This window comes from Kitasatospora sp. NPDC088548 (assembly GCF_044753005.1).
Taxonomy (GTDB): Bacteria; Actinomycetota; Actinomycetes; order Streptomycetales; family Streptomycetaceae; genus Kitasatospora.
On sequence record NZ_JBIVMI010000010.1, the window covers coordinates 1 to 112,008 of the forward strand.

Consider the following 112,008-nt stretch of genomic DNA (forward strand, 5'->3'; position numbering starts at 1 on the left):
CGCCCGGTTACATTCCGAACCCGGAAGCTAAGCCTCACAGCGCCGATGGTACTGCAGGGGGGACCCTGTGGGAGAGTAGGACGCCGCCGAACAATCATTCCAGAGAACCCCCACCCGATTCCGGGTGGGGGTTCTCTGCGTTTACCCCTTGACGTATGGTCAGAGCCATGGACGATCAGGACGCTCGGCAGGAACGGCTCTACAGCGAAAGCGGAACGTCGGCGGCCGGCGAGGGTGTGGTCGTCGCGTACGAGGTGCTGCGACCGGACCGGCGCGACGGCGCGCTCGGCGTCCTGGCGGATGCGCAGTCGGCGGACGGCCGGGCGGCGGTGTCCGAGCAGGGGCGGCTGCGGTTGCGCTCCTCGGAGACGGCTCGGCCGGGGGTGGTCCACCTCGTCCAGCACGCGAGCGGTCCGGACGCCGGCGGCCAGGCCGTCGTCGGATACGGGCAGCTGGAGGTTCCGCAGGGGCAGGGCTCGGACGCCAATCCGTCGGCCGAGCTGGTGGTGGCTCCGGCTGCCCGGGGGAACGGCTTCGGCCGTCACCTGGTGGACGCCGTGCTCGCCGAGGCCCATGGCGCCGGCCGTGACTTCGTCGACTTCTGGGTGCACGGCGGCCATCCGGCGGCCCGCCACCTCGCCGAGCGCTACGGTGCCGAGCTGGTCCGCGAGCTGCGGCAGATGCGCCGGACCGGTCCGCAGACCGAGGCCGTGCCGCTCCCGGACGGCATCGAGCTCCGTACGTTCCGGCCCGGCGAGGACGACGCCGAGTGGCTGCGGCTGAACGCGCTGGCCTTCGCCCACCACCCGGAGCAGGGCGCCTGGACCGGGCAGGACCTCGCCGACCGGCTGGCCGAGCCGTGGTTCGACCCGGCGGGCTTCTTCCTCGCCACCCGGGACGGCAGGGCGGTGGGTTTCCACTGGACCAAGGTGCACCCGGCGACCGCCACCGAGCCGGCCCTCGGCGAGGTGTACGTGGTCGGGGTGGACCCGGCGGAGCAGGGCAGTGGTCTCGGCCGGGCGCTGACCGCGGCCGGTCTGCGTCATCTGACCGGCGGCGGCCCGGCCGAGCGGGGGCTGGAAACCGTACTGCTGTACGTCGACGCGGACAATCCGGTCGCTGTGCGGGTATATGAACGACTGGGGTTCACCGTTCACGAGGTGGACCTGATGTACCGCGCCCAGTACCGCGAGGACAGGACGGCATAGCGGAGGGATGGGCCCGGGGCAACGGTTCGGCACCGTCGGACCGGCCCCGACCGATTCAGCTTTCCTCCTGGCCATGCGGTGTTTACCGTGGATTCAATTGCTGCCGCGAAGATCACAGGATGAAGTCCGTGGTGTCTCGCTCGTGCAGCGTCGGCCGACATCCGCTGGCCGGTCCTGTACGGACCGCGCCGGGCGGGTGGGCGTTGGCGCTGGGCGAGGACGACGGCCCGCAGAGCAACTCGCGTCCGGACGCCGTCCTGCTGGAGGAGCTGGAGCCCATGAGCATCCCCCGCCCTGTCTCTGCACCGCTGCCCCCGCCGGCCCGGATGTCCAGCGCGCTCGCGATACCGCCGGAGCTGCCGGCCGCGGACGAGCAGGACTTCGACGAACTGCCGCAGGGCCGCTTCCTGGACCGCGAGCGCAGTTGGCTGGCCTTCAACGAGCGCGTCCTGGAGCTGGCCGAGGACCCGGAGATCCCGCTGCTGGAGCGGGCCAAGTTCCTCGCGATATTCGCGAGCAACCTGGACGAGTTCTTCATGGTCCGGGTGGCCGGCCTGAAGCGCCGGATCGCCACCGGCGTCGCCCAGCGCAGCGCGTCCGGCCTTCAGCCGCGCGAGGTGCTGGACCTGATCTGGACCCGCTCCCGTGAGCTGATGGCGCGGCACGCCGCCGCCTTCCAGCAGGAGGTCCTGCCGGACCTCGCCGCCGAGGGCATCGAGCTGGTCCGCTGGGCCGAGCTGGCGGAGAAGGAGCAGGCCCGCCTGCACACCCTCTTCCGGCAGAAGATCTTCCCCGTGCTCACCCCGCTGGCGGTGGACCCGGCGCACCCCTTCCCGTACATATCGGGGCTCTCGCTCAACCTCGCGGTCGTCGTGCGCAACCCGGTCTCCGGGCACAAGCACTTCGCCCGGGTGAAGGTGCCGCAGTCCCTCGCCCGCTTCCTGGAGGCCTCCCCGCAGCGGTACGTCCCGCTGGAGGACGTCATGGGGGCGCACCTGGAGGAGCTCTTCCCCGGCATGGAGGTGCTCGCGCACCACGCCTTCCGGGTGACCCGCAACGAGGACCTCGAGGTCGAGGAGGACGACACCGAGAACATCCTCAAGGCCCTGGAGAAGGAGCTGATGCGGCGGCGCTTCGGCCCGCCGGTGCGGCTGGAGGTCGAGGAGTCGATCGACCCCTACATCCTGGACCTGCTGGTGCGGGAGCTGAACATCACCGAGGCCGAGGTCTTCCCGCTGCCCGGCCCGCTCGACCTGACCGGCCTGTTCGGCATCGCCGACCTGGACCGGCCCGAGCTGAAGTACCCGAAGTTCGTGGCGGGCACCGCCCGTGGCCTGACCGACGTGGAGTCGGCCTCCCAGCCGGACATCTTCGCCGCGATGCGCGAGCGGGACGTGCTGCTGCACCACCCGTACGACAGCTTCTCCACCTCGGTGCAGGCGTTCCTGGAGCAGGCGGCCGGCGACCCGGACGTCCTGGCGATCAAGCAGACGCTGTACCGGACCTCCGGTGACTCGCCGATCGTGGACGCGCTGATCGACGCGGCGGAGTCCGGCAAGCAGGTCCTCGTGCTGGTCGAGATCAAGGCGCGCTTCGACGAGCAGGCCAACATCAAGTGGGCCCGCAAGCTGGAGGAGGCCGGCTGCCACGTCGTCTACGGCCTGGTCGGGCTGAAGACGCACTGCAAGCTGTCGCTGGTGGTCCGCCAGGAGGGCGACACCCTGCGCCGCTACTCGCACGTGGGCACCGGCAACTACCACCCGAAGACGGCCCGGCTGTACGAGGACATCGGGCTGCTGACCTCGGACCCGCAGGTCGGCGCGGACCTCTCGGACCTCTTCAACCGGCTCTCCGGCTACTCGCGCCGCGAGTCGTACCGGCGGCTGCTGACGGCGCCGCGCGGCCTGCGCGACGGGCTGGTCGCGCGGATCCACAACGAGATCGCCCACCACCGGGACGGCCGCCCGGCGTACGTGAAGCTCAAGGTCAACTCGATCGTCGACGAGGCCGTGATCGACGCGCTGTACCGGGCCTCGCAGGCCGGAGTGCCGGTGGACGTCTGGGTGCGCGGGATCTGCGCGATCCGCCCGGGGGTGCCGGGGCTGAGCGAGAACATCCGGGTGCGCAGCATCCTGGGCCGCTTCCTGGAGCACTCGCGGATCTTCGTGTTCGGCAACAGCGGCGATCCGGAGGTGTGGATCGGCAGCGCCGACATGATGCACCGCAATCTGGACCGCCGGATCGAGGCCCTGCTGCGGATCACCGATCCGGCGCACCGGGCCGAGCTGTCCGGGCTGATCGACCTCGGGGTGTCGGACGAGACGGAGTCCTGGCACCTCGGGCCGGACGGCACCTGGACCAGACGCTCCCAGGCCGCCGACGGGAAGCCGCTGCGGCACGTCCAGGACCTGCTGATCGACTCCCGCCAGCGCCGCCGGGCCGCTGCCGCCCGCTGACCGCGGGTCCCCGCCCACGACCCGACGACGCGATGACCCACTGACGCGACGACCCACTGACGCGAGCCGCTGAGCGGTCGGGACCCGCCGCAGCGGTCGGCCACCAGCCCCGGGGGACGGCCCCGGGGGAACGGGGATCTACCTAGTCATGACCGATGCGCCGATGACGGCCCAGGCGGCCTCCACCGCGACCGCCGGGGACATCCTCTCCAGCCATCTCACCGCCCAGGCCGGCGCGTTCCTGCGCGCGCTGCCGCTCGCGGTGGGCGAGGTCGGCGCCAGACCGGGGGCGGTCGCCGTCCCGTCCGCCGGTACGGCCGACCTGCTGCGGGCGGTGCGGCGGATCGGGGGGCTGCTGCACACCTTCGGCGGGAGCTTCGAGCAGGCCTGGGCGCACGAGTCGCGCACCGAGCTGCGCTGGCTGCTCAATCTGCTGGCGCTGGAACCGGGGTACGTCCGCCGCTCGGCCCGGCTGCTGGGCGCGCTGGACTCACTGAACGGGACGGAGCCGGACGGGCCCGGGATGCTCGCCGGACACGCCGGGGCGCCGAAGGCCCGGGCGCTGCTGGACCGCCAGCTGACCCTGGCCCGGACCAGGGCGCACTCGACGGTGCTGCAGGAGCTGCGGTCGGCCCGGCTGCACGCGCTGGCGGACCGGATGACGCTGCTGGTCGGCGAGGCCCCGCTGCTGGAGTCGGCGGGCGGCCGGGCGGGGACGGTGCTGCTGCCGCAGGCCGCGGCCGCGTTCACGGCGCTGACGGTCGGCGCCCAGCAGCTGCCGCTGCGGCGGGCCGCGAGGCCGTACGGCGGGGACGGACTGCGCCGGCTCGGCACGGTGCAGCCCGCGCTCCCCGGCGCAGGACCGGAAGCGCCGGCGGTCAGGGGCGCGGTCGACGCGGACGCGGCGCTGGCGGCGGACGACGCGCCGTGGCTCCGGGTGCGGATCCTGGTGAAACGGGCCCGGTACGCGCTGGAGGTGTGCGGTCGGCCGTCCGTCGAGCTGGACGAGCTGGACGAGGTGCTCGGCCGGCACCAGGAGGCGGCGGACGCGGCGGTCACCGCGGCCACCGCGGCGCGGACACCGCGGATCACCCCGGCGACCGCCTATGTGCTCGGCGTGGTGCATGCTGATCAGCGACTGGAGGTGGAGGCGGCGCGGTACGCCTTCGGCCGCCGGTGGCCCGAGCTCCCACCCGGCCCGGACGGCTGGCTGGAGATCCCCCCTGCCGAGGGCTGGGGGCAGACCCCCGCACCACGGACGGCCTGAATTGCGCAACCGCCTGAGCACCGAGCAGGCCGACGGCCCCGGCACGGGCGGAACCCGTACGAGCGCCCCCGCCGGGCGCGGCCCGGGCGCGAACGGGTCCGGTGCCGCGCGGGGGAGGGTCGTCCTGGCGGCGGGCGCGGTGCTGTGGCTGCCGGGCCGGCCGAAGAAGAGCGGCCGGCTCGGGCGGCCGCGGATCGCGGTGATCCACCGGCCCAAGTACGACGACTGGAGCCTGCCGAAGGGGAAGCTCGACCCCGGTGAGGGGGTGGTCGAGGCGGCGCTGCGCGAGGTGCGGGAGGAGACCGGGTTCGACTGCCTGCTGGGGCCGGAGCTGCCGGCCCAGCACTATCTGGCGCAGGGCCGGCCCAAGGAGGTCCGGTACTGGGCGGCGGTACCGTCCGCCGGGGCGTTCCGCCCGAACCGCGAGGTGGACCGGCTGGAGTGGCTGCCGGCGGGCAAGGCACGTACCCGGCTGACCCACGAGCGCGACCGGTTGCTGGTCGACGCGCTGTTGGAGATCCTGACGGAGAAGCCGGTGCGGGCGGCCGACCCGGGCGCGGTGAAGGAACGGTGGAAGTGATCTCTCCGCGCCCTTGCCGTGACGCAACCGTTACTACCTGACGTAGTTTCCTGTCATCCGTTCGAGGTTCACTCCCCGTTCACTTCTGACCGGCTGTCGTGTCACCTACCCGGCCTAACTTCGGGTTTACCGGAGGGCCGAACGGGCCCCGGACCACAGCAAAACCCGCGCTCCCCCGTCCTCGGACGGCCCGCGCGACGGGCAATGCCACAGAAAGGGACACCCCAGTGAAGCTCCAGCGGAACGGCCGCTCCAAGGCCCTCGCCATCGGTGCCATGGCGCTCGTCAGCTCGCTGTCGCTCGCCGCCTGCGGCTCGGACAACAACAACGACACCAAGGCGTCCGGTGGCTCCAGCGGCGCCTCGTCGGCTGCGGCGATCAACTGTGGCAAGCCGGGTGCGCTGCTCGCCTCGGGCTCCACCGCCCAGGGCAACGCGATGGACGTCTGGAAGACCAACTTCGGCGCCGCCTGCTCCGGCACCACCATCAACTACGGCGGCGGCGGCTCGGGCACGGGTGTCCAGCAGTTCACCCAGGGCAAGGTCCAGTTCGCCGGTTCGGACTCGGCCCTGAAGCCGGCCGAGGTCGACGCCACCAAGGCGGTCTGCACTGGTGGCCAGGGCATCGACCTGCCGCTGGTCGGTGGCCTGATCTCGCTCGTCTACAACATCGATGGCGTCGACAACCTGGTCCTGGACGGCCCGACCGCCGCCAAGATCTTCGACTCGCAGATCACCAAGTGGAACGACCCGGCGATCGTCGCCCTGAACCCGGGCGCCAAGCTGCCGGACGCCGACATCCAGGCCTTCCACCGCGCGGACGACTCCGGCACCACGGAGAACCTGACCAAGTACTTCGCCAAGACCTCCGGTGGCGCCTGGTCGTACCCGCCCGCCAAGGCCTGGGCGGGCAAGGGCGGCCAGTCGGCCAAGGAGTCCGCCGGTGTCTCGGCGCAGGTGAAGCAGGTCAAGAACTCGATCAGCTACGCCGAGCTCTCCTACGCGCAGACCAACAACCTGAAGAGCGCCTCCATCGCCACCGGCGCCTCCAAGCCGGTCGAGGCCACCGCCGCCAACGCCGCCAACACCTTCGCCAAGGCGAAGGTCGCCGGAACCGGCAGCGACCTGGCGCTGACCCTCGACTACGCGACCAAGGACGAGGGCTCGTACCCGCTGGTCCTGGTCACCTACGAGATCGTCTGCGACAAGGGCAACAAGGCCGACACCCTCGACACCGTCAAGGCCTTCCTGACCTACGCCGCCAGCGACGCGGGCCAGAAGGCCATCGGCGACACGGGCTACGTGCCGCTCCCCAAGGAGCTGACGGACAAGGTCAACGCCGTCATCCCGACGCTGGCCTGATCCAGTAGGACCTCCCGGTGGGGCGGCCCCGTGAACGAGGGGGGCCGGGGCCGCCCACCGGGAAGCACTGACGAAGAAGCACGTCCGGGGCACCGCCGCCAGGGTGCCGCCCCCTCGGGGCAGCACCACCAGACCGGAGTAGACCAATGACTTCATCCTCCCCTGCCGCCCCGCGAGGCAGGGAACGCCGCAAGCGTGACAGCCGGGTCGGCGACAAGATCTTCATGAACGCCGCTCGTGGGTCGGGCATCCTGCTGCTGGTCATCATGGCCGCCATCGCGGGCTTCCTGGCCTGGCGCTCGGGCATCGCCCTGAGCAAGAACGAGGGCAACTTCCTCACCACCTTCGAGTGGACGCCGGACGCCCCGAAGCCCGTCTTCGGCATCGCCGTCCTCGCGTTCGGCACCATCGTCAGCGCGGTCATCGCCATGGCGATCGCCGTTCCGGTGGCCATCGGGATCGCGCTGTTCATCTCGCACTACGCGCCGCGCCGGATCGCCCAGCCGTTCGCCTACCTGGTGGACCTGCTCGCCGCCGTCCCCAGCATCGTGTACGGCCTCTGGGGCACGCTGTTCCTGGTGCCGCACCTGGACGGGCTGACCAGCTGGCTGAACGACTACCTCGGCTGGACGTACATCTTCGACCAGTCCAGGGCCGGCACCACCCCGCGCAACCTGTTCACCGTCGGCATCCTGCTGGCCATCATGATTCTTCCGATCATCACTGCGGTCAGCCGCGAGGTCTTCCGGCAGGTGCCGCGGATGCACGAGGAGGCGGCGCTCGCGCTCGGCGCGACCCGCTGGGAGATGATCCGCACCGCGGTGCTGCCGTTCGGCCGCCCCGGCATCATCTCGGCCTCGATGCTCGGCCTCGGCCGCGCGCTCGGCGAGACCATCGCGGTGGCGATCGTGCTCTCGTCCAACAGCGTGCTGTCGCTGCACCTGCTCGACCCGGGCGGCGGCACCTTCGCCCAGAACATCGCGCTGAAGTTCAACGAGGCCGGCGATACCGGCCGCGACGCGCTGATGGCCTCCGGCCTTGTCCTGTTCGTCATCACCCTGCTGGTGAACGGTGCCGCGCGGCTGATCGTCGCCCGCCGCAAGGAGTACTCGGGGGCCAACGCATGAGTGCCGCGACCACGTCCGTCCCGGCGGACACCCGGCCGGTCAGCCGGCCGCTGACCGCCAACCGGCTGCCCAAGTGGACCCCGGCCGCCGTCGCCGGCGGCTCCATCGCGCTCGGCTGCGCGATCGGCGCGCTCGGCGGCCTGGCCAGCCACCTGCAGTGGGGCCTGATCTCGGCCACGCTGTTCCTGCTGATCAGCTACGGGCTCTCGGCCCGGATCGAGGGCCGCCGCCAGGCCAAGGACCGGTTCGCCACCTCGGTGATCTGGGTCGCCTTCATCCTGGCTGTCGTCCCGCTCGTCGCCCTGACCGTCTACACGGTCCAGCAGGGCGTCGGCGTGGTGAACGGCAACTTCCTGAGCCACTCGATGAAGGGCGTCCGCTCCGCCGGCGCCGGCGGTGGTATCTACCACGCGCTGATCGGCACGCTGGAGCAGGTCGGCCTGGCCACCGCGATGGCCGCCCCGGTGGGTCTGCTGACCGCCGTCTACCTGGTCGAGTACGGCCGCGGCAGGCTCGCCAAGGTGGTCACCTTCTTCGTCGACGTCATGACGGGCATCCCGTCGATCGTCGCCGGTCTGTTCATCCTCTCGCTCTGGAACCTCGCCCTCGGCTTCAACTACTCGGGCTTCTCGGGCAGCCTCGCGCTGGCGATCCTGATGATGCCGGTCGTGGTCCGCTCCACCGAGGAGATGCTCAAGCTCGTCCCGAACGAGCTGCGCGAGGCCTCGTACGCGCTCGGCGTGCCGAAGTGGAAGACCATCCTGCGGATCGTCCTCCCCACCGCGATCGGCGGCATCACCACCGGCGTGATGCTCTCGGTCGCCCGCATCACGGGCGAGACCGCCCCGGTGATGATGCTGGTCTTCGGCGCCGACTACATCAACAGCAACCCGTTCGACGGACCGCAGCAGTCCCTGCCGATGTACATCTGGCAGCAGTACTCGATGGTCAACAACGACTTCGGCTACGCCCGCGCCTGGGGCGCCGCGCTGGTGCTGATCGCCTTCGTGATGGGGCTCAACCTCATCGCCCGGGGCATCGCACGCTGGCGCTCGCCCAAGGGCGGACACTGAGCGACCGACTGACGTACGAAGACAGACGAGAGAAGCAACGATCATGGCCAAGCGCATCGACGTCAGCGGACTGTCCGCCTACTACGGCACCACCAAGGCCATCGAGGACATCTCGATGAGCATCGAGCCCCGCTCGGTGACGGCCTTCATCGGCCCCTCCGGCTGCGGCAAGTCGACCTTCCTGCGCACCCTCAACCGGATGCACGAGGTGATCCCCGGCGCCCGCGTCGAGGGCAAGGTGCTCCTGGACGACGAGAACCTGTACGGCGCCAGCGTCGACCCGGTAGCCGTCCGCCGTTCGGTCGGGATGGTCTTCCAGCGCCCGAACCCGTTCCCGACCATGTCGATCTACGACAACGTGGTCGCCGGGCTGAAGCTCGCGGGTGTGCGCAAGAAGTCCACCCTGGACGGCGTGGTGGAGAAGTCCCTCAAGGGCGCCAACCTGTGGAACGAGGTCAAGGACCGGCTGAACAAGCCGGGCGCCGGCCTCTCCGGCGGCCAGCAGCAGCGCCTCTGCATCGCCCGCGCCATCGCGGTCGAGCCGCAGGTCCTGCTGATGGACGAGCCCTGCTCCGCGCTCGACCCGATCTCCACCCTCGCCATCGAGGACCTGATCGGCGAGCTGAAGTCGGAGTTCACCATCGTCATCGTGACCCACAACATGCAGCAGGCGGCCCGCGTCAGCGACCGCACCGCCTTCTTCAACCTGGCCGGCGTCGGCCAGCCGGGCAAGCTGGTCGAGCTGGACGACACCCAGCGGATCTTCTCCAACCCGTCGGCCCAGGCGACCGAGGACTACATCTCCGGCCGCTTCGGCTAGGAGCAGCGACTGCTTCGCGGTGCTGCATGGCGGTGCCGCCGCGAAGTACGGGACAGGGCCCGCCCCCGAGATGTGGGGGCGGGCCCTGTCGGTTCTGCGGGGCGTCAGCCCCAGAACAGGTGGACGAACCAGTACATCAGCGCCGCGACGACGGCGGCCGCCGGCATCGTGATGAACCAGCCGAGCACGATGTTCTTCGCCACGCCCCAGCGCACCGCGCGGATCCGCTTGGTGGCCCCCGCGCCCATGATCGCCGAGGTGATCACGTGCGTGGTGGAGATCGGCGCCTTGAAGACGAACGAGGTGACGTACATGACGGTCGCGGCGGTGGCCTCGGCCGCGAAGCCCTGCGGCGGGTCCAGCTCGATGATCTTGCGGCCGAGGGTCCGCATGATCCGCCAGCCACCCGCGTAGGTGCCCAGCGAGAGCATGGTGGCGCAGGAGATCTTGACCCAGACCGGGATGCCGTCGGAGTCGTGGTGGCCCGAGATGGTGAGGGCCATCACCACGATGCCCATGGTCTTCTGGGCGTCCTGGAGGCCGTGCGCGAGGGCCATGGCGGCGGCCGACGCGGTCTGGGCGACCCGGAAGTTGCGCTTGGCCTTGTGCGGGTTGGCCCGCCGGAAGATCCAGAGGATCGCCAGCATCACCAGGAAGCCGCCGATCAGGCCGACGATCGGGGAGACGATCATCGGGATGACGATCTTCTCCAGGACGCCGTTCCAGATCACCTCGGTCCCGCCGGCCATCGCCGCGCCCACCATGCCGCCGAACAGCGCGTGCGAGGAGGAGGAGGGGAGACCGAAGTACCAGGTGACGAGGTTCCAGGCGATCGCGCCGACCAGGGCGGCGAACAGGATCGCCATCCCCTGGTTGCCGACCGGGGTCGCGATGATGCCCTGCGAGACGGTGTGCGCCACGCCGCTGCCGAGGAAGGCGCCGGCCAGGTTCATCACGGCGGCCATCGCGAGCGCGGCCCGCGGGGTCAGCGCCCGGGTGGAGACCGACGTGGCGATGGCGTTCGCCGAGTCGTGGAAGCCGTTGGTGTAGGTGAAGAAGAACGCAACGCCGATGACGGCGATGAGTGCTGCCGTGTCCACGAGGGTCAGGACTCCTTGACGGCGATGGTCTCCACCGTGTTGGCGACGTGCTCGAACGCGTCCGCCGCCTCCTCAAGGACGTCCACGACCTGCTTCAGCTTGAGCACCTCGATGGCGTCGTACTGACCGGAGAAGAGGTGGGCGAGCAGCTTGCGGTGGATCTGGTCGGCCTGGTTCTCGAGCCGGTTGACCTCGATCCAGTACTCGGTCAGGTTGGACATGCTGCGCAGGTTCGGCATCGCCTCGGCGGTGAGCTCGGCGGCGCGGGCCAGGACCTCGATCTGCTGCTCGATGCCCTTGGGGAGGGTCTGGATGTCGTACAGCACGACCAGGTCGACGGCCTCCTCCATGAAGTCCATGATGTCGTCCAGCGACGAGGCGAGGCTGTAGATGTCCTCGCGGTCGAAGGGCGTGATGAAGGACGAGTTCAGCTGGTGGAAGACCGCATGGGTGGTGTCGTCCCCGGCGTGTTCGGCGGCGCGCATGCGCTCGACGATCTCCGCACGAGCCGACACGTCTGCTCCCAGCAGTTCCAGCAGAAGCTTTGATCCGACGACGAGGTTCTCCGCTGCGGCGGCGAACATGTCGTAGAAGCTCGTCTCCTTCGGGGTCAGGCTAAAACGCACGGAAATCTCCGATGTGCGGGGTAGGGACTGAACGATGCTAGGTGCAACCAGGCGCAATTGCGCAAACGGGGTGGTGGTGGGGGAGGCGGAACCTCCCCTTCCGTTTGGCTGCCGCACCAGTGGAACCGGCCCGCACAGCCATGTGCGGACGTGAGCCCCCAGTCTGACGGAACCTCGCCCGGATTGCCCCCGTCGTGCGCGCGGAAGAACCGGGGCGCCGCCCGTACGGGGGAACCGTCCGGCCTGCCGCTCCGGGCCCGTCGGGCCCGCCGGAGGAACACCGTGACCGGCCCGGGTGTTGGACACTGGAGGCCGACGCAGCCACCCAGGCACTCAGGAGAAGGCGGGCCGATGACCACGACGCAAGCGCGAACCGAGCCGGACCACGCGCACGGGAGCGAGCCGCCGGCCGACCACACCGCCGAGGCCGCGGCCCCCGCGGCGGCCGGTCACCACGGGCCGCACGGGTACAGCGCGCAGAAGGACGCCCACCTCAAGCGGCTGCGCCGGATCGAGGGCCAGATCCGCGGTCTGCAGCGCATGGTCGACGAGGACGTCTACTGCATCGACGTGCTCACCCAGGTCTCGGCCGGCACCAAGGCGCTGCAGTCCTTCGCGCTCTCGCTGCTGGAGGAGCACCTGCGGCACTGCGTCGCCGCGGCCGCCGAGGAGGGCGGGGCGGAGCTGGACGCCAAGGTGGCGGAGGCCACCGCCGCGATCGCCCGGCTGCTGCGCAGCTGACACCGGGCCGAGCGCCGGTCGCTCCGGCCGTCCCGTTGCGGTCGGCCCTGGCCGTTTTCAGCCGTCTCTAGTCGTCCCGCTCGGCCGGGGGCCCGGCGGCCGAACCGCCGTCGGGCCGGTCGAGCAGCACCTCGTCGATCCGCTCGGTCGGCAGCCGCTCGCCGGCGCTGGCCGTCGCGGCGATCATCAGCTCGCCGGCCAGCTCGATCTCGTCGAGGGCCGCGTCGTCGTGGCCGCCGCTGCGGCCGCCCGTGGACGACACCACCTGCACCACCCCTTCAGCGCCTCGCCAGCCCGGGCGGCAGCCACCCGACATCCAGCCTAGGCACTTCGGAGCCCGTCCACATGGCACGGACGGGCCATCTCGGCGCCGCCGAAACGGGTGGGCGCCAGGCGCCGGACACCCACCCGGTCCGGCGGCGCCCCTCCCCGAGCCCTCCTCGCCCCCGGCCGCTACTTCGGGCTCTCCGTGGGCTTCGTCGCGAAGATGTCCGCGGTGGGCGGCTCGGCCGCCTCCACCGGCTTGCCGAAGTCCGTCAGGGAGGTCGTCGAGGTCACCTTCACCTGGTCCTTCGCCTCCTTGGAACCCGCGACCCCGGCGAAGGTGAACACCTCGACCACCTTGTGCAGCCGGCCCTGGTCGTCCAGCCAGGCGTCGTACGGGACGTCCCGGACGGTGAAGGTCTGGGCCGCCATCCGCAGGCCGTCCCCGCCCCGGCCACCGGTCGCGTCGGCCGCCTTCGACAGGTCGAGAACGCCGCGGTAGTGCTTGAGCGCCACCCCGCCGACCGTCTCGGTACCGACCAGGTCCGCCTTCTGCGCCCCGCGCAGCGCGCCCGCGGCGGAGGCCGGGTCGGTGGCACCGCTGCTGACGAGGTTGCCGTCGGGCAGCTGGCGCACGTCCAGCTTGACCCACTTGCCCTCGGGCACCTTGGCCCCGCTGTTCTGCAGATAGACGGTGCCGGGCAGGACCACCTCGACGATCTTCCCGGTGGTCGCCGCGCCCGGCGGCACCGCCACCTCCAGCCGGCCGATCCGCTTCACGTAGTCGTAGCCGCCGGTGCCGGTGAAGACGGCCTTCTTCTCGGCCGACTCCGTCACCAGCTCGGTGGCGGTGTGCGCGGAGCCCGTCCGGCCGGTGATGTCGGCGGCGCTGCGGACGGCCGTCACCGGGTCGCCGGAAAGCTGGTCGGGGGTGCTCGACCGCTGGTCGGACGAGCCGCCGGGGCCGTCCGAGCAGCCGGCCAGCCCGGTCAGGGCGGCGGCGAGCACGGCGGCCCCGGCCGCCGCGCGCAGGTGCGGCAGCGGACGGCGCCGCTGCCGGCCGCTGCGCTGCTGGTCGGTCATCTTCATCCTCGCGACAACCCCCTTGGGCCCGACTGCCCCGCCGACCACCACCAGGTGGGCAGAGCTCTTTCCGGGCAAACGAGTTGAGGCGCGCCGGGTTACGCGAAACCCGGCGCGCCGGAGGCATCGCGCGCCGGGGCCCCCGGGCGTTACCGTGAACCACGTGCACAGTGAGCTGCCGGCGGCCCCCGGCACCACCCGGATGCCCGAGCACCGCGTCGAGATCGACGAGCGCGGTTCCTTCTCCTTCGCGACCTGCGCCTGTGGCTGGTTCTCCCCGGCCCGCCGGTCCCGCGACCTCAGCCGGCGGGAGGCCGCCGACCACCTCACCGAGCACGGCGGGGAGTCCCCGTAGCGGCCGCTAGGCCGCCAGATCGGACTCCGGCGGCTGCTCGTCGGCCCGGAGGGTGCCGCGCTCGCCGCCGCGCCGCCGGCCGCGCGGACGCGGGCCGCTCCGGGGCGCCCTGATCAGCGGGGCGACGACGGTCCGGCTCAGCGCGTGGCAGAGCGGGACCAGCACGGCCATCGCGATCGGCGCCAGCAGCAGGACGACCGCGGTGGCGAGCGCGAACCCGCCGATCACGTCGGTGGGGTAGTGGACGCCCATGAACATCCGGCAGAAGCCCTGCAGCAGGGCGAGGCCGCCGGCGATCCAGCCCAGTCGCCGGTTCACCAGGAACAGCGCCACCGCGATGCCCATCGACATCGTCGAGTGGTCGCTGACGAAGGAGTGCGTGCCCGCCTTGCCGTCCACCAGCACGTCCAGGCCGGTGTGATCGACGAAGGGGCGCGGGCGGTTCACGATGGCGGCGATCGGCAGGTTGGCCAGCTCGGCGATGGCGACCGAGAGCGGTGCCCAGAGCAGCCCGGCGACCGCCACCGGGGCGTCCGGACGGCGTCTGGCCTGCAGCCAGCCGACCAGGCCCAGCAGGGCCAGGCCGAGCAGGATGCCGTACTCGCCGATCCACGAGACCAGGTGGTCCAGCCACTCCGGAGAGCGTTTGGCCAGGCCGTTGACGGCGTAGAGCAGACCGAGGTCGGGGTTGGTCGTGTCGGCAAGCGGCGTCGACACGCCGCACCTCCTTCTGGTCCGCTGCACCTGTTCGTTCCGGCCGAGGTCCGCCCGGCCCAGGGGGCTGACGGTGGACCATCGGACACAACGTCATAACCGGGGCGCGGCGTTCCACGGAAACGCGCTGTTATCGAAAATTGACTCAGCGTCCACAGTGCGCTCACACCGTGCGGCCCGGGGGTTCAGCTTTTCACGGCGGGTTGACCCGGACCTGTCGGACCGGGACCTGCGGGGTCGGGGCCGGCCGGCCCCGCGGGTGCGGCCGCGGCGGCCTGGCCGGCCGACGGGTTGGCCAGTGGGCTGCCGGTGCCGCTCGGAGGTGTGGCCGGATCCTGGGTGGCCGCGCCCGGACCGCCCTTGCCGGTGATGGTGCCGTCCGCGTTGCGCACGGGCAGGGCCTCGGCGCCGTCCGAGGTGATCCGGGTGGCGCCGATGTACTCCCTGGTGTCGATCTTGTCGTAGCGGATCACCGCGCCGGTGTGCGGCGCGTTGATCATGTACCCGCCGCCCACGTAGATGCCGACGTGGTGGATGCTGCGCGGGTCGTTCAGATCCGTCGCCCAGAAGACCAGGTCACCCGGGCGCAGTTGGTCGCGCGAGGGGTGCGGCCCGGCGTACCACTGGTCGTTGGCGACCCGGGGGAGCGTGATGCCCACACTGGCGAACGCGGCCCAGGTGAGCCCGGAGCAGTCGAACCGCCCGTTCTGCGACGGCAGGCCCTCGCCGCCCCACAGGTACGGCGTGCCGAGCTTGCCCTGGGCGAAGTAGATCGCGCCGGCCGACTGCTGGACCACCTCCACCGGCGCGGTGGGCGCGGTGAAGCTGCGGGCCAGCGCCTTGATGCTCCGCACGTACCCCTGGGTCTCCCGGTACGGCGGCACGCCGTCGTACTTCTCCACCGCGTACGGGCCCGCGTTGTAGGCGGCGAGCATGTTGTCCTGCCGGTCGCCCGGCACCTTCGCCACGTCACGGGCGAGCGCGCAGTCGTACGTCGCCGCCGAGGCGATCGCGTCCGCGGGGTCCCAGATGTCCTTCTTGCCGTCGCCGTTCGCGTCGGTGCCGTAGATCGCCCAGGTGCTCTCCAGGAACTGCGCCATTCCGTACGCCTTCGCGGGCGATCGGGCGCCCGGGTCGAAACCGCTTTCCTGGTACAGCTGTGCCGCGAGCATCGGCGGGGAGATCTCCGGGCAGAGCGTTCCCCACTGCTGGATCAGCCCCTGGTAGGCGGCCGGCACGGTTCCCGCCGAGAGGTTGGCGCGATTGGCGGACGGTTGCGGTGTCCCACTTGCCGCATACGTCCCGACGGTCACCAGACCGACGAAGCCGAATGCGACAACTCCCGCTGCTGCGGCGGCCATCCCGGCCTTGCGGAGTACCATCAGCACCATCCCGACGAATCGTCAGTCGAAGTGTCCCGGAAGGCGTTGCTCACCGCAATCATCAGAGATACAAAGAGTGAGCGCTATCCTTCGTACGGTGGACATCCTCGCGCACGTGTCCGATGCCTCACGACCAATCCGCGAGAAGCAGCCAAGTCGACGTCAGATCTGGCCAAGAATAGGTACCGACCCTTCGCGCGGACGGGGTCTGGGCCCTTGAATTTGCCTGATCGGGCGGTGAGATGGAAATGAACCTGAGCAGCGTGGACAGTATCGCGATCGGCCACCTGGCCGAAGACCCTCCTAAGAAGCCGAATATCGACACCATCATCGGCGGGATCGCCCCGGACTGGGGCCCGTTCGCGAGCCTCGGGTCGGAGGCCCGGGTGATGGTCGAGGTCGTCATGGCCGTGGCCATCCTGGCCTGCCTCGGCCTCGCCGTCTGGGGCGCGGCCAAGCAGCGGATCGGCGCCACCGCCATGCGTGACAGCTTCGGCGCCGAGCAGGGCAAGGGGCTGATCATCGCCGGGCTGACCGGCGTGTTCATCATTGGATCACTTGGCACTCTGTTCACCATTGTGTACGGCATGGCCATCTGACGATCGGACAGCAGGCGGTGCCCCCGCCTGACGTCCGTCCCGTCAGGACCTTCCGGAGCCCCCGCCGGGGGTCCACCCACCTCACCTCCCTTCCCGCCCGTCCACGGGCGGAGGGGCCCCCGGAGCCGCCCAGGCTCCCCGCACCAGGAGGGCCGCCGTGCCGTTGTCCGACGACCAGCCGCACACCCGTACGCGGCTGCCGGTCGGCGAACAGCCCTCCTCACAGGTGAGCGCTCGTCAACCGAGGCCGTTGCGAACGCTGCTGACCGTCCTGGTGGTCGTCACCCTGCTGGTGGTGGCGATCTCCATCGCCAACCGGGGCAAGGCCGACCCCGGCGCCTCCGGTACCGCCGGCCGCTCCGCCGACGGCGCCACCGCCACCGCCGGCGCGGGTCCCGGCCCCAGCGGCGAGCAGCCGGTCAGCACCACCACCAACGGCATCGCCGGCGGCTTCCCGCACACCGACCAGGGCGCGCAGTCGGCCGCCGTCAACTACGCGGTGGCCATCGGCTCCGCCGACATGTTCCGCGCCGAGAGCCGGCACACCATCGTCGCCACCATCGCCGACCCGGGCGCCGCCGCAGCCCTCCAGGCCCGCCTGGACCAGGGGTTCTCGCCCGAGACCGCAGCCAGGTTCGGAGTCGATGCGCAAGGGCGACCGCCCAAGGGGCAGACGTTCGTCAGCCGGACCATCCCGGTCGGTGCGAAGAGCAGTGCCTACAGCGAAGAGAGTGTCAAGGTCGAGGTCTGGTGCACGGGACTCTTCGGCCTCGCCGGCGAGCGATCGATCCGGCCGGTCTCGGAGGAATGGTTCACCCTGACGCTCAACCTGCGGTGGACCGGAACGGACTGGAAGCTCACTGACTTCAGTCGGGTAGCCGGCCCCGCACCTGTCCCGCCGGACCAGCAGGCTGCGACCTCTGAGGAAATCACTGGTGCTGTCGAGCAGTTCGGAGGCTTCCGCTATGCACGCTGACGGTGGTTCGGCTCGGGCAAGGCGACGTGCGGGTCGATTGGCCGGAGGGACGGCGGCAGGCCTCATCTCCGTCGTGCTGACGGCCTCACGTGCGTTCGCCGAGCCGTCGGCCGCACCGAGCCCCGGCGCGACCAACACAAGCTGCCCTGGGGTTCCGCTTCCGGGGAACGATGTCTACTGCGCTCCTGGTGGCAACGGCTCCCTTCCCGGCAGCGGGACCGTCGGGAGTGTGGCCGATCCGCTCGGGTCGTTGGCGAAGGGGTGTGCGCAGGCGGCGGCGTGGGTGGTGCGGAAGCTGTCGAGTGCGATCGACGGGACGACGCAGGTGGACTTCACCAATGCGTCGTTCCTGCAGCAGTACGCGGTGGTGTTCGCCGCCTCGACGATCATCACGTTGGTGCTCTGGCTGCTGGCGGTGACGAAGCGGGCGGTGCGCGGGGCGCCGCTGACGACGGCGATCTCGGAGGCGATCGGCTTCCTCTGGCTGACCGTGGTGGCGTCGGCGTTCACGCCGCTGATCCTGTACACGGTGGTGAGCGCGACGGACGGGCTGACCAAGGCCGTCGCGGTGGGGACGAAGTCGGACACCGGGACGTATCTGGGCGGGTTCGCCGACACCCTGGAGAAGGGTGACATGGGCGGTGGGCCGCTGATCCTGATCATCGTGTCGCTGGTGGCCGTGCTGGCCGCGGCGGTGCTCTGGATCGAGCTGCTGATCCGGGCGGCGATGCTGTACGTGGGTGCGCTGCTGGGGACCGCGGTGTACGCCGGGCTGGTGGACAAGCAGCTGTGGAAGCACGTGCGCCGCTGGGCGGGGGTGATGGTGGCGGTGGACCTGGCCAAGCCGATCATCGTCATCATCCTCGGGCTGGCCGGTGCGGTGGCGACCGGTGCCGGGGCGAACGACGACTTCGCGCGGGTGCTGTCGGGTCTGGCGATCCTGTTCCTGTCGATCTTCGCGAGCACCGCCGTCTACCGTTTCGTGCCGGGCTTCGGCGACGAGATCATGAACATGCGCTCGGCCCGGGCGAGCGCGGTCTCGGCCGGCTCGGCGATGATCAACGGCACCGCGAACCTGATGAAGCAGGGCATCAGCACCCACGGCGACCGCGGCCCGCAGGGGGCGGGCGGCGGCGGTGGGGCCGGCGGCGGTTCGGTCGCGCCGGGCATCGCCGCGCACGCCGGCCGCACCCCGGCCCCGCCGCCGCAGGGCGGGCCACCGGCCTCGGCAGCGATCCGCGACAGCAATCCAGCGAAGGGAGGGTGACGGGTAAGTGAGCAGCGAACCACTCGGCCAGTACGGCGCCCAGTACGCCCAGCCGTACGTGCACCAGCGCCGCACCTACCTGATCGGCAAGGCCCGCCCGAACGCGCCGATCGGCCGGAACCGGGAGTCCGGCGAGATCATCCTGATCATCTTCGGGGCGTTCCTCGGCATGCTCTGGGGCCTGATGATGCCCGTGCTGCCGCTGCGTATCGCGGGTCTGATCGGGCTGCCGCTGCTGGCGATCGCCGCGGTCTACGTGCCGTACCGCCGCCGGACGTTCTACAAGTGGGTGGAGATCAACCGCACCTACCGCCGGACGGTCCGCAGCGGCCGGGCGGTGTGGAAGTCGGACGCGATGGACGCCGGCACCCGGCTGGACGGGCGCGAGGTGGAGGTCGGCCCGCCGCCCGGGGTGGGCCGGCTGCGCTGGCTGGCCGCGCCGTTCGGGCCGGACGAGGTCGGGGTGCTGATGCACCTGGAGCGGCGCACGGTGACGGCGGCGATCGAGATCGAGGGTCCGGGTGTCGGCCTGCGGGACTCGGAGGACCAGGAGGCCCTGGTCGACCGGTTCGGCACGCTGCTGAAGCACGTCGCCAACGGGGACGGCTTCGTGACCAGGCTGCAGATCCTCGCCCGGACGCTGCCCGCCGACCCGGACGCACACGCCAAGGACGTGGAGCGGCGCGGGGATCACGACGCACCGCGGTGGCTGCAGGACTCGTACGACCAGTTGCAGTCGATGGTCTCGACCTCCTCCGAGCAGCACCGGGCCTACCTGGTGGCCTGCATGCACTACACCCGTGACCTGGCGGCCGAGGCGCACGCCATGGGCCGGACCGCGACCGGACGGCGGGCCCGGGACGACGAGGGGCTGGCCGCGGTGATGGCGCGCGAGCTGACCGACATCTGCGCGCGCCTCGCGGAGGCGGACATCCGGGTGCGTCAGCCGCTCGGCCAGGCCCGGCTCTCCTCGCTGCTGCACTCGATGTACGACCCGGACCACCCGATCGACCACATCCAGGCGATGTCGAAGCGCAACGCCTGGCCGGCCGAGCTGGACGCCACGCACCCGCAGTACCTGCAGGCGAAGACCAGGGAGTCGGCGACCCGGGCCCCGTGGTGCCACGCCACCGCCTGGATCAAGGAGTGGCCGCTGACCCCGGTCGGCGTCAACTTCCTGGCCCCGCTGCTGGTCCACACCCCGGACGTGATCCGGACGGTGGCGGTGACGATGGACCTGGAGCCCACCGACGTGGCCATCGAGCGGATGCTCACCGAGAAGACCAACGACGAGGCGGAGGCCAGCCGCGCGGCCAAGATGAACCGCACGGTCGACCCGCGCGACCTGGCCCACACCGGCCGGGTGGACCAGCGCGGTGACGACCTGGCGTCCGGTGCGGCCGGGGTCAACCTGGTCGGTTACATCACGGTCTCCTCGCGCAGCCCCGAGGCGCTGGCCCGCGACAAGCGGACCATCCGCGCCTCGGCCGGCAAGAGCTACCTCAAGCTGGAGTGGTGCGACCGCGAGCACCACCGGGCCTTCGTCAACACCCTCCCGTTCGCCACCGGCATCCGCCGCTGACCGGCGCACCAATCCACCAGGAGGCCGCCCATGGCGATCGGCAACCTCACCGACGCGTTCACCAGCCTGATGTTCGGCAAGGTGGAGACCACCCGTCTGCCGGTGCGTACGTCCACCGGCCAGGCGCAGGCGGTCTACCTGCCGACCGCCGCACCGGGGCTGGGCGACTCCGGCGTGATCATCGGCCGTGAGGTGTACAGCGGCAAGGGGTATGTGTACGACCCCTTCCAGCTGTACGGCCAGCAGCTGCCGGCCCCGCACTGGCTGGTGCTCGGCGAGTCCGGCAACGGCAAGTCGGCGCTGGAGAAGACGTATGTGCTGCGCCAGCTGAGGTTCCGGGACCGGCAGGTCGTGGTGCTGGACGCGCAGGGCGAGGACGGCGTCGGCGAGTGGAACCTGATCGCCAACGCGCTGGGCATAAAGTCGATCCGGCTCGACCCGATGGCGGCCCGGGACGGTGGGGTGAAGCTCAACCCGCTGGACCCGGCGATCACCACGACCGGCCAGCTGTCGCTGCTGCGCACCATCATCGAGGTGGCGATGGGGCACGGTCTGGACGAGCGGGCCGGCTTCGCGCTGAAGGCCGCGCACGCCCATGTGGTGGCGACGGTGACCGGCCGTCAGCCGGTGCTGAACGACATCATCGACACCCTGCGCAGCCCCGAGCTCTCCTCGGTGGAGTCGCTGGGCGTGGCGGTGAACGAGGTGCAGGCCTGGGGCCTGGACGTGGCGCTGGTGCTGGACCGGCTGGTCGACGGCGACCTGCGCGGCATGTTCGACGGCTCGACCACGGACGGCATCGACCTGGACGCGCCGCTGATCGTCTTCGACCTGTCGCACATCGACCGCAACTCGATCGCGATGCCGATCCTGATGGCGATCGTCGGGGTCTGGCTGGAGCACACCTGGATCAGGCCGGACCGGAAGAAGCGCATCTTCCTGGTCGAGGAGGCCTGGCACATCATCAACAGCCCGTTCGTGGCCCAGCTGTTCCAGCGGCTGCTGAAGTTCGGGCGCCGGCTCGGCCTCTCCTTCGTCGCGGTGGTCCACCACCTCTCGGACGTGGTGGACGGCGCGGCGGCCAAGGAGGCGTCGGCGATCCTGAAGATGGCCTCCACCCGGACGATCTACATGCAGAAGGCCGAGGAGGCGAGAGCCACCGGCCGGGTGCTGGGTCTGCCGCGCTGGGCGGTGGAGATCATCCCGACCCTGTCGCCGGGTATCGCGGTCTGGGATGTCAACGGCAACGTCCAGGTGGTCAAGCACATCATCACCGAGGCCGAACGGCCGCTGGTGTACACCGACCGGGCGATGACCGAGGACGCGGTGGCCGAGCGGGTCCGCGCCGAACGCCAGTTGGCGGCCGAGCCGGGCGTCTGAGCGGGTGTCGGAGAGGGCGGGGAGCCGGGCGGTCCGGGCGGGGTGAGCCGGCCGTCCGGGGCGATTGTCCGGCGACGATTCGTCAGTAGGTAACCCTGTCGTTACGTCCGGGGTCCTGACAGCTACGCGCGTTGACTCTAGGCTGCATTCGCGCAACGACATCTTCGCCCACCCGGACCTGTCCACAGCTGGGCGCTCTCTCAAGGTGCAGGGGACCCTCATGCTCACCGTCAGATCCCGACGCGCGGCGCTCGCCGTCGCGGCCGCCGCCGGCCTGCTCGGCACGGTGGTCGTGCCGACCGCCGCCCAGGCCGCGGACGCCAAGCGTCAGAAGACCGTCAACCTCCAGGTGCTGGCGATCAACGACTTCCACGGCAACCTGGAGCCCCCGGCCGGTTCGTCCGGCACCATCCAGGAGATCGACCCGGCGACCGGCCGGCCGGTCAGCACCCCGGCCGGTGGCATCGAGTACCTGGCCACCGCGCTGCGCCAGGCCCGGATCCCCGCCGACGACTCGATCACCGTCGCCGCCGGTGACATCGTCGGTGCCAGCCCGCTGACCTCGGCGCTCTTCCACGACGAGCCGACCATCGAGGCGATGGACAAGCTCGGCCTGGACGTCACCGCGGTCGGCAACCACGAGTTCGACGAGGGCGCCAAGGAGCTGCTGCGCCTTCAGAACGGCGGCTGCCACCCGGTCGACGGCTGCTACGAGAAGGGCCGCAAGTTCAAGGGCGCCAACTTCAACTACCTGGCCGCCAACGTCACCGACGAGAAGACCGGCAAGCCGGTCCTGGCCCCGTACTGGGTGACCAAGTCGCAGGGCGTGAAGATCGGCTTCATCGGCGCGACCCTGGAGGGCACGCCGAACATCGTGACCGCCGAGGGCGTCAAGGGCCTGAAGTTCGGCAACGAGGTCGCCACGATCAACAAGTACGCCGCCGAGCTGAAGAAGCAGGGCGTCAACTCGATCGTCGCGCTGATCCACGAGGGCGGCCTGCCGGCCAGCAGCACCTACAACTACGACTGCGGCACCGCCGGTCAGGGCATCTCCGGCCCGATCGTCGACATCGCCAAGAACCTGGACCCGGCGATCGGCGCCATCGTCACCGGCCACACCCACAACGCGTACGCCTGCACCATCCCCGACCCGCAGGGCGTTCCGCGTTCGGTGACCAGTGCCGCCTCCTTCGGCCGGCTCTACACCGAGATCGACCTGAAGCTCGACAAGACCACGGGCACCATCGTCCGTCCGTCGGTCAAGGCCGAGAACCACATCGTGCGCCGCACGGTCGAGAAGGCCCCGGACATGACGGCGCTGATCTCGCGCTACTCCAAGCTGGCCGCGCCGATCGCCGACCGCCCGGTCGGCTACATCGCCTCGGACATCAACGGCCGCGGCAACAGCGACCCGGAGAAGCCGCTGGGCGACCTGATCGCCGACGCGCAGCAGGAGGGTCTGGCCCCCGCCGACAAGGGCGGTGCGCAGATCGCCTTCATGAACCCCGGTGGCATCCGCTCCGACCTGGTCTACAAGGCCAGCGGCGCCGAGGGCGACGGGGTGGTGACCTACGGCGAGGCGTTCACCGTCCAGCCGTTCACCAACATGATGCAGGTCAAGACGCTGACCGGCGCCCAGCTGCTCCAGCTGCTCCAGCAGCAGGTGAGCGGCGGCAACGAGGCCTCGCCGAAGATCCTGCAGCCGTCCAGGGGCCTGGCCTACACCCTGGACATGCGCAAGAAGGGTGCGGACCGGGTGCTGGTCGACTCGGTCCGGCTGAACGGCGCGCCGATCGACCCGGCCGCCTCCTACCGGGTCGCGGCCAATGAGTTCCTGGCCAGCGGCGGCGACGGCTTCCCGGCCTTCGCGGCCGGCACCGACAAGCTGGTCGGCGCCTCGGACCTGGACGTCTTCGCCGCCTACCTCGGCGCCCACAGCTCGGCCGCGGCGCCGCTGCAGGCCCCGGCACAGGACCGCATCAAGGTCATCGGCCCGGGCGGCGGCATCGGCTGACCGTGAGCCGGAAAGGGCGGGCGGGGCGCTGTCGGGGCGCCCCGCCCGCCCTTTCGCCGTCCGCGGGCGTTACTCGGGAGCCGGGCCGCCCGGCAGCCGTACGGTCGCGAGCGCGCCCGGGCCACCGTCCCCGGCCGGGCCGAGCGACACCTCGCCACCGGCCTCGCGGACGCTCTGCGCGACGATCGACAGCCCGAGGCCGGAGCCGGGGAGCTGCCGGGAGGAGGGCGAGCGCCAGAACCGGTCGAAGACGTACTGCAGCTCGTCCGGCGGGATGCCGGGGCCGTGGTCGCGGACGGTCAGCACGCCCTGGTGGAGCCGTACTTCGACGGTGCCGCCGGGCGGGCTGTACTTGACGGCGTTGTCCAGCAGGTTGATCACCGCGCGTTCGAGGGCGGCGGCGTCGCCGTGGACGAACCAGGGCTCGGTGTCGGTCTCGAAGACCAGTCCCGGCCCGCGCAACTTGGCGCGCTCGACCGCTCGTTGAGCTATCTGGTGCAGCGCGACGACGGTGAGGTTCCGGATCGGTTTGGGGGAGTCGGGGCGGGAGAGCTGGAGCAGGTCGCCGATCAGGACGGTGAGCTCCTGCATCTGTGCCTTCATGTTGCCGAGCAGCTTGGTCCTGGTGGCGGCGGGGAGCGGACGGCCGGTGTCGTCACTGCGGATGAGGAGATCGACGTTGGTCCGGAGCGAGGTGAGCGGGGTGCGGAGCTCGTGCCCGGCGTCGGCGATCAGCCGGGTCTGGCGGTCGCGGGAGTTGGCGAGGGCGGTGCTCATGGAGTTGAACGAGGTGGAGAGACGGGCGATCTCGTCGCTGCCGCGAACCGGGATGGTGGCTCCGACCTCCTCGGTGCGGGCGATGTGCTCGACGACGTCGGTGAGGTGGTCCACGGGCCTGAGCGCGGAGCGGGCGACCAGGCGGCCGGCCGCTCCGGCGAGGATGACGCCGCCGAGGGCCACGCCGCCGAGGATGAGGGCGAGTTGGTTGAGGGACTTCTCGACCGCGTCGGTCGGAGTCGCGGTCAGGAGGACGAACCTGTTGCCCGCGTCGTCGTGGACGCCGTTCAGCCGAACCCTGGCGGGAGTGCCGTCGACGTAGCGGCCGTCACGGTAGGTGTACTTGCCCTGGGAGATGGCAAGCAGGTCGGAGGCCTTGACCTCGACGCCCTTCGGGGGCGAGACATCCGGAATGCAGATCTGCCCGTTCGGACTGTAGAGCTCGGTGGTGAACTGACCGGCCCCTCCCGCTGATCCGCCGCCGATCATATCGGGACGAATCTCCCTGGCCTTCTCCTTGGCGGCGGTTTCGGCCGCGGCCTCGGCCTTCGCGACCGAGGTGCTGCAGAATCCCAGACTGTAGGTGCGCCGGATCGGGTCGACCAGCTCAAGGGGTGGCACTTTGGCGCGGGACAGGTTCTCCTGCACCTGGTCGTAGAGCTTCTGCTCCACGATGAACCAGCAGGCCAGCGCCGAGAGGGCGATGGCGACCGCCACCGCCGCCGCCGTCAGGAAGGTCAGCCGGCTGCGCAGCGACTGGGCGCGGTACCAGCGGAGGAGGCGCTGGCGGCGGGGGATCCGGGGTGGCGCCGACGGCGGGGGCGGGAGGGGGGCCGTGCTGCTCACGCGCCGGTGCCGGCGGCCGGGCGCAGGGCGTAGCCGACGCCGCGTACGGTCTGGATGAGGCGGGGCATGCCGCCCTGCTCGGTCTTGCGGCGCAGGTACATCACGTAGACGTCCAGGGAGTTGGAGGAGGGCTCGAAGTCGAAGCCCCAGACGGCCTTGAGGATCTGTTCGCGGGTGAGGACCTGGCGGGGGTGCGAGAGGAACATCTCCAGCAGCATGAACTCGGTCCGGGTCAGCTCGACCGGCTTGCCGGCCCGGGTCACCTCCCGGGTGGCGGTGTTCATGCGCAGGTCCCCGAAGGCCATGACCTCGTTGTCCTCCTCGACGGCCGCGGCCCGGGCGGCGGCCTCGGTGGCGAGGGCGTTGCGCCGCAGCAGGGCGCGGACCCGGGCGAGCAGTTCGTCGAGCTCGAAGGGCTTGGCGAGGTAGTCGTCCGCGCCGACGTCGAGGCCGGTGACCCGGTCGCCGACGGCGTCCCGGGCGGTGAGCATCAGCACCGGGACGCTGTCGCCGCGGGAGCGCATCCGGCGGACGGCGGTGAGGCCGTCCATCCGGGGCATCATGATGTCCAGCAGGACGAGGTCGGGCTTCTCGCGTTCGACGGACTCCAGCGCCTCGTAGCCGTCGGTGGCGGTGGCGACCTCGTAGCCCTCGAAGGCGAGGCTGCTCTCCAGGGCGTCCCGGAGGGCGGGTTCGTCGTCGACCACGAGGAGCCGGGCGGTGGTGGGCCCGGACTCGGCGGGGGTGCGGTCGTCGGCGGACGGGGTCATGGGCGGTTGCCCTTTCTCGTGGTCGGAGGGCCGGGATTACTGCAATTGTCCGTCTAGATGTTCTGGCCGGCCTGCAGCTTCGGGAGTACCTGCTTGATGTCGTTGATCGGGATGGCGAAGCCGAGGCCGACGCTGCCGGCGCTGCTGCCACCGGCGGTGGAGTTGGAGCCGTTGGCCGAGTACATCGCCGAGTTGATGCCGATGACCTGTCCGCTCGCGTTGATCAGCGGCCCGCCGGAGTTGCCGGGGTTGAGCGCGGCGTCGGTCTGGAAGGCCTTGTAGGTGGTGGTGTCGCCGCTGCTCTGCGGGGTGCCGCCGCGCAGGCCGGGCAGGTTGGGGAAGCCGAAGCCGCCGTTGCCGCTGGTGCTGCTCTCGTCGACCTGGACGGTGACCTCGCGGTTCTCGGCGCTGATGATGCCCGAGGTGACGGTGCCGGTGAGGCCCTCGGGGTTGCCGATGGCGACGACCGGGTCGCCGACCGAGACGGCGGAGGAGTCGCCGAGGACGGCGGGGGCGAGGTTCCTGGCGCCGCTCGCGGTGATCACGGCGACGTCCAGGGCCTTGTCGGTGCCGGTGACGGTGGCCTGGGTGGTGGAGCCGTCCTTGAAGGTGACGGTGAGCCGGCCGCCGTCGACCGCGCCGGAGATCACGTGGTAGTTGGTGAGGATCTGGCCGTCCTTGTTGAGGACCACGCCGGTGCCGGTGGCGGTGCCGCTCGCGCCCTGCACGGTGATCTGGACGACGCTCGGTGCGACGGCGGTCGCGACGGCGGCGACGTCGGCGCTGCCGTCCGAGCGGGCGGAGACCGGGCTGGCGATGGTGGTGGTGCGGGTGCCGGAACCGTGCTCGTCGGCGGCGACGACGCCGCCGGTGACCCCGCCGAGGACGGCGGCGACCGCCGCGACGGCGGTGACCAGGGCGACCCGGCCGCGCAGCAGTCCGCGCCTGCCCCGGCCGCCGTGGCCGCCGGGGGTGCCCGGTCCGCCGGCGGCGGGCGGGGCCGGCGGCACGGGGGGCGCCGCGGGCGGGGGAGGCGGCGGGCTGTCGAAGCCGCCGCGGGAGTGGTCCTCGCGGTAGCCGTGGCCGGCGGTGCTCTCGGCGGCGGTGCTCCCGAGGACGGTGCCCGGGATGATCCGGTTCTCGTGCGGAGCCGGGTGGGCGGCGTAGGCGCCTTGGGCGGTGTCCGTGCCGTACGGCTCGTGGGGCTGGGAGGGCCGGGCCGGGTCGTACGTGCCGTAGGGGTCGTACCGGTCGTCCTGCCCGCGCTGTCCGTACTGCTCGCTGCCGTGCTGCTGATCGCTCATGTCGACCAACGTCCGCCCGCTGGATGAGGATCGGATGAGAGCGGGCTCAGAAGGGCCCGAGAAGCCCGTTGACTTCTCATAAAGCCTGGTCAGGCGGTAGATGGCGGATGCCGGGCCGGATCGCGCTATTCCGCTTCGGCGGTGGCGCCCGGGGCCGTTCCGCCGCAGCCGCAGGAACGGCGGATGACCAGGCGGGACGGGAACTTCCGGACCCGTTCGGTGTCCGAGCCCGGCACCATCAGCGAGTCGTCGAGCACCAGGTCCACGGCGGCCCGGGCCATCGCGTCGCGGTCGGAGGCGACGGTGGTCAGCGGCGGGTCGGCGAGGGCGGCCTCGGGCACGTCGTCGAAGCCGGCCACCGCGAGGTCCTCCGGCACCCGCAGGCCGAGTTCGCGGGCGGCCCGCAGCACGCCGATCGCCTGGTCGTCGGTGGAGCAGAAGATCGCGGGCGGGCGGTCGGCCGAGCGCAGCAGCCCCAGCGCGACGTCATAGGCGCCGTAGCGGTGGAAGGGCGCGTCGATCAGGTGCGGCTCGGTGGGCAGGCCGTGGGCGTCCATGGCGCGCTGCCAGCCCTCGACGTGGTCGATGACCGGGTCACCGGGGGCCGGGGATTCGACCGGGCCGCCGAAGCAGGCCACGTACGGGTGTCCGTGCACCTCCAGCAGGTGGCGGACGATGGCCTCGGCGCCGCCCACGTCGTCGGTGACCACCGCGACATCGTCGATCGCCTCGGGACGGCGGTGCAGCAGCACCACCTTCGCCCCCTCCATCGCGGCGAACTCCTCGGCGGCCCGCTGCGAGGGTCCCTGGCTGACCAGGATCAGGCCGGAGACCCGCATACCGAGGAAGGCGCGGACGTAGTGGACCTCGCGGTCGTCCACGTAGTCGGAGTTGCCGATCAGCACGAGCTTGCCGCGCTCGGAGGCGGCGCGTTCCACCGCGTGCGCCATCTCGGCGAAGAACGGCTGGCGGGCGTCGGGGACGACCATGCCGATCAGGTTGGTACGGCGGGAGGCCATCGCCTGGGCGACGCTGTTCGGCCGGTAGCCGAGCTGCTCGATCGCGGCGAGGACCTTCTCCTTGGTCGCGGGCGCGACCGGGCGCGGCCCGTTGTTGATGACGTAGCTGACGACCGCGGTCGAGGTACCAGCCAGTCGGGCTACATCGTCGCGCGTCACTTTGGCCACGGAGGGGAGTCTACGCGTGTGGTGTCCGCCCGGGCAGTGCCACCTGGGGCTATCGGCGGGCGGGGTGCGGACGCGGCGGGGCGAATGCGGACAAGCCGGGCGAGAAGCCTCGCCCGGCCGACCGGTCAGGCCTCCAGCGGCGCCGAGGAGCGCTGCGAGAGGTCCGGGCGCTCGCCCTTGTCGGGCTTCTCCGGTACGACGAAGCGGTAGCCGACGTTGCGTACGGTGCCGATCAGCTGCTCGTGCTCGACGCCCAGCTTGGCGCGCAGCCGCCGGACGTGGACGTCGACCGTCCGGGTGCCGCCGAAGTAGTCGTAGCCCCAGACCTCCTGCAGCAGCTGGGCCCGGGTGAAGACCCGGCCGGGGTGCTGCGCGAGGTACTTGATCAGCTCGAACTCCTTGAAGGTGAGGTCGAGTGCCCGGCCCTTGAGCTTGGCGGAGTAGGTGGCCTCGTCGACCGTGAGGTCGCCGGTGCGGATCTCCATCGGGCTGTCCTCGGTGGCCACGTTGAGCCGGCCCAGGGCGAGCCGCAGCCGGGCCTCGACCTCGGCGGGGCCGGCGGTGTCCAGCAGGACGTCGTCGATGCCCCACTCGGCGGTGACGGCGGCCAGGCCGCCCTCGGTGACGACCAGGATCAGCGGACAGCCGATGCCGGTCGAGCGCAGCAGCTGGCAGAGGCTGCGGATCTGCGGCAGGTCGCGCCGGCCGTCGACCAGGATGACGTCGGCGCCGGGCGTGGTCACCAGGGCGGAACCCTCGGCTGGCGCCACGCGGACGTTGTGGAGCAGCAGGCCGAGGGCCGGCAGCACCTCCGCGGACGGTTGCAGCGCGTTGGTGAGGAGGAGGAGAGAACTCATACCCGGTAGTCCCCTTTCCGGGTCGTCGCGGTCGCGTCACGGCTGCCGCCACAGCCGGATGGCGCTCGTGCTGAGGAGGGGGTGGGGGCGGGCGCCCGGCAGGGACCGGAGGGTTTGCCGGCGTGCGCGGCGGAGCGGGGCGTACGACAGAGGTCCCGCAACCCCTGCTGCACCGTTTCTGCCCTGCTCATCCCGCGAACCTTCCGGTCTGTCCCCGTGTCGGGCGGCGGCCCGGCGTCGGGTTTCCGACACCCCGGCCGGCCCGGGCACGTCGTTGTGCCTCGAATGGCGGGGCGGTTCCTGCTCCGCGCCGGGGGTGGGCCGACGATTCGCACGAACGTCCGTACTGGCGTCCTGAAAGCACAAAAGGATCCGGGGGCGACTCTGCCCGGATCCCTCAGGGATCGAGGATAGCCGACCCGGTCCCGCGTCGGGAGGGCCGGAAAGCGGCGCTCCGGCTGTTCCGGGCGCGCTCCGGGTGTGCCCGGCCACCGTGCGAGCGGGCCGTCGGCGCTCGCCGGGCCAGGGCGATTGCCGGTCGCGGCGGCGGACACGCCATCATGGGACGCGCATCGACGGCACCGTGCGCGTACCTCTTTCGGGTGGTGGCGCGGCCGCCCCGGTGTGGACCCGGACCGGGGTACCGGGACGGGGCGAGGACGACGAGAAGGGGTTGCCATGGGCGCGACCACCGAGCCCGCGAGCGCCGCTCGGGTGCGCGGGACGATCCGCTACTGGGCGGCGGCGAAGTCCGAGGCCGGGCTGGCCGAGGAGCCGTACGAGGCGGCGACCCTGGCGGAGGCGCTGACGGCGGCCCGGCGGCGGCACGCCGACCGGCCGAAGCTCGTCCAGTTGCTCGGGCACTGCTCCTACCTGGTCGACGGCTCGCCCGTCGGTGGCCGTGACCACGCGACCGTCGCCCTCACCGAGGGCGGGACGGTCGAGGTGCTCCCGCCGTTCGCGGGAGGGTGAGCGGCGTGACCGACATGAGCGACGCGAACGAAGGCCGCGGCAGACGTCGGCGGCGGCCCGGCGGCCCGCAGGACGCCCAAGCGGGCGGCCTGCCGTACCCGCAGGCGCAGCACCCGTACGCCCCCCAGCAGGGGTACGCGCCGGAGCCGTACTCGCAGCAGGGGCGTGAGGCGCAGCCGTACGCCCCCGGCACGGGCCACGCGCCTGGCTACCCGCAACCGGGCGCGCCCGGGGGGCAGGCTCCGTACGGCGGTTACCCGGCGTACGAGCAGTACGGTCAGCAGCCGCACGGTCAGCAGGAGTACGGGCAGCAGTACGGCCAGCCGCAGCCCGGACAACCACAGCCCGGACAAGCGCAGTACGGCCGGCCGCAGTACGCGCAGCCGCCCGTCGGCGACGCGGCGACGACCCTGCTGCCGCCGGTCCCGCCGGTGGACGACGCGCCGACGGCGCTGATCCCGCCGGTGCCGCCCCTCGACGACGCGCCGACGGCGCTGATCCCGCCGGTGACCGCGGCGGCCCCGAGGCCTGCCCCGGCGTCGGCCCCGGTGCCCCCGCCGGCCCCGGCGCCGGTCTTCGACCCGCCGACCATGACGCTCAAGCTCCCGAAGGCCCCCGCACCTCCGGGCGCCTTCGCGGGTCAGCCCCCGGCCGGCCGGCCGGCCGCCGGGCCGCGTCACGGGGTCCCGGCGCAGTCCGTTCCCGCCCCTGCCCCCGCTTCCGCACCCGCCGCGCCCGGCGCCCGGACCGGCTCGCCGATCATCGACCCGGGTCTGCAGCCCGCGTTGATCACCGCCGGCGCGGCCGCGCTGCTGGCCGCCGGAGCGGCGCTCGGGCAGGTGGCGCTGGCCCTGGTGGTCGCGCTGCTCCAGGCGCTGACCGCGGCCGGCTGGTTCCGGCTGAACGGCATGTGGCCGGCCCGTCAGGGCATCGCCCTGGCCGCGCTGGCCGGCTTCACCGCGGACGCGGCGGTGCTGCTGGCGGACTCCGACGGCGGCGCGGCGGCCGTGGTCGGCGCCCTCGGCGGGTTCTTCCTGCTGGTCCTGGTCCTTCAGACGTTCCGGCCCTCGGACCCGAAGGAGCGGTTCTACGCGCTCACCGTGCTCGGCTCGGCCACCGTGGTGACCGTGCTCTGCACCGCGCTGCTGCTGGCCGACTGGGTGCCGGCGGCGGTCGGCGCGGTCGCGCTGGCCACCGTGCTGGCGGCGGCGCCGCTGCCCGGTCCGAAGCGGCTGGGCCCGGTGCTCGGTGTGCTGGCGGCGGTGCTGCTGGGCCTGGTGGTGGGCGCGCCGCTCGCGCTGGGCGCCCTGGCCGGCCTCGGCGCGCTGATCGGCCGCCGGGTGGCGGGGTACGACTTCCCGTCCCGGTTCGTGCACATGACGGCGGGTGTGGCGTTGCCGCTGGCGGTGGCCTCGCCGTTGATCTGGATCGCCACCCGGCTGCTGGCCGGCTGACATCCGCTGGCAGCCGTACGACGTCCCGCGCCGGAACCATGCTCCGGGGCGGGACGTCGTACGGTCGTACGAGGGCGGTCGCACCGGAGCGGCCGGCGGACACCGGACCGGAACGACGAGCAGCGGCGACGAGAACGACGACGGCGACAGGCCACGACGGGGGAGAGCGATGCGCGGTTGGCTGAAGGCGACGATCGGCCTGGTGGTGCTCTCCGGCCTGCTGGTGGGCGCCGACCGGATCGCGGTCGGGGTGGCCGAGGACGAGGCCGCCGACCAGATGGTGAAGAGCGGCCGGATGAGCCAGCGCCCGGACGTCTCGATCGCGGGCTTCCCCTTCCTGACCCAGGTGCTGTCGATGAAGCTGGACGACGTCCGGGTCTCCGCCGAGGGGCTGACCGTCGGGGACGGCGGCCACCAGGTGGCGCTGCACTCGTTCAAGGCCGAGCTGTCCGGCGTCGCGGTGAGCAGCAGTCTCTCCAGCGCGACGGTGGACAACGGCACCGGCAGCGGCCTGATCACTTATGCGGACCTGGCCCAGCTGCTTCCGCCGGCGGCCCAGATGGTGCCGAACGCGGCCCGGCTCTCGGGGGGCTCCAGCACCCGGCTGAACCTCTCCTACGGCGGGCCGGGCAAGATCAAGGCCTCGCTGGGCCCGCTCCCGATCGGCGAAGGCTCCTTGCACAGCCAGGGCAACACGGTGACGGTGGACGGCTTCCAGCTCAGTGGTGTGGCCGGAGCGGTGGCCGGTCTCACCAACCAGAAGATCGAGCCGGTGAGTTTCACCCTCGACGCGATGCCGGCCGGGTTGCACCTGGCCGGCGTGTCGCCGCAGGAGGAGGGCGTCCGGCTGACCTTCGACGGCAAGGGCGTCAAGGTCATCGGCTGACCCCTCCCGCCGCCGGCCCCTCCTCCGGCCCTCCCGCGGTCTCCGCACCGTTCCGCTCCGCGAGACGCGCTGTCCATCGTCGGCCGCGGAGCGGCGTCGTTCCCGCCCGGTGAGGGGTCCGGAACGGCCGGTGGCCGGTTCCCACCGGCCGTGAAATCCTCAAATCTCAACATTCGAAGCATCTGGTCTCACCATTCGATACGCTGATGACAGCAGGTGTCCGATGTCCCTAGCATCGTCCGCATGAAGCGACAGACGGACCTCACGAAGCGGCGGGCGGTAGACCTGTGCCGCGTGGCCGCCTGTCTGTGTCGAATGCGCTAACTCGGCGTCCTGGCAGGGCAGTTGCCGCCCGCCGCCGATTCCCCCGGTGACCTGGCCCGGTATGTGTGGCCGATCGTCGCCCCTGCACTCCGCAGACCAGCGCCCGGCCGTACCGGACACCTCTCCCCGTCCCAGTATTCGGACGGAAATTCGGACCGCCGCCACCGGGCAGCCCGCAGCATCCTGATAGCAGCACCTTCCGCCAACCGCCCCCGGATGGAGAACATCACCATGAGCCGCAGCGACGTCCTGGTCGACGCCGACTGGGTCCAGGCCCACCTGGACGACCCGAAGGTCGTGATCGTCGAGGTCGACGAGGACACCTCCGCGTACGAGAAGAACCACATCCGCAACGCCGTCCGGATCGACTGGCAGAAGGACCTGCAGGACCCGGTCCGCCGCGACTTCATCGACCAGGCCGGCTTCGAGGCGCTGCTCAGCGCCAAGGGCATCGCCAACGACGACACCGTCGTCCTGTACGGCGGCAACAACAACTGGTTCGCCTCGTACGCCTACTGGTACTTCAAGCTGTACGGCCACGGTGACGTCCGCCTGCTGGACGGCGGCCGCAAGAAGTGGGAGCTGGACTCCCGCGACCTGGTCGCCGAGGTGCCGGAGCGCGCCGCCACCGAGTACCGGGCGCAGGCCGCCGACTCCTCGATCCGCGCCTTCCGCGACGAGGTCATCGAGGCCATCGGCAACCTCAACCTGGTCGACGTCCGCTCGCCCGACGAGTTCTCCGGCAAGCTGCTCGCCCCGGCCCACCTCCCGCAGGAGCAGTCGCAGCGTCCCGGCCACGTGCCGACCGCCAGCAACATCCCGTGGGCGAAGAACGCCAACGACGACGGCACCTTCAAGAGCGACGACGAGCTCAAGGCGCTGTACGAGGCCGCGGGCGTCGACCTGGCGGTCGACACCATCGCCTACTGCCGGATCGGCGAGCGCTCCGCGCTCACCTGGTTCGTGCTGCACGAGCTGCTCGGCCAGGAGAACGTGAAGAACTACGACGGCTCCTGGACCGAGTACGGAAGCCTGGTCGGCGTGCCGATCGAGCTCGGTAACTGAGCCACCGGCTCCACGCGTAAGTCAGAAGGGAAGACCCAACATGTGCGGTGCGAAGGCCGGCGGCCCGGACCTGGCAGGAGTTGACGTGGCTAACGAGACGATCATCCAGGGTTCCGTGACCCGCGACGGCGAGCCGGTCAACGGCTACGTCCGGCTGCTCGACGAGGGCGGCGAGTTCACGGCTGAGGTGCCCACCTCGGCGACCGGCCAGTTCCGGTTCTTCGCCCGCCCGGGCAAGTGGACGCTGCGCGCGCTCGTCCCGGGCCAGACCGTGGACCGCCAGGTGGTCGCCGCCCAGGGCGTCCCGGTCGAGGTCGCGATCGCGGTCTGATCCGGTCGCGGAAAGACGGTGAGGGCCCCTGCTCCGGGCAGGGGCCCTCGGCCGTACCGTGGAAGTGTGCAGGCACGCCGGCGGCATCGCTACTACTTCGCCATGATGGGCGTCTGCCTCGGGCTGTTCGTCCTGGCCTGGGGCCTGGTGCGGTTCTGGTCCGTCCCGGCCGCGATCGGTATGTGCGTCTTCGCGATGGTCATCCCACCGGCCGCCGCGGTCTTCGCCAACAAGCGGGACCCGGAGGACGACTGGTGGAACGACCCGCGCTGGGACGACCCGAAGTGGGACGACCCCGGCCACGACCGGGACCGCCCCGACCACGAGGAACGTCAGTAGACGAGCGCCTGCACGCCGTCGGCCATGATCTCGCTGACGAAGACCTGCGCGCCCGCGATCCGGACACCCTCGACGGTGTCCTTCTGCTCGATCCCGCGCCGCACCGCGCACTGGGTGCACAGGGTGACCGTGCCGGCCGCCAGGACCGACTCCAGCAGGTCCGGCAGCGGCGCCGCGTGCGGCAGCTCGAACTCGGCCGCCCGCCCGGGCAGGGCGAACCAGGAGGACTCCCCGGTGAGCCAGAGCGAGACCTCGATCCCGCTGGCGACGGCCACCGCGGCCACCGTGAAGGCCTGCGAACAGCGCTCCGGCGCGTCCGCCCCGGCGGTGACCTTGATGACGAGCTTCTTCTGGCCCGGCTTCGTGTTCGACGACATGCCGACACCCTAGGGTGTCGGCGAAATTCCGACGGGGTGGGGCTCACCGAGACCCGTCGACGACCGGCGGATAGAGTGAGCGGCAGCAAAATCCACCACACTGTCGCCGCCCTGGGAGCCCCCCGTGTCCGGTCTGGAAATCTTCTTCGACGGTCTGCTGGCCCTCATGGCCGTGCTGATCACCTGGTTCGCCATCTTCTCGGTGATGAAGCTGTACCAGGGCCAGCGCTGAGTCGACTGCCGTACGGTTGAAGCAGCCCCACACCGACGACAGCGACCAGGAACATGATCGAGATCCCCTCTGACCTCCACAAGGACGTCGTCCCGCTCGCCTTCCTCCTCGGCACCTGGGAGGGCGCGGGCGTCTACGCGCCGCTGCCCGGTGAAGAGGGCGCCGGCACCGAGAAGTGCAACTTCGGCCAGGAGATCGTCATCCGGCACGACGGCCGGCCCTTCCTGGAGTTCCGTTCCCGCACCTGGGTGCTGGACAACGAGGGCGAGAAGGTCCGCCCCCTGGAGAACGAGCACGCGTTCTGGCGCATCACCAGCAACCAGCACGGCACCGGCGGTGCCCGCGGGATCGAGATCTCCTCCGTCCGTGACGACGGCACCGTGGAGATCTGGTACGGCGAGCTGGCCGACGGCAAGCCCCAGATCGACGTCTCCACCGACGCGGTGGCCCGGATCGAGGGCTCGGCGCCGTACTCCGGCGGCAAGCGTCTGTACGGCTTCGTCAACGAGGAGCTGCTCTGGGTCGGCGAGAAGGCCGCGCCCGAGGTGCCGCTGCGCCCGTACATGTCGGCGCAGCTGAAGAAGGTGCTCAGCCCGGCCCAGCTGGTCAAGGACATCAACGACCTGCCGGACGACGGCATCGCGTTCTTCCGCTGAGCACGACTCGTCAGCGCTTGAGGTAGGGACCGGCCGCGGGCCGGTCCCTACACTTGCATCAGGACTCCCCGACCTTGGCAGGGACAGCACCGTGGCGGACACCGGAACCACCGACTGGCAGCTCTCCGGCGACTGGAAGGCCGACCTGCGCGAGCGCGGCTACCGCCTCACGCCCCAGCGGCAGCTCGTCCTGGAGGCGGTCGACGTGCTCGACCACGCCACCCCGGACGACATCCTCTGCCATGTCCGGCAGACCGCCAGCGGTGTCAACATCTCCACCGTCTACCGCACCCTGGAGCTGTTGGAGGAGCTGGGCCTGGTCTCGCACGCGCACCTCGGCCACGGCGCCCCCACCTACCACCTGGCCGGCCGGCACCACCATCTGCACCTGGTCTGCCGGGACTGCCAGAAGGTCACCGAGACCGGGACCGAGATCGCCCAGCCGCTGATCGACAGCCTGCGCGCCCAGCACGGCTTCGACACCGATCTCAAGCACTTCGCCATCTTCGGCCGCTGCGCCGACTGCGCCGCCGAGCACCGGCGGGCCCAGTCGTAAGCTGGCCGGTATGAAGAGCCCGCTGCTTGCGCTGCCCGGTGCCGTCCCCGCCGAGGGAACCGACGAGGGCGTGGCCGCCCACTACGGCGACATCTTCCGCGAGCAACGCGAGCTGGCCCGGGGCACGGGCTTCGTGGACCTCTCGCACCGGGGCGTGGTCACCGTCACCGGCGCGGACCGGCTGGCCTGGCTGCACCTGCTGCTGACCCAGCACGTCAGCGCGCTGCCCGCGCAGCAGGCCACCGAGGCGCTGGTGCTCTCCCCGAACGGGCACGTCGAGCACGCCCTCTACCTGGTCGACGACGGAACCACCACCTGGGCGCACGTCGAGCCGGGCACCCAGCGGGAGCTGGTCGGCTACCTGGAGAGCATGAAGTTCTTCTACCGGGTGGAGGTCGCCGACGCGACCGCCGACTACGCGGTGGTCCATCTGCCGGCCGGTTCCACCGCCTCCGCCGAGGGCGCCGCCGCGGTGCGCGAACTGCCGTACGGGCGGGACCTCTTCCTGCCGCGCGCCGAGCTGGAGACGCTGGTCGAGGGGTACGGACCGGCGGCCGGGATCTGGGCGTACGAGGCGCTGCGGATCGAGGGCCACCGGCCGCGGCTCGGCTTCGAGACCGACCACCGGACCATCCCGCACGAGGTGGACTGGCTGACCACCGCCGTCCATCTGCAGAAGGGCTGCTACCGGGGGCAGGAGACGGTCGCCCGGGTGCACAACCTGGGCCGGCCGCCGCGCCGGCTGGTCTTCCTGCACCTGGACGGCACCGAGGAGACGCTGCCCCCGCACGGGACGCCGGTGCATCTCGCCTCGGACCCGGACGGGCGGGCGCTGGGCTTCGTCACGTCCTCGGCGCGCCACTACGAGCTGGGGCCGATCGCGCTGGCCATCGTCAAGCGGAACGTCCCGGTGGACGCCGTCCTGCTGGCCGGGACGGTCCCGGGCACGCAGGACGTGATCGTCCCGCAGTAGCGCTCGGACCCGGGCAGCGGGGCTCAGACCTCGACGAGGACGGTGAAGGGGCCGTCGTTCACCAGCGCCACCCGCATGTCGGCGCCGAAGCGGCCGGTCTCGACCTTGGCGCCGAGCGCGCGCAGCTGGGCGACCACCTCGTCCACCAGCGGTTCGGCGACCGGGCCGGGGGCGGCGGCGTTCCAGGTGGGGCGGCGGCCCTTGCGGGCGTCCCCGTAGAGGGTGAACTGGCTGATCACCAGCAGCGGGGCGGCCAGGTCGGAACAGGACCGCTCGACCCCGTCGGAGTCGGCCTCCAGCAGCCGCAGGGTCCAGAGCTTGCGGGCCAGCTGGGCCGCCTTGGCGGGGGTGTCGTCATGGGTGACGCCGACCAGGACGCAGAGCCCGGGTCCGTCGATCGCGCCGACACTCTCGCCGGCCACCGTCACCCTGGCCTCGGTCACTCGCTGCACCACTGCTCGCATGCGGCCATTGTGCCGGAGGCGGGTGGTTCGTTTGAGGGCGCACTCCACTATGTGCACGCCGGGCAGTGTGCGCCTGCGCCACGAAGGGCGCCACTCTTGCTGCGGAAAGCCCCGGTCATATCAGCCACCCCGGTTCGCCAGGGGGCCGTTCGGGTGCACAGGCGGTGCACCGGCGCCGGGCGGGGTGGCACGCTGGTGGACCGTACAAGGGGTCCGGGGCGTCAAGGTCCGCCGCGCCGGGCCCGGTTCGGTCGGGAGGCCGGACCGCTGGGTCAGGCGTTCCGGCGGTGCCGTCCCCGAGGGGTGGCACCGGCCGGGGGCGGGAACCTTCGGGGGTGTCCGGGCGTGCTGTCCGTCGGGCGGGGAGCAACAGCCCGCCGGGGGGACGGGACCGGACCGGCGGCAGGCGACGGGGTGCCGCGAGCGGGCGGGATCGGGACGACGGCAGGTGGTTGGTTGATGGACGCGAGCAGCGCGGCGCAGCAGCGGTCCGGGCGGGTGCCCGAGGGCCCGGAGCCGGCGGCGGCGCCCGATCTGGAGCGGCTGGGCCTGGACCGGTTGCGGACCCTGCGCCGGGAGACCCTGGAGCAGGAGGCCGACCTGTCCTATCTGCGGCGGCTGCTGCACGGGCGGATGGACATCCTGCGGGCCGAGCTCGACCGGCGGCCGGACGACGGCCCGGTCCGGGAACCGGCGGCGGGCGAGGAGCCGGCCGGGGCCCTGCTGGACCGGCTGCCGGCCATCCTCACGGACGCGCCGTCCACGGTGCGCCGCTCCGCCCGGCACGTCACCCTCGGGCCGCCGCGCGGCGAGCAGTCCCAGCTGGAGGCGGACACCCTGATGGGCGATGTCCAGCTGGCCGATCTGGCCGCGCACCCGGCCGAGGAACTGCTGGCGGCGCTGGAGCGGCTGCGCGCGCACGAGCGCGAGGTGTCCGGGCGGCGGCAGCTGCTGCTGCGGACGGCGGACGGCTGCAGCGCGGAGATCACCCGCAGGTACCGTGATGGGGAAGCACGGGTCGACGACCTGCTCCTGGGTGGCCCGCTCTGACCGGGTGAGGCGCCCTGGGCGGGAGCGGTGCCCGGCTCGCCCCCGGCCCACCCTCGCCCCCGGAAGGCATCCGCCATGTCCCAGTCCGCCGCCCTGCCCGTTCTCGCCGAGGTCATCCGCTCGGGCTTCACCGAAGGGGGGCACCGCGGCTCCCTGGTGCTGCTCGCCGCCGACGGTTCGGTCGAGTTCGCGCTGGGCGACCCCGACGCGCCGGTCTTCCCGCGCTCGACCGCCAAGCCGTTCCAGGCGGTGGCCACCCTGCGGGCCGGCCTGGTGATCGGGGGCGAGCTGCTGGCACTGGCGGCTTCCAGCCACTCCGCAGAAACGTTTCACCTCGACGGCGTACGGCGGATCCTGGCCGACGCTGGGCTGGACGAGACCGCCCTGCGGACCCCGGCGGACCTGCCGCTGGACGAGACCGAGGCCGAACTCCTCCTGCGGGCCGGCGCCGGGCGGGCACCGATCCTGATGGACTGCTCGGGCAAGCACGCCGGCTGGCTGGCCGCCTGCGTCGCCAACGGCTGGTCCACCGGGAGCTACCTCGACCCGGCGCACCCTCTCCAGCTGCTCGCCCGCGAGGCGCTGGAGGAGGCCACCGGTGAGCCGGCCGGGCACCTCGGGGTGGACGGCTGCGGCGCGCCTCTGCTGGCCGTCAGCCTGACCGGCCTGGCCCGCGGCTACCGCGGCCTCCTGCTGGCGGAGCCCGGCACTCCGGAGCGCCGGGTGGCCGACGCGATGCGCGCGCACCCCGAGTACGTGGCGGGCACCCGCCGGGCCGACACCTGGCTGATGCGGGCGGTCCCGGGCCTGCTGTCCAAGATGGGCGCCGAGGCCGTGCAGGTCGTGGCGCTGCCGGACGGCCGGGCACTCGCCTTCAAGATCGAGGACGGCGCGGAGCGGGCCCGCGGGCCGGTCCTGGCGGCCGCGCTGCGCCGGCTCGGTGTGACGACGGCGGACGACACCCTCGACCGGATCGGCGCGGCCCCGCTGCTCGGCGGCGGGGTGCCGGTGGGCCTGATCAGGGCGGCGTTCTAGGCCCGGGAGAGGGCGGGCAGAGGACGGGGGGCGGCGGGGTCCGGTCGGCTTAGACGCCTCCGGACGGCGGTCGGCGTGCGGGCGGACCCCCCTCGGTGCACGGTGGACCGGGGGCCGTCACACAGCTGAGGGAGTCCGTGATGAGCGAGCACGTGTACCGGGTGACCGAGATCGTCGGGTCCTCGACCGAGAGCGTCGACGACGCGATCCGCAAGGGCGTCGAGCGGGCGTCCCGGACGCTGCGCAACCTCGACTGGTTCGAGGTGACGCAGATCCGGGGCCACCTCGCGGACGGCCGGATCAAGCACTACCAGGTCGGTCTGAAGGTCGGTTTCCGGCTGGACGACGAGGGCTGACCGCGCCCCCGCACCGGGTGGTCAGCGGTCCCGCTCCGGCAGCACCAGCGGGACGCCGGTGCGCGGGTGCGGCAGCACCTCGACCGGGTGGCCGTACACCTCGCTGAGCAGCGGCGCGCGCAGCACCTCGGCCACCGGCCCGTCCGCGACCGTGGCACCGGCGGTCAGCAGCACCACCCGGTCCGCGTAGGCCGCCGCCAGTGAGAGGTCGTGCAGCACCACGACCACGCCGTCCCCGGCGGCGGCCCGCGCCCGGGCCACCCGCAGCACCAGCTCCTGGTGGCGCAGGTCGAGGGCGGCGGTCGGCTCGTCCAGGAGCAGCAGTGGGGCGCGCTGCGCCAGGACCCGGGCGAGCGCCACCCGGGCCCGTTCGCCGCCGGAGAGCGCGGTGAACGGGCGCTCGGCGAAGGCGGTGGACTCGGTGGCGGCCATCGCCTCGGCGATCACCGGTTCGTCCTCGGCGGCGGCCGCCGTACCGGACCAGGGGGCGCGGCCCATCCGGACCACCTCGCCGGCCGGGAACGGGAAGGACAGCGCGGCGGACTGCGGCAGCAGCGCCCGGTGCCGGGCGAGTTCGGCGGTGCCGTACCCGGCCAGCGGGCGGCCGTGCAGCCGGACCTCGCCCGCGGTCGGCGGGAGGTCCCCGGCGAGGACGGAGAGCAGGGTGGACTTGCCGGCGCCGTTCGGGCCGAGCAGCGCCAGCACCTCGCCCGCCGCGACCCGGACCGAGGCGCCGGCCAGCAGTTCGCGCCCGCCGACGGTCAGCCGGACGGCGTCGGCGGTGAGCAGTTCGTCCCCGGGCAGCGGGCGTCGGGGTACCGACCGGTCGGTGCGCAGTCTCATGCCCAGCCTCCCTGCTTGGTCCTGGTCCGGCGCAGCAGCCAGAAGAAGAACGGGCTGCCGATCAGCGCGGTGAGCACGCCGAGCGGCAGTTCGGCGGGCTCGGCGAGGGTGCGGGCGGCGAGGTCGCCCGCGACCAGCACCAGGGCGCCGCCGAGGGCGGAGGCGGGCAGCAGGAAGCGGTGGCCCGGGCCGGCCGCCATCCGCAGCAGGTGCGGGACGACCAGCCCGACGAAGCCGATGATGCCGCTGACGGCGACGGCGGCGGCGGTCAGCAGCGCGACGACGGTGATCAGCACCAGCCGCATCCGCTCGACGTCCACCCCGAGGTGGCGGGCCGGGCGTTCGCCGAGCGCCAGCAGGTCCAGCTTCCGCGCGTGGAGCGGTGCCACGGCGAGGCCGACGGCGGCGAACGGGAGGACGGCGAGCACCTTGCCCCAGGTGGCCTGGGAGAGCGAGCCGAGCTGCCAGAAGGTGACCTGGCTGATCGCCGCGGAGTCGGCGGTGAACAGGAAGATGCCGATCAGGGCGCCGCAGAAGGCGTTGACGGCGACCCCGGTGAGGATCAGCGTGACCACCTCGGTGCGGCCGCCGGAGCGGGACATCGCGTACACCGCGAAGACCGTGACCAGGCCGCCGGCGAAGGCGAAGACGGTCACCGTCCAGTTGCCGAGGGCGTCCAGGCCGAGCACGATGCAGGCCACCGCGCCGACCGCGCCGCCGGAGGAGACGCCGATCACGGCCGGCTCGGCGAGCGGATTGCCGAACACGCCCTGCATCAGCGCGCCCGCGCAGCCCAGCGAGCCGCCGACCAGCAGGGCCAGCACCACCCGGGGGAGGCGGACGTTCCAGAGCACCGACTCGGGGACGCGGTCCAGCGCGTGCCCGCCGAGGCCGAGCCGGTGGGCGAAGGAGGCGAGGATGTCGCCGAGCGGGATCCGGTAGGCGCCGATGCCGGCCGCGAGCAGGGCGCAGAGCACCAGGGCGACGGCGAGCGCGGTGGTGATCAGGGCGGTGCGGCTGCGGGCCCTGGGCAGCGGGACGGGCTTCTCCCGTACGGCGGTGCTCACTTGGCGGCCGTCGGGTAGAGCTGCTCGGCGATCTCGCGCAACACCTGCGGGGTGCGCGGGCCGTAGCTGAGCAGCTGGCCGTCCTCGATCGAGACGATCCGGCGGTCCAGCCCGGCCGGGGTCTGGGCGACACCGGGCAGCTTGAGCAGGCCGTCGACGCCGCCGACCGAGTCCAGGCCCTTGCTCATCACCAGGATCGCGTCGGGCGCGGCCTTGACCAGGGCCTCGCTGGTGAGCGGGGTGAAGTCGCCGGTGAGCCCGGCGGCCTGGCCCGCGTCCTCGCCGCCGACGGCCTCGATCAGCGAGGTGGCGCCGGAGGCGGGGCCGCCCAGCAGGAAGACGGAGGCGCTGCCGCGCAGGTAGAGGAAGGCGACCCTGGGACGGCGGTCGGCGCCGGGGAGCGCGGCCCTGGCCTCGGTGATCCGCTGCTCGGTGCGCTCCTTCAGCTGCCGTCCCGCGTCCGGGACGCCGAGGGCGGCCGCGACGGTGTCGATCCGGGGGCCGGCGTCGGCGAGCCGCTTGGCGTCGTCCAGGACGATCAGCGGGACGCCGGCCGCCCGGATCTGCGCGATGGCCTCGGCCGGGCCGGTGGAGCGGTCGGCGAGGACGACGGTGGGGTGCAGCGAGAGCACGCCCTCGGCGGAGACGTCGTGGGCCTGGGTGATCACCGGCAGCGCGGAGGCCTGCTGGAAGGTGGTGGAGACGTCCCGGGCGACCACCCTGGGGCCGAGGCCGAGGCTGAACACGATCTCGGCGAGGCTGCCGTTCAGCGGGATGATCCGGTCGGCGCTGGTGACGGTGACCGATCGGCCGTCGGCGGAGGCGGCGGTGGCCGGCAGCTGCGGGGCGGGCTCGACGGGCAGTGGCTCGACCGCGTCCGGGGCGCGCGAGGTGCCGGCCGAGCCGGCCGCTCCGGTCGCGCCGGTGGCCGCGCCGCAGGCGGTCAGGGCGAGCAGCAGGCCGAGGGCGAGCAGCAGGAGGGCGGGCCCGCGGGTGGCCCGGGTTCGGATCGTGCTGCTCAACATGCGGCCCTTCACTGGGAGTTGTCACCACCGGCGGCCGGGTGCGAGGGGCGGCGGGGGGACTCTTGACTCATATATTAGGTTAGCCTTACCTCAGTTTCGCAAGGGGGTCGGCGTCGTGCAGGCCCCTTCCCCCGTCGTGTCCCCTGTCGTGCCGAGGAGTGATCCCCCGTGCCTCTGCCCAGACGGCTCCGTCGCCTGGCCGCCTCCCTGGTGGCCGCTCTGGCAGCCCTCCTCACCGCGGCGCTGCTGCCCTTCCAGGCCGCCGCCGCCGAGGGGAAGGTCTCCGGCGGGAGACTGGACTGGGGGATCAAACAGTCCTTCCTGACGTACGTCACCGGGCCCATCGCCAAGGGGAGTTGGGGGCTGACCGGAGGCGCGGCCACGGTCGGTGGCAGCACCTTCCGGTTCCACTCCGCCACCGGTACGTACGATCCGGCGAGCGGGGCGCTGAGCGCCGGGTTCTCCGGCGGTGTCCGGTTCACCGGGCACCAGGAGAACGGCGTCAACGCGCTCGACCTGAGCGTCGGACGGATCACCTTCCGGGCCGTCCAGGGCGGCGCGGCCGGGCTCTACGCGGACGTCAGCAGCAAGTCCAGGGAGACCGGACAGGTCAGCAGTGCCAGTCAGGCGAAACTGGCCGATCTCTCGCTGGCCGGCGTCGATCTGCGCGGCGCGGCCGGGACCCTGACGCTCAGCAATGTGCCCGCGACGCTGACCGACGCCGGGGCCAAGGCCTTCGGCAGCTTCTACACCGCCGGGACGGCGCTGGACCCGGTCACGCTCTCGGTCAACCTGCCCGCGACGCAGCCCACCACCGCGCGGGGCACGCCCTCCCCGGCCGCCACCACGCCGCCGGCCACCACGCCGGCCGCCGAGCCGCCGACCGCGCAGCCGACGACCGGTCAGCCGTCGAGCGCCGCCCCGCAGGCCCCCGCCCGCACCGAGTTCGCCAACGGCGCGCTCGACTGGGGCGTACGGCGGACCTTCCGCGACTACGTCACGGGTTCGATCGCCAAGGGCCGCTGGGAACTCGGCGGCGGCGCGGCGGACGGCGGCGCGTTCTACCGCTGGACCCCGGCCAGGGGTGGCTACGACGCCGCCACCGGAGAGCTCACCGCCGCCTTCTCCGGCAGCGTCCGCTTCACCGGGATGCGGAGCGGCGACGGCTACGGGCTGGACCTCACCCTCGCCAACCCGGGGGTGACGGTGGCCGGCGGCCAGGGCCGGCTGGTCGCGGACGTCTCCGGCCGGACGCCGGACGGCGGCTCGCAGCAGCTCACCGGCGTCCGGCTGGCCGTCTTCGACGCGGCCGGCCTCACGCCCGAGGGCGGTCTGCTGAAGGCCGTCGAGCTGCCGCTGAAGCTCACCGAGGAGGGGGCCAAGGCGTTCGGCAACCTCTACCCGGCGGGCACCGACATGGACCCGCTGAGCTTCGCGGTCGCCCTCGACCCGGCCGCCGCCCTGCCCCCGCTGCCCGACATCGGCAGCGCCCCGGCCGCCACCGCGACGCCCTCCGCCGCGCCGGTCGCCTCCTCCGCCTCCTCCTCGGGCGGTGTCCCGGTGGTGGCGGTGGCCGGCGGCCTGCTGGTGGCGGCGCTCGCCGCGGCCGGCGGCGTGCTCGCCCGGCGCCGGAGCCGCCGGTCCGCCCCCGGCGACGCGTCCTGACCCGGCCCCGCCCCGGTCTGACGCCGCACCACCTTCTCCCGCCCACCGAACGGAGCACCACCATGTCCCGCAGCACCGCCCAGCGGCCGGGCCGCCGCAACCGCACCCGCCTCGCCGCCCTCGCGGCCGCCACCGCCGGCCTCGGCCTGACCGCCTTCGGCGCCCCCGCGCTGGCCCTCGCCGCAGGCGGCCCCGGCAGCGTCACGTACGACACCGGCGGGCTGGACTGGGGGGTGAAGGCCAGCTTCCGTAGCTACGTCACCGGGCCGATCGGCCAGGGTGGTGTGGAGCTGACCGGGGGCGCCACCACCAACGCCGACGGCAGCTTCCACTTCGGCCTGGCGAGCGCCACGTACGACCTGTCCACGCACGTCCTCAGCTCGGCCTTCACCGGTGGCGTCCGGTTCAGCGCCCACCACGGCGCGCTGGACGTGGCGCTGAGCGACCTGAGGATCAGCACCTCGGGGACGGCCGGCACGCTCACCGCCGACACCGCGTCCAAGGAGACGGTCGGCGCCGAGATCACCCGACGGGACGACGTGCCGCTGGCGACGTTCACCGTCGGCCGGGACACCACCACCGGCGTGCCTACGGCGGCCAAGCTCACCGAGGAGGGCGCCAGGGCGTTCGCGGGCTTCTACCAGGCCGGCGCGGACCTCGACCCGTTGTCGCTGCTGCTGAAGCAGAGCCCGGCCACGCCCTCGCCGACCGCCACGCCGTCCGCGACCCAGTCGCCGAGCCCCACCCGGTCGCCGTCCGCCACGGGTACCCCGGCGCCGACCGGTTCGCCGTCCGCGACCGGCACCCCGTCGCCGACCGCCTCCGCCACCACGACCGGTACTCCTTCGCCGACCGGCTCGCCGTCGGCGAGCGCGACGGGCACCGGTACCCCCTCGCCGACGGGTACGCCGTCCGCCACCGGCACCCCCTCGGCCACCACCGCGCCGAGCGGCAACGGCGAACTCGCCATCGTCAACGGCACCCTGGACTGGTCGGTCAAGGCGAGCTTCCGCAAGTACCTGGAGAGCCCGGTCGCCAACGGCAAGGTCGAGTTCGGCGGCGGCGCGGCCGACTACCGCTTCGCCGGCGCCACCGGCACGTACGACACCGCGACCCACTCGGTGGCGGCCGGCTTCAACGGCTCGGTCCGTTTCCTCGGCCACCCGGAGAACGGCGGCTACAAGCTGGACACCACCATCTCCAAGCCGGGCCTGACGATCGACCGGGACGGCGCGTACCTGACCGCCGACGTCAACGCCAAGTCCATGGACGGGAAGAGCACCTCGCTCTCCGCCGCCAGGATCGCCAAGCTGGACCTCTCGAAGGCCGACCTCGCCCCGGTCGACGGCGTGGTGACGCTCTCCGCGGTGCCCGCCACGCTGACCGCCGAGGGCGTGCCCGCGTTCGCCAACTACCAGGCGGGCGAGGCGCTGGACCCGGTCTCGGTCTCGCTGGCCTTCGACCGGAACGCCCAGCTGCCGACCACCCCGCCGGCCGGTGGCACGACCGGTGGCACGGCGGGTGGCACGACCGGCGGTGCCGACTCCGGTACGGGCGGCGCGGGTACGGCCGGTGGTGCCACGCTGACCACCGGCGGCGCCGGCCTCGGCGGTGGCGGCCTGCTGGCCTCCACCGGCTCCGGCACCCCCGTGGTGCCGCTGCTGGCCACCGCCGCCGGACTGCTGCTGGTCGGCGGCGGCGCCACCGTCCTGGTCCGCCGCCGCGGCGCGCAGGCCTGACGGACCCCCGCCCGAAGCGGCCCGCACACGAAACGGCCCCGGCGAGCGGTTGCTCGCCGGGGCCCACGTGTGCGGGGAGAAACGTTTATGCACTCAGCGGGTAGCGCGCGTCCAGGTCGCGGAAGACCGCGCCGTTGAGCACGAAGGCGCGCTTGCACTCGTCGACCACCCGGCGGCGCTCGATGTCGTCCAGCGCCAGGCCGGCGGCGTCCAGCCTGGCCCGGTACTCGCGCTTGAAGGCGGCCGGGTTGTCGACCTCCTCGAAGACGTAGAACCGCACGCCGTCGCCCTTGCGCTCGAAGCCCCAGGTCTTCTCGGCTATGCCGCGGATGATCTGACCGCCGGACAGGTCGCCGAGGTAGCGGGTGTAGTGGTGCGCGATGTACCCGGCCGGCCACTCGGCCGCCAGCTCCTCCACCCGGGCGACGTACGCGGCGGTGGCGGGCAGCGGCGCCAGCCCCGCGCGCCAGTCGGCTCCGCGCAGGTGCTCCAGATCGCGCTCGATGGCGGCGGTGCGCAGCAGCGCGCGGTCGATGAACGGTCCGGCCACCGGATGGTCCGCCAGCTCGGCGGTCCGGCCCTCCAGCGCGCGGTAGACGTACCAGAGCTGGCTCGTGAGGTCGGCGTAGGCGTCGATCCCGAGCCGTCCGCCGAGCAGGTGGCTCATGAACGAGGACTGTTCCGCGGCCTCGTGTTCCTCGCTGCTGGCGGTGCGGAGCACGGTGGAGAACGGAGCGGGCTGCTCGGGCGTGGGCATGCGGGCCTCCAGGGGATCGGGATCACCCCCGATTGTTATGGTTAGCCTAACCTAAGTCAACGTCATGCCGACAGGTTGTCGGTAAACCCGGACCATAGTCCCGGCCCCGGACACGGCGAAGGCCGGGGCCCGCGGATCGCTCCGCAAACCCCGGCCTCCGACTGCCTCGACCTGCCTCGAACGGCCCTGGACGAACGAGATCGGTACGACGGCTCAGTGACCGCCGGACTCCGCCAGACGCTTGATCGAGGCGGTGACCTCGGCCTCGGCCTCGGCGCGGCCGACCCAGTTGGCGCCCTCGACCGACTTGCCCGGCTCCAGGTCCTTGTAGACCTCGAAGAAGTGCTGGATCTCCAGGCGGTCGAACTCCGACACGTGGTGGATGTCGCGCAGGTGCTCCCAGCGCGGGTCGGTCGCCGGGACGCACAGCAGCTTGTCGTCGCCGCCGGCCTCGTCCGTCATCTGGAACATGCCGATGGCGCGGCACTTGATGAGGCAACCGGGGAAGGTCGGCTCGTCCAGGATGACCAGCGCGTCCAGCGGGTCGCCGTCCTCGCCGAGCGTGCCCTCGACGTAGCCGTAGTCGGCCGGGTAGCGGGTCGAGGTGAAGAGCATCCGGTCAAGCCGCAGACGACCGGACTCGTGGTCGACCTCGTACTTGTTGCGGGAGCCCTTCGGGATTTCGATAAGGACGTCGAACTCCAACGGTTCCTCCAAGGTAGGGACTGACAGAATCCAAGTGTCTCCTACGGGAGTGAGTGCTCGGGAAAGGGGCCGTCGGTGAGAGCTGGGGTCGGGGCGGGGCATCGCCGCCGGGGAACGGCCGCAGGGCTGTTCGGAGCGGCGGTGCTGGTCGCCGGTACGGTCCTGACCTCGGGTGGTGCGTACGCGCAGCCGTCCCCCTCGCCCGGCGGGCACACCGCCGGGCACGGCGAGGGCGACGAGCGGTCCCCCGTCCCGTCCGGCTCCGCGGCCCCGTCCGCCGCCGGCCGCCCGGCGCCCGCCGCGACGGGCGTCCTGACCGCCGCCGAGGCCGGTCCGACGGCCGGGGTGCCGACCCTCCAGGGCCTCCAGCAGGCGCTCGCCGGCGCGCTCGGCGACAAGAGCCTCGGCACCGTCACCTTCGCCGTCGCGGACGCGGCCGGCGGCCGGCTCCTGTACGGCTCCGGGGCGGACACGCCCGCCACCCCCGCCTCCACCACCAAACTGGCGACCACGGTGGCCGCGCTCTCGCTGATCCCGGCGGACACCCGGCTGAGCACCCGGGTCGTCAAGGGAACGGACCCGGACCGGATCACCCTCGTGGGTGGCGGCGACCCGACGCTCACCGCGCTGCCCGCCGACCAGGTGCAGATCGGCGGGCTCGCGGCCGACGCCGACACCGCGCCGGCCTCGCTGGACGCACTGGCGCGCCAGACCGCCGCCGCCCTGAGGGCCGTCGGCACCACCACGGTCAGGCTGGACTACGACCTCTCGCTCTACTCCGGCAACCCGCAGCACAAGAACCACGACGCGGCGAACATCGCCCTGGTCACCCCGCTGATGATCGACGAGGGCAGGGTCGACCCGAAGAGCCGCGAGGAGGCGCCGGCCCGGGTGGCCGACCCGGCCGCCCAGGCGGCCGACGCCTTCGCCGCCCTGCTCAAGGCCCAGGGCATCACCGTCGACGGCAAGGCCAGGCCGTCCGCCGCCCCGGCGCCCGCCGCCGCACCGGTCCTCGGCCGGGTGGACTCGCCGACCGTCGCCCGGCTCGTCGAGCGGCTGCTGACCACCTCGGACAACACCCTCGCCGAGGCGATCGCCCGTCAGGCCGCGCTGGCCGCAGGCCAACCGGCCAGCTTCGAGGGCGCCGCCACCGCCGTCACCCAGGAGCTCGCCCGGCTCGGCGTGCCGACGGCCGGAGTGGTGCTCAACGACGGCAGCGGGCTGCGCCCCGACAACGCGATCCCGCCGGCCGTCCTGGTCCACCTGCTCGCGCTGGCCGCCTCGGACCAGCACCCGAAGCTGCGCCCGGTGCTGACCGGTCTGCCGATCGCCGGTTTCACCGGCACCCTCGGCAAGCGCTTCGGCGTCAACTCCGGTGCGGCGGAGGCGGCCGGTCTGGTCCGCGCCAAGACCGGCAGCCTGAGCGGCGTCAACACGCTGGCCGGGACGGTGGTGGACGCCGACGGCCGGCTGCTCTCCTTCGCCGTGATGACGAGGACCGCCGCCCCCGCCGACACCGCCCGCGCGGCCATGGACCGCATCGTCGCCCGGCTGGCCGCCTGCGGCTGCCACTGACCCGGACGCACCGGAGCGGTCCACTCCCCAGGACGTCGGCGCCTGTGGCTCCCCCCGACGGACGGGAGCACGTACGGTGAGGGCATGACGAGCGCGAGCGGCGGTGCTGACATGGTCGACTGGAATCTCGCGGTCGCAACCGCGACCAGGCTGGTACGGCCGGGGCCGGAGGTGAGCCGCGCCGAAGCGGCGGCCGTGGTGGCGGAGCTGCGCCGGCACGCCCTGGAGGCCGAGGAGCACGTCCGGGGGTTCACCGGGATGCGCTCCAGCAGTCTCACCGAGGCGGCCGCGACCCCGGTGCTGATCGTGGACCGCCCCGGCTGGGTGCGGGCCAACGTGGCGGGCTTCCGCACCATCGTCCAGCCCCTGGTGGAGAAGCTCCAGGCCCGCCGGGCGGGCAGCACCACGGCGGGCGTCCTCGGCACGGTGGGGGAGAAGGCCACCGGCATCGAGGTCGGCGCCCTGCTGGCCTTCCTCTCCACCAAGGTGCTCGGGCAGTACGAGACCTTCGCCCCGGCGGAGCCCTCGCTGGAGGCGCCGGACAGCCCGGCCGCGCTGTTCGACAAGCCCCGGCTCGGCCCCGAGGACCCGGGCCCGGGCCGGCTGCTGCTGGTGGCCCCGAACATCGTGCACGTCGAGCGCGAGCTGGACGTCGACCCGTCGGACTTCCGGCTCTGGGTCTGCCTGCACGAGGAGACCCACCGCACCCAGTTCACCGCCGTCCCGTGGCTGCGCGACCACATCCAGTCCGAGGTGCAGTCCTTCCTGGCCGAGACGGACGTCGACCCGGGCGCGCTGCTGGACCGCCTGCGGGACGCGGCCGGTTCGCTCGGCGGCGGCCTGCCGGGTCTGGCCGGCCGCGGCGACGGCTCGGCGTCCACCGGTCTGCTGGAGGTCGTCCAGTCGCCCGCGCAGCGCGAGATCCTGGGCCGGCTGACGGCCGTGATGTCGCTGCTGGAGGGCCACGCCGACGTGGTGATGGACGGCGTCGGCCCGGCCGTGGTGCCGAGCGTGGCGGAGATCCGGGAGAAGTTCCAGCAGCGCCGGGACCGCGGCGCCAACCGCCTCGACCTGGTGCTCCGCCGACTGCTCGGCATGGACGCCAAGCTCCGTCAGTACCAGGACGGCGCGGTCTTCGTGCGCGGTGTGGTCGAGCGGGTCGGCATGGACGGCTTCAACCGGGTCTGGACCTCGCCGAACACCCTGCCGACCAAGGACGAGATCCACGACCCGGCCGCCTGGGTCGCCCGCGTCGCCCACTGATCCGACCAGCCGACCAGCCGCCGATCACGCGAGCTGCTGATCAGATTGGCCACCGAAGGGTGGCCGACGGCGGTCAAACCCGTTCGTACGAGTGGTCCAATCGTGCAGATGGCGGGTGAAGATACGTTTTTCCATTCACCCGTACGTGGGACGGTGGTCGTACTGGTGGCGCGGGTGGCGTAGCGGGTCGCTCCTTTCTGCCACCATCTGTGAGCGCCCGGTAACGAGGCGCTTACGGAGGGTGCGGTTCCCGCTGCGCCCGCCGCCGTCCTGTCCCCTCCGCCGAGGAGTCGTCCGCCGTGGGCCCACACCCCGCCGTCGCAGCGATACGCCTGGCCGTACGCCGCACGCTCACCGACCTCGCCGCCGAGGCCGGCACCACCTTCACCGCCCCGGTCCGGGAGCCGCGCGAGCGTTCGAGCGGAGCGCCGCTGGTCGGCGCCGCCGTCGGGACCACCCTGATCGGCAACGCCCACCGCCACCCCTCCGGGCTGCCGCGCACCCCGGCCGCTCCCGGCTCGCCGCTGGTCCTGGTCGCCGTCAGCGGGGGCGCGGACTCCATGGCCCTGGCCATCGCCGCCGCCTTCGAAGCCCCCAAGATCGGCCTGCGGGTCGGTGCCGTCACCGTCGACCACGGCCTCCAGGACGGCTCCGCCGACCGCGCCGCCCAGGTCGCCGACCGGCTGCGCTCGCTCGGGCTCGACCCGGTCGAGGCGGTCCCGGTCCGGGTCGGCCGGGCCGGCGGACCGGAGGCCGCGGCCCGGGACGCCCGCTACGCGGCCCTGGACGAGGCCGCCGAGCGCCACGGCGCGGTCGCCGTCCTGCTCGGCCACACCCGCGACGACCAGGCGGAGACGGTGCTGCTGGGCCTCGCCCGGGGTTCGGGCTCCCGTTCGCTGGCCGGGATGCCCGCCCAGAAGGGCCGCTACCGCCGCCCGCTGCTGGAGCTGGACCGGGCCGCCACCCGGCAGGCCTGCTCCGCCCAGTCGATCCCGGTCTGGGACGACCCGCACAACTGTGACCCGGCGTACACCCGCTCCCGGGTGCGCCACGAGGTGCTGCCGGTCCTGGAGAAGCATCTCGGCGGCGGCGTGGTGGAGGCGCTGGCCCGCACCGCCCGGCTGTTCCGCGACGACGCCGACGCCCTGGACCAGTGGGCCGCGCTGGCCGAGCGCGATCTCCGGTCCGGCGAGGGCGCCCTGGAGGTCGTGAAGCTGGCCGAACTGCCGCCCGCGGTGCGCCGCCGGGTCCTGCGCAGGGCCGCACTGCGGGCGGGCTGCCCGGCCGGGGACCTCTTCGCGCGGCACCTCGAAACGATCGACCTGCTGGTCACCGGATGGCGCGGTCAGGGGCCGCTGCACCTACCCGGGGGCGTCGAGGCCACCCGCAGGTGTGGCACGCTGGTCTTTCGGCGACAGGGCGACTGACGGGCAGGCATGCTCCCGGGGCGCCGGGCCGCCGGCCACACAGACCCCGAACGTTTGAGGACGTATCCCCGGTGGATCAGAACGACATGGGCGCTGACCTCGCGAAGGTGCTCATCAGCAAGGACGAGATCGACGCCAAGCTCCTGGAGCTGGCCGAGCGCATCGACCGGGACTACGCAGGCAAGGATCTGTTGATCGTCGGTGTCCTCAAGGGGGCCGTGATGGTCATGGCGGACCTCGCCCGCACCCTGCACTCGCAGGTGACCATGGACTGGATGGCGGTCTCCTCGTACGGCATGGGCACCAAGTCCTCCGGTGTGGTGCGGATCCTCAAGGACCTCGACACCGACATCGCCGGCCGGGACGTCCTGATCGTCGAGGACATCATCGACTCCGGGCTGACGCTGTCCTGGCTGCTGGGCAACCTGGGCTCGCGCGGCCCGGCCTCGCTGGAGGTCTGTGCCCTGCTGCGCAAGCCCGACGCCGCCAAGGTCGAGATCGACGTCAAGTACGTCGGTTTCGACATCCCCAACGAGTTCGTGGTCGGCTATGGCCTGGACTACGCGGAGAAGCTGCGCAACCTCCCGTTCATCGGCACCCTCGCCCCGCACGTCTACGGCGGCTGAGAGCTCCGTTCGGGCTACGGGCGGGAACAGTACGCCGTTCCCGCCCGTTGAGTCGGGGGGACAAAGAAATACGTCGTGTCGCTGTGCTCCCGCCACGGGCGGGTCGGACTGCGGTACGGTCCAATAAAACCGCTCTTCACATGAGCACAGACCGGATGCGCCGGCGGCCACGGCCCCGCGGCGCCGTTGAGTGGCAGGAGGGACGGGGCGGCAACGCCCCGCATGGATGGACGTCAAGCGATACTTCCGTGCGCCGATCATGTGGATCGTGCTGGCCGTCCTCGCCGTCATCGTCTTGATGCAGGTCGTTTCGGATTCGAACGGCTACAAGACGGTGGACACCGGGCAGGTCGTCGCCGCGATCGACGCCAAGCAGGTCAAGTCGGCGCAGATCACCACCGGTGACTCGAACACGATCAAGATCCAGCTGAAGGACGGCGCAAGCCTGTCCAACGCCGGTACGGGCAAGGTTCCGTCCGGCAGCAAGTTCCAGGCCTCGTACATCGGCGACCAGGGTGTCGCGATCGCCGACAAGCTCCAGGCCCAGATCAACGACAACGACCAGAGCACGCTCTCCGAGGGCTACACCATCAGCCCGGAGAAGCAGAGCACCTTCGTCAGCCTGCTGCTGTCGATGCTGCCCATTGTGATCATCGTCCTGGTCTTCCTGTTCCTGATGAACCAGATGCAGGGCGGCGGCTCGCGCGTCATGCAGTTCGGCAAGTCCAAGGCCAAGCTGCTCACCAAGGACACCCCGAAGACCACCTTCTCGGATGTCGCCGGTGCGGACGAGGCGGTCGAGGAGCTCCACGAGATCAAGGAGTTCCTGCAGGAGCCGGCCAAGTTCCAGGCGGTCGGCGCCAAGATCCCCAAGGGTGTGCTGCTGTACGGCCCGCCCGGTACCGGTAAGACCCTGCTGGCGCGTGCCGTCGCGGGCGAGGCCGGGGTGCCGTTCTACTCGATCTCGGGTTCCGACTTCGTCGAGATGTTCGTCGGTGTCGGCGCCAGCCGGGTCCGCGACCTCTTCGAGCAGGCCAAGGCGAACGCCCCGGCGATCGTCTTCGTCGACGAGATCGACGCAGTCGGCCGGCACCGCGGTGCGGGCCTCGGCGGTGGCCACGACGAGCGCGAGCAGACCCTCAACCAGCTGCTGGTCGAGATGGACGGCTTCGACGTCAAGGGCGGCGTCATCCTGATCGCCGCCACCAACCGCCCCGACATCCTGGACCCGGCGCTGCTGCGCCCGGGCCGCTTCGACCGCCAGATCGCGGTGGAGCGTCCCGACCTCCAGGGCCGGCTGGACATCCTCAAGGTGCACCAGAAGGGCAAGCCGATCGCGCCGGACGTCGACCTCTCGGCCGTCGCCAAGCGCACCCCCGGCTTCACCGGCGCGGATCTGTCGAACGTCCTCAACGAGGCCGCTCTGCTGACCGCCCGTTCGGACAAGAAGCTGATCGACAACGGCATCCTGGACGAGGCGATCGACCGCGTCGTGGCCGGTCCGCAGAAGCGCACGCGGATCATGTCCGACCGGGAGAAGAAGATCACCGCGTACCACGAGGGCGGCCACGCCCTGGTGGCGGCGGCGTGCCCCAACAGCGACCCGGTGCACAAGATCACCATCCTGTCCCGCGGCCGGGCCCTCGGCTACACCATGGTGCTGCCGGACGAGGACAAGTACTCCACCACCCGCAACGAGATGCTGGACCAGCTGGCCTACATGCTGGGCGGCCGCGCGGCGGAGGAGCTGGTCTTCCACGACCCGACCACCGGTGCGTCGAACGACATCGAGAAGGCCACCGCGACGGCCCGCGCCATGGTCACCCAGTACGGGATGACCGAGCGGCTCGGCGCGATCAAGTTCGGTTCGGACAGTGCCGAGCCGTTCCTGGGCCGTGAGATGGGCCACCAGCGCGACTACTCGGAAGAGGTCGCCGGGCTGGTCGACGAAGAGGTCAAGAAGCTCATCGAGACCGCGCACAACGAGGCCTGGGAGATCCTGGTCGAGAACCGCGACGTGCTCGACAACCTGGTCCTGGAGCTCCTGGAGAAGGAGACCCTCAACAAGGAGCAGATCGCCGAGATCTTCGCGACGATCGTCAAGCGCCCGGCCCGGCCGGCCTGGACGGGCTCGTCCCGGCGCACGCCGTCCACCCGGCCGCCGGTGCAGTCCCCGAAGGAGCTGGCGCTGACCAACGGCGCCGCCGCTGCGGAGACCACCCCGGTCGACGTGGTGAAGCTCCCGCCGCTGCCGACCGAGCCGCCCGCCGAGGGCTGATCCGGCCGCCTGGCAAAGGACGGAATGGATGCCGCGTCACCAGGGTTTGTACCCTGGAGGCGCGGCATCCGTGCTGTTAAGCCAAGTCCCACCTAGTTAGCGAGGCCCGCATGATCGACCCGGTGACGCTCGACGGTTCGTCCACCGTCGGGACCTTCGACCAGAAGCGGGCCGAGAACGCCATTCGCGAGCTGCTGCTCGCCGTGGGGGAGGACCCGGACCGCGAGGGTCTGCTGGAGACCCCGGCCCGGGTGGCCCGGGCGTACAAGGAGATATTCGCCGGCCTCTGGCAGGAGCCCGAGGACGTTCTGACCACCACCTTCGACCTCGGCCACGACGAGATGGTGCTGGTCAAGGACATCGAGCTGACCTCGGTCTGCGAGCACCACCTGGTGCCGTTCCGGGGCGTCGCGCACGTCGGGTACATCCCGTCCACCAGCGGCAAGATCACCGGGCTGTCCAAGCTGGCCCGGCTGGTCGACGTCTACGCCCGCCGCCCGCAGGTGCAGGAGCGGCTCACCAGCCAGGTCGCGGACGCGCTGATGCGGATCCTCGAACCGCGCGGCGCGATCGTCGTGGTCGAGTGCGAGCACATGTGCATGTCGATGCGCGGGATCCGCAAGCCCGGCGCCAAGACGATCACCTCCTGCGTGCGCGGCCAGCTGCGCGACCCGGCCACCCGGGCCGAGGCGATGAGCCTGATCATCGGGCGGTAGCGGTAGCGGGCGGCGGATGCGCTCAGAGCGCCCCGTGCGGTGCGGGCGAGCCCGGCCGGGAGGGTGGCCACCCTCCCGGCCGCGCCGCCGGTCAGGCCCAGTTGAGCCGGGCGCTCATCCACTCCAGGGCGGCGGGCAGCTCGCGGACCCAGCTCTCGAAGTTGTGGCCGCCGTCGTCCAGGTAGAGCGAATCGACCTTGAACTGCGGGTTGGCGGCCGCCACCTGCCGGGCGTGGTCGACGAACCTCAGCGTGTCCGGGTAGTCCGACTCCTTGCGGGTGCTGATCACCAGCAGTGAGAGGGCCGGCGCCGGGAGGTTCTGCAGCCGCCAGTCGAGGTCGCTCTGGGCGGCCAGGGTCTGATCGCCGCCGAAGAGGTTGCCGCCGGTGAACTGGTCCTCGGCCACCTTGAAGTCGGCGTGCATGCCGGTGCCGTTGCCGTAGACCTCCGGGAAGCGCATCGCCAGACGGAGCGCGCAGCTCCCGCCGGAGGAGAAGCCGAGCACACCCCAGGAGGAGGGCGAGCGGCTGACCCGGTAGGCCGAGCGGAGCGCCTCGGGCACGTCCTTGGCGAACCAGGACTCGGTGCGCGGCCCGCCGGGCACGTCGACGCACTCGGTGTCGCGGGGCGGGGCGACGGTCGGGCGGGCCAGCACGATGATGGCGGGTGCCATCTTCCCGGTCTTCCGCAGCTCCCAGGCGGTCTGCGGGACGGGCAGCTCCTTGAGCAGTTGCAGGGTGGTGCCGGGAAAGCCGGCCAGGGCGAGCAGCACCGGGAAGCGGACCATGGCGAGCTTCGGGTCGAAGTACTCGGGCGGCAGGTAGACGAACATCTGGTCGGAGAGGCCGCTCTCCGTGCCGGTGATCTCGACCGACTCCACCTTGCCGACCTCCTTCGGGGGACCCTTGGGCAGGTCGGTGACGGTCTCCAGGCCGCCCTCGGTGCTCGGCTGGACCAGCTCGTCGGAGGCCGGTGCGCCGCCCTTGTGGTTCTCGTTGCTGGTGAGGGTCAGTTTGGCGCCGCCGGGGTTCAGCAGGTCGTCCCACGAGGTGTAGAAGCCGAAGGAGTTGTTGACGGACAGTGCCAGCACGGCCAGGACCAGAGCCTGAGTGACCGTCATCAGTCCGATCCGGCCGAGCACCGGCAGCGGGCGCTGGCGGGCCAGCCGGGGCCAGAGCCAGAGGGTGGCGACCAGGGCCGCCGCGCCGAGTGCGAGCAGCGAGTTCACCAGCGCGTTGCTGGTCAGTTCCATGCCGTCGGCCTTCCGGTAGGACACTGCGGTGCGGGCTTCATCGTCTGGCGGTCCGTCAGCCGGGGCCACCGCGGCTAGGCTGTCCGGACGCCGGGGCAGGCAGGGGAGGCCGGGAGTGACCGGACGCAACCGGAGCCCTAGAATGCGGCGTCCACCGTACGTACCGCGTACGTGAGGGCCCCGTCGCGCCACGCGGCACCGGGGCTCCGGCTCCCACCCTCGGCTCAATTGCAGCGCGTGCTCGGTTCCGGTTTACCTTCCGTTTCCGGTTCCTTGGTATGCGTATTGCCTGATGAAGGAAAAGGCATGAAGGTCCATCACAACTCCTCCCCCGGAGTGACAGGACACCGCTCCACAGCCTCTACGCTGAGCTTCCATGAGCGTTCCCGTGTCCGTTGAGCCGAGCCCCGAGCAGCCGCGTCGTCGGCGCAGTCTGCAGACGCTTCGCACCCAAGCCGCCGCCGTTCCGAGGGCCTGGCTCCCCGGCGTGGTCGGCTACGCCTGTCTGCTGATCGGGCTGGTGGACATCGCCAGCGCGGTGTTCCCCAGGCTCCGGCACAGCAAGGTGCACAGCTTCGCCGGGCAGCTGCCCGGCGGTACCACCACCCTGGCCGCGGCCGGGACGCTGATGATCGGCCTGCTGCTGGTGCTGCTCGCCCACGCGCTGCGCCGGCGCAAGCGGCGCGCCTGGCGCGCGGTCTGCGTGCTGCTGCCGGTCGGCGCCGCACTGCACATCCTGCGCTGGCACCAGATCGGCCCGGCGGTGGTCTCGCTGGTGCTGTTCGCGGTGATGCTGGTGCACCAGCGCGAGTTCTACGCCAAGGCGGACCCGCGCACCCGCTGGCGGGCCGTGGTCAACCTGGTCGTCATGGGCACCGTCAGCGTGCTGCTCGGCCTGCTGATCGTGAGCACCCGGGCCAAGTACGAGATCGGCCACCCGGGCCTGTTCGAGCGGCTCCAGCATGTCGGGTACGGGCTGTTCGGCTTCGAGGGGCCGGTCCACTACAACGCGGACCGGATGTCCGACCTGGTCGCCTACCTGCTCGGCGGCATGGGCCTGTTCACCGCCTTCACCACCGCCTACCTGGCGCTGCGCCCGGAGAAGCCGAAGCCGGAGCTGACCACCGAGGACGAGGAGAAGGTCCGCGGGCTGCTCGACCGGCACGGCGAGCGGGACTCGCTGGGCTACTTCGCGCTGCGCCGCGACAAGAGCGTGCTCTTCTCGCCCACCGGCAAGGCGGCGATCTCCTACCGGGTGGTCTCCGGCGTGATGCTCGCCTCCGGCGACCCGGTCGGCGACGTGGAGGCCTGGCCGGGCGCGATCAAGGTGTTCATGGCCGAGGCCCGCGAGCACGCCTGGGTGCCGGCCGTGATGGGCTGCAGCGAGGTCGGCGGCGAGGTCTGGACCCGCGAGGCGGGCCTGGACGCGCTGGAGCTGGGCGACGAGGCGATCGTCGACACCGGCACCTTCTCGCTCGCCGGGCGGGCCATGCGCAACGTCCGCCAGATGGTCAAGCGGATCGAGCGCAACGGCTACTCCTGCCAGGTGCGGCGGGTCGCCGACCTCAGCCAGGAGGAGAAGTACCGGATCGCCGATGCCGCCGCCCGCTGGCGCGGCACCGACACCGAGCGCGGCTTCTCGATGGCCCTCGGCCGCTTCGGCGACCCGGGCGACGACGCCTGCGTGGTGGTCACCGCCCACAAGGCCCCGGAGGAGGGCGAGACCGGGGACGACCTGAAGGCCGTGCTGCACTTCGTGCCCTGGGGGCCGGACGGCATCTCGCTGGAGCTGATGCGCCGCGACCGGGCCGCCGACCCGGGCCTGAACGAACTGCTGATCGTCGCCGCCCTGCAGGCCGTGCCCGCGATGGGCGTGCGCCGGGTGTCGCTCAACTTCGCGATGTTCCGATCGGCGCTGGCCCGCGGCGAGCGGATCGGCGCCGGCCCGGTGCTGCGGGCCTGGCGCGGGCTGCTGGTGTTCCTCTCGCGCTGGTTCCAGATCGAGTCGCTGTACAAGTTCAACGCCAAGTTCCAGCCCGAGTGGGAGCCGCGCTTCCTGGTCTTCCCCAACACCCGCGACCTGCCGCGGATCGGATTCGCCGCGATGCAGGCCGAGGCCTTCATCACCCTCGGCATGCCGCGCCTGGGCCGCAGGCGCCAGCGGGAGGGCCTGATGCCCGCCCCGGCCCGGCCGGAGGTCGGCGAGGCCGCCTGACCACGCCGCCGCCGACCTGGACGGAGCCCCCGCCGAGAATCCTCGGCGGGGGCTCCGTTCGATAATGGGGGTATGAGCGATTTGCTGTCCTTCTCCCTTCCGGCCGGACTGCCGCGGCTCGACCGCTGCGCCGTGATGGGCGTGGTCAACGTCACGCCCGACTCCTTCTCGGACGGCGGGATGTGGCACGACCCCGCCCGCGCGATCGCGCACGGACTCGCGCTCCGGGCCAGGGGCGCGGACCTGGTGGACGTCGGGGGCGAGTCCACCCGGCCCGGCTCGCAGCGGGTGTCCGAGGAGGAGGAGCTCCGCCGGGTGCTGCCGGTGGTGCGCGAACTGGCCGACGCCGGGGTGGTCGTCTCCATCGACACCATGCGCGCCGTGGTCGCCGAGCAGGCCGTCGCGGCCGGCGCCCGGGTGGTCAACGACGTCTCCGGCGGCCTCGCCGACCCGGCGATGGCCCGGGTGGTGGCCGAGACCGGCGCGCCCTTCGTGGTGATGCACTGGCGCGGGCAGTCCGCCGACATGGACGCCCTGGCGGTCTACGACGACGTGGTCGCGGACGTGGTCGGCGAGCTGACCGCCCGGGTGGAGGCGCTGCTGGCGGCGGGCGTCAAGGAGGAGCAGCTGATCCTCGACCCCGGTCTGGGCTTCGCCAAGACCCCCGAGCACAACTGGGCCCTGCTCGGCCGTCTCGACGCCCTCACCGCGCTCGGGCGTCCCGTGCTCGTCGCCGCATCGCGCAAGCGGTTCCTGGGTACGCTGCTCGCCGACCCGGAAACCGGGGAACTGCGCCCGGCCCGGGAGCGCGACGACGCGACCGCCGCGGTGTCGGTGCTGTCGGCCCGGGCCGGTGCCTGGGCGGTGCGGGTGCACGACGTGTCCGGCACGGCGGACGCCGTCCGGGTGGTCGCGGCCTGGCAGCGCGCGGCTCGGTAGGGCTCCTCCTGCCCGTTGGCAGGCAAGGAGGGAGGCGAGACGGGAGGGCCAGTGGCAGGTGACGGCAGGGTGAGTGGCGAGACCGCGGGACAGCGGGCCCGTGAGGCGGACCGGGAGGCCGTACTGGCGGCCAACCAGGCGCTGTACGAGGCCCTGGAGAACGGCGATCTGGAGGCGGTCGAGAACGCCTGGCTGGGGGCCGCCGACGCCGACGACAAGGGCGGCGTGGTGTGTGTGCACCCCGGCTGGCCGGTGCTGCGCGGACGGGCCCAGGTGACCCGCTCGTACATGCTGATCATGATGAACACGGAGTACATCCAGTTTTTCCTGACCGATGTCGAGGCCGAGGTGCACGGCGATGTGGCCCTTGTCACGTGCACCGAGAACATCCTCTCCGGCGGTGAGGCCGAGGAGGAGGGCGAACTCGGCCCGCTGATCGGCGGAAAGGTCGTCTCGACCAATCTCTTCCGCCGGACCCCGGCCGGGTGGAGGCTCTGGTCGCACCATGGTTCACCCGTCCTGACCAGCGGCGACGAGGACGACGAGGACTGAATCGGGCGCCGGCGGGAAATCAGTACCGGGTGGTGGCCCGGGAATGTCCGAGTGGTCACCGAACGTTCATGTCAATTGCCATTGGGGTGTGCGTGGCGACGGTTCGTGCCGGGTAGGACGGTCAGGCGTTGTCAGCGCTCGCGGGTAGATTCGAAACGGAGTGGCGAGCGCGATGCCCGCCTTCACCCTGCCTGCCCACGTCTTTTCCACGGGGGCGGGGCCCGTCCGACTGGGAGCAGTGATTCGTTTGCTGGACCGCGTCACCCTGCGGGGCCTGCGAGCCCGGGGCCACCACGGCGTCTTCGAGCGCGAGCGCATCGAGGGCCAGACCTTCGTGGTGGACCTGGTGCTGTACCTGGACACCCGCCCCGCCGCGGCCGGAGACGACCTCACCCGTACGGCGCACTACGGCATCGTGGCCGAGGAGGTCACCGCGATCATCGCCGGCGAGCCGGTCGACCTGATCGAGACCCTGGCCCAGCGCATCGCGGACCAGTGCCTGAAGCACGACCCGGTCGAGGGGGTCGAGGTCACCGTGCACAAGCCGGACGCCCCGATCACCGTGCCGTTCGACGACGTGACCGTGACCATCCACCGGGGCCGCGCATGACCCACGCCGCGTACCCCGTTCCAGCCGCAGAGGGAATCCGATGAGCACCAGCGACCCGACCGCCCCGCCGACCACGTTCGACCTGGAGAGCCGGGTGGACTCGGCCGACACCACGCTGCACAGCCAGCGCTGCGCCGTGATCGCCCTCGGCAGCAACATGGGCAACCGTCTGGACACCCTTCAGGGCGCCGTGGACGCCCTCGCCGACACCCCCGGCCTCAGGATCAAGGCCGTCTCCGCGGTGTACGAGACGGCGGCCGTCGGCGGCCCCGACGAGCAGCCCAACTACTACAACGCGGTGGTCGTGCTGCGCACCTCGCTGCCGCCGCAGGACCTGCTGGAGCGCGGCAACGCGATCGAGGACGCCTTCGGCCGGGTCCGCACCGTCCACTGGGGCCCGCGCACCCTGGACGTCGACATCCTCACCTACGAGGGCGTCACCAGCGACGACCCGCAGCTGCTGCTGCCGCACCCGCGCTCGCACGAGCGGGCCTTCGTGCTCGCTCCCTGGCTGGACGCCCAGCCGGAGGCCGAGCTGCCCGGCCGGGGCCAGGTCGCCGAGCTGCTGGCGGCGCTCGGCGGTCCGGACTCCCAGGGGGTCCGGCGGCGTGAGGACATCCGGCTGACCCTGCCGGAATAACCGGCACTGGCCGCGGCCGGGGAACTCGGGCGGGGGCTCCGGCCGTACGAGTAGGTGTCCGCCCTCCGTGCGGGTGTCCGCCCGGCCGGGCCCGGTACGGTGGCCTGACGCCGTCGTCCCCGCCCTCGGCTCCTGCCCGTCAACGGGCCGGGGGCACGCTCCCGGCCCGGCTGCCGGGGGAGAGGGCCCAGCCCGGGGGCGGCCGCCCGTCTCCGGTACCCCGGGAAAGGACCTCGTCCGAGTGAAGCTGCTTCGCCTCCGTCTGCTGGTCGGCATCACCGCCGCTACGACGGCGCTGTCCTGGGCCGGCTCCAAGCTCTGGGCCTCCCTGGACACCCTGCCGGCCGTGCCCGGCGCGGCGCCGGTGGTGCTGGCCGCGGTGGCGGTGATCCTGCTGGCCACCGCGCTCTCGTTGCGGTCCCGGCTGAAGGCGGCGCGCGAGCGGCAGCCCGGGGCGAAGGGGGTCGACCCGCTCGGCGCGGCCCGGGCGGTGGTGCTGGGGCAGGCGAGCGCGCTGGTCTCGGCGGTGGTCACCGGCATCTACGCGGGCGCGGGGATCTACTTGCTGGGCGAGCTGGACGTGTCGGCGCGCAAGGACCAGGCCGTCACGGCCGGCTTCGCGGTGCTGGCCGGTGCGGCGGTGATCGCGGCGGCGCTCTGGCTGCAGCACGTCTGCAAGCTGCCGGAGAACCACGACGACCCGAGCGGCCCGGCGGCATCCCCCCGCTGAGCGGGCGGCACTCGGTGATCTTGAGTGAGGGGCCGGGCACGTGCGGTAAAGGTTGCGTGCTGTCAAGGGCTAAAGGGGACCCTGGGCTGACACGGCCCCAATTCGCACGCTAGTTTCTTGGCATGTCTCGCGGACGCCACCGTCATTCCTCCGTCCTCGGCCGGGTCTTTCCCCCCACCGCCGCCGGCGTGCTCATCGTCGCCGCGGTGGCCGCGCTGCTTTTCAGTCAGGACACCGTCCTGGTGCGTTCGGTGGGTGTCGCCGCAGTGCTCGCCACGCTCGGGATCGCGGTGCTGCTGCGCCAGCGCGACCGGGCCGCGCGGGCGGCCGCCGAGGCCTCCGCCGCGCAGCGGCTGCGGGCCGAGGAGCGCTTCGAGGAGCAGCTCGCCGAGGCCGAGTACGCGGCGGAGGTCGCCGAGGAGCGGGCCACCCGGTTCGGCCGCCGGCTGACCGCCGAGAAGTCTCGGCTGGCGAAGGCCGAGACGGAGATCGCCCGGCTGCTGCGCGAGCGGGCCGTCGCCGTCGCCGAGCAGGCGCTCAAGGAGGCCGAGGCGACCCAGCGGGCGCTGGCCGCGAGCCGTCCCAAGTACCCGGCCAGCCCGGCGGCGTTCGTCCGCGCGGCGGCCGTGCTGCGGCAGCTGGAGCGGCGTGCGGCGGCGCAGGAGGCGCAGCGTGAGCGGGCGGCCGGTGCGCAGGTCGCGCTGCGGGCTCGTACGGCGCCCGCCGCACCGGTTCCGGCCCCCGCGCCCGTACCGGCTCCGGTGGTGCCCGCAGTGCCCGCTCCGGTGGCTCCTGCGGTGCCTGCCCCGGCGTCGGCCGCGTCCGTGGCGGCGGAGGACCAGGCCGTGGGCGAACGGCCGGCGGTCGGCGGGTCACCCGCGCGGCCGGTGCTGACCGCGACCGTCGAGCAGCTGGGCGGGACGCCCGCCGCGCCCGTGGTGCCGGCCGAGCGGCACCGGCCGCGGCCGGTGCAGTCCGGGCAGGTCCGGGGGCAGGGCTTCAGCTTCTTCGGCCGCAGCTCCGGCGCGGCCGTCCGGGCGGCGGCTCCGACGCCGGCCGTCGGGAGCGTCTCGGAGCTGGGCGAGCGCGCCGATCTGGCGGACGTGGTGGGGGACGAGGCCGTCGCCGCTCAGGCCCAGGCCCAGGCCCAGGCAGAGGCGCAGGCGCACGCCGCTTCGATGGTGCAGGCAGGGTCTCCCGCGCCGGAGGAAGCGGCGGTGGAGCCCGAGGTCGTCGATCTGACCCCGCACGACGAGACCGAACTGCTCCAGCTTCCGGAGCTGCGCGCCTCGCGCTGAACCCGGCGCCGTCGGCGCGGGCGGCCGGTCCGACCGGCTGCCCGCGCCGCGGTGTTTCCGGTGGCCGTCAACGCCGAAGCGCCCGGTCCTCCGTGGTGGAGGGCCGGGCGCTTCGGCGTGTCCGGGGTGGCGTCAGAGCTGGACGCCGAAGTCCTGGGCGATGCCCGCCAGACCGGAGGCGTAGCCCTGGCCGACGGCGCGGAACTTCCACTCGGCACCGTTGCGGTAGAGCTCGCCGAAGATCATGGCGGTCTCGGTGGCGGCGTCCTCGGAGAGGTCGTAGCGGGCGATCTCGGCCCCGCCGGCCGCGTTGATCACGCGGATGTAGGCGTTCCGGACCTGGCCGAAGTTCTGCGAGCGGGCCACGGCGTCGTAGATCGAGACCGGGAAGGTGATCTTGGCGGCCTCGGCCGGCAGGCCGGCGAGGTTGACGTTGATCGCCTCGTCGTCGCCCGCGCCCTCGCCGGTGCGGTTGTCACCGGTGTGGACGACGGTGCCGTCCGGGGTGCTGGTGTTGTTGAAGAAGACGAAGTGGCCGTTGGACAGCACCTTGCCGTCCGCGTTCAGCACGATCGCGCTGGCGTCGAGGTCGAACTCGGCACCGGTCGTGGTCCTGACGTCCCAGCCGAGTCCGATGGTGACCGCGGACAGGCCGGGGGCCTCCTTGGTCAGCGAGACGTTGCCACCCTTGGAGAGGCTCACTGGCATGGTGTTTGCTGTCCCTTCGTTGCTTTGACCCGGATAACGCGAGAGCCCGGTGACTTGGTTCCGTACCGGGTGGCCAATTTCCGCGGTGAATCACGGTTGGGCAAAGACGAGGGCAATGAACCGTCGGAACAGGCCGATCGGGGCGGGCACGCGAAGTGGTCAGATTCGACGGTAGCGGCCCTGAAGTGACCAGATGTTCGGATTGTCGGCCAGGTCGGGGTGCATGTCGAAGAGATCGGCGAGGGTGTCCTGGAGGAAGTCCCTGGCCTCGCGCCGCAGCTCGCTGTGGCGGACGACGGCGGGTGGCTCGTCCGGCAGCCAGGTCGCGGTGACCTCGACCCAGTTGAAGCGGCGGGCGAACCGCAGCAGCTCGGTGTTCTGGGTGAAGTCGAGGTCGGCCGTCTGCACCCGGGCCGCGCGGCTGCCGTCCGGGTCGCGGTCCAGCTGCTCGGCGATGTCGCACAGGGCCCAGGCGAAATCGAGCACCGGCACCCATTTCCAGTCGGTGGACAGTTCCGTCCCGTCGGCGTCGAGGTAGACGTCGCCGCAGAAGAGGTCGTACCGCAGGGTGTGCACGGAGGCGCTGCGGTAGTCGGTCTGCGGGGGGTCGGGGAAGCGGTTGGAGAGGGAGTAGCCGAGCTCGATCACGTACGCCATTGTCGGGGTTGCGGGCGCGGCCGGATAACCGGGTGACCGGCGGCCCCGGGCACGGGATGATGGGCGCATGCCCGAGCCCATCCGCGTACGGGGCTCGGTGGTCGTCCCCGACACCGAGCTCGTCTGGCGCTTCTCCCGTTCCTCCGGCCCCGGCGGCCAGCACGTCAACACCTCCGACACCCAGGTGGAGCTGCGCTACGACCTGGCGGCCTCCGCGGCGCTGCCCGAGGTCTGGAAGCAGCGCGCCCTGGAGCGGCTGGCCGGCCGGCTGGTGGACGGGCGGGTGCTGGTGGTGCGGGCCTCGGAGCACCGCTCGCAGTGGCGCAACCGCGAGGTCGCCGCGGCCCGGCTGGCGTCGCTGCTGGGCGAGGCCACCGCGCCGCCGCCGAAGTCGCGCCGGGCCACGAAGCCGAGCCGGGGCATGGTCGAGCGGCGGCTGTCCAACAAGCGGCACCGCTCCGAGCTGAAGCAGGGCCGGCGCGCTCCGCACTCCGACTAGCCCGGGGCCGGGGAGCGGGTCAGCCCAGCTGCCGGTAGGAGCCGCGGAAGTAGAGCAGCGGGCGGCCGCCCGGGTTCGGCACCACGGCCTCCAGGACGCGGCCGAGCAGCAGGGTGTGGTCACCGGCGGCTATCCGCTGCTCGGTGCGGCACTCGACGGTGGCGAGCGCCCCGTCGATCAGCGGTGCGCCGGTGAGCGGGCCGCGGTGGTGCGGCGCGTCGGCGAACAGCAGCCGGTCGCTGAGCCGGCCCTTCATGGCGAACCGCGAGCCGAGCGCCTTCTGCTCCTCGGCGAGCAGCGAGACCGCCCAGGTGTCGGTCCGGGAGAGCACGTCGTCCATCCGGGAGTCCTCGCGGACGGAGATCAGCACCAGTGGCGGCTCCAGCGAGACGGAGAGGAAGGACGTGGCGGTCATGCCGACGTCCTCGCCGTCCTCCGGGTCGTGGACGGTCACCAGGCTCACGCCGGAGGCGAGCTGGGAGAGCGCTGCCCGGAACTCGTCGGGCGTCGCTTGGGGGGCAGCTTCGGGCTGCGGGGACGAGTACACGTACCGCACGGTAGTCGGCGGCCGGGCAGAACGGCATCGGGCCGTGGTCGTAGGACCAACGGCGCAGAGGTTACGGTTCGCCGCCGGACTCACCCGCAGGAGTGAAGCAGGGAGCCCGCCGGCCGTCAGGTGGCTTCAGTGCGCGGTCAATGCGGCCGACCAGGAGAAATATCCCGATGAAGCCTTATGTCCCCATACGGGACGGATGAACTGATTAAGGGCGCATAAGTCTTGTGTGATTTAAGTCACAAGTGGCGGCCTATTGCTGACCGAGCGTGCCGAACGCTGTGCTCCCTGTGATTCAGTTCTTCTGGCAATCGGACGATAACCATTCAAGAACTATCCGAAGCAGCCGGGGAGCCCCCGCATGGAAGCCGAGTCGGAGCCGTACGTCCGTCTCGCGACCCTCCGCACCTTGCACCGGGTCGTGGCGGACCTCAACGCTGCCCGCAGCCTGGCGGGCACGCTGCAGGCCGTGGTCGAGGGCGCGGTGCACGGGCTCGGCTTCGACGCCGCCGCGGTCAGCCTCGTCCGCCCGGACGGCGACCTCGTGGTGGCGGCCGTCTGGGAGCTGGAGGAGAGCGCCATGGGCGGCCCCTCCGTCCTGCTCGGCCAGGTCGGTTCGCGCGAGTCCTGGGACCGGCTGCTCGGCGTCAGCGACCACTGGGGCACCCTGCGCTTCCTCCCCTACGACCGGGGCTGGGCCGTCGCCAGCGACATCCCGCGCTGGATCGGGGACGGCCCGCAGCCCGTCTACGCCAACGACTGGCACCCCGCCGACGGGCTGCTCGCCCCGATGTACAGCGCCGGCGGCGACCTGCTCGGCGTCCTCTCGGTGGACCGTCCGCGCAGCGGCAAGCGGCCCGGCGCCTGGACCCGCGAGGCGCTGGAGATGTTCTCCCTCCAGGCCTCCATCGCGATCGGCAACGCCCGGCTGCGCGCCGAGATGCAGCGTGCGCTGGCCCGCCTGGAGAAGGAGCAGCAGGCGCTGCGGGCCAGCGAGGAGAGCTTCCGCCAGGCCTTCGAGTACGCGCCCAGCGGGATGGCCATCACCGAGCTGCACGGTGCCGGGCGCGGCCAGCTGACCAGGGTCAACGACGCGCTCTGTCGGCTGCTCGGCCGCCCCCGCGCGGTGCTCCGGCAGCAGAGCTTCGCCGATCTCGTCCACCCCGAGGACCGCGCCCTGCTGGAGCGCACCAGCGCCGAGAGCGGCCGGGCGGAACTGCGGCTGTCCCGGCGGGACGGCGGCTACCAGTGGGTCTGTCTGCGGAACTCGATCGTCGCCGACGCCGCCGAGGGCCCGAGCTTCCTGCTCACCCATGTCGAGGACATCGAGGACCGCAAGCGCCACGAGCTCCAACTGGCGCACCGGGCCAGCCACGACGCGCTCACCGGCCTGCCCAACGGCGCCGAGCTCAAGGCCCGGCTGGGGCGGCGGCTCTGCAACGAGCCGCAGGCCGTCGGCGCCGTCGCCGGGCACGGCGAGGGGGCTTACCCGCAGGCGTACCCCGGCTACCCGGCCGACTCCTACAGCGCGCACGCCGCGTACGGGGGGCTGGAGGGGACGGACCCGCGGTCCGGGCCGGTGCACGGTTACGGCGCGCCCGACGGGCAGCCCGGGCCGGACTTCCCCCCGGGCGGGACGGACTGGCCGGGCGGCTACGGCGAACATGTGCACGCCGTGGTCCCCGCCGACCAGGGTGCGGGCGGCGAGGTCTGGTCGGGCCCGTTCCGCTCGGGCGGCGCGGCCGCGGTGGAGAAGGGGCTCGCGGTGCTCTTCTGCGACCTCGACGGCTTCAAGTCGATCAACGACCGGTTCGGCCACAACGCGGGCGACGCCGTCCTGGTCGAGGTCGCCCGCCGGCTGAGCGGGGCCGTCCGGGACGGCGACACGGTGGCCCGGCTCGGCGGCGACGAGTTCGTGGTGCTGGCCGACGGCATCGGCCGGGAGGAGGCCAAGGACCTCGCCCACCGGCTGCGCAACGCGATCATCCCGCCGATGCGGATCGACGGCCGGGCGATGCGGGTCGGCGTCAGCCTCGGCGTCGGCTGGGCGGGTTGCGGGATGAGCATCGAGGAGGTGCTGCACACCGCGGACGAGCGGATGTACGACGAGAAGCGGGCCAGGGGCGGCTCGGTGCGCGGGGCCCGGGGCGAGCGCTCGCACCGACGGGCGGGCTGAGCAGCGGCGCGGCCCCGCCGGGCGCGAGCTACCCGCCGGTTGTCAAGGGCTCTTTCCCCGCTGTGGGAGACGGCAGGTAGGGTTCCCGGGTACGAGCGACCATGACTTGCGCCGGCGGCACGGCAGCCGGGCGGCGCGACCGCGATGGGGAGTTGACCACCGTGACGACCGCCGGCAGCAACGGAGTGCCCGAGAGCCCGGAGGGCGGTGCACCGCAGGACGACGATCCCTTCGGCTATCTCTACCGCCCGGCCGACGGCAGCGCCGCGCAGTCGGCCGAGCCGCAGCAGGGCGTGCCGCGCACGTCGTACAGCCGCCCGATGGAGGTGGGCCGTGCCCAGTACGGGCAGCAGGCCCCGTACGGTCAGCAGCCGTACCCGCCGCAGCAGCCCTACCCGCCGCAGCAACAGCAGGGGTACCCGCAGGGGCAGCCCGCCCAGCCGTACCCGCAGCAGCAGCCCGAGTACGGCGGTGTGCCGACCCAGCAGACCCGCTACGCCGAGCACTCCCGCCCGCAGCCGGGGGAGGAGCGGCCGAGCAGCGGCCGGAGCAAGGGTGCGGTGATCGGTGCCGTGGCGGTGGTCGCGGCGATCGCGATCGGGGCCGGGATAGCGCTCTCCACCGGTGACCCGGAAGGCGACAAGGACGACAAGCCGACGCCCTCGGCCAGCGCGCCCGTCACCCCGACCACCACGGCGGGCAGTACCGCCCCCTCGCCCTCGGCCAGTGCCGCCCCGGCCAACGGCCCCGGCACCGTGGACGCGAGCCAGTTGCAGGGCCAGAACGCGCCGTCCGGGAACACCGTCAAGGGCGCCAAGTCGGCGGACGGCAGCTATCTGACGCTCCAGGCCGGGTCCTCGGTGACCTGGACCGGCGAGGTCGCCGCGGCCGGGACGTACAAGCTGACCGTGCACTTCAACAACCCCGGGGCCGACGTGAAGGCGACGGTCGCCGTCAACGGCAAGGACTGGCCGAGCGGTCTGGCGTTCCGGAACTACTCGCCGGGCAAGGACGCGGCGTCCTCCTGGTACACCACCTACATAACTCCGCCGCTCCAGGCCGGACCGAACACCGTGACCGTCTCGGCCCCGGTGGGCGGCACCGTCCTGATCGACCAGGTGACGCTCGAACCCAGCGCCGGCTGACCGGCCCCGGACACACCACGGCCGCCCGTCCCCTCTGTGCGGAGGGGGCGGGCGGCCGTGGCCGTCGGTCAGACGGACGTGACCGGGGCGAACTTCTCGGCGCCGGTGATCCACTCGCCGCGGCGCATCACGGCGATCAGGTCGTAGCTCTCGGAGTCGACGACCACCAGGTCGGCGTTCTTGCCGGTCTCCAGCGAGCCGATCGAGTCGGCGAGGCCGAGCAGGCGGGCCGGCGCGGCGGAGAGCGACTCGGCGGCCTGGTTCAGCGTCAGGTTGTTGACGGTGACGGACCGCTTGAACGCCACGTCCAGGGTGAGTGTGGAGCCGGCGATCGCGCCGCCCTCGACCAGACGGGCCACGCCCTCCTTCACCTCGACCTGGAGCGGGCCGAGCGGGTAGAGGCCGTCGCCCATGCCGGCCGCGCCCATCGCGTCGGTGATCAGCGCGACCCGGGAGGCGCCGGCGGTGCCGTAGGCGAGGTCGAGCACCGAGGGGTGCAGGTGGATGCCGTCGTTGATCAGCTCGACGGTGACCCGCTCGTCCTCCAGCAGCGCCACGATCGGGCCGGGCGCGCGGTGGGCGATGCCGGGCATGGCGTTGAAGAGGTGGGTGGCGACGGTGGCGCCGGCCTCGATCGCCTCCAGGGTCTTGGCGTAGTCGGAGTCGGTGTGGCCGACGGCGGCGATCACACCGAGGTCGGCGAGCATCCGCACGGACTCCAGGCCGCCGGCCAGCTCCGGCGCCAGGGTGACCATCCTGGCGTGGCCGCGGGCGGCGTCGACCAGCTTGCGGACCAGCGCCGGGTCGGGGTCGCGCAGCAGGTCGGGGCGGTGGGCGCCGCAGCGGTTGTGCGAGATGAACGGGCCCTCGAAGTGGATGCCGGCGAGGACGCCGTCCTCGACCAGCTCGGAGAGCACGGAGGCCTGGCGGGCGACCTCGTCGATCTCACCGGTGACGGTGGACGCCATGGTGGTCGTGGTGCCGTGTTCCAGGTGGGTACGGGCGACCTTGAGGGCCTCCTCGGCGATGCCGGAGGTGTACGAGGCGCCGCCGCCGCCGTGGACGTGCAGGTCGACGAAGCCGGGGACGACGGTGTACCCGGTCAGGTCGAGGTCGCCGGGCCCGGCCGCGCCGCCGAAGCCGGCGATCAGCGGGCCGTCGATCGAGAGCCGGTCGCCCTCGACGACACCGCCGGGCAGGACGAGTCGGGCGCCGGCCAGTGCGGTACGCCGCGGCAGAGCCGCTGATTGAATCCGCGTGGTCACGCGGTCACCTCCATGGAGAGCAGGTCCCAGGCGAGCAGGCCCGCGCCCAGGGATGCGGCGGTGTCTTTGAGCATGGCCGGTACGACCTCGGGGGGCATCTGGAAGGTCAGCCGCTCGTTGACCGCCGCGCGCAGGGGAGTGAAGAGGGTGTCACCGGCCTCGGCCAGCCCGCCGCCGACGATCACCGTGGACGGGTCGAGCAGGCTCTGGGCGAGCACGATGCCGTGGGCGAGGGCGTTCACCGCGTGCTGCCAGACCGCGACGGCACGGTCGTCCCCGGCGTCCACCGCGACGGCGCAGGATGCCGCGTCGGCGTCGGGGTCACCGCAGGCCGCGGCCCAGGCCCGGGAGACGGCGGAGGCGGAGGCGAGCGTCTCCAGGCAGCCCCGGGCGCCGCAGCCGCACTGCGGGCCGCCCGGCCGGACCACCACATGGCCGATCTCGCCGCCGTAGCCGTGGGCTCCGGCCTCGATCCGGCCACCGATGCCGATGGCGCCGGCGATGCCGGTGCCCAGCGCGATGAACAGGAAGCGCTCGACGCCCCGGCCGGCGCCGAGCCGGCCCTCGGCGAGACCGCCCGAGCGCACGTCGTGGCCGAGCGCGACCGGCATGGGCGGGCCGCCCGGGCCGGCCAGGCGCTCGCCCAGCAGCTTGCGCAGGGGGAGGTCCCGCCAGCCGAGGTTGGCGGAGAAGACCGCGATACCGTTCCTCTCGTCGATCGTCCCCGGGACGGCGACGCCCGCCGCCAGCGGGGCGACGCCGAAACGGCTTCGGCCCTCGTCCGCCAGATCGGCGGCGAAGTCGAGGATGGCGGCGACGACGGCGTCCGTGCCGTGCTCCCGCCCGGTCGGTCGGCGTGCTTCGAACAGCACGGAGCCGTCCTGGGCGAGCAGCGCGGCCTTCATGCCGGTGCCGCCTACATCGAGTGCGATGACGTGCTTCACGGAGGACAGTTTCCCTTGGTCGGGTCGGAGAGGTCTAGTCCAGTTGTCGGATTGGTCTGGTCCAAAGTAGGTGAGCTTTGTCGCAGAACCATGTGGTGTGCGGCACTTTGCGCGTCCTGCTGCGGCTCGCCGCCATTGCGCATCGTGCAATGACCTCCGCACTTCGATAACTACCCGGCACGTACCGGCCAGAGGTGTGGACCACCGTGCGGTGGGTTTGACAGTGTTACGCCTCCCCCCTGCCGGATTCCCCCGTCCGGCCGCTTTTCAGACAACTCCGACGTCCATCGGACTCCCCCCTCGAAGGCGGTACCCGCGTTGAACAGGCGCGCCCAGGTCCCCACCCGTCTGCTCGGCACCGCGCTGGCCGGAGCGCTGCTGCTCACCGGCTGCGGTGGGCAGGGCGACAGCACGGTCACCCTCAAGCTGGTCGCGGCCGACTACGGCGAGAGCGCGGAGACCAGCTCCAAGCCGTACTGGGACGACATCGCCCACCGCTTCGAGGCCGCCAACCCCGGGATCAAGGTCGATGTCGAGGTGGTCGGCTGGACCGACATCGGCAAGCGGGTCGACGACCTGATCGCCGCCGGCACGTCGCCCGACCTGCTGCAGACCGGCGGGTTCGCCGACCAGGCCGCCGCGGACCGGCTCTACCCGGCCACGGACGTGCTGTCCCTGGAGACCCAGGCCAACATGATGGATTCCTTCACGCACGCCGGGCAGATGCTCGGCACGCAGTACGGCATCCCGTTCGTCTCCTCCTCGCGGGTGCTGTTCTACAACAAGGCGGTCTTCCAGAAGGCCGGGATCAGCCAGCCGCCGGCCACCTGGAGCGAGCTCAAGCAGGACGCCGAGAAGATCAAGGCCAAGGTGCCGGGGGTCACCCCGTACGGCCTGCCGCTCGGCCCGGAGGAGGCCCCGGCCGAGTCGATGCTGTGGACGCTCAGCGGGGGCGGCAGCCTCTCCGACGACGTCGGCAACTACACCATCGACAGCCAGCAGAACCAGGCGACCTTCAGCTGGCTGCGCACCAACCTGGTCGACACCAAGCTCACCTACGCCGAGCCGGGCAAGATGAACCGCACGCCGGTGTTCACGGACTTCGCGGCGGGCAAGGTCGGCATGCTGAACGGGCACCCCACCCTGCTGCGGATGGCCGCCGCCGGGAAGATCGACTTCGGTACGGCGCCGATACCGAAGCGGGACGGGGTGGCCAAGACCGGCAGCCTCGGGGTCGCCGACTGGATGATGGCGTTCAAGGCCAACGGGCACAAGAACGAGATCAAGAAGTTCCTCTCCTTCGTGTACACCAAGGAGAACCAGCTGAAGTTCGACGAGACCTACAACCTGCTGCCGGTGACCCAGGACGCCTTCACCCAGATGACGACGGACGGCAAGCACGACGACCTGAAGCAGTTCGCGACGGGTCTGACGAACGCCAGCTTCTACCCGTTCGGGGATCCGGCGTGGACCGACGTCAGCAACCGGATCAAGGCGGGGATCGGGGAGGCCGTCACCGGCGACGCCAAGAAGGTGCTCGAGGGGCTGCAGGGGGCCGCGCTGAAGGAGGCCGCGCGGGTCCGGAAGTAGCCGGACCGGCGCGCGGGCCCCTCGGCGGCCACGGGCGTGGCGGGTGGTCGGAGCGCTCCGTCAGAGCGTGATGGCGTAGGCCTTGCGGAGGGTCTCGTGGACCGTCCAGGTGGTGCGGTCGCCGGCCCGGAGCACGGCGCAGTCGCCCGGGCCGACCTCCAGGGTCGGGCCGCCGTCGATCTCGATGGTGGCCCGGCCGCCGAGCACCACGAACAGCTCGTCGGCCTCGACATCGGTGACCACCCCGGGGGTGATCTGCCAGATGCCGCGGAGCTGGCGGCCGTCGGGGGACTCCGAGAGGACCTTGCCGGAGACCTCGGGGGTGCCGGAGACGATCTGGGCCGGGTCCAGCGGGTCGGGTTCGAGCTCGGCGGTGGGGATGTGCAGGGCGAAGCTGGTGGTCATGCCAGCGACGGTAGCGGCGCGGGCGGGGAGCGCGGGGGCGCAGAGTGTGTCGGACCGGCGGGGGAGAATGACAGGTCGTAGCGGACCGGGGCGTCGGAGGCGGTGACGGGGCATGGGTGAGCTGACCGGGCGGGACCGGGCGGTGCTGGAGCTGGAGGGACGGCAGTGGCGCACGGCCGGGGCCAAGGAACGGGCGATCCGGGAGGAGCTGGGGCTCTCCAGCACGCGGTACTACCAGCTGTTGAACGGGCTGCTGGATCGGCCGGAGGCCCTGGCCCACGCGCCGGTGCTGGTGAACCGGTTGCGGCGGGTACGGGTGGCCCGGCGGGCGGCCCGGTAGCGGGTCGGCAGTGGGTCGGTAGCGGTCGGTGGCGGTCGGTGGCGGTCGGTAGCCGACCGCCGGCCGGGTGACGGCGCGGCCGCGTGGGTAGGGTCCGGGCATGGTCTTCAAGGAGATTCCGCAGCCGGACACGGACGCCGGGCGCACGGGGCTGGAGGCGGTGCTCGCCTCGCCCGGGGACGCGGTGGTCGCCCTCGACTTCGACGGGACGCTGGCACCGATCGTGGCCGATCCGAGCCTGGCGCGCGCGCATCCGGGCGTGGCGGGGGCGCTGCGGGGGCTGGCCCCGCACGTCGGCTCGATCGTGGTGGTGACGGGCCGGCCGGCCGCGCTGGCGGTCGAGTACGGCGGGTTGGCGGCGGTCGACGGGCTGGTGGTGCTGGGGCACTACGGCGCCGAGCGCTGGGAGGCCGGAGAGGTCACGGCGCCGCCGGTGCACCCGGGGGTGGCGGGGGTGCGGACGGCGCTGCCGGACGTGCTGGCGGGGGCCGGGGCGCCGGCCGGGACCTGGGTGGAGGACAAGGGCCGCTCGCTGGCGGTGCACACCCGGCGCACCGGGGCACCGGAGGAGGCGTTCGAACTGCTGCGGGCACCGGTGGCGGCCCTGGCCGCCGAGTACGGGCTGGTGGTGGAGCCGGGCCGGCTGGTGCTGGAGCTGCGGCCACCGGGGGTGGACAAGGGCGCCGCGCTGACCGGCTTCCTGCGGGAGCGGGCCGCCCGGTCGGTGCTGTACGCCGGGGACGATCTGGGCGATGTGGCGGCCTACGCGGCGGTGGAGAAGCTGCGCGGGGAGGGGCTGGCCGGGCTGCTGGTGTGCAGCGGGACGACCGTCCGCGAGCTCGCCGACCGGGCCGACCTGGTGGTCCCGGGCCCGGCCGGCGTGGTGGAGCTGCTGGCGGCGCTGGGGGAGGAGCTCAGCCGAGCGCGTTGAGCTGGTCGAGGAACCACTGCTGGGGCGGCAGGGCGGTCGCGGCGGCGGCGAGGCGCTTGGTGCGGTCGGCGCGTTCGTCGGCGGGCATGGTGAGCCCGGCGTGCAGGGCGTCGGCGGTGGCGATGATGTCGTACGGGTTGACGGTGATCGCGTCGTCGGCGAGTTCGGCGTACGCGCCGGCCTCGCGGGAGAGGACCAGGGCGCAGCCGTGGTCGGAGACCACCGGGACCTCCTTGGCGACCAGGTTCATGCCGTCCCGGATCGGGTTGACGAGGGCCACGTCGGCCAGCCGGTAGGCGGCCAGGGAACGCGGGAAGTCGTCGTCGACGTGCAGGATCAGCGGCTGCCAGGTGGGGGTGGCGAACTCGTCGTTGATCTCCTGGGCCAGCCGCCGGACCTCGGCGGTGTAGGCCCGGTACTCGGCGAGGTCGGTGCGCGAGGGGTAGGCGAAGGCGACGTGCACGACCCGGTCGTGCCACTCGGGGCGGGTGCGCAGCAGGTGCCGGTAGGCGAGCAGGCCGCGGACGATGTTCTTGCTCAGTTCGGTGCGGTCCACCCGGACGACGGTGCGCCGGTCGCCGACGGCCTCACGGAGGGCGGCGAGGCGCTCGTCGACGTCCGGGCGGTGGGCGCGGTCGCGCAGGAAGTCGGCGTCGGCGCCGAGGCCGTGGACGCCGAGGAACGTGGTGCGGCCGTCGTGGGTGACCGTGAGGGCGGTCCGGTCGACGGTGGCGCCGAGCAGCGCCTCGCAGCAGTCGGCGAAGGCCAGGGCCCAGCGGCGGGTGAGGAAGCCGGCCCGGTCGGCGCCGAGGATCCCGGTGAGGACGGCGGCCGCGACATCGTCGGGAAGCAGCCGGAAGTACTCGGGCGGGGCCCACGGGGTGTGCGAGAAGTGGCCGATCCGCAGGTCGGGTCGGGCCGCGCGGAGCAGGGCGGGGACGAGGGACAGGTGGTAGTCCTGCACCAGGACCGCGGCGCCGGGGGCCGCCTCGGCGGCGAGGGCGTCGGCGAAGGCGGCGTTGTAGGCCAGGTAGGCCTGCCACTCGGTGCGGAAGCCGGCGTCGAAGGCGGGGGCGGTGGGGGTGGCGTACAGCAGGTGGTGGACGAACCAGAGGGTGGAGTTGGCGACCCCGTTGTAGGCCCGGGCGAAGGTCTCCGGATCTATGTCCAGCATCCGGACGGCCTGTCCGCCGACGTCGTGGCCGGCCAGGTCGAGGCGGCCGTGCGGGGCCTCCGCGGCGGCCCGGCGGTCGGCGTCGCCGAGGGCGGCGCAGACCCAGACGGCGCTGGGGTCGGCGATGGCGGAGAGCCCGGAGACCAGGCCGCCGCCGCCCCGGCGGAGGGTCAGCGTGTCGTCGTCCGCGGTGCTGAACGACACCGGTCCCCGGTTGGAGGCCACCAGTACGGGGGCGGTGCCGGTCGGACTCGAACGTTCGGTCGTGAGATCGCCCATGGTTGGTACGTTGCCGGGGGCCAGGGTCGGCAAACCCCGGTCAGTGCGGCAGGTGGCGGCTCACGTACTCGGGGACGGTGTGCATCGGGGGCCGTTCCAGGCCGGTGACCGGGTGGGTGTGGGCGGTGAAGGCACGGGTTTCCGGGTCGCGGGTGAACTGGGTGAGCAGCGGGTGCACCAGGTCGGCGGAGGCCTTGAGGCGGTGGGTGCGGTCGAGGCGTTCCAGGGCCGTGCGGTAGATGGTGGCGGCCATCCGGCCGAGCGCCTGGCCGTCCTGGTGGCGGTGGTGGCGCACGCCCACGTCCACCTGGGCCAGGGCGTCCAGACCGGCGGTCTCCAGGGCGTCGACCAGCAGGCCGAGCTCGACGCCGTAGCCGGTCGGGAACGGCAGCCGTTCGAGGAGCGAGCGGCGGGCCGCGTACTCGCCGCCGAGGGGCTGGACGAAGCCGGCCAGCTCCGGCCAGTGCAGGTTGAGCAGCGGGCGGGCGACCAGCTCGGTGACCCGGCCGCCGCCGGAGGGGACGACCGCGCCGCCCGCGTCGGACGGGCCGCTCGACGGCACTTCGAGCGGCCGGTCGTACATGGCCTTGACCAGCTGGATGTCGGGTTCGGTGAGCAGCGGGCCGATGATGCCGGAGACGAAGGCCGGGTCGAACTCGCGCAGGTCGGCGTCGACGAAGCAGACGATCTCGCCGCTGGTGACCAGCAGGGAGCGCCAGAGCACCTCGCCCTTGCCGGGGGCGGCGGGCAGCCGGGGCAGGATGTCGTCACGGTGCACCACCCGGGCGCCGGCCCCGGCGGCGACCGCGGCGGTGGCGTCGGTGGAGCCGGAGTCGACCACGACGAGTTCGTCGACCAGCGGGAGGCGCTCCATCAGCTCGCGGCGGACGGTGCGGACGATGTCGCCGACGGTGGCCTCCTCGTCCAGCGCGGGCAGGACCACGCTGACGGTGCCCGCCCGGCCCGCCGCCCGTTTGGCGTCCAGCAGCGTGCCGACCGGGCGGTCGGCCGCGCTCCAGGAGCGGCGGCGCAGCCAGGACGCCGCCTGCGGAAGGAGCGCGGGGGTCGGTTCGGCGGGCACGGGTCTCTCCTCGGCGGGTTCGGGTGGGACGGGGCATCTCGCGTGGCGGACGGTCCCGTTCGGGGTTGACGCCTTCGGATACAGTCTTCGTACAGCGATCGGACCTTCGCACGCCGGGGTCACCGCTGAGCAGGACCACAACTTCACAGAGCTCATCCAGAGGGACTGAGGGAACGGCCCGTTGACGTCCCGGCAACCTTCTCGCGCGGCTGTCGTACAGGCCCGGCGGGACAGGTGCCAATTCCGGCCTGTGGCGCGACCGCGTCACGGGGAAGATGAGGAGAGAGGCCTCCGCCATCATGGCTATCGACACCGCCGCACCCGCATCCCTCACCGTTGACCTCGGCCCCGCCGCCGCGCTGTCCTGTCGGGAGTGCGGCACCCGCTTTCCGCTCGGTCCGAGCTTCGCCTGCCTGGAGTGCTTCGGGCCGCTGGAGATCGCGTACGACTTCGGCGGCGAGGCCGCCGAGGACCTGCGCAAGCGGATCGAGGCCGGCCCGGCGTCGATCTGGCGCTACGCTCCGCTGCTGCCCGTTCCGGCCGATGTCGCCGGGAAGCCCAACCTGAACCCGGGCTGGACCCCGCTGGTGAAGGCCGACAACCTGGGCCGTGAGCTGGGCTTCACCGCTCAGCTGCACATCAAGGACGACTCGGGCAACCCCACCCACTCGTTCAAGGACCGCGTGGTGGCCTGCGCCATCGAGGCGGCCCGCGCGTTCGGCTTCACCACGCTGTCCTGCTCGTCCACCGGCAACCTGGCCGGCGCGGTGGGTGCGGCGGCGGCCCGGGCCGGATTCAAGTCCTGCGTGTTCATCCCGCACGACCTGGAGCAGGGCAAGGTCGTGATGGCCGGGGTCTACGGCGGCGAGCTGGTCGGCATCGAGGGCAACTACGACGACGTCAACCGCTTCTGTTCGGAGCTGATCGGCGACCCGGCCGGCGAGGGCTGGGGCTTCGTGAACGTCAACCTCCGCCCGTACTACGGCGAGGGCTCCAAGACGCTGGCGTACGAGATCTGCGAGCAGCTCGGCTGGCGGCTGCCGGAGCAGATCGTCATCCCGATCGCCTCGGGCTCCCAGCTCACCAAGATCGACAAGGGGCTGCAGGAGCTGATCAGGCTCGGTCTGGTCGAGGACCGGCCGTACCGGATCTTCGGGGCGCAGGCGGCCGGCTGCTCGCCGGTGTCGGCCGCGTTCAAGGCCGGCCGGGACGTGATCCGCCCGGTCAAGCCGGACACCATCGCCAAGTCGCTGGCGATCGGCAACCCGGCCGACGGCCCGTACGTGCTGGACATCGCCCGCCGCACCGGCGGCGCGGTCGAGGACGTCACCGACGCCGAGGTGGTGGCCGCGATCAAGCTGCTGGCCCGCACCGAGGGCATCTTCGCCGAGACCGCGGGCGGGGTGACCGTCGGCGTGCTGAAGAAGCTCGTCGAGACCGGGCAGCTGGACCCGGCCAAGGAGACCGTCGCGATCAACACCGGCGACGGCCTGAAGACCCTGGACGCCGTCTCCGACTCCGGCATGACCACCGTCATCCGCCCGACGCTGGAGTCCTTCCGCGACGCCGGCCTCGCCTCCGCCTGACCACCACCCCGCTAGGAGAGCCCCCGCCATGAGCGCCAACGTCCGCATTCCCACCATCCTGCGCACCTACACCGGCGGCTCCGCCGAGGTCGCCGCCGAGGGTGCCACCCTGGGCGATGTCATCGCCGACCTCGACAAGAACCACCCGGGCATCGCCGCCCGCGTCCTGGACGACGCCGGCAAGCTGCGCCGCTTCGTGAACGTCTACGTCAACGACGACGACGTGCGGTTCGCGGAGGGGCTGGCGACCGAGATCAAGGACGGCGCGAGCGTGTCGATCATCCCGGCGGTGGCCGGCGGCTGCTGAGCCCGTCCGCCGCTCTTCCCGGCCGGCCGTTCCCGCGTACGGAATTCCGAATTCCGTACGCGGGGGCGGCCGGCCGCATTTCGGCGGGAATATTTCCGGGTCCAGTCGGAGTAGAGTGTCGCTCGGCTGGGAACAGGGCTCCCCTTCCCCTTTCACCGGCGCCCGAATCCGGCTGAACCCGTATCGCCGGTGACCGTCCGGCCGCTGAGACCGGCGCCGCGCGCACGGCCGTGAAACATGTCAGGCAGATGTCAGAATTCTCAAGGGGATTTGAGTAATTCGTCCGCTATGTCCGGCGTGAAATGCCGATTTCCTCCTGATTTCACCGGAGGTGTCACCTGGCGGGCCCGGGGAATTCCCTGTGACTGACCCTGTTGCAGAGGGCGTCGATCCGGATACATTCAGCCGCGATCGACGCGATCGCCCGCCCATCGGATGCCGTCCGGTGGCTCGGCGGGGGACCGCGGCGTGCACGGCTGCGTCCAGGGGGGGTTCCCCGGGCCGGCCTCGAAACCAGACCCGGGCCCGCGACCTGCGGGCGCGTGAAGGGCCAGCACAGCACTAGGGGAGTTCGGAATGGCTCAGGGCACCGTCAAGTGGTTCAACGCGGAGAAGGGCTACGGCTTCATCGCGGTCGACGGTGGTGCGGACGTCTTCGTCCACTACAGCGCGATCCAGATGGACGGCTACCGCACCCTTGAGGAGGGCCAGCGGGTCGAGTTCGAGATCTCTCAGGGGCAGAAGGGCCCGCAGGCGGACATGGTCCGCGCCGCGGTCTGACCTTTCCGACCCCAGGAGTTCGGCTCGGCCCATCGGCTGGTGCGCCTCTTGCTTCGCGACGGGCCCGTACGACACACGTCGTACGGGCCCGTCGGCACGTGCGGCGGCGGGCGCCGCCGCACGTGGCGCCCGGGGCCCGTCGCGCGTCCGCCCGCGGGTGGCCGGTGCGGCTCGCGGGTTGCCGATTGGGCTTGCACTCGCCCTGCCAGAGTGCTAATCATTGGCGTTAGCACTCACAGCGTGAGAGTGACAGCGGACCGGGTCGGTGAGGCCCCCGGGAGCGGTAGGGGAAAGGACCCCCGCACACCAGGGCCGTCCGTCGCGGGCACCCCTTGGTCCGAGCAGTCGACCGTGTCCCGGAGGACCACTTCAGATGGCCAAGATCATCGCCTTTGATGAGGAAGCTCGCCGCGGCCTTGAGCGTGGCATGAACCAGCTCGCCGACGCAGTGAAGGTCACGCTCGGCCCCAAGGGTCGCAACGTCGTTCTGGAGAAGAAGTGGGGCGCCCCCACGATCACCAACGACGGTGTCTCCATCGCCAAGGAGATCGAGCTCGAGGACCCGTACGAGAAGATCGGCGCGGAGCTCGTCAAGGAGGTCGCCAAGAAGACCGACGACGTCGCGGGTGACGGCACCACCACCGCCACCGTGCTGGCCCAGGCGCTCGTCCGCGAGGGTCTGCGCAACGTCGCCGCCGGCGCCAACCCGATGGCCCTGAAGCGCGGTATCGAGAAGGCCGTCGCCGCCGTCTCGGACCAGCTGCTGGCCCAGGCCAAGGACGTGGAGACCAAGGAGCAGATCGCCTCCACCGCCTCCATCTCGGCCGCCGACACCCAGATCGGCGAGCTCATCGCCGAGGCCATGGACAAGGTCGGCAAGGAAGGCGTCATCACCGTCGAGGAGAGCAACACCTTCGGTCTGGAGCTTGAGCTCACCGAGGGCATGCGCTTCGACAAGGGCTACATCTCCGCCTACTTCGCCACCGACCTGGAGCGTATGGAGGCGAGCTTCGAGGACCCGTACATCCTCATCGCCAACTCCAAGATCGGCTCGGTCAAGGACCTGCTCCCGCTGCTGGAGAAGGTCATGCAGAGCGGCAAGCCGCTGGTCATCATCGCCGAGGACGTCGAGGGCGAGGCCCTGTCGACCCTGGTCGTGAACAAGATCCGCGGCACCTTCAAGTCCGTCGCCGTCAAGGCCCCGGGCTTCGGCGACCGCCGCAAGGCCATGCTCGGCGACATCGCCATCCTCACCGGTGGCACCGTGATCTCCGAGGAGGTCGGCCTCAAGCTCGAGAACGCCGGCATCGACCTGCTGGGCACTGCCCGCAAGGTGGTCATCACCAAGGACGAGACCACCATCGTCGACGGTGGCGGTGACAGCGAGCAGGTCGCCGGCCGCGTGAACCAGATCCGCGCCGAGATCGAGAACAGCGACTCGGACTACGACCGCGAGAAGCTCCAGGAGCGCCTCGCCAAGCTGGCCGGCGGCGTGGCCGTCATCAAGGCCGGCGCGGCCACCGAGGTGGAGCTCAAGGAGCGCAAGCACCGCATCGAGGACGCCGTCCGCAACGCCAAGGCCGCCGTCGAGGAGGGCATCGTCGCCGGTGGTGGCGTCGCCCTGCTGCAGGCCTCGGTCGCGTTCGACAAGCTGGAGCTCGAGGGCGACGAGGCCACCGGTGCCAACATCGTCAAGGTCGCGCTGGAGGCCCCGATCAAGCAGATCGCGACCAACGCCGGCCTGGAGGGTGGCGTCGTGGTGGAGAAGGTGCGCAACCTTCCCGCCGGTCACGGCCTGAACGCCGCCACCAACGAGTACGTCGACCTGGTCGCCGCGGGCATCATCGACCCGGCCAAGGTCACCCGCTCCGCGCTGCAGAACGCCGCCTCCATCGCGGCGCTCTTCCTCACCACCGAGGCCGTCATCGCCGACAAGCCGGAGAAGGCCGCCGCGGCCGCCGGCGGCGGCATGCCGGGCGGTGACATGGACTTCTGATCCGACTCGATCGGATCGGGCAGTTCCTCGCTCGCATGGGCGGTTCCCTCCGGGGAGCCGCCCATGCGGCGTTCTGCGGGAGAATGGACGGATGGCTTCCACCGGTGACACCGCTGACATCGAGACCGCCCTGCACAACGCGCGGGCGCTGATCCTCGCCGACCTCTCCGCCCGGGACGTGGCGGACGCCGCCGTGGTGTCGCTGGTGGAGAACGCCGTGACACACCGGCGCTGGTGGCTGGAGCAGTGGCCGGACGGCGCCGAGTACGTGCTCGGGCTGGTCGCCCAGGACGTCCAGGACGCGCTGCTGGAGGAGTACGGGCGGTGGCCGCTGTGCACCGCGTGCGCGGCGGACGGGGACCCGCACGCGCTCGGCGTGGAGCCGGAGCTCGGGCCCGAGCCGCACTGGGTGTGCGGCAAGGAGGGGGCGGTGGTGTCGCCCGTCGGCCGGCTGTCGTAGACCGCGCCCGGCCGGGACCGCTTTCGGCCGCCGTCGCGCTCCGGGGCGCGACGGCGGCCCTTGTGCCGCCCGGGGCGTTCGCGGTCCGTGGCGTCCTACTCGGAGCCCTCCAGGAGGCCGAGTTCGGCGGCCAGGTTGGCTCGGGCGGGGGCGTCGAAGCGTTCGCGGGCGGCTGGGGTGCGGTAGAGCGCGGGGAGCGCGAGGAGCCGGCGCAGGACCGCCGCGCGCCCGGCCCGGAAGTCCGGCTCGGGGACGAAGGCGTACTCCGCGCGTACGGCGGCCGCGTACGCCGCGTACGCCTCGGGGGTGCCGCCGAGGACGGCGAGGTCCGCGTCACAGAGCACCTCGCCGTCCCGGTCGCCGGGGGCGGGGCGGTGGGTGGTGGTCAGCCGGACCAGCCGCGCGACCTCGGCCACCCGGGCGGCCGGCAGAGCGGCCTCGGTGAGCGCCCGGACGGCGAGGGCCGCGCTGCGCTCCTCGTTCTCGGAGCGGTCGGGGCGGTAGACGGCGTCGTGGAACCAGGCGGCCAGCCGGACGGTGTCCGGTGCGTCGGCGTGTCCGGCGAGCGTGTCGACGTGGCCCAGCACCGCCCGCAGGTGATCGGTGGTGTGGTAGCGGCGCTGCGGCTCGGCCCAGCGGCGCAGCAGCTCGCGCCCGTACGGTTCGGGGTCGGTGCCGGTGCCGCAGCGGTGCAGCAGGGCGGTCCAGTCGGCGAGCAGATCGGCGGCGGCGGGCGGGCCGGCGGCGGCGGACGTGTTCGGCATGGGGTTCATTGTGCTGGCCCGGGCGGACGGTGTGGCCGGGGCGTCGGGATCGGTCGGGTCGTCCTGATCAGTCTGGGCGTCCGGGTCGGGCGGGTCGGGCGGGTCGGGCGGGTCGGCCGGTGGGAGTTCCACTGGACCTATATGTAGGTTAGCGATATATGTAGTCCTATGACAGAACGTGCGATGCAGGAGCCCACGCTGCTTCTGCTCACGGCATTGGCCGACGCCCCACGGCACGGCTACGCGCTCATCCAGGAGGTCGCCGCGATCTCCGGCGGCCGGGTCACGATGCGGACGGGCACGCTCTACGGCGCCCTCGACCGGTTGCTGCAGCAGGGGCTGATCGAGGTCGCGGCCGAGGAGGTGGTGGACGGCCGGGCCCGGCGCTCGTACGCGCTGACCGGGGCCGGCCGCGCCGCCCTGGCCGGTGAGGCCGAACGGCTGCGTGCCGTCGCCACCGAGGCCGAGCGGCGCCTCGCCGTTGTCCGACCGAGGGTCAGGGGGACCTTCACATGACCACACCCACCGTCATGACCACACAGACGGTCGTCCTGCGGGTCGCGCTCCAGCTCTACCCGGCCCGCTACCGCCGCGAGCGCGGCGACGAACTGGCCGCGGTCTTCGCCGACACCACGGCCGAGGCGGGCAGGCAGGCGCTGGCCCGGGAGGCGCTCGACCTCGCCGCGTACGGCCTGCGGGTGCGGACCAGGCTGACCTCCAGCTCCCTCGGCGGGCGGCTGCTCGGGGCGGCCGCGCCACTGATCGCGGCCGCGGTCGCGGGGGCGAGTCTGTCGCCGTGGTTCAGCGATGTGGACGCCGTCGCCTGGAACTTCGCCGGGGAGACGAGCCTGGGCCGGGCGATCATGATCGCGCAGCCGGTGGTGGCGCTCCTGCTGGCCCTCGCCGCGATGGTGGGGAGCTGGACGGTGGCGCGGATCTTCGCGGTGGGGGTGGTGGTCACCGGGCTGCTCGGCATGAGGGACGCGTTCGCGCCGGAGGCCACGGGCTGGTGGTGGACCCTCTACACGGGCACCTCGGTCGTGCCGTTCGTGCTCTCCGGGCTGCTGGTCATCGCCGCGCCACGGGACCTGCTGAGCCGCCCGACGGGGTGGCCGCGCGCGCTGATGGCGGCGTCGGCGGTCCTGGGCGGACTCATGGTCGCGGCCCAGGGGAACTACGACACCCGCTACCTGATGAACGCCCCGTGGTCGACCGTTCTGGTGGTCGTTCCGCTGTTCCTGGTGCTCACCGTGGTGCGCGGCTGGCTGCTGCCCGCCGCGGCGGGGCTCGCGATGCTGCCGCTGAGTGCGGCCTTCAGCGTGTTCAGCCTCTGGGAGGAGGCCGGCGGTATCTGGCGGCTGCTCCCGGTCGGTACGGCGGCGGTGGCGCTGATGCTGGCGGCGGTTCTGGTCAAGCGGCGGCGCGGCGGCGTTCCCCCGGGTACGGAGGGATGGCGCACCGCGATCTGATCGGACCGGGCCGGGCCGCCGCCGGGTGGCCCGGCCCGGCGGCGTGACGACCGGAGGACGGGCCGCGACCGGAGGGCAGGTCCCGGCCAAACGGCCGCAGGGGGCTCGCCGGGGGGCCGCGGGATGTGGCAGTCTACCGATATGTCTAGACCAATTCTCGAAGTCATCGCGCTGACGCACCAGGACGCCCAGGCCGCCGAGTCGGGCGGCGCCGACCGGCTCGAACTGGTCACCGACATGGCCGCCGACGGGCTCACCCCGTCGGTCGAGGACTTCGCCAAGATCCGCGCGGCGGTGGACATCCCGCTGCGCGTGATGCTGCGGATCCGGGACGGCTTCGCGCCGGGCGACCTGGACGAGCTGCGCGCCCGCGCGGCCGCGCTCCGGGCCGAGGGCGCCGACGAGTTCGTCCTCGGCTTCCTGGACGCCGACGGCGCCGTCGACCTGGCCGCCACCGAGGCCGTCGCCGAGGCCGTGGCGGGCTGCCGCTGGACGTTCCACCGGGCGATCGACCACAGCGCCGACCGCGCCGCCGTGCGCGCCGCCGTCGGCGCGCTGCCCGGGCTGGACACCTTCCTGACGTCCGGTGCGGTCGGCGGCGTGGACGCGGGCCGGGAGGTGCTGCTGGCGGAGCTGGCCGCGGCCGGGAAGCCCGGTTACGGCCAGCGGATCCTGATCGGCGGCGGGCTGCGGGCCGAGCACCTGCCGAGCCTGCGGGCGGCCGGCTTCGACGCCTTCCACGTCGGTGGCGCGGTGCGCGTCGACGGGTGGCAGTCGCCGGTGGACGCGGGCAGGGTCGCCGAGTGGCGGGCGCTGATCGACGGCTGAGGGGTGGGTGACGAGTGACAACTGACAGATAACAGACTCTGTTATCTGTCAGTTGTCACTCGTCGTTCGTTGTCCGTCGCCCCGCTGTCGTCAGCGCAGCTGTTCGGGCAGCGGTTCGGCGTGCAGCACCGTGAGCCCCGAGACGGCGCGGGTGAGCGCCACGTACAGGCGCCGCAGGCCGGTCCGCCGGTCGGGCTCGCCGGCGATCACGGCGGCCGGCTCGTCGAGCACCACGTAGTCGTACTCCAGGCCCTTGGCCAGCGAGGCCGGGACGAGGGTCAGCCGGGCCTCCGCGCTGGTCTCGGCGCCGGGGGAGAGGTGCGGCAGACCTGCGGCGGCCAGCGCCTCGGCGAGCAGTGGGACGCGCTCGTCGGCGGCGATCAGGCCGGTCGAGCCCTCGTGCTCCAGCGCCCGGTGACAGGCCGCGATCACCGCCTCCGCCAGCACGCCCCGCTCGACCTGGCGAATCGTCAGCGATCCGGGCGCCTCGCGGACCGAACTGGCCGGAGCCAGGCCCGGGGCGATCGCGGGCAGCAGCCGGGAGGCGTACGCGATGACCTCCTCCGGCACCCGGAAGCCCTTGGTCAACTCCTCGATGTGGGCGGCGGGTTTGCCCAGGTGGTGCAGGGCGTCCGGCCAACTGGCCGTCGCCCAGGGGGTGGTGCCCTGGGCGAGGTCGCCGAGGACGGTCGCCGAGCCGGTGGTGCAGCGGCGGCCGACCGCGCGGTACTGCATCGGGGAGAGGTCCTGCGCCTCGTCCAGCACCACGTGGCCCAGCGAGGGGGTGCGCTGCACCAGGTCGGTGGCCTCGTCGACCAGGACGGCGTCGGCGGCCGTCCAGCGGGCGGTCTTCACCGAGCGGCCGGGCCTGGGCCAGAGCACCGTCCGCTGCTCCTCGGGGGTGAGGACGCCGTCCGCGCACTCGGCCAGGAACTCCGGTTCGGAGAGCAGCCGCAGGACCAGCTTGGCCGGTTCGACCAGCGGCCAGCACTGCTTGACCACCGCCTTGACCGCCGGGTTGCGGGCCACCGCGTCCTGCACCCGGTCGTCGGGGGCCTCGCCGCCCTGCTCCATCTTCAGCAGCACGGTGTGCGCGATCCGCTGCGGCAGCGCGTCCCTGGCGGCACCGTAGCGGATCGCGCGGCCCTTCAACTCCTCGATGATCTCGACCAGTTCGTAGGCCGGTACGCGCCAGCGCCGGGAGCCGCGGACCACCACGCAGGGCTCGGTGGGCAGCGTGATGCCCGAGCGCACGGCCCGGCGCAGCACCTCGGCCATCCGGGCGTCGCCCTTCAGCCGGGCCGCCTCCGCGGTGTCCTCGCCCCGGACCTCGACATGCGCGACCAGCTGCTGCACGGTGGCCTGCGCCACCTCCAGCTCGCCCAGGGCGGGCAGCACCTGCTCGATGTAGGAGAGGAAGGCGTTGTTCGGGCCGATGACCAGCGTGCCGGTCCGGGCGAGGCGCTCGCGGTGCGCGTACAGGAGATAGGCGACACGGTGCAGGCCGACGGCGGTCTTCCCGGTGCCGGGGGCGCCCTGGACGCAGACCGTGCCGCTGATGTCGGCACGGACGATCTCGTCCTGCTCGGGCTGGATGGTGGCGACGATGTCGCGCATCGGCCCGACGCGGGGCTTCTCGATCTCGGCGGCGAGCAGGGCGGAGGCGGTGTCCGACTCGGCGGGGTCGGTGAGGTGCTCGTCCTCGTAGGCGGTCAGCTCGCCGCCGGTGTAGCCGAAGCGGCGGCGCCGCTCGACGTCCATCGGCGCGGTCCGGCTGGCCCGGTAGAACGGCTGGGAGACCGGCGCGCGCCAGTCGATCACCATCGGGTCGCCGTCGGCGTCGTGGACGTGCCGCCGGCCGATGTAGAAGTTCTCCCCTCCACTGCCTTCGGACAGCTCCTCGCTGATCGCGTGCAGGTAGTCGAGGCGGCCGAAGAACAGCGGGGTGTGCGAGAGGTCGGCCAGGGCGGCGATCCGGGCCTCGATCTGCTTCTGGAGGACGATGGCGGTGACCCAGGTGCCGGTCACGTCGCGGATGTCCAGCGACTGGACGTCCTCGCGCATCGCTCGCAGCGCGGCCCTGGAGGCGGCCAGATGGTCGCGTTCGCGCTGGAGGGGGTCGGTGGTGGGGGTGGCGGGCACAGCGAACCTTCCCGGCTGCCCCGGAAGCGGGCGCAGCGGATCGTTGGAGCTCACAGTGGGTACAGCCGACCGGTTGCCGAACGGTCGGCGCCTCCCCCGGCTGCCTGCGGGACTCAGCAGGTACCACGGTTCGGGAGGGGGCAGACGAACGATCCTAGACCCGGTGGTCCCACGGTTCCACCCCCGGTTTCCCCGGACGGGGCCCTCAGGGCCTCCGTACATCGGGAGGACGACCTCCGTCCTGCCGGATACGGCCTTTGGGGTGATGTGTCCGGCGCGCCCGGGTTCTACCGTTGAAGACATGAGCACCGTACACATCACGGCGCCCCGGGCAGCGGCCACGACCCCCCGGGTGCCGACCCAGAAGTCCGTCGCCCGCCCCGCCGGAGCGACCGCCGCGACCGTCCCCGGCCGCCGCCGCAACCCGCTGGCCAGGGCCGTCCGCAACGTCGGCATCGCCCTGGACACCGCCGCGCGCGTGGTCTTCCTCGGGCGCGACGGCGTCGGGTACTGATCCTCGGCGGGTACGGACCGGCGGGTACGGACCCGCTAGAGCACGTCGTCCGCGTCGATGATGCGGTAGGCGTAGCCCTGTTCGGCCAGGAAGCGCTGGCGGTGGGCGGCGAAGTCCTGGTCGACGGTGTCGCGGGCCACCACGGAGTAGAAGTGGGCCGCGTGGCCGTCGGCCTTGGGGCGCAGGACGCGGCCGAGGCGCTGGGCCTCCTCCTGGCGGGAGCCGAAGGTGCCGGAGACCTGGATGGCGACGGTCGCCTCGGGCAGGTCGATGGAGAAGTTGGCGACCTTGGAGACCACCAGGACGCTGATCTCCTTGTTCCGGAAGGCCTCGAAGAGCTTCTCCCGCTGGGCGTTGCTGGTCTCGCCCTTGATCACCGGGGCGTCCAGGACCTCGCCGAGCTCGTCGAGCTGGTCGATGTACTGGCCGATGATCAGCGTCTGGTCCTTCTCGTGCTTCTTGACCAGGGCCTCCACCACCCGACGCTTGGTCGCCGTGGTGGCGCAGAAGCGGTAGCGCTCCTCGGGCTCGGCGGTGGCGTAGGCGAGCCGCTCGGTGTCGGTCAGGGTGACGCGGACCTCGCAGCAGTCGGCGGGCGCGATGTAGCCCTGCGCCTCGATCTCCTTCCAGGGCGCGTCGAAGCGCTTGGGGCCGATGAGCGAGAAGACGTCGCCCTCGCGGCCGTCCTCGCGGACCAGGGTGGCGGTCAGACCGAGGCGGCGACGGGCCTGGAGGTCGGCGGTGAACTTGAAGACGGGCGCGGGCAGCAGGTGCACCTCGTCGTAGACCACCAGGCCCCAGTTGCGGGCGTCGAAGAGCTCCAGGTGGGCGTAGACGCCCTTCCGCTTGGTGGTCATCACCTGGTACGTGGCGATGGTGACCGGGCGGATCTCCTTCTTCGTCCCGCTGTACTCGCCGATCTCGTCCTCGGTGAGCGAGGTGCGCTTGACCAGTTCGTGCTTCCACTGCCGGGCCGAGACGGTGTTGGTGACCAGGATCAGGGTGGTCGACTTGGCCTCGGCCATGGCCGCCGCGCCGACCAGCGTCTTGCCGGCGCCGCAGGGCAGGACGACGACGCCGGAGCCGCCGTGCCAGAAGCCCTCGACGGCCTGGGCCTGGTACGGGCGCAGCTGCCAGCCGTTCTGGTCGAGCTCGATGGGGTGCGCCTCGCCGTCCACGTACCCGGCGAAGTCCTCGGCGGGCCAGCCGAGTTTGAGCAGCACCTGCTTGATCTGGCCGCGCTCGGACGGGTGGACGACGACGGTGTCGGGGTCGATCCGGGCGCCGACCAGCGGGGCGATCTTCTTGGAGCGCAGCACCTCCTCCAGCACCGGCCGGTCGGTGCTGGTGAGCACCAGGCCGTGGGTCGGGTGCTTGGAGAGCCGGAGCCGTCCGTAGCGGGCCATGGTGTCGGCCACGTCCACGAGCAGTGCGTGCGGTACCGGGTAGCGCGAGTACGTCACCAGGGCGTCGACCACCTGCTCGGCGTCGTGCCCGGCCGCGCGGGCGTTCCAGAGCCCGAGCGGGGTGATCCGGTAGGTGTGCACGTGCTCGGGGGCGCGTTCGAGTTCGGCGAACGGCGCGATGGTGCGGCGGCAGTCGGCGGCCTTGGGGTGGTCGATCTCCAGGAGAAGAGTTTTGTCGCTCTGGACGATGAGCGGTCCGTCGTTCACGCGGGGAAGCCCTCCACTGGCTGACACTGACAGGCTGGACTGATGACCGGCCGACCGGCCGGGTCGACCGGTTGGTCTGACCGGTTGGTCTGACCGGTTGGTCTGACCGGCTGGTCCGACGCAGACCCTCCAGTGTCGCGCATTTCGTGGCGGACGCGGGCGGCCACCGTGATTCGGCCGCCTTCGAGGGGCCGGAGCCGCTGTCCGCCGCCCGGGCGGTCGGTGGGCCGGGCGGTGACCGGGGGGCCGCTCCGTCGTTGAGCCGGGCATGAACAAGTCGAAGCGCGTCCTCACAGCCCTCGCCCTCGCCGGTACGGCCTTCGCCGCCACCGCCTCCTCCGCCGGTTCCGCCCACGCCCTCGCGGGCCTCGGCGAGACCGGCGGCCCGTTCGCGGCCGGCGGGTTCCTGCTCGCCGATCTGGTCAGCGGCGGCAGCCTGCCGGTCGGCCAGAGCGAGATCGGCACGCTGGCCGATCAGGCGATCAAGGAGAAGATGCAGCAGGGGCAGGCGCACTGACCCGCTGCGGTGAGCAGGGCCCGCCCCGGGGAGCGGGCTCCGTCCCGGCGGCCGGGCTCCGTTCCGGCGGTCAGGCGGAGTCCTCCAGTTCGGCCACGCCGGTGATCCGGTGGAGGGCGAAGGTGCGGAGTTCGTCGGCGTGGTGGTCGAAGGCGGTGACGTAGCCGCCTTCGACCTTCACCGGGTCGATGATGCGCTGGCTGGCGAGGCCCTCGGCGTTGAGGTAGCCGATCCACATCCGCTCGCCGAGCAGGACGGCGGTCTGCAGGGCGGCGAGGGTCTCGGCCGCGGCGGTGCGCGGCAGCTGCCGCGGGTCGGGGGTGGGCTCGCGGCGGATGGCGGTGGCGGCGCGGTCGCCGGCCCGGATGGCCTTGATGGCGGCCGCGAGGAGAGTGTCGTCGGGCGTGGGCGGGCCGTCGGGGACGGGGACGGGGGCCGCGCGCGGCGGGGTGCGGTGGCGGTCCGGGCGGGTGATCAGGACATCGCCCTCGGCCGACTCGGCGGCGGGCGCGTAGCCCATGGTGCGCAGGGCGGCGAGCAGGACGTCGGGGGCGGCCTGGGAGGCCAGGACGGTGGGGGCGAGCAGGCGCAGCCGCAGATCGACGGAGCGCCGGTCGGCCAGCACCTCGGCGAGCAGCGCCGGGTCGTCGCAGCGCAGGTACGAGGAGGCGGCGCCGACCCGCAGCACGCCGTGCCGGCGGGCGACGTCGTCGATCAGATAGGTGAGCGGCTGGGGTACGGGCGTGCGGGAGTGCTGCTCCAGGAAGACCTGCAGGTCGGCGGCGGTGCGGCCGGCGTCGAGCGCGCGGCGGACGGACTCCGGGGTGAACCGGTAGACGGTGGCGCCGCCCTTGGACTCGATGTCGGCGCAGAGCGCGAGGGCCTGGCCGAGCGGGGCGAGCAGCGGGCCGGGGGCGATCGCGGTGAGGTCCGGCTGGAGGATGACGTGGTCCAGCGGGCGCGGCAGCAGCGGGGCGAGCACCTCGGCCGGGTCGGCCTCGGCGGTCAGCAGGGCGCGGGCGGGGGCGGCGAGGGCGCCGCGGCCGGTGACACCGAGGAGTTCGGCCTCGGCGAGGGTCCAGGCGGTGAGGTCGTCGCGCAGATCGCGGCCCTCGCCGGTGGCCGGGCCGCCGCGCAGCGGGCGCTGCCAGCGCAGGGTGGGCAGCAGTTCGTCGGCGGTGGCGGGGGTGCCGGGCGGCAGTTCGGCGAGCAGGGCGAGAGTGGCCCGGCGGACGGACGGGGCGAGGGTGCGGTCGAGTTCGGGGCCGAGCGCGGCCCGCGGCTTGCCCTTGCCGTCCGGGCTGCCGGTGAGGGCGGCGACGCGGGTGGCGGTGAGCCAGCAGCCGGCCAGCCGGGCCCAGCGTCCGGCGGTGTCCTGCTGGAGCCAGGCGTCGTACCCGGGGGTGGGGGCCCAGCGTTCGTCGGCCTCACCGTCGGGGGCCAGCAGGCCCGCGGTGTAGGCGAGTTCGAGCCAGAAGGCGGCCTGGCGCTCGGTGGTTTCGAGGGCCTGGGCGGTGCGCTTGAGGTCGCGGACGCCGACGCCGCCGGCCCGCAGGGTGGCGGGCGGGGTGAGGCCCCAGAGGTCGAGCAGTTCCTCGACGATCCGGACGGCGGTGTGGGCCTGGCCGGCGGCGGCACTGTCCACAGCCTGTGGATCGCGCGGTGGAGCGTCGGGTACGGGCTCGGGCTGGACCGGTTCGGTCATGCGGTGGGTGCGGCCGCCGCGCAGGTGCAGAGCGAGTTCGCGGGGCAGCACGACGCTGCCGGGGCTGGTGGGCAGCAGCAGACCGCGGGCGAGCAGCCACTCGACCGGGCTCTGCGCGTCCTCGGCGGTGACCGGGCGGGTGGCGTCCGGGACGGTCCCGGTGGGCGGGCCCCAGACCAGGCGGTCCAGCAGGCGCAGGGCCGGTTCGGGGGCGCCGGCGAGCAGGGCGTCGCAGCGGGCGCGGTCGGTGAGCAGCGCGGTGAGCGCGGCGACGGCGGTGACCGGGTCGGGGGTCGCGGGCAGGCCGGCGGAGGCGAGTAGTTGCTGCAGCCGGGCCGGGGACATTCCGGGCGTGGCCTCGGCGAGGGTCGGGCCGAGGCCGGTGCGGCCGGGGTTGGCGGCGGTCGGGGTGAGGGCCTCGCGGACCGCGATGACCAGGCGCAGTCCGTTGTCGGGGCCCCAGAGCAGGGCGCGGTCGCGCAGTGTGGCGAGGGCCCGGGGGAGGGCGGCGGCGACGGCGGCGCGGTCGGCGGTGGTGAGCGGGGTGGCGCCGGGGTGCGGCTTCACCTTGGCGGGGCCGGCCAGCAGGGTCCGGACGGTGGCGAGCGACGCGCCGTCGGGGGCGGCGGCCAGGGCCTCGGCGACCTGGAGGGTGAACCGGTCGAGGCGTTCCAGGGCGCGCAGCGCGGAAGCACGGGAGGAGAGCCGGGCGGCGAGCTGGGTGAGGTCGCCGGGGACGGGATTGAGCAGGTCGGGGCGGGACCGGAGCAGGGCGGCGAGGTCGTCGTCGGGGCGGGTGCGGAGCTCCTCGGCGAGGGTGCGGGGGCCGGCGGCGGACTTCCCGGGGCGTTGGGGGCCCTGCGATGTGGTCATTCGACCTAGGTTAGTCGCGTCGGGTGGCGGTGCGGGATGAGTCGCGGGCGGCTGTCGATCATCCGGGCGGCCCGGGCTCGCGTGGGCGGGGGCCGGATGGGTAGCGTCACGATCGGCGGGGACGGGCTCGGGCAAGGCGGGGTGTTGGGTGATGTCGGACGGCGAGTGGTGGCGTAAGCGCGGGCCGTGGAGCGAGCCGCCGGGCGGAGGCGGGCCGGCGGACGGGGACAGTGTGTACGCGGCCGGGCCGCCCGGTGTGCCGGGGATGCCGTCCGTCCCGCCGGCCCCCGCGGCTCCGCCCAGGGTGTCGGAACCGTTCGGCGAGACGTCCGAGGGGCCGCTCGCGGGGTCGTCGGCCGGTGCGGACGCTCCGCCGGCGTCGCAGCTGTACTCGGCGGACCCGGGCGGCTGGGACCTCGTGATGCTCAACTTCTCGGACGCGCCGCAGGCGCCCCCCAAGCCGATCCCGGAACAGCGGACGCCCGCGGAGGACACGCCGGACCCGGCGCCGGCCGAGGAGACGGCAGCGGGGAAGGCGGCGGGGAAGGGCGGGCGCAGGAACAAGAGGAAGGCCAGGGCCAAGTCCGGGAGCGAGGGCGGCGGGGCCCCGGCGGGGGCGCCGCGGCAGAGCGTGCTGGCCGGCCGCCGCCCGTCGCCGTTGCTCCTGCTGTCCTCGGTGACGCTGGTCGGCGGTGCGGTCGTCGGGCTGGTCCCGGCGCTGCTGGTGGGCTGGGCGCTCGGCTACCTGTCCCGTCAACTGACCGACTTCACCCGTAAGTTCGCCATTCTCGGCATTCCGCTGATCACGATGAGCGCGACCACCGTCTGGTTCTGGGGCCGCGCCCAGGGCCGCTGGGGCGAGGCGCTTCAGCCGGGCGAGCAGGTCGGCCAGGTGACCTGGTCCGCGGCCCCCGGGGCGCTGCGGGTGGCGGCGGTGCTCTCCGCGCTGTTCCTGCTCGGGGTGACCATGCGGCGGGCGGCCCGGACGGAGGGCTGAGGCCGGGGCCTCGCGTGCCGCGCCTCCCGGCTGTTCTCGCCGGTCCCCGTCCGCGCCGATCACGGGTGGAGCCGGACGGGCGGCACGCGGCCGGCCAGGCCTACGCCCCCAGAAAGCGCTGGAGCTGGGCGAGGACGAAGTTGGCGCCGGTGTAGCCGATGCCCTGGAACCAGAGCTGGTCGTCGACGGGGAAGGCCCGGTGGGCGTGGACGGCGCCGAGGGCCTGCCAGCCGGGGCTCGCCAGGGTGGCGGTGGTGCCGGCCCGGCCGGGGTTGCCGTAGGTGGCGTAGAGCAGCAGGTCGCCGTCGGCCCTGGCGATCTGGTCCAGGGGGATCTCGATGTCGGCCTGGTCGACGTTCTGGGCGTCCGGGCGGCCGAGTTGGACGTCGGTGAGCAGGGTGCCGGGGAAGCTCTGTTTGCCGTACAGCCGGATGCCGCCGCCCTCGACGAAGCGGACGAGGCTGATCTTCCGGCCGGACGCCTTGGCGCCGGCCAGCGCCTGGATCACCTGGGAGACGTGCCGCTGGTAGGCGCCGGCGAAGGCGGTGGCCGCGTTCTGACGGCTGAGCGCCTGGGCGTGCAACTGGACGTTGGCCTTCCACGGGGCGCCGGTGGTCTGGGTGAGGACGGTGGGGGCGATCTGCCGCAGCGTGTCGTAGCGGTCGCCGTCCCGGGCCTGGTTGGAGAGGATCAGGTCGGGACGCACGGCGCGGATCGCGTCGAGGTCCGGGGCGCCGGGAGCGCCGACCGGGGTGATCCCGGCGACCCGGGAGGCGGGCCAGTAGTCGGGGAACGTGGGGTCGACGGCTGCCCGGGCCGCGCCGACCGGGGTGATGCCGAGGGTCAGCGCGGAGTCGAGTTCGGCGGTGTCCAGGGTGACGACACGCATCGGCGCGCCCGGTACCGTCACCGGGCCCATCGCGGTGTTGACGGTGACGGCGGGCAGCGGGGTGGGGGAGAGGACACCGGCGGCGTTGTCGGCGAGCGGGGTGCCGCGCCGCGCGGTGCACCCGGTGAGGGCGGCGCCGCCGAGCCCGGTGAGCAGGGTACGGCGGGTGATCGGGGGCATCGGCGGTCCTCGGACGGGGGCGAACGGGCGGCGGCGCGTCGATTATGTCCGAAATGATGCTATGCGTCCTCGTCTGCGGCCTGTGGCGCGCCCCCCGCCGGTCGTGCCGTGGCCGTGCCGTGGCCGTCAGGCGTCCGCCTTCACCGCCCACGGCGAGCCCGGGACGACCAGGGGTGTGCCGGTGACCGGGTCCGGCACGACCACCGAGTCCAGCCCGAAGACCTCCCGCACCAGCTCCGCCGTGACGACCTCGCCCGGCGTGCCCTGGGCGACGATCCGCCCGTCCCGCATCGCGACCAGGTGGTCGGCGTACCGGGCGGCCTGGTTGAGGTCGTGCAGCACGGCGACCACCGTCCGGCCGCGTTCGACGTTGAGCCGTCGTACCAGGTCCAGGACCTCGACCTGGTGGGCGATGTCCAGGAAGGTGGTCGGCTCGTCCAGCAGCAGGATGTCGGTGCCCTGGGCGAGCGCCATCGCGATCCAGGCCCGCTGGCGCTGGCCCCCGGAGAGCTCGTCCACACTGCGTTCGGCCAGCTCGGCGGTCGACGTCCGCTCCAGCGCCTCGGCCACCGCCTCCTCGTCCTCCGCCGACCACTGCTGCCACCAGCTCTGGTGCGGCTGGCGGCCGCGCGAGACCAGGTCGGCCACCGAGATGCCCTCGGGCGCGGTCGGGGACTGCGGCAGCAGCCCGATCCGCTGGGCGATCCGCTTGGTGGGGATCCGGGCCAGCTCGGCGCCGTCCAGCAGCACCGCGCCCCGGACGGGCTTCAGCAGCCGGCCGAGCGCGCGCAGCAGGGTGGACTTGCCGCAGGCGTTCGGGCCGACGATCACCGTCACCCTGCCGTCGGGAATCCGCAGGTCCAGCCCCTCGGCGACGGTACGCGCCTCGTAGGCGAGGGTCAGGCCCCGGGCTTCGAGGCGGTGGTCGGGCGCCGGGCCGGTGGGCGCCGGGGCGGCGGGCACCAGGTGATCGGGCATCAGGAACCTCCACGGCGGGATCGGACGAGCAGCCACATCAGGTACGGCGCGCCGACCAGGCCGGTCACCACGCCGACCGGCAGTTCGGTGGGCGCGAGCAGCCGTCGGGCCAGCAGGTCGGCCAGGACGACCACCAGCGCGCCGGTCAGCGCCGAGCAGAGCAGCGGGATCTGCGCCGAGCGGGCCAGCCGCAGGGCGATCTGCGGGGCCATCAGCGCGACGAAGTCCACCGGCCCGGCCGCGCCCGCCGCGCACGAGGCCAGCACGATGCCGAGCAGCGCCATGCCGAGCCGGATCCGGTCCAGCCGCAGGCCGAGCCCGACGGCGGTGGTGTCGTCGAAGGAGATCGAGCGCTGTGCCCGCGCCGCCCAGAGCGCCACCGGGACGGCGGCCAGCAGCACCTGGGCCAGCCAGCCGGCCTGGTCGTAGCCGGAGCCGTTGAGGCTGCCGGTCATCCAGACCTTGGCGGCCTGCGCCTGGAAGCCGTCGCCCTTGGTGAGGAAGACCGAGGTGAGCGAGGAGAGCGCGACGCTGATGCCGATGCCGATCAGTACGAAGCGCTGGGCGTGCAGGCCGCGCCGCCAGGCCAGCGCGTACACCAGCAGGCCGGCCACCAGCCCGCCGGCCACCGCCGCGTAGGGCACCTGGCCGGTGGAGCCGACCACGCCGTACGCCATCAGGCCGACCACCGTGGCGGTGGCGCCCCAGGAGACGCCGACCACGTCTGGGCTGGCCAGCGGGTTGCGGGCGACGGTCTGGATCAGCGCGCCGGCCAGCCCGAGGGCGGTGCCGACCAGCAGACCGACCACCACCCGGGGCAGCCGGAACTCGCCGACCACCAACTGGTGCGCGCTCGGCTGCCCGAGCACCACCTTCACCACCTCGGCGGGCGAGGCGGTGGACTCGCCGAGGCAGAGCGAGGCGACGACGGTGACGGCCAGCGCCAGCAGCAGACCGGTGGCCACGAACGCGGAGCGGCGGTGCAGCAGGAAGGAGGCGCGGCCGGCCCGCAGCACGGTGTACCCCCGCAGCGCGACGGAACTCATGCCGCCACCACCTTCCGGCGGCGGACCAGGGCGACCAGCACCGGCACCCCGACCAGTGCGGTCATCACACCGGCAGGCACCTCGGAGGGCGGGAAGAGCACCCGGCCGAGCGCGTCGGCGAGCAGCAGCAGCGCCGGGCCGAGCACGGCGGAGAAGGCGAGTACCCAGCGGTGGTCGGCGCCGGCCACCGCGCGGGCGGCGTGCGGGACGGCGAGGCCGACGAAGGCGATCGGGCCGGCCGCGGCGACCGCCGAACCGGTCAGCACGGTGGCGCCGAGCGCGCCGACCGCCCGGACCAGCCCGGTCTTCGCGCCGAGCCCCCTGGCGGTGTCGTCGCCGAGCGCCAGCGCGTCCAGCCCGCGCGCCACCGCGAACACCAGCACCGTGCCGACCAGCAGGAACGGCATCAGCTGCCAGGCCACGTCGGCGGTGCGCCCGGAGAGCGAACCGACGTGCCAGAAGCGGAACCGGTCCATGGTGGCCGCGTCGGTGGTGAGCACCAGGGTGTTGAGCGAGGCGATGAACGCGGACATCGCGGAGCCGGCCAGCGCCAGCTTGATCGGGGTCGCCCCGCCCCGCCCGCGCCCCGCCAGCCCGTACACCAGCACGGTGGCGATCACCGCCCCGGCGAAGCCGAACCAGACGTAGCCGGTCAGGGAGGAGATCCCGAACCCGGAGATCGCCACCACCACGCCGGCCGCCGCGCCCTGGCTGACGCCGAGGATGCCCGGGTCGGCGATCGGGTTGCGGGTGATGCCCTGCATGACGGCGCCGGCCAGGCCGAGCGCGGCGCCGACCGCGAGGCCGACCACCGTCCGCGGCACCCGCAGCTCGCGGACGACCACGGCGTTGGTGCTGTCCCCGCCGTGCAGCAGGGCGTCGACGGTCTCACTGAACGGGATGGTGCGGCTGCCGACCGCCAGGCTCAGCAGCACCGCGGCGACCAGCACGGTCAGCGCGGCGGCGAGCCACAGTGCGCGGCGGCGCAGCAGGCGCCGTTTGCCGGGCGCGGTGGTGTCGGTCATGGCTCTCTCTCGCAGATAACTGAGGCAAACCTAAGTTCCGCGGAGAAGCCGGGGCAAATCACCCCCGTGTCCATGGTGGACGGGTTGGATAACCTGGCAGTATGCCCTCGACCCCGCCTGCCGCCCCGCTCACCGTCGGCTTCGACCTCGACATGACGCTGCTCGACACCAGGCTCGGCATCCGGGCCACCTATCTCGCGCTCTCGGCCGAGACCGGCACGTACATCGACGCCGACCTGGTGGTCACCCGGCTCGGCCCGCCGCTCCTGGACGAACTGGGCAACTGGTTCCCGGCCGACCGGCTGCCCGGCATCGCCGACCGCTACCGCACGCTCTACCAGGAGCACGCCTTCGCCCCCACCGTCGCCCTGCCCGGCGCCCACGCGGCGGTCGAGGCGGTCCGCGCGCACGGCGGCCGGGTCGCGGTGATCACGGGCAAGTACGAGCCGAACGCCCGGCTGCACCTGGAGCACGCGGGTCTGCACGCCGACGCGCTGGCCGGCGACCTGTGGGCGGAGACCAAGGGCGACGCGCTGCGCGAGCACGGTGCGACGGTCTACGTCGGCGACCACCTCGGCGACATCCGGGGCGCCCGGCACGCGGACGCGGTCGCGGTGGGCGTGGCCACCGGCCCCTACCGCGCGGACGAACTGCTGGCGGCGGGTGCGGAGGTGGTGCTGGCCGACCTGACGGAGTTCCCGGCCTGGCTGGCCGGGCACCTGGCGGAGACGCTCTAGCGCCAGGGCCGGAGCGGGTGCCGCCGGGCGGTCAGGTCCCGACCCGGCGGCGCTGGGCGCGGGCCGAGAGCAGCAGGCCGGCCAGGGCGAGCAGGAAGCCCAGCGGCATCAGCATGCTCAGCCAGTACGCGGCCGTCGGCAGCGGGGTGAGGTGCAGGAACAGCGGGACGAAGGTGACCAGGGTGGCGAGCGCGCCCAGCCCGAAGACGATCGCTCCGGCCTTGACGTAGGCGTCGCCGTGGTCGGCGCTCTGGCTGCTCACTCTGGTCGCTCCTCTGCGGTCGGTCCTTCCCCCAGTCTGGCAGAGCGCCCGGACCGGTCGGTCGGAGCGTCCGGTCCGACCCGGCAGGGCGTCCGGTCCGACCGGCCCGCGGACCGCTTCGCGGACGGGCGGTCCGGTCACGTTGTGCAGTTTCCCGGCAGCTGGGAGTTTTGATCCCTGTTGAGCGGGGGTATGCAGGCTGTGCCGAGGGGTGCGACAAGTGCGCCCCGTCTCCTCAGACCGGGGGTGTGAGCCAGTGGACTGCGCCGCGTCGCGCCCCGGCCATGCCAGTACCGGGTCACCCGTGGCCGTCAGAGCCCCGCACGGATCTTTCGCGGAACGCGGATGAGGCAGTGACGGACCGTTAGTCTGCTTTCTACAGCGTGCTGACCACGAGCGCCCACCGGGCGTGCACGGAAGGTCGGCCCGCCCTCCCACCACCCAGTGATCCCCGGCCAGGGCCGGGATCCCTCACACCCACATCGAGGACTGTTCGAGATGCCCACCGGCCAGGTCAAGTGGTTCAACGAGACGAAGGGCTTCGGCTTCCTGTCGCGCGACGACGGCGGCGACGTCTTCGTCCACACCAAGGCGCTGCCCGCCGGTGTCACCGCGCTGAAGCCGGGCCAGCGGGTCGAGTTCGGCGTGGTCGCGGGCCACCGGGGCGACCAGGCGATGGCCGTGCAGCTGCTGGACGCACTGCCGTCGGTGGCCGCCGCCCAGCGCAAGAGCGCCGACGACATGGCGCCGATCGTCCAGGACCTGATCACCACGCTGGACGCGGTGCTGCCAGGCCTCCAGCACGGCCGTTACCCGGCCAAGCCGACCGGCCAGAAGCTGGCCGGCCTGCTGCGCGCGGTGGCGGACCAGTTCGACGTGTAGCCCCGCCCGGGCGCCCGGCTGGTCGGGCGCCCGGTCCGTCGGGCGTCGGACCGGTCGGGCGTCGGACCGCTCAGAAGTCGAGCGCGCCCGGGGCGAGCGGGGGCACCAGCCCCTCGGCGGCGGCCCGGGTGAGCAGTGCGCGCACGGCCGCGTAACCCTCCTCGCCGAGGTCCGCGGTGAACTCGTTCACGTACAGCCCGATGTGCTGCTCCGCGACGGCCGGATCCATTTCCTGCGCGTGCGCCAGCACGTACTCCCGGCCGGCCCGCGGGTCCGCCCAGGCCTGCCGGACGGAGGCGCGGATCGCCTCGCCGATCGCCCGCAGCCGCTCGGCGCCGAGCGAGCGCCGGGCGATGATCGCGCCGAGCGGGATCGGCAGGCCGGTCTCCCGCTCCCAGGCCTCGCCCATGTCGGCGAGGCTGTGCAACCCGTACTGCCGGTACGTGAAGCGGGCCTCGTGGATCACCAGGCCGGCGTCCACCCGGCCGTCCCGGACGGCGGGCATGATCTCGTGGAACGGCAGGACGACGATCTTCCCGAGCCCGCCGGGCACCGCCCTGGCCGCCCAGAGCCGGAACAGCAGGTAGGCGGTGGAGCGTTCGGAGGGCACCGCGACGGTCCGGCCGCTGAGGTCCGCCGGCTCCGGGGTCTCGCCGGCGGGGCCGGGGCGGGTGAGCACCAGGGGCCCGCAGCCCCGGCCGAGCGCGCCGCCGCAGGGCAGCAGGGTGTACTCGTCCAGCACCCAGGGCAGCGCGCCGTAGCTGATCTTGAGGACGTCCAGCTCGCCGCGTTCGGCGAGGCCGTTGGTGATGTCGATGTCCGCGAAGGTGACCTCGGGGGCCTCCGCGCCCGGCACCAGGCCGTGGGCCCAGGCGTGGAAGACGAAGGTGTCGTTCGGGCAGGGCGAGTAGGCGATGCTCAGCCGTTCAGCCACGGCCGGCCTCCTTGAGCAGCTCGGGGTACGGGAGTTCGGCGAAGGCCCGTTCCAGCGCGGCCAGCGCCTCGCCGATCCGCCAGGCGGCCCGGTCGCGCGGGCCCACCGGGTTGGAGACGGTGCGCAGTTCGAACACCGGCACCCCGTGCCGGGCGGCCGCCTCGGCCACCCCGAAGCCCTCCATCGCCTCGGCCACCGCGCGGGGGTGGCGGGCGGTCAGGGCCGCGGCGCGGTCGGCGCCGCCGGTCACCGTGGAGACGGTGAGCACGGTGCCGGTGACGGCCCCCAGTGCCTCGGCGGCGCGGGCCACGGCGGCGGCGGGCGGGGTGTGCCGGACGGTGCCGAAGCCCAGTTCGGTGACGTCGGCGAAGCCCTCGGGGGTCTCGGCGCCCAGGTCGGCGGCGACGATCGCGTCGGCGACCACGGTGGCGCCCACCGGCGCGTGCGGGGCGAAACCGCCGCCGATGCCGGCCGAGACGGCCAGCCCGTAGCGGCGGGCGCCGAGCGCGGCGGACGCGGCCGAGGCGGCGGCGGCCGGTCCGACCCCGCCCGCCAGGACGTCCACCGTCACGCCCGAGGAGTGCTCGGCGCGGTGCAGTTCACCGCCCGGTACCGGCAGCGGGCGGGCGGTACCGGCCAGGCCGCGCAGCACCGCCTCCGCCTCGGCCGGCACCGCGACGACGACGAGCAGCCGGGCCCGCTCGGGGCTCGACCGCTCGTCGGGGAAGGCGTGTGCGGTCATCGGGTGACCGTCAGGCGTCCTTGGTGTTCAGCTGGAAGTACCAGACGCCGTAGATGGCGTCGGGCTGCTTCGGGTCGGCCTCGACCACGGTGATCAGGGTCTTGCCGGAGGCGTTCAGCGCCTTGGAGGCCGGCACCATGCCCGAGAAGGTCGAGTTCTTGGCCGAGGAGGCCAGGATGAAGCGGCCGCCCTGGCTCGTCTGGCCGCCGTTGGTGTTCGCCCACCAGCCGCGGTCGGAGACGGTCGGGGTCACGCCGACGCCGATCCGGTCGCTGGCGACCACGTCGGACTTGGGGAGCCTGCCCTCGTCCAGGGCCTTGCTCGCCTTGTCCTGGCAGTCCTCCTGCTGCTGGTCCGTGAGCGGCTTGCCGTCGTTGAAGCAGAACGGCTCCGCCTCGGTCGAGGAGGTACCGACGGTGAGGGTCGCGCGGTGGTCGCTGGGCGCGGTCTGGCCCGTCGCGTAGGCGATGGACCCGCCGACCGTGCCGGCGCCGATCACGACGACGGCGCCGACGGCGGCGATGACACGGGTGCTGAGGCTCATGCGTCAGAGGCTACCGGGCTTTGCCGGTCACGCTACGCGGGGGTCGGCAACCGCGTGTTGTACCCGGGCGGGGGAGCCCCGCTCAGGCGACCCGGGGCGTGGCCGCCCGGTGGCGCAGCCCCACCTTGAACAGGCTGCGGACCGTCCAGAGCAGCACCACGCCGACCACCCCGGCGGCCACCGAGAGCCCCAGCGCGCCGTCCAGCGGCAGCAGGATGCCGACCGCGCCGCCGGCCACCCAGGACAGCTGGAGCAGCGTCTCCGAGCGGGCGAAGGCCGAGGTCCGCACCGCCTCCGGGACGTCCCGCTGGATCAGCGCGTCCAGCGCCAGCTTGCCCAGCGAGGCCGCCACCCCGGCCGCCCCGGCGACCACCACCACCGTCACCACGCCGTACCAGAGCGCGGCCGCGGCCGTCGCGCAGGTCGCCAGCAGGATCATCGCGGTGATCGTCGCCTCGGTGCCCCGGGTGCGCAGCCACGAACCCAGCACCGAGCCCAGCGCGTTGCCCGTCCCGGCCGCCAGCGCCACCAGGCCGAGCGCCAGGGTCGGCCGCAGGCCGCCGACCGGATCGTCACGGAGCAGGAACGCCAGGAACATCACCAGGAAGCCGACCAGCCAGCGCAGCGCCGACATCGCCCGCAGCGCGAGGATCACCGACGGGCCGACCGTGCGCAGGGTGGCCTTCGGCGGCTGTACGGCGGCGGCCCCGCCGTCGGCGGGCGGCAGGGTGCCCCCGGGTGCCTCGGCGTGCAGGACGGCGCGCTGCTCGCCCTTGGCGGAGTCCACCGCGTGCGGCAGGTGGAAGGCCATCAGGGTGCCGATCACGAAGACCAGGAAGGCGCCGCGCAGCGGCCAGCCCGGGCCGATCAGATGAAGCAGCCCGCCCACCCCCGCCGCGACGCCGGTGGCCAGCAGCCCGGCCAGGGTGACCCGGGAGTTGGCCTTCACGAGCGACAGCCGGCTCGGCAGCAGCCGGGGCACCACGACGCTGCGCACCACCCCGTACGCCTTGGACGCCACCAGGACGCCCAGCGCCTCCGGGTAGAGGGCCAGCCCACCGCCCGCCATCGTGCTCGCCATCGTCCACGCCAGCACCGCGCGGGCCAGCATCGACATCGCCATCGCGGCCCGGCGGCCGTGCGGCAGCCGGTCCAGCAGCGGGCCGATCACCGGGGCCAGGACGGCGAACGGCGCCATGGTGATCAGGAGGTAGAGCGCCACCCGGCCACGGGCCTCGCCGGTCGGCACGGAGAAGAAGATGGTGGACGCCAGCGCGACGGTGATCAGCATGTCGCCGAAGGAGTTCAGCGCGTGCAGTTCGATCAGTTTGGCCAGGCCCGACTCGCCGGCGCCCTCGGCGGAGGTCGCCTTGCGGATCCGGCGGCCGGTGCCGTGCACCACCCGCCCGGTCTGGACGCCGGCGGCGGAGGCGGAGCGGACCAGGAAGTTGCGGCGGGGTCCCTCGGTCGCGTCGGCCCCGTCGGCCTCGTCGGTCCCGTCCGGCGCGGCGGGATCCGCCGGATCCGCGGGAGAGCCCGCAGGGCGCCGGCCGGGTGCGGGCGCCCCGGATGCGCCCACTGGCGGCGGTTCACCCGCGCCGAGGGCCGAAGACTGCTGTCGCGGCACGGCGTCCGCCTCGTCGGGGCTGCCTGCCTGCGAGGGGCGCAGTGCGTGCTGCGACGGGTGTTCGTCCGCCACAAGCCCATCCTGCCCCAGAATCGGGAACGCAACGCGGGATTCCGCTCCGCTCGGCGCGGCCCGATCGGCCCCGGCGGACGCCCCGGACTGTGCCGGGTGGCCGCCCGGCGGGTAGCCTGCCCAAGGTCCGCCCGAAGGCCCCGCCGGTGCCGGCCGGACGGACGGGCGGCGCGGCCGGTACCCGCAGCGGCCCGTGGTCGCGCAGAATGGACGAGGGACACCAAGCCGCGACGGACCATGCAACACGCCGTGGGCAACAGAAGAACTGGGAGAGAATCGACGCCGTGAGTGCTGCGATGCGAAGCCGTACCCCCGATCGGCTCTGTGCCGAGGCCGTCGAACTCGCCCGGCAGGCAGCGGACGAGGCCGTCGGACCGGAAACCGTAGGGGCGCACCTCGGTGTCCAGGCGGACGCCGACCGCGTCGTCACCCACACCTTCGAGTGCCTCGACGCCGCCTACCGAGGCTGGCACTGGGCCGTCACCGTGGCCCGCGCCCCGCGCGCCAAGAACGTCACCCTGGACGAGGTCGTGCTGCTGCCCGGTCCGGACGCCGTCCTCGCACCGCAGTGGGTGCCGTGGAGCGAGCGGCTGCGCCCCGGCGACATGGGCCCGGGCGACCTGCTCCCCACCGACGCCGACGACCTGCGCCTGGAGCCGGGCTGGACCGGCGAGGACGAACTGGCGCCGAACTCCGCGGTCGCGCTGGCGGCCGAGGAGGACGTGGTCGTCACCGACCCGCACATCCAGCCCGCCCCGGCCCGCGCCCAGATCAGCGCCGTCGCCGAGGAGCTCGGCCTGGGCCGCAGCCGGGTGCTCTCCCGGCTCGGCCTGCACCTCGCCGCCGACCGCTGGGAGAAGACGCACGGCGCGCAGACCCCGATGGCACAGGCCGCCCCCGCCTCCTGCAACAGCTGCGGCTTCCTGATCCCGATCGGCGGCTCGCTCGGCCAGGCCTTCGGCGTCTGCGGCAACGAGTTCGGCCCGGCCGACGGCCAGATCGTCTCCTTCGCGTACGGCTGCGGCGGGCACTCCGAGGCCGCCGTCATCCCGGCCCCGCCGGCGCCGTCCGAGCTGATCCTGGACGAGCTGGTGGTCGAGCCGCTGCAGCTCCACCCGGACCGCCTGTCGGGCTCGGTCGAGCCGGACGCCCCCGCCGAGGAGCTCGGTCACTCCTGAGCCCGTACCGCCCGCGGCCCGCCCACCCCCGAGGTGCGGCGGGCCGCGGCGTGTCCGGCCCGGCGGGTGCGGCCCCCGGGGGCGCGGCCGGTGTGCCGGAGCCCGTCGCGGTCGGGAGCACTGCCCGGGGCAGGGAAGAATGCCCCCGTACGAAGTACAGGGCGGCGGAAGGTGGCAGGTCCAGTGGAACCTCGGATCATCGGCAGCGGCACGGGCGGACACCTCGCGGACCTCTTCGGCAGTGCCGGGCTGCGCCGCCGGGTGCTGGACGCCTGGGCCGCCTCCCCGGCCCGGTTCCGGGAGGACGCCAACGCCGAGGAGGAGCTCGCCCTCGGCGGTTACCGCGACCGGCTGGTCGTCGAGTTGGCGCAGAACGCCGCCGACGCCGCCGTCCGGGCCGGCGGCGGTCCCGGCCGGCTGCGGCTCACCTTCGCCGGTGGTGTGCTCGCCGCGGCCAACACCGGCGCCCCGCTGGACGCCGCCGCCGTCGAGTCGCTGTCCACCCTGCGCGCCTCGTCCAAGCGGGACGCGGCCGGCCCCGAGGCGCCCACCGTCGGCCGGTTCGGCGTCGGCTTCGCCGCCGTCCTCGCCGTGACCGACGAGCCCGCCGTGCTCGGCGCCGCAGGCGGGGTGCGCTGGTCGCTGGGCGAGGCCCGCGCGCTGGCCGAGGAGCAGCCCGCGCTGGCCGAGGAGCTGCGCCGCCGGGACGGCCATGTGCCGCTGCTGCGGCTGCCGTTCGCGGCCGAGGGCCCGGCCCCCGACGGATACGACACCGTGGTCGTCCTGCCGCTGCGCGACGCCGCCGCCGAGGACCTCACCCGCCGGCTGCTGGCCGGTATCGACGACGCCCTGCTGCTCACCCTCCCCGGCCTCGCCGAGGTCGTGGTGGAGACCCCGGACGGCACCCGCACGCTCACCCGCTCCGCCGCCGAGCCGCGCCCGGACGGGGTCGTCGAGGTCACCGTCACCGACGACGCCGGCGGGCGGTCCCGGCGGACCGTCTGGCAGACCGCCGGAGCCTCCGGCCCGCTGGACGCCGCGCTGCTCGCCGACCGCCCCACCGAGGAACGCGCCCGCCCGCACTGGACGGTGACCTGGGCCGTCCCGGTCGCCGCCGACGGCACCCCGCAGCCGACCGGCATCGAACCGGTGCTGCACGCCCCCACCCCCAGCGACGAGCCGCTCGGTCTGCCCGCGCTGCTGATCGCCTCCTACCCGCTGGACTCCACCCGTCGGCACGTCGCCCCCGGCCCGCTCGCCGACTTCCTCACCGAGCGCGCCGCCGACTGCTACGCCGACCTGCTGCGCGCCCGTGGCGGCGACCTGGGCTCGCTCGGCCTCGTCCCCGGCCCGCTGGGCCAGGGCGCGCTGGACAACGCGCTGCGGGCCGCCGTCCTCGGCCGGCTGCCCGGCACGCCGTTCCTGCCGCACCCGACGCCCGTCGAGGAGGGCACGCCCGCGCTGCGCCCCCGGGACGCCACGCTGCTGGAGGGCGCGGACGGTTCGGTGGTCGAGGCGCTGGCGCCGATCTTCCCCGGGCTGCTGCCGGCCGGCCTGGAGCGCCGCAGCGAGCTGCGGGTGCTGAACGTGCGCCGGGTCCCGCTCGCCGAGGTGGTCGACCAGCTCGGCGGTCTGGACCGCGAGCCCGCCTGGTGGCGCAACCTGTACGCGGCGCTCGGCGCGGCCGACCCGGAGGCGCTCGGCGCGCTGCCCGTCCCGCTCGCCGACGGGCGGACGGTCACCGGTCCGCGCCGCGTCCTGCTGCCCTCCGAGGACGCCGACTGGGCCGCCTACCCCGGCTACCCCGAGTCGCTGGCCGGCGCGCTCGCCCTGCTCGACCTGCGGCTCGCCCACCCCGAGGCGGCCCACCCGCTGCTCGCCAGGCTCGGTGCGGCCACCGCCACCCCGGCCGGCGTCCTGGACACCCCCGAGGTGCGGGCCGCCGTCGCCCGCTCCTACGAGCTGGCCGAGGACGACCTGGACGCCGCCGTGGACCTCGCCGACTCGGTGCTCGCCCTGGTCAGGGCGGCCGCCCCGGCGGCCGGGGAACACCCGTGGCTGGCCCGGCTGGCGCTGCTGGACGACGAGGGCGAGCCGGCCCGCGCGGGCGAGCTGATCCTGCCCGACAGCCCGTTCGCGGCCCTCGCCCGGGAGGACGAGGCCGGGTGGGTGGACGACGAGCTGCTGGACCGCTGGGGCCCCGAAGTCCTCACCGCCGTCGGCGTGCTGGCCGACTTCGTCCTGGTCAGGGCCGAGGACGTGGTGCTCGACCCGGACGACCTGGAGCGGCTCGACCCGACCGTCCCCGCCGACCGCGCCGCCGGCGGCCACCCCACCGGGCTGCTCGACGAGGCGCCCGACGGGCTGGCCGAATGGGCCGAGGACGCCCTGGAGGCGCTGCACGCCGACGACGCCGACACCGCGGGCGTCCCGCCGGTCGCCGCCGAACTGCTGGCCGTCCGCGACCTCGACCTGGTGGACGACGACGCCTGGCCGCAGGCGCTGGCCGCGCTCGCCCGGCCGCCGTACCGGGACGCGGTGGTCAACCCCGTCCGCACCCTGCTGCCGGACGGCTCCTACACCGACCTGCCGCCGTACACGGCCTGGTGGCTGCGCGACCACCCGGTGCTGGACGGCCGGGAGCCGGCCGGTCTGCGCGCGGCCGGGGCCGACCCGCTGCTGCGCGGCCTCTACGAGGAGGCCAGGACCAGCCTGGACGAGCAGTTCCTGCACGCGCTCGGCGTGCGCACCACGCTGACCGCGCTGCTGGCCGAACCGCACGGCCCGGACGAGGTGCTGGACCGGCTCGTCGACCCGGCGTCCGAGATCGGCCACCGCCAACTGCACGGTATCCACAGCGCGTTGGCCCGTGTGCCGGTCGAGCGGATCGACCCGCTGGACGTGGTGCGGGCGTTGCCGCCACTGGATCCGGACACCGGCCGCCGCCCGGCGCACACGGTGATCGTCGACGCCACCGAGGCGGTCGTCGCCGACGCCCCCGACCTGGTCCAACTGCTGCACCCGTACCCGCTGTTGCCGGTGGCCCCGGCACTCGCGGCCGACCTCGCCGAGCGGCTGCACGTCTCGCTCGCCAGCGAGGTGGCCGGCGGCCGGGTGCTCTCCGAGGGCCGGCTGCACCGCGTTCCGGCCGTGGTCCGCGAGCTGCTGCCCGGCTGCCCGGTCGCCTACGAGGAGCACGACGAGCTGCTGGTGGTCGGCCCGGACGGCAACGAGGCGGCCGTGGACTGGCGTTGGGACACCTCGGCGGACACCCCCGAGGCGCCGTACGACCCGGACGAGGCCGAAGCGGCGGACGAGGACGACGAGTTCGAGCTGCCGCCGGTGCCCGGGCTGCTGCACGCCGCCACTCCGGAGGGGCTGGCGGCCGGTCTGGCCTGGTCGGTCGGTCAGTGGCACCGCCGGTTCGAGGTGCTGGCCGCGCTCACCGAGCCCGACCGGGCCTACGAGCTGTCCGCCGCCCGGGACTTCGAGGGCTGACGCGGGCTCCTGGCGGTTCCTGGCGCACCGGGCCGGTCAACTGCCGCGCCGGTCGGCCTCGGTGCCCTGGCCCTACGGCCGGTCGTCTCCCGGCCCGGGGCGGCGCCGGCCGGCCCGGGGCAGCAGCCGGCGGTAGATCCCGACCGTGCTGCTCAGCCAGGCCGTCACCATCAGCACCTTGGCCGCGTCCCGCTGCCAGGGGGCCGGCTCGATCAGCGCGCCGATCCCCGCCAGCGCCAGGGCCAGCAGCCCGACCGTCAGCACTCCGCCGAGGAAGGCGGTGAACGCCTCCAGCTCCCTGCCACCGCGCGCCATTCGGCCCCCTTCCCGGGGCCATCATCCGCTATTCGGCCGACTTCCGCCGCATGATCCGCCAGACCACTTCCAGCATCAGACCGGCCGTCACGGCGATGCCGACGCCGACCAGCGGGTCGCGGGTGCCGACCAGCGAGAGCTGGAAGAAGTCCGACAGCCAGGGCACCAGCAGCACCAGGGCGAACGCCCCGCCCATCGTCCCGATCAGCAGCAGCCGCCACCAGTTGTACGGGCGGGCCACGATCGCCAGCACCCAGATCGCGACCAGGAACAGCGTCAGGGTGGCGACGCTGCTGTCGGCCTTGAGGTCGGTGGCGTGGTCGGACCGGGCCAGCGCGTACGCCGTGAAGGTCGCGGTACCGGCGATGATCCCGCCCGGGACGGCCAGCCGCAGCACCCGCTTCACAAAGCCGGTCCTGGCCCGCTCGCTGTTGGGCGCGAGCGCCAGGAAGAAGGCCGGCACGCCGATGGTGAGGGTGGAGAGCACGGTGGAGTGGCGGGGGAGGAACGGGTACGGCGAGTGGGCGCAGATCACCAGCAGGGCGAGCAGCACCGAGTACACCGTCTTCACCAGGAAGAGGCCGGCCACCCGCTCGATGTTGCCGATCACCCGGCGGCCCTCGGCGACCACCGAGGGGAGGGTGGCGAAGGAGTCGTCGAGCAGCACGATCTGGGCGACGGCCTTGGTCGCGTCGCTGCCGGTGCCCATGGCCACGCCGATGTCGGCGTCCTTGAGCGCCAGCACGTCGTTGACGCCGTCGCCGGTCATCGCCACGGTGTGCCCGCGCGACTGCAGGGCGCCGACCAGCTCGCGCTTCTGCTGCGGGGTGACCCGGCCGAAGACGGTGGTCCGCTCGGCGGCGTCGGCGAACTCCTCCGGCTCGGCGGGCAGCGTCCGGGCGTCCATCGGGTGGTCGGCGCCGGGCAGGCCGAGGTGGGAGGCGACCGCGCCGACCGAGACGGCGGCGTCGCCGGAGATCACCTTGGCCTGGACCTGCTGCCCCTCGAAGTAGCGCAGGGTGTCGGCGGCGTCCTCGCGCAGCCGCTGCTGGAGCACCACCAGGGCGAGCGGCCGGAGGTCGGCGGCCGGGTCCGGGGCGTCCAGCGGGACGGTGGTGCGGCCGAGCAGCAGCACCCGCAGGCCCTTGGCGCCCAGCTCGTCCACCTCGGCGAGGGCGGGGTGCCCGGCGGGCAGCAGGACGTCGGGCGCGCCGAGCAGCCAGCTGGCCTCGCCGCCCTGCGGCTCCAGCAGCTGTACGCCGCTCCACTTGCGGGCGGAGGAGAACGGCATCGCCTCGATCACGCGCCAGCCGCCGGCCGCGGTGTTGCCGCCGGTGCCGTTTCCGTCGCCGCTGCCGGCGCCGTCGCCGCTGCCGTAGGCGTCGATGACGGCCTGCATGGACGGGTTGGGCCGGGCGTCGGCGCCGGCCATCACCGCGAGCGCCCGTTTGATCGTCTCCGCCTCGTCCGGGCGGCCCTGGCCGCTCCGGCCGGCCTGGTCCTCCTGGTCCTCCTGGTCCTCCTGCGCGTCCTGGCCGCCCTGGCCGTCGGCCAGGACGCGCAGGTCGATGACGTCCATGCCGCCCTCGGTGAGGGTGCCGGTCTTGTCCAGACAGACGGTGTCCACCCGGGCCAGCCCCTCGATCGCGGGCAGCTCCTGCACCAGGCACTGCTTGCGGCCGAGCCGGACGACCCCGATCGCGAAGGCGACGGAGGTCAGCAGGACCAGCCCCTCGGGCACCATCGGCACGATGCCGGCCACCATCCGGCGAACGGCCTCCCGCCAGTCGCGCCCCTCGACCGCCAGCTGGCTGATGATCAGCCCGATCGCGGTCGGCACCAGCAGCCAGGTGATGAACCGCAGGATGCTGTTGATACCGCTGCGCAGCTCCGACTTCACCAGGGTGAACCGGCTGGCCTCCTCGGCCAGCTGCGCCGCGTACGCCGCGCGGCCGACCTTGGTGGCGGTGAAGGCGCCCGCGCCGGCCACCACGAAGCTGCCGGACATCACCTGGTCGCCGGGCTGCTTGAGG

At 73.0% G+C, this 112,008-nt stretch carries 106 protein-coding genes, 1 rRNA gene, 1 pseudogene and 1 riboswitch (1 of these 109 only partly in view); of the genes and pseudogenes, 66 read left to right on the forward strand and 42 right to left on the reverse strand.

Going from position 1 to position 112,008, the window contains the following annotated elements:
- From rrf to pstB, 9 genes are all read left to right on the forward strand, one after another.
- Positions 1-92 (forward strand): 5S ribosomal RNA (gene rrf / locus ACIP82_RS14845); the annotation flags it as partial.
- 75 nt (positions 93-167) lie between these two features.
- Positions 168-1,208: a mycothiol synthase gene (mshD, locus tag ACIP82_RS14850; RefSeq protein WP_400653665.1), complete on the forward strand. Its 1,041-nt coding sequence runs from the start codon at positions 168-170 to the stop codon at positions 1,206-1,208.
- 278 nt (positions 1,209-1,486) lie between these two features.
- Positions 1,487-3,664, forward strand: a complete 2,178-nt coding sequence (locus tag ACIP82_RS14855; protein ID WP_400653764.1) for an RNA degradosome polyphosphate kinase — start codon at positions 1,487-1,489, stop codon at positions 3,662-3,664.
- 148 nt (positions 3,665-3,812) lie between these two features.
- Entirely contained in the window at positions 3,813-4,931 is a 1,119-nt protein-coding gene (locus ACIP82_RS14860) for a CHAD domain-containing protein (RefSeq protein ID WP_400653666.1), read from the forward strand.
- Position 4,932: 1 nt separating this feature from the next.
- Positions 4,933-5,511: an NUDIX hydrolase gene (locus ACIP82_RS14865; RefSeq protein WP_400653667.1), complete on the forward strand. Its 579-nt coding sequence runs from the start codon at positions 4,933-4,935 to the stop codon at positions 5,509-5,511.
- A gap of 227 nt (positions 5,512-5,738) precedes the next feature.
- Entirely contained in the window at positions 5,739-6,872 is a 1,134-nt protein-coding gene (gene pstS / locus ACIP82_RS14870) for a phosphate ABC transporter substrate-binding protein PstS (protein WP_363612856.1), read from the forward strand.
- Positions 6,873-7,018: 146 nt separating this feature from the next.
- Entirely contained in the window at positions 7,019-7,999 is a 981-nt protein-coding gene (gene pstC, locus ACIP82_RS14875) for a phosphate ABC transporter permease subunit PstC (RefSeq protein ID WP_363612858.1), read from the forward strand.
- Positions 7,996-9,072 carry a phosphate ABC transporter permease PstA gene (gene pstA / locus ACIP82_RS14880; protein ID WP_363612860.1) on the forward strand — a complete coding sequence of 359 codons (1,077 nt, stop codon included), beginning with the start codon at positions 7,996-7,998 and terminating at the stop codon, positions 9,070-9,072. Before pstC ends, pstA begins: the two co-directional genes overlap by 4 nt.
- A 43-nt stretch (positions 9,073-9,115) precedes the next feature.
- The gene (pstB, locus tag ACIP82_RS14885) at positions 9,116-9,892 is read left to right on the forward strand and encodes a phosphate ABC transporter ATP-binding protein PstB (protein WP_363612862.1); all 777 of its coding nucleotides are present in this window, start codon (positions 9,116-9,118) and stop codon (positions 9,890-9,892) included.
- 104 nt (positions 9,893-9,996) lie between these two features.
- Here pstB and ACIP82_RS14890 read toward each other — a convergent pair whose 3' ends face one another.
- Together ACIP82_RS14890 and ACIP82_RS14895 are read right to left on the reverse strand one after the other, a co-directional pair.
- Positions 9,997-10,992 (reverse strand): inorganic phosphate transporter, encoded by a 996-nt coding sequence (locus ACIP82_RS14890; RefSeq protein WP_363612864.1) that lies wholly within the window; start codon positions 10,990-10,992, stop codon positions 9,997-9,999.
- Between the two features lie 5 nt (positions 10,993-10,997).
- Positions 10,998-11,618 (reverse strand): DUF47 family protein, encoded by a 621-nt coding sequence (locus tag ACIP82_RS14895; RefSeq protein WP_363612866.1) that lies wholly within the window; start codon positions 11,616-11,618, stop codon positions 10,998-11,000.
- 351 nt (positions 11,619-11,969) lie between these two features.
- Here ACIP82_RS14895 and ACIP82_RS14900 point away from each other — a divergent pair, with 351 nt between their 5' ends.
- Complete coding sequence (locus ACIP82_RS14900; RefSeq protein WP_363612868.1) at positions 11,970-12,359, forward strand: metal-sensitive transcriptional regulator; 390 nt, start codon at positions 11,970-11,972, stop codon at positions 12,357-12,359.
- A gap of 67 nt (positions 12,360-12,426) precedes the next feature.
- Here ACIP82_RS14900 and ACIP82_RS14905 read toward each other — a convergent pair whose 3' ends face one another.
- Entirely contained in the window at positions 12,427-12,624 is a 198-nt protein-coding gene (locus ACIP82_RS14905; RefSeq protein WP_363612870.1) for a hypothetical protein, read from the reverse strand.
- A gap of 188 nt (positions 12,625-12,812) precedes the next feature.
- Complete coding sequence (locus tag ACIP82_RS14910; protein ID WP_363612872.1) at positions 12,813-13,706, reverse strand: hypothetical protein; 894 nt, start codon at positions 13,704-13,706, stop codon at positions 12,813-12,815.
- A gap of 163 nt (positions 13,707-13,869) precedes the next feature.
- On the opposite strand from ACIP82_RS14910, the gene ACIP82_RS14915 reads away from it, so the two are divergent.
- A complete protein-coding gene (locus tag ACIP82_RS14915; RefSeq protein ID WP_363612942.1) occupies positions 13,870-14,061 on the forward strand; it encodes a hypothetical protein in 192 nt (63 codons plus the stop codon).
- Positions 14,062-14,067: 6 nt separating this feature from the next.
- Here ACIP82_RS14915 and ACIP82_RS14920 read toward each other — a convergent pair whose 3' ends face one another.
- Positions 14,068-14,778, reverse strand: coding sequence for a phosphatase PAP2 family protein (locus tag ACIP82_RS14920; RefSeq protein ID WP_400653668.1), 711 nt, complete (start codon positions 14,776-14,778; stop codon positions 14,068-14,070).
- A gap of 383 nt (positions 14,779-15,161) precedes the next feature.
- Positions 15,162-16,136 (reverse strand): annotated as a pseudogene (locus ACIP82_RS14925) (NlpC/P60 family protein); the annotation flags it as partial.
- Positions 16,137-16,405: 269 nt separating this feature from the next.
- On the opposite strand from ACIP82_RS14925, the gene ACIP82_RS14930 reads away from it, so the two are divergent.
- The 6 genes from ACIP82_RS14930 (at position 16,406) to ACIP82_RS14955 (ending at position 23,975) form a co-directional block, all read left to right on the forward strand.
- Entirely contained in the window at positions 16,406-16,756 is a 351-nt protein-coding gene (locus ACIP82_RS14930; protein WP_363612876.1) for a hypothetical protein, read from the forward strand.
- 157 nt (positions 16,757-16,913) lie between these two features.
- Positions 16,914-17,732 (forward strand): hypothetical protein, encoded by an 819-nt coding sequence (locus tag ACIP82_RS14935; RefSeq protein ID WP_400653669.1) that lies wholly within the window; start codon positions 16,914-16,916, stop codon positions 17,730-17,732.
- Complete coding sequence (locus ACIP82_RS14940) at positions 17,722-18,999, forward strand: hypothetical protein (RefSeq protein ID WP_400653765.1); 1,278 nt, start codon at positions 17,722-17,724, stop codon at positions 18,997-18,999. Before ACIP82_RS14935 ends, ACIP82_RS14940 begins: the two co-directional genes overlap by 11 nt.
- 7 nt (positions 19,000-19,006) lie before the next feature.
- Positions 19,007-20,581 carry an SCO6880 family protein gene (locus tag ACIP82_RS14945; RefSeq protein WP_363612882.1) on the forward strand — a complete coding sequence of 525 codons (1,575 nt, stop codon included), beginning with the start codon at positions 19,007-19,009 and terminating at the stop codon, positions 20,579-20,581.
- Between the two features lie 30 nt (positions 20,582-20,611).
- Complete coding sequence (locus tag ACIP82_RS14950) at positions 20,612-21,961, forward strand: ATP-binding protein (protein WP_363612884.1); 1,350 nt, start codon at positions 20,612-20,614, stop codon at positions 21,959-21,961.
- 220 nt (positions 21,962-22,181) lie between these two features.
- The gene (locus ACIP82_RS14955) at positions 22,182-23,975 is read left to right on the forward strand and encodes a bifunctional metallophosphatase/5'-nucleotidase (protein ID WP_400653670.1); all 1,794 of its coding nucleotides are present in this window, start codon (positions 22,182-22,184) and stop codon (positions 23,973-23,975) included.
- A gap of 69 nt (positions 23,976-24,044) precedes the next feature.
- Here ACIP82_RS14955 and ACIP82_RS14960 read toward each other — a convergent pair whose 3' ends face one another.
- The 5 genes from ACIP82_RS14960 to ACIP82_RS14980 all read right to left on the reverse strand — a co-directional run bounded on the left by ACIP82_RS14960 (position 24,045) and on the right by ACIP82_RS14980 (position 29,716).
- On the reverse strand, positions 24,045-25,598 hold the full coding sequence (locus ACIP82_RS14960) for a sensor histidine kinase (protein ID WP_400653671.1): 1,554 nt from the start codon (positions 25,596-25,598) through the stop codon (positions 24,045-24,047).
- Positions 25,595-26,368: a response regulator transcription factor gene (locus ACIP82_RS14965; protein WP_363612890.1), complete on the reverse strand. Its 774-nt coding sequence runs from the start codon at positions 26,366-26,368 to the stop codon at positions 25,595-25,597. The genes ACIP82_RS14960 and ACIP82_RS14965 overlap by 4 nt, the downstream gene beginning before the upstream one ends.
- Before the next feature lie 53 nt (positions 26,369-26,421).
- Positions 26,422-27,672 carry a S1C family serine protease gene (locus ACIP82_RS14970; RefSeq protein ID WP_400653672.1) on the reverse strand — a complete coding sequence of 417 codons (1,251 nt, stop codon included), beginning with the start codon at positions 27,670-27,672 and terminating at the stop codon, positions 26,422-26,424.
- A gap of 125 nt (positions 27,673-27,797) precedes the next feature.
- Positions 27,798-28,859, reverse strand: coding sequence for a LacI family DNA-binding transcriptional regulator (locus ACIP82_RS14975; protein WP_363612894.1), 1,062 nt, complete (start codon positions 28,857-28,859; stop codon positions 27,798-27,800).
- Positions 28,860-28,984: 125 nt separating this feature from the next.
- Positions 28,985-29,716: a response regulator transcription factor gene (locus ACIP82_RS14980; protein WP_363612896.1), complete on the reverse strand. Its 732-nt coding sequence runs from the start codon at positions 29,714-29,716 to the stop codon at positions 28,985-28,987.
- A gap of 678 nt (positions 29,717-30,394) precedes the next feature.
- On the opposite strand from ACIP82_RS14980, the gene ACIP82_RS14985 reads away from it, so the two are divergent.
- From ACIP82_RS14985 to ACIP82_RS15015, 7 genes are all read left to right on the forward strand, one after another.
- Complete coding sequence (locus ACIP82_RS14985) at positions 30,395-30,688, forward strand: MoaD/ThiS family protein (RefSeq protein WP_363612898.1); 294 nt, start codon at positions 30,395-30,397, stop codon at positions 30,686-30,688.
- Between the two features lie 14 nt (positions 30,689-30,702).
- Entirely contained in the window at positions 30,703-32,142 is a 1,440-nt protein-coding gene (locus ACIP82_RS14990; protein ID WP_400653766.1) for a hypothetical protein, read from the forward strand.
- 169 nt (positions 32,143-32,311) lie between these two features.
- A complete protein-coding gene (locus ACIP82_RS14995) occupies positions 32,312-33,028 on the forward strand; it encodes a DUF2993 domain-containing protein (RefSeq protein WP_363612900.1) in 717 nt (238 codons plus the stop codon).
- A 243-nt stretch (positions 33,029-33,271) separates the two neighbouring features.
- The gene (locus ACIP82_RS15000; RefSeq protein ID WP_350517234.1) at positions 33,272-33,352 is read left to right on the forward strand and encodes an Ms5788A family Cys-rich leader peptide; all 81 of its coding nucleotides are present in this window, start codon (positions 33,272-33,274) and stop codon (positions 33,350-33,352) included.
- Positions 33,353-33,583: 231 nt separating this feature from the next.
- The gene (locus tag ACIP82_RS15005; protein ID WP_363612902.1) at positions 33,584-34,417 is read left to right on the forward strand and encodes a sulfurtransferase; all 834 of its coding nucleotides are present in this window, start codon (positions 33,584-33,586) and stop codon (positions 34,415-34,417) included.
- A gap of 40 nt (positions 34,418-34,457) precedes the next feature.
- Positions 34,458-34,748: a DUF1416 domain-containing protein gene (locus tag ACIP82_RS15010; RefSeq protein ID WP_363612904.1), complete on the forward strand. Its 291-nt coding sequence runs from the start codon at positions 34,458-34,460 to the stop codon at positions 34,746-34,748.
- Positions 34,749-34,814: 66 nt separating this feature from the next.
- Positions 34,815-35,087: a DUF3099 domain-containing protein gene (locus tag ACIP82_RS15015; protein ID WP_363612906.1), complete on the forward strand. Its 273-nt coding sequence runs from the start codon at positions 34,815-34,817 to the stop codon at positions 35,085-35,087.
- Here the strand turns inward: ACIP82_RS15015 and ACIP82_RS15020 are convergent.
- The gene (locus ACIP82_RS15020; RefSeq protein ID WP_363612908.1) at positions 35,081-35,464 is read right to left on the reverse strand and encodes a DsrE family protein; all 384 of its coding nucleotides are present in this window, start codon (positions 35,462-35,464) and stop codon (positions 35,081-35,083) included. The two genes, ACIP82_RS15015 and ACIP82_RS15020, sit on opposite strands and share 7 nt — an antisense overlap.
- Positions 35,465-35,749: 285 nt before the next feature.
- Here ACIP82_RS15020 and ACIP82_RS15025 point away from each other — a divergent pair, with 285 nt between their 5' ends.
- The 3 genes from ACIP82_RS15025 (at position 35,750) to ACIP82_RS15035 (ending at position 37,881) form a co-directional block, all read left to right on the forward strand.
- The gene (locus ACIP82_RS15025; RefSeq protein WP_363612910.1) at positions 35,750-36,352 is read left to right on the forward strand and encodes an FABP family protein; all 603 of its coding nucleotides are present in this window, start codon (positions 35,750-35,752) and stop codon (positions 36,350-36,352) included.
- 91 nt (positions 36,353-36,443) lie between these two features.
- Positions 36,444-36,908 (forward strand): Fur family transcriptional regulator, encoded by a 465-nt coding sequence (locus ACIP82_RS15030; RefSeq protein WP_363612912.1) that lies wholly within the window; start codon positions 36,444-36,446, stop codon positions 36,906-36,908.
- A 10-nt stretch (positions 36,909-36,918) separates the two neighbouring features.
- Positions 36,919-37,881 carry a folate-binding protein gene (locus ACIP82_RS15035; RefSeq protein WP_363612914.1) on the forward strand — a complete coding sequence of 321 codons (963 nt, stop codon included), beginning with the start codon at positions 36,919-36,921 and terminating at the stop codon, positions 37,879-37,881.
- Positions 37,882-37,904: 23 nt separating this feature from the next.
- Here the strand turns inward: ACIP82_RS15035 and dtd are convergent, their stop codons facing one another.
- Positions 37,905-38,345, reverse strand: a complete 441-nt coding sequence (dtd, locus tag ACIP82_RS15040; RefSeq protein WP_400653673.1) for a D-aminoacyl-tRNA deacylase — start codon at positions 38,343-38,345, stop codon at positions 37,905-37,907.
- Between the two features lie 459 nt (positions 38,346-38,804).
- On the opposite strand from dtd, the gene ACIP82_RS15045 reads away from it, so the two are divergent.
- The 3 genes from ACIP82_RS15045 (at position 38,805) to ACIP82_RS15055 (ending at position 40,786) form a co-directional block, all read left to right on the forward strand.
- The gene (locus ACIP82_RS15045) at positions 38,805-39,395 is read left to right on the forward strand and encodes an ABC transporter substrate-binding protein (RefSeq protein ID WP_363612918.1); all 591 of its coding nucleotides are present in this window, start codon (positions 38,805-38,807) and stop codon (positions 39,393-39,395) included.
- Positions 39,396-39,470: 75 nt separating this feature from the next.
- Entirely contained in the window at positions 39,471-40,430 is a 960-nt protein-coding gene (locus ACIP82_RS15050) for an asparaginase (protein WP_363612920.1), read from the forward strand.
- A gap of 140 nt (positions 40,431-40,570) precedes the next feature.
- Positions 40,571-40,786, forward strand: coding sequence for a dodecin (locus ACIP82_RS15055; RefSeq protein ID WP_363612922.1), 216 nt, complete (start codon positions 40,571-40,573; stop codon positions 40,784-40,786).
- 21 nt (positions 40,787-40,807) lie between these two features.
- Here ACIP82_RS15055 and ACIP82_RS15060 read toward each other — a convergent pair whose 3' ends face one another.
- Genes ACIP82_RS15060 through ACIP82_RS15070 form a run of 3 tightly spaced genes read right to left on the reverse strand, consistent with a single transcriptional unit; the run spans position 40,808 to position 43,721 of the window.
- Positions 40,808-41,629, reverse strand: a complete 822-nt coding sequence (locus tag ACIP82_RS15060) for a heme ABC transporter ATP-binding protein (RefSeq protein ID WP_400653674.1) — start codon at positions 41,627-41,629, stop codon at positions 40,808-40,810.
- On the reverse strand, positions 41,626-42,696 hold the full coding sequence (locus tag ACIP82_RS15065; RefSeq protein WP_400653675.1) for a FecCD family ABC transporter permease: 1,071 nt from the start codon (positions 42,694-42,696) through the stop codon (positions 41,626-41,628). Before ACIP82_RS15065 ends, ACIP82_RS15060 begins: the two co-directional genes overlap by 4 nt.
- Positions 42,693-43,721 (reverse strand): ABC transporter substrate-binding protein, encoded by a 1,029-nt coding sequence (locus ACIP82_RS15070; RefSeq protein WP_363612928.1) that lies wholly within the window; start codon positions 43,719-43,721, stop codon positions 42,693-42,695. Before ACIP82_RS15070 ends, ACIP82_RS15065 begins: the two co-directional genes overlap by 4 nt.
- A gap of 168 nt (positions 43,722-43,889) precedes the next feature.
- Here ACIP82_RS15070 and ACIP82_RS15075 point away from each other — a divergent pair, with 168 nt between their 5' ends.
- Positions 43,890-45,386 carry an HtaA domain-containing protein gene (locus tag ACIP82_RS15075; protein ID WP_400653676.1) on the forward strand — a complete coding sequence of 499 codons (1,497 nt, stop codon included), beginning with the start codon at positions 43,890-43,892 and terminating at the stop codon, positions 45,384-45,386.
- A 62-nt stretch (positions 45,387-45,448) separates the two neighbouring features.
- Positions 45,449-47,125, forward strand: coding sequence for an HtaA domain-containing protein (locus ACIP82_RS15080; protein WP_400653677.1), 1,677 nt, complete (start codon positions 45,449-45,451; stop codon positions 47,123-47,125).
- 85 nt (positions 47,126-47,210) lie between these two features.
- On the opposite strand, the gene ACIP82_RS15085 is transcribed toward ACIP82_RS15080, so the two are convergent.
- Positions 47,211-47,882 carry a biliverdin-producing heme oxygenase gene (locus ACIP82_RS15085; RefSeq protein WP_363612660.1) on the reverse strand — a complete coding sequence of 224 codons (672 nt, stop codon included), beginning with the start codon at positions 47,880-47,882 and terminating at the stop codon, positions 47,211-47,213.
- A 213-nt stretch (positions 47,883-48,095) separates the two neighbouring features.
- A complete protein-coding gene (locus ACIP82_RS15090) occupies positions 48,096-48,587 on the reverse strand; it encodes an inorganic diphosphatase (protein WP_363612658.1) in 492 nt (163 codons plus the stop codon).
- Positions 48,588-48,662: 75 nt separating this feature from the next.
- Between ACIP82_RS15090 and dacB the strand changes: the two genes are divergently transcribed.
- The 6 genes from dacB (at position 48,663) to folE (ending at position 56,472) form a co-directional block, all read left to right on the forward strand.
- Complete coding sequence (gene dacB / locus ACIP82_RS15095; RefSeq protein WP_400653678.1) at positions 48,663-50,162, forward strand: D-alanyl-D-alanine carboxypeptidase/D-alanyl-D-alanine-endopeptidase; 1,500 nt, start codon at positions 48,663-48,665, stop codon at positions 50,160-50,162.
- A gap of 84 nt (positions 50,163-50,246) precedes the next feature.
- On the forward strand, positions 50,247-51,425 hold the full coding sequence (locus tag ACIP82_RS15100; RefSeq protein WP_363612654.1) for a zinc-dependent metalloprotease: 1,179 nt from the start codon (positions 50,247-50,249) through the stop codon (positions 51,423-51,425).
- A 299-nt stretch (positions 51,426-51,724) separates the two neighbouring features.
- On the forward strand, positions 51,725-52,852 hold the full coding sequence (gene tilS / locus ACIP82_RS15105) for a tRNA lysidine(34) synthetase TilS (RefSeq protein ID WP_363612652.1): 1,128 nt from the start codon (positions 51,725-51,727) through the stop codon (positions 52,850-52,852).
- A gap of 71 nt (positions 52,853-52,923) precedes the next feature.
- Positions 52,924-53,478, forward strand: coding sequence for a hypoxanthine phosphoribosyltransferase (gene hpt, locus ACIP82_RS15110; protein ID WP_049654051.1), 555 nt, complete (start codon positions 52,924-52,926; stop codon positions 53,476-53,478).
- A gap of 226 nt (positions 53,479-53,704) precedes the next feature.
- Positions 53,705-55,756, forward strand: a complete 2,052-nt coding sequence (ftsH, locus tag ACIP82_RS15115; RefSeq protein WP_363612649.1) for an ATP-dependent zinc metalloprotease FtsH — start codon at positions 53,705-53,707, stop codon at positions 55,754-55,756.
- 110 nt (positions 55,757-55,866) lie between these two features.
- Positions 55,867-56,472, forward strand: a complete 606-nt coding sequence (gene folE / locus ACIP82_RS15120) for a GTP cyclohydrolase I FolE (protein ID WP_363612647.1) — start codon at positions 55,867-55,869, stop codon at positions 56,470-56,472.
- A gap of 91 nt (positions 56,473-56,563) precedes the next feature.
- Here the strand turns inward: folE and ACIP82_RS15125 are convergent, their stop codons facing one another.
- The gene (locus tag ACIP82_RS15125; RefSeq protein WP_400653679.1) at positions 56,564-57,748 is read right to left on the reverse strand and encodes an alpha/beta hydrolase; all 1,185 of its coding nucleotides are present in this window, start codon (positions 57,746-57,748) and stop codon (positions 56,564-56,566) included.
- A 352-nt stretch (positions 57,749-58,100) separates the two neighbouring features.
- On the opposite strand from ACIP82_RS15125, the gene ACIP82_RS15130 reads away from it, so the two are divergent.
- The 7 genes from ACIP82_RS15130 to ACIP82_RS15160 all read left to right on the forward strand — a co-directional run bounded on the left by ACIP82_RS15130 (position 58,101) and on the right by ACIP82_RS15160 (position 64,708).
- Positions 58,101-59,939, forward strand: coding sequence for a phosphatidylglycerol lysyltransferase domain-containing protein (locus tag ACIP82_RS15130; RefSeq protein WP_400653680.1), 1,839 nt, complete (start codon positions 58,101-58,103; stop codon positions 59,937-59,939).
- Positions 59,940-60,011: 72 nt separating this feature from the next.
- A complete protein-coding gene (gene folP, locus ACIP82_RS15135) occupies positions 60,012-60,878 on the forward strand; it encodes a dihydropteroate synthase (RefSeq protein ID WP_363612640.1) in 867 nt (288 codons plus the stop codon).
- 69 nt (positions 60,879-60,947) lie between these two features.
- Positions 60,948-61,430: a nuclear transport factor 2 family protein gene (locus ACIP82_RS15140; RefSeq protein WP_363612638.1), complete on the forward strand. Its 483-nt coding sequence runs from the start codon at positions 60,948-60,950 to the stop codon at positions 61,428-61,430.
- Between the two features lie 250 nt (positions 61,431-61,680).
- Positions 61,681-62,040: a dihydroneopterin aldolase gene (folB, locus tag ACIP82_RS15145; RefSeq protein WP_363612664.1), complete on the forward strand. Its 360-nt coding sequence runs from the start codon at positions 61,681-61,683 to the stop codon at positions 62,038-62,040.
- A gap of 40 nt (positions 62,041-62,080) precedes the next feature.
- Entirely contained in the window at positions 62,081-62,680 is a 600-nt protein-coding gene (gene folK, locus ACIP82_RS15150; protein ID WP_400653681.1) for a 2-amino-4-hydroxy-6-hydroxymethyldihydropteridine diphosphokinase, read from the forward strand.
- Between the two features lie 241 nt (positions 62,681-62,921).
- Positions 62,922-63,410, forward strand: a complete 489-nt coding sequence (locus tag ACIP82_RS15155; RefSeq protein ID WP_363612633.1) for a DUF3180 domain-containing protein — start codon at positions 62,922-62,924, stop codon at positions 63,408-63,410.
- 122 nt (positions 63,411-63,532) lie between these two features.
- Entirely contained in the window at positions 63,533-64,708 is a 1,176-nt protein-coding gene (locus ACIP82_RS15160) for a hypothetical protein (protein WP_400653682.1), read from the forward strand.
- 132 nt (positions 64,709-64,840) lie between these two features.
- On the opposite strand, the gene ACIP82_RS15165 is transcribed toward ACIP82_RS15160, so the two are convergent.
- Together ACIP82_RS15165 and ACIP82_RS15170 are read right to left on the reverse strand one after the other, a co-directional pair.
- On the reverse strand, positions 64,841-65,416 hold the full coding sequence (locus ACIP82_RS15165) for a TerD family protein (protein ID WP_363612629.1): 576 nt from the start codon (positions 65,414-65,416) through the stop codon (positions 64,841-64,843).
- Between the two features lie 159 nt (positions 65,417-65,575).
- Positions 65,576-66,073 (reverse strand): hypothetical protein, encoded by a 498-nt coding sequence (locus ACIP82_RS15170; RefSeq protein ID WP_400653683.1) that lies wholly within the window; start codon positions 66,071-66,073, stop codon positions 65,576-65,578.
- A 67-nt stretch (positions 66,074-66,140) separates the two neighbouring features.
- Between ACIP82_RS15170 and arfB the strand changes: the two genes are divergently transcribed.
- Entirely contained in the window at positions 66,141-66,572 is a 432-nt protein-coding gene (gene arfB / locus ACIP82_RS15175) for an alternative ribosome rescue aminoacyl-tRNA hydrolase ArfB (RefSeq protein WP_363612625.1), read from the forward strand.
- A gap of 19 nt (positions 66,573-66,591) precedes the next feature.
- On the opposite strand, the gene ACIP82_RS15180 is transcribed toward arfB, so the two are convergent.
- Positions 66,592-67,119 carry a flavin reductase family protein gene (locus ACIP82_RS15180; protein WP_363612623.1) on the reverse strand — a complete coding sequence of 176 codons (528 nt, stop codon included), beginning with the start codon at positions 67,117-67,119 and terminating at the stop codon, positions 66,592-66,594.
- A gap of 367 nt (positions 67,120-67,486) precedes the next feature.
- Between ACIP82_RS15180 and ACIP82_RS15185 the strand changes: the two genes are divergently transcribed.
- Both ACIP82_RS15185 and ACIP82_RS15190 read left to right on the forward strand, forming a co-directional pair.
- Positions 67,487-69,301: a diguanylate cyclase domain-containing protein gene (locus tag ACIP82_RS15185; protein WP_363612621.1), complete on the forward strand. Its 1,815-nt coding sequence runs from the start codon at positions 67,487-67,489 to the stop codon at positions 69,299-69,301.
- Positions 69,302-69,462: 161 nt separating this feature from the next.
- A complete protein-coding gene (locus tag ACIP82_RS15190; protein ID WP_363612619.1) occupies positions 69,463-70,446 on the forward strand; it encodes a carbohydrate-binding protein in 984 nt (327 codons plus the stop codon).
- A gap of 68 nt (positions 70,447-70,514) precedes the next feature.
- Here ACIP82_RS15190 and nagA read toward each other — a convergent pair whose 3' ends face one another.
- A complete protein-coding gene (gene nagA, locus ACIP82_RS15195; RefSeq protein WP_400653684.1) occupies positions 70,515-71,711 on the reverse strand; it encodes an N-acetylglucosamine-6-phosphate deacetylase in 1,197 nt (398 codons plus the stop codon).
- Positions 71,708-72,655, reverse strand: coding sequence for an ROK family protein (locus ACIP82_RS15200; RefSeq protein WP_400653685.1), 948 nt, complete (start codon positions 72,653-72,655; stop codon positions 71,708-71,710). Before ACIP82_RS15200 ends, nagA begins: the two co-directional genes overlap by 4 nt.
- Positions 72,656-72,973: 318 nt before the next feature.
- On the opposite strand from ACIP82_RS15200, the gene ACIP82_RS15205 reads away from it, so the two are divergent.
- On the forward strand, positions 72,974-74,245 hold the full coding sequence (locus ACIP82_RS15205) for an extracellular solute-binding protein (protein ID WP_400653686.1): 1,272 nt from the start codon (positions 72,974-72,976) through the stop codon (positions 74,243-74,245).
- A gap of 60 nt (positions 74,246-74,305) precedes the next feature.
- On the opposite strand, the gene ACIP82_RS15210 is transcribed toward ACIP82_RS15205, so the two are convergent.
- The gene (locus ACIP82_RS15210) at positions 74,306-74,650 is read right to left on the reverse strand and encodes a cupin domain-containing protein (RefSeq protein WP_363612613.1); all 345 of its coding nucleotides are present in this window, start codon (positions 74,648-74,650) and stop codon (positions 74,306-74,308) included.
- A 112-nt stretch (positions 74,651-74,762) separates the two neighbouring features.
- Here ACIP82_RS15210 and ACIP82_RS15215 point away from each other — a divergent pair, with 112 nt between their 5' ends.
- Positions 74,763-74,990 (forward strand): DUF3263 domain-containing protein, encoded by a 228-nt coding sequence (locus ACIP82_RS15215; protein ID WP_400653687.1) that lies wholly within the window; start codon positions 74,763-74,765, stop codon positions 74,988-74,990.
- Between the two features lie 100 nt (positions 74,991-75,090).
- Positions 75,091-75,921, forward strand: a complete 831-nt coding sequence (gene otsB / locus ACIP82_RS15220; protein ID WP_363612609.1) for a trehalose-phosphatase — start codon at positions 75,091-75,093, stop codon at positions 75,919-75,921.
- Here otsB and ACIP82_RS15225 read toward each other — a convergent pair.
- Both ACIP82_RS15225 and ACIP82_RS15230 read right to left on the reverse strand, forming a co-directional pair.
- Entirely contained in the window at positions 75,905-77,374 is a 1,470-nt protein-coding gene (locus ACIP82_RS15225) for a trehalose-6-phosphate synthase (RefSeq protein ID WP_400653688.1), read from the reverse strand. The genes otsB and ACIP82_RS15225 overlap by 17 nt on opposite strands.
- A 40-nt stretch (positions 77,375-77,414) precedes the next feature.
- On the reverse strand, positions 77,415-78,455 hold the full coding sequence (locus tag ACIP82_RS15230) for a glucosyl-3-phosphoglycerate synthase (protein WP_363612605.1): 1,041 nt from the start codon (positions 78,453-78,455) through the stop codon (positions 77,415-77,417).
- A 149-nt stretch (positions 78,456-78,604) separates the two neighbouring features.
- A riboswitch (SAM riboswitch) is annotated at positions 78,605-78,737 on the forward strand.
- 17 nt (positions 78,738-78,754) lie between these two features.
- Here ACIP82_RS15230 and thrC point away from each other — a divergent pair.
- From thrC to ACIP82_RS15255, 5 genes are all read left to right on the forward strand, one after another.
- Positions 78,755-80,041: a threonine synthase gene (gene thrC, locus ACIP82_RS15235; protein ID WP_400653689.1), complete on the forward strand. Its 1,287-nt coding sequence runs from the start codon at positions 78,755-78,757 to the stop codon at positions 80,039-80,041.
- Positions 80,042-80,069: 28 nt separating this feature from the next.
- Positions 80,070-80,348, forward strand: coding sequence for a ubiquitin-like small modifier protein 1 (locus ACIP82_RS15240; protein ID WP_363612600.1), 279 nt, complete (start codon positions 80,070-80,072; stop codon positions 80,346-80,348).
- Between the two features lie 576 nt (positions 80,349-80,924).
- Positions 80,925-81,128 carry a cold-shock protein gene (locus ACIP82_RS15245; protein ID WP_030289665.1) on the forward strand — a complete coding sequence of 68 codons (204 nt, stop codon included), beginning with the start codon at positions 80,925-80,927 and terminating at the stop codon, positions 81,126-81,128.
- Positions 81,129-81,501: 373 nt separating this feature from the next.
- Complete coding sequence (gene groL, locus ACIP82_RS15250) at positions 81,502-83,124, forward strand: chaperonin GroEL (protein WP_363612598.1); 1,623 nt, start codon at positions 81,502-81,504, stop codon at positions 83,122-83,124.
- A 91-nt stretch (positions 83,125-83,215) separates the two neighbouring features.
- Positions 83,216-83,584, forward strand: coding sequence for a hypothetical protein (locus ACIP82_RS15255; RefSeq protein WP_400653690.1), 369 nt, complete (start codon positions 83,216-83,218; stop codon positions 83,582-83,584).
- 95 nt (positions 83,585-83,679) lie between these two features.
- Here ACIP82_RS15255 and ACIP82_RS15260 read toward each other — a convergent pair whose 3' ends face one another.
- Positions 83,680-84,348 (reverse strand): hypothetical protein, encoded by a 669-nt coding sequence (locus tag ACIP82_RS15260; RefSeq protein ID WP_363612594.1) that lies wholly within the window; start codon positions 84,346-84,348, stop codon positions 83,680-83,682.
- Between the two features lie 168 nt (positions 84,349-84,516).
- Here ACIP82_RS15260 and ACIP82_RS15265 point away from each other — a divergent pair, with 168 nt between their 5' ends.
- The 3 genes from ACIP82_RS15265 (at position 84,517) to ACIP82_RS15275 (ending at position 86,645) form a co-directional block, all read left to right on the forward strand.
- Positions 84,517-84,864 (forward strand): PadR family transcriptional regulator, encoded by a 348-nt coding sequence (locus ACIP82_RS15265; RefSeq protein WP_363612592.1) that lies wholly within the window; start codon positions 84,517-84,519, stop codon positions 84,862-84,864.
- Positions 84,865-84,878: 14 nt separating this feature from the next.
- Positions 84,879-85,817, forward strand: coding sequence for a hypothetical protein (locus ACIP82_RS15270; protein WP_400653691.1), 939 nt, complete (start codon positions 84,879-84,881; stop codon positions 85,815-85,817).
- A 141-nt stretch (positions 85,818-85,958) separates the two neighbouring features.
- Positions 85,959-86,645 carry a copper homeostasis protein CutC gene (locus tag ACIP82_RS15275; protein ID WP_400653692.1) on the forward strand — a complete coding sequence of 229 codons (687 nt, stop codon included), beginning with the start codon at positions 85,959-85,961 and terminating at the stop codon, positions 86,643-86,645.
- A gap of 90 nt (positions 86,646-86,735) precedes the next feature.
- On the opposite strand, the gene ACIP82_RS15280 is transcribed toward ACIP82_RS15275, so the two are convergent.
- Entirely contained in the window at positions 86,736-88,787 is a 2,052-nt protein-coding gene (locus tag ACIP82_RS15280; RefSeq protein ID WP_400653693.1) for a HelD family protein, read from the reverse strand.
- 301 nt (positions 88,788-89,088) lie between these two features.
- Here ACIP82_RS15280 and ACIP82_RS15285 point away from each other — a divergent pair, with 301 nt between their 5' ends.
- On the forward strand, positions 89,089-89,301 hold the full coding sequence (locus ACIP82_RS15285) for a hypothetical protein (protein WP_363612584.1): 213 nt from the start codon (positions 89,089-89,091) through the stop codon (positions 89,299-89,301).
- Positions 89,302-89,336: 35 nt separating this feature from the next.
- On the opposite strand, the gene ACIP82_RS15290 is transcribed toward ACIP82_RS15285, so the two are convergent.
- Positions 89,337-90,974 carry a DNA repair helicase XPB gene (locus ACIP82_RS15290; RefSeq protein WP_363612582.1) on the reverse strand — a complete coding sequence of 546 codons (1,638 nt, stop codon included), beginning with the start codon at positions 90,972-90,974 and terminating at the stop codon, positions 89,337-89,339.
- Positions 90,975-91,242: 268 nt separating this feature from the next.
- Between ACIP82_RS15290 and ACIP82_RS15295 the strand changes: the two genes are divergently transcribed.
- Entirely contained in the window at positions 91,243-91,491 is a 249-nt protein-coding gene (locus tag ACIP82_RS15295; protein WP_363612580.1) for a hypothetical protein, read from the forward strand.
- A 70-nt stretch (positions 91,492-91,561) separates the two neighbouring features.
- Here the strand turns inward: ACIP82_RS15295 and ACIP82_RS15300 are convergent, their stop codons facing one another.
- Complete coding sequence (locus tag ACIP82_RS15300; RefSeq protein ID WP_363612578.1) at positions 91,562-94,069, reverse strand: helicase C-terminal domain-containing protein; 2,508 nt, start codon at positions 94,067-94,069, stop codon at positions 91,562-91,564.
- Positions 94,070-94,373: 304 nt separating this feature from the next.
- On the opposite strand from ACIP82_RS15300, the gene ACIP82_RS15305 reads away from it, so the two are divergent.
- Positions 94,374-95,066, forward strand: coding sequence for a hypothetical protein (locus tag ACIP82_RS15305; RefSeq protein WP_363612576.1), 693 nt, complete (start codon positions 94,374-94,376; stop codon positions 95,064-95,066).
- A 100-nt stretch (positions 95,067-95,166) separates the two neighbouring features.
- Here ACIP82_RS15305 and ACIP82_RS15310 read toward each other — a convergent pair whose 3' ends face one another.
- The 4 genes from ACIP82_RS15310 to ACIP82_RS15325 all read right to left on the reverse strand — a co-directional run bounded on the left by ACIP82_RS15310 (position 95,167) and on the right by ACIP82_RS15325 (position 99,184).
- Positions 95,167-96,135 carry an iron-siderophore ABC transporter substrate-binding protein gene (locus tag ACIP82_RS15310; protein ID WP_363612574.1) on the reverse strand — a complete coding sequence of 323 codons (969 nt, stop codon included), beginning with the start codon at positions 96,133-96,135 and terminating at the stop codon, positions 95,167-95,169.
- Positions 96,136-96,261: 126 nt separating this feature from the next.
- Positions 96,262-97,113, reverse strand: a complete 852-nt coding sequence (locus ACIP82_RS15315) for an ABC transporter ATP-binding protein (RefSeq protein ID WP_400653694.1) — start codon at positions 97,111-97,113, stop codon at positions 96,262-96,264.
- Positions 97,113-98,159: a FecCD family ABC transporter permease gene (locus ACIP82_RS15320; RefSeq protein WP_400653695.1), complete on the reverse strand. Its 1,047-nt coding sequence runs from the start codon at positions 98,157-98,159 to the stop codon at positions 97,113-97,115. Before ACIP82_RS15320 ends, ACIP82_RS15315 begins: the two co-directional genes overlap by 1 nt.
- Positions 98,156-99,184: an iron ABC transporter permease gene (locus ACIP82_RS15325; RefSeq protein WP_363612568.1), complete on the reverse strand. Its 1,029-nt coding sequence runs from the start codon at positions 99,182-99,184 to the stop codon at positions 98,156-98,158. The genes ACIP82_RS15320 and ACIP82_RS15325 overlap by 4 nt, the downstream gene beginning before the upstream one ends.
- Before the next feature lie 101 nt (positions 99,185-99,285).
- On the opposite strand from ACIP82_RS15325, the gene ACIP82_RS15330 reads away from it, so the two are divergent.
- Positions 99,286-99,921, forward strand: a complete 636-nt coding sequence (locus ACIP82_RS15330) for an HAD family hydrolase (RefSeq protein WP_400653696.1) — start codon at positions 99,286-99,288, stop codon at positions 99,919-99,921.
- 31 nt (positions 99,922-99,952) lie between these two features.
- Here ACIP82_RS15330 and ACIP82_RS15335 read toward each other — a convergent pair whose 3' ends face one another.
- Entirely contained in the window at positions 99,953-100,183 is a 231-nt protein-coding gene (locus tag ACIP82_RS15335; RefSeq protein WP_400653697.1) for a hypothetical protein, read from the reverse strand.
- A 498-nt stretch (positions 100,184-100,681) separates the two neighbouring features.
- Here ACIP82_RS15335 and ACIP82_RS15340 point away from each other — a divergent pair, with 498 nt between their 5' ends.
- Positions 100,682-101,065: a cold-shock protein gene (locus ACIP82_RS15340; RefSeq protein WP_363607905.1), complete on the forward strand. Its 384-nt coding sequence runs from the start codon at positions 100,682-100,684 to the stop codon at positions 101,063-101,065.
- A gap of 70 nt (positions 101,066-101,135) precedes the next feature.
- On the opposite strand, the gene ACIP82_RS15345 is transcribed toward ACIP82_RS15340, so the two are convergent.
- The 4 genes from ACIP82_RS15345 to ACIP82_RS15360 form a co-directional block, all read right to left on the reverse strand.
- Complete coding sequence (locus ACIP82_RS15345; RefSeq protein ID WP_363607904.1) at positions 101,136-101,999, reverse strand: 1,4-dihydroxy-6-naphthoate synthase; 864 nt, start codon at positions 101,997-101,999, stop codon at positions 101,136-101,138.
- On the reverse strand, positions 101,992-102,741 hold the full coding sequence (locus ACIP82_RS15350) for a futalosine hydrolase (RefSeq protein WP_363607903.1): 750 nt from the start codon (positions 102,739-102,741) through the stop codon (positions 101,992-101,994). Before ACIP82_RS15350 ends, ACIP82_RS15345 begins: the two co-directional genes overlap by 8 nt.
- 10 nt (positions 102,742-102,751) lie before the next feature.
- The gene (locus ACIP82_RS15355) at positions 102,752-103,285 is read right to left on the reverse strand and encodes a hypothetical protein (RefSeq protein WP_400653698.1); all 534 of its coding nucleotides are present in this window, start codon (positions 103,283-103,285) and stop codon (positions 102,752-102,754) included.
- An 82-nt stretch (positions 103,286-103,367) separates the two neighbouring features.
- On the reverse strand, positions 103,368-104,729 hold the full coding sequence (locus tag ACIP82_RS15360; protein ID WP_400653767.1) for an MFS transporter: 1,362 nt from the start codon (positions 104,727-104,729) through the stop codon (positions 103,368-103,370).
- 551 nt (positions 104,730-105,280) lie between these two features.
- Between ACIP82_RS15360 and ACIP82_RS15365 the strand changes: the two genes are divergently transcribed.
- On the forward strand, positions 105,281-106,162 hold the full coding sequence (locus tag ACIP82_RS15365) for a DUF3027 domain-containing protein (RefSeq protein ID WP_363607913.1): 882 nt from the start codon (positions 105,281-105,283) through the stop codon (positions 106,160-106,162).
- A 183-nt stretch (positions 106,163-106,345) separates the two neighbouring features.
- On the forward strand, positions 106,346-109,660 hold the full coding sequence (locus ACIP82_RS15370; protein ID WP_400653699.1) for a sacsin N-terminal ATP-binding-like domain-containing protein: 3,315 nt from the start codon (positions 106,346-106,348) through the stop codon (positions 109,658-109,660).
- Between the two features lie 72 nt (positions 109,661-109,732).
- On the opposite strand, the gene ACIP82_RS15375 is transcribed toward ACIP82_RS15370, so the two are convergent.
- Entirely contained in the window at positions 109,733-109,975 is a 243-nt protein-coding gene (locus tag ACIP82_RS15375; RefSeq protein WP_363607900.1) for a hypothetical protein, read from the reverse strand.
- A 28-nt stretch (positions 109,976-110,003) separates the two neighbouring features.
- Positions 110,004-112,008, reverse strand: the 3' portion of a protein-coding gene (locus ACIP82_RS15380) for an HAD-IC family P-type ATPase (protein WP_400653700.1). Its footprint extends 539 nt past the window's final position; only the last 2,005 of its 2,544 coding nucleotides appear in the window; its start codon lies off the right edge, out of view; it ends in the stop codon at positions 110,004-110,006.

Bases quoted from the DNA above. Each gene is read 5' to 3' on its own strand.
- mshD (WP_400653665.1), top strand. From the start codon at position 168: ATGGACGATCAGGACGCTCGGCAGGAACGGCTCTACAGCGAAAGCGGA.
- ACIP82_RS14855 (WP_400653764.1), top strand. From the start codon at position 1,487: ATGAGCATCCCCCGCCCTGTCTCTGCACCGCTGCCCCCGCCGGCCCGG.
- ACIP82_RS14860 (WP_400653666.1), top strand. From the start codon at position 3,813: ATGACCGATGCGCCGATGACGGCCCAGGCGGCCTCCACCGCGACCGCC.
- pstC (WP_363612858.1), top strand. From the start codon at position 7,019: ATGACTTCATCCTCCCCTGCCGCCCCGCGAGGCAGGGAACGCCGCAAG.
- pstA (WP_363612860.1), top strand. From the start codon at position 7,996: ATGAGTGCCGCGACCACGTCCGTCCCGGCGGACACCCGGCCGGTCAGC.
- pstB (WP_363612862.1), top strand. From the start codon at position 9,116: ATGGCCAAGCGCATCGACGTCAGCGGACTGTCCGCCTACTACGGCACC.
- ACIP82_RS14900 (WP_363612868.1), top strand. From the start codon at position 11,970: ATGACCACGACGCAAGCGCGAACCGAGCCGGACCACGCGCACGGGAGC.
- ACIP82_RS14910 (WP_363612872.1), bottom strand. From the start codon at position 13,706: ATGACCGACCAGCAGCGCAGCGGCCGGCAGCGGCGCCGTCCGCTGCCG.
- ACIP82_RS14930 (WP_363612876.1), top strand. From the start codon at position 16,406: ATGAACCTGAGCAGCGTGGACAGTATCGCGATCGGCCACCTGGCCGAA.
- ACIP82_RS14940 (WP_400653765.1), top strand. From the start codon at position 17,722: ATGCACGCTGACGGTGGTTCGGCTCGGGCAAGGCGACGTGCGGGTCGA.
- ACIP82_RS14950 (WP_363612884.1), top strand. From the start codon at position 20,612: ATGGCGATCGGCAACCTCACCGACGCGTTCACCAGCCTGATGTTCGGC.
- ACIP82_RS14955 (WP_400653670.1), top strand. From the start codon at position 22,182: ATGCTCACCGTCAGATCCCGACGCGCGGCGCTCGCCGTCGCGGCCGCC.
- ACIP82_RS14965 (WP_363612890.1), bottom strand. From the start codon at position 26,368: ATGACCCCGTCCGCCGACGACCGCACCCCCGCCGAGTCCGGGCCCACC.
- ACIP82_RS14970 (WP_400653672.1), bottom strand. From the start codon at position 27,672: ATGAGCGATCAGCAGCACGGCAGCGAGCAGTACGGACAGCGCGGGCAG.
- ACIP82_RS14980 (WP_363612896.1), bottom strand. From the start codon at position 29,716: ATGAGTTCTCTCCTCCTCCTCACCAACGCGCTGCAACCGTCCGCGGAG.
- ACIP82_RS14985 (WP_363612898.1), top strand. From the start codon at position 30,395: ATGGGCGCGACCACCGAGCCCGCGAGCGCCGCTCGGGTGCGCGGGACG.
- ACIP82_RS14990 (WP_400653766.1), top strand. From the start codon at position 30,703: ATGAGCGACGCGAACGAAGGCCGCGGCAGACGTCGGCGGCGGCCCGGC.
- ACIP82_RS14995 (WP_363612900.1), top strand. From the start codon at position 32,312: ATGCGCGGTTGGCTGAAGGCGACGATCGGCCTGGTGGTGCTCTCCGGC.
- ACIP82_RS15000 (WP_350517234.1), top strand. From the start codon at position 33,272: ATGAAGCGACAGACGGACCTCACGAAGCGGCGGGCGGTAGACCTGTGC.
- ACIP82_RS15005 (WP_363612902.1), top strand. From the start codon at position 33,584: ATGAGCCGCAGCGACGTCCTGGTCGACGCCGACTGGGTCCAGGCCCAC.
- ACIP82_RS15010 (WP_363612904.1), top strand. From the start codon at position 34,458: ATGTGCGGTGCGAAGGCCGGCGGCCCGGACCTGGCAGGAGTTGACGTG.
- ACIP82_RS15020 (WP_363612908.1), bottom strand. From the start codon at position 35,464: ATGTCGTCGAACACGAAGCCGGGCCAGAAGAAGCTCGTCATCAAGGTC.
- ACIP82_RS15025 (WP_363612910.1), top strand. From the start codon at position 35,750: ATGATCGAGATCCCCTCTGACCTCCACAAGGACGTCGTCCCGCTCGCC.
- ACIP82_RS15035 (WP_363612914.1), top strand. From the start codon at position 36,919: ATGAAGAGCCCGCTGCTTGCGCTGCCCGGTGCCGTCCCCGCCGAGGGA.
- dtd (WP_400653673.1), bottom strand. From the start codon at position 38,345: ATGCGAGCAGTGGTGCAGCGAGTGACCGAGGCCAGGGTGACGGTGGCC.
- ACIP82_RS15045 (WP_363612918.1), top strand. From the start codon at position 38,805: ATGGACGCGAGCAGCGCGGCGCAGCAGCGGTCCGGGCGGGTGCCCGAG.
- ACIP82_RS15050 (WP_363612920.1), top strand. From the start codon at position 39,471: ATGTCCCAGTCCGCCGCCCTGCCCGTTCTCGCCGAGGTCATCCGCTCG.
- ACIP82_RS15055 (WP_363612922.1), top strand. From the start codon at position 40,571: ATGAGCGAGCACGTGTACCGGGTGACCGAGATCGTCGGGTCCTCGACC.
- ACIP82_RS15060 (WP_400653674.1), bottom strand. From the start codon at position 41,629: ATGAGACTGCGCACCGACCGGTCGGTACCCCGACGCCCGCTGCCCGGG.
- ACIP82_RS15070 (WP_363612928.1), bottom strand. From the start codon at position 43,721: ATGTTGAGCAGCACGATCCGAACCCGGGCCACCCGCGGGCCCGCCCTC.
- ACIP82_RS15080 (WP_400653677.1), top strand. From the start codon at position 45,449: ATGTCCCGCAGCACCGCCCAGCGGCCGGGCCGCCGCAACCGCACCCGC.
- ACIP82_RS15085 (WP_363612660.1), bottom strand. From the start codon at position 47,882: ATGCCCACGCCCGAGCAGCCCGCTCCGTTCTCCACCGTGCTCCGCACC.
- ACIP82_RS15100 (WP_363612654.1), top strand. From the start codon at position 50,247: ATGACGAGCGCGAGCGGCGGTGCTGACATGGTCGACTGGAATCTCGCG.
- ftsH (WP_363612649.1), top strand. From the start codon at position 53,705: ATGGACGTCAAGCGATACTTCCGTGCGCCGATCATGTGGATCGTGCTG.
- folE (WP_363612647.1), top strand. From the start codon at position 55,867: ATGATCGACCCGGTGACGCTCGACGGTTCGTCCACCGTCGGGACCTTC.
- ACIP82_RS15130 (WP_400653680.1), top strand. From the start codon at position 58,101: ATGAGCGTTCCCGTGTCCGTTGAGCCGAGCCCCGAGCAGCCGCGTCGT.
- folP (WP_363612640.1), top strand. From the start codon at position 60,012: ATGAGCGATTTGCTGTCCTTCTCCCTTCCGGCCGGACTGCCGCGGCTC.
- folK (WP_400653681.1), top strand. From the start codon at position 62,081: ATGAGCACCAGCGACCCGACCGCCCCGCCGACCACGTTCGACCTGGAG.
- ACIP82_RS15160 (WP_400653682.1), top strand. From the start codon at position 63,533: ATGTCTCGCGGACGCCACCGTCATTCCTCCGTCCTCGGCCGGGTCTTT.
- ACIP82_RS15165 (WP_363612629.1), bottom strand. From the start codon at position 65,416: ATGCCAGTGAGCCTCTCCAAGGGTGGCAACGTCTCGCTGACCAAGGAG.
- ACIP82_RS15170 (WP_400653683.1), bottom strand. From the start codon at position 66,073: ATGGCGTACGTGATCGAGCTCGGCTACTCCCTCTCCAACCGCTTCCCC.
- arfB (WP_363612625.1), top strand. From the start codon at position 66,141: ATGCCCGAGCCCATCCGCGTACGGGGCTCGGTGGTCGTCCCCGACACC.
- ACIP82_RS15185 (WP_363612621.1), top strand. From the start codon at position 67,487: ATGGAAGCCGAGTCGGAGCCGTACGTCCGTCTCGCGACCCTCCGCACC.
- ACIP82_RS15210 (WP_363612613.1), bottom strand. From the start codon at position 74,650: ATGACCACCAGCTTCGCCCTGCACATCCCCACCGCCGAGCTCGAACCC.
- ACIP82_RS15215 (WP_400653687.1), top strand. From the start codon at position 74,763: ATGGGTGAGCTGACCGGGCGGGACCGGGCGGTGCTGGAGCTGGAGGGA.
- otsB (WP_363612609.1), top strand. From the start codon at position 75,091: ATGGTCTTCAAGGAGATTCCGCAGCCGGACACGGACGCCGGGCGCACG.
- ACIP82_RS15225 (WP_400653688.1), bottom strand. From the start codon at position 77,374: ATGGGCGATCTCACGACCGAACGTTCGAGTCCGACCGGCACCGCCCCC.
- thrC (WP_400653689.1), top strand. From the start codon at position 78,755: ATGGCTATCGACACCGCCGCACCCGCATCCCTCACCGTTGACCTCGGC.
- ACIP82_RS15240 (WP_363612600.1), top strand. From the start codon at position 80,070: ATGAGCGCCAACGTCCGCATTCCCACCATCCTGCGCACCTACACCGGC.
- ACIP82_RS15245 (WP_030289665.1), top strand. From the start codon at position 80,925: ATGGCTCAGGGCACCGTCAAGTGGTTCAACGCGGAGAAGGGCTACGGC.
- groL (WP_363612598.1), top strand. From the start codon at position 81,502: ATGGCCAAGATCATCGCCTTTGATGAGGAAGCTCGCCGCGGCCTTGAG.
- ACIP82_RS15255 (WP_400653690.1), top strand. From the start codon at position 83,216: ATGGCTTCCACCGGTGACACCGCTGACATCGAGACCGCCCTGCACAAC.
- ACIP82_RS15260 (WP_363612594.1), bottom strand. From the start codon at position 84,348: ATGCCGAACACGTCCGCCGCCGCCGGCCCGCCCGCCGCCGCCGATCTG.
- ACIP82_RS15265 (WP_363612592.1), top strand. From the start codon at position 84,517: ATGACAGAACGTGCGATGCAGGAGCCCACGCTGCTTCTGCTCACGGCA.
- ACIP82_RS15270 (WP_400653691.1), top strand. From the start codon at position 84,879: ATGACCACACAGACGGTCGTCCTGCGGGTCGCGCTCCAGCTCTACCCG.
- ACIP82_RS15275 (WP_400653692.1), top strand. From the start codon at position 85,959: ATGTCTAGACCAATTCTCGAAGTCATCGCGCTGACGCACCAGGACGCC.
- ACIP82_RS15285 (WP_363612584.1), top strand. From the start codon at position 89,089: ATGAGCACCGTACACATCACGGCGCCCCGGGCAGCGGCCACGACCCCC.
- ACIP82_RS15295 (WP_363612580.1), top strand. From the start codon at position 91,243: ATGAACAAGTCGAAGCGCGTCCTCACAGCCCTCGCCCTCGCCGGTACG.
- ACIP82_RS15300 (WP_363612578.1), bottom strand. From the start codon at position 94,069: ATGACCACATCGCAGGGCCCCCAACGCCCCGGGAAGTCCGCCGCCGGC.
- ACIP82_RS15310 (WP_363612574.1), bottom strand. From the start codon at position 96,135: ATGCCCCCGATCACCCGCCGTACCCTGCTCACCGGGCTCGGCGGCGCC.
- ACIP82_RS15315 (WP_400653694.1), bottom strand. From the start codon at position 97,113: ATGCCCGATCACCTGGTGCCCGCCGCCCCGGCGCCCACCGGCCCGGCG.
- ACIP82_RS15320 (WP_400653695.1), bottom strand. From the start codon at position 98,159: ATGAGTTCCGTCGCGCTGCGGGGGTACACCGTGCTGCGGGCCGGCCGC.
- ACIP82_RS15325 (WP_363612568.1), bottom strand. From the start codon at position 99,184: ATGACCGACACCACCGCGCCCGGCAAACGGCGCCTGCTGCGCCGCCGC.
- ACIP82_RS15330 (WP_400653696.1), top strand. From the start codon at position 99,286: ATGCCCTCGACCCCGCCTGCCGCCCCGCTCACCGTCGGCTTCGACCTC.
- ACIP82_RS15340 (WP_363607905.1), top strand. From the start codon at position 100,682: ATGCCCACCGGCCAGGTCAAGTGGTTCAACGAGACGAAGGGCTTCGGC.
- ACIP82_RS15350 (WP_363607903.1), bottom strand. From the start codon at position 102,741: ATGACCGCACACGCCTTCCCCGACGAGCGGTCGAGCCCCGAGCGGGCC.
- ACIP82_RS15355 (WP_400653698.1), bottom strand. From the start codon at position 103,285: ATGAGCCTCAGCACCCGTGTCATCGCCGCCGTCGGCGCCGTCGTCGTG.
- ACIP82_RS15365 (WP_363607913.1), top strand. From the start codon at position 105,281: ATGCGAAGCCGTACCCCCGATCGGCTCTGTGCCGAGGCCGTCGAACTC.
- ACIP82_RS15375 (WP_363607900.1), bottom strand. From the start codon at position 109,975: ATGGCGCGCGGTGGCAGGGAGCTGGAGGCGTTCACCGCCTTCCTCGGC.